Consider the following 115,343-nt stretch of genomic DNA (forward strand, 5'->3'; position numbering starts at 1 on the left):
TTTCCCTAATTGTAGTGTAGTTATGTCTATTGAACCTAAGGTATTTAAAGATATTTTTATAGATGCGCTCAAGTATTGTAAATAACTAATAGTTTATTAATGCATAAAAAGACACTCCTTTTATGCTATTTGATCTATAAGTTTTAAACTTTGATTAAATAGTAAAGGAGTGTTTTTTTATATACGTTTTACTTTAATATTTTTGACCGACAATATTATATGGACCGCCTTGTTTTAAGATATCATAATAAATATGTTTGATTTTCTTTTCGTTATTAGTCTTACTATTTTCATAATTAGTACCTAATACTACTATATATTTGTTGTTAAAATAAGCTGTAAATACTTGGCCAAAAAAACCACCATTAATTCTATTTTTATCTGGAAGCGAATAAAAACCATATCTATAAGGTTCAGGATACTGCGTGGTTAAACTCTCATGTAAAAGTGGTTGAGTTATTTTACCATCAAAAATTTCGTTATTTTGTAAGCTTAAAATTAATTGCCCCATATCGTATGGCGCCATATAGAGATTACCCGCACCATAATACTGATCTAATATATTTGGTGTTTGTTTCACTGGATTACTAGATGTTTTATCTTTTTTATAACCAATTGCCATATTCTTTTGATAATCTATATCATCGAAGAATGCTGTAAAATTCAAATTATATGGATTTGCAAGTCTATCTTCAAAGTTCTTTACATAGGATTTACTAGTTACCTCTTCAATCACACGTGATAATACTAAGTAATTCGCATCATTATATCTATTTTTATTATAATATTTAGATTCTATTCCTTTTTCCTGTATAGCATGTACAGCTTCATCTAAATTTTTATATTGAGGGGAAGCTTTATATTTATATAAACCGCTTTTATGCTGCATCAATTGATTTAATGTGATAGTTTGAGTTGTTTTAAACCAAGGTAAGTATTTTGTGACTGGCTCATTCATATTTATTTTCTTTTCATTTACCAGTTGCTTTAACATTAATCCGGTGGTGAATTTTTGAGAAGAACCAATTAAATATAATGTATCCGCCCTATTCTTTTTATCTTCTTTAAAATTTTTCATGCCATAGCCTTTATTTAGTTTCAATTGACCATTTTCAAATACAGCAGCTGTACCATTAAATTTGATTTGCTCTAAGTACCTATTAACTTCTACTATATCAGGGTTATTTTCATCAACAACGGTATTTAATTTACCTGTTTTTTTATGACCTTTTGATGCCTCTTCATAAGTTTTAGTAGCGTTAAATTCTTCGTTATAACGTTGATAATGTTTATATATAATCAAAAATGTTATTGCTACAAGAAGTATAGTTAAAATAAACGTTAATCGTTTTAGTTTTTTCGTAGTCATCTTTTTGCCTCTATTTTACTCAATGTATATGATTAATATAGTCTTGTTCAAATTGATCTGTTATCGCATCAATATTATCTACATTAAGCGAGAAATAAAGTTTGATTTTTGGTTCTGTTCCCGACGGTCTCAGAGCAATAAAGCCATAATCAAATATGAATCTAATTAAGTTTGTATTAGGTAATGATAATGGTTCAGTTACCCCTTTTTTCAAATTCCTAATTTCACCAATTTGATAATCTTCAATTTGTTTGATATCCATACCACAAATTGAAAAAATATCTTTATTTCTAAACTGACTCATTATTTTAGAAATTTTTTCATTACCTTTTGAGCCTTCAAAGCTCGGTGCGATTGTTCTATCTTTAAATTCACCAATATTTTGATATATATCGTGAATTGTATCTTTAAATGTTAAACCATTTTTATTTAATAAATTTTTATATTTAATTAATAGTGGTACCATTTGAATTGCATCTTTATCTCTGGATATTGGTTTGGCTAAGTATCCATGACTTTCTTCAAATGCTAACAGCAATTGCTTATTACTCGTATTGTGATTTTGTTCGATTAAGTCAGAAATAAATTTGAAACCAGTTAATACATTCGCCACTTCAACGTCTAATGATTTAGCTAACTTCTCTGCTAACTCACTCGTAACGATTGACTTTACAATATATTGTGGTTTATTAGATTCTACTAAATCTTGAAACCTTAATTTCATAAATAGTAAACCTATCTCATTACCATTAAAATATCTATAGTCGTTATCTCCATAACGTTCAATAAAGCCTAACCTATCTGCATCTGGGTCTGTAGCAATGATTAACTGTGCATTTGTTTCATCTGCCAATTTTTTTCCTAGTGAAAATGCCTCTTCGTCCTCTGGGTTAGCAATTGCAATTGTCGGGAAATGACCATCTGGTTTTGATTGATTTTCTTCTATTACATAATTATGATAATCCAACTCTGATAATATATCTGACATTAATGGTAAGCTCGTACCATGTAAACTCGTTAGTACAACTTTGGCATCCTTTTCTTCAATCGTACCTACTAATGATTTAACTTCAGCTTTGTATTTTTCTGTCACTTCATTAGCCATGAATTGAATTTTCTCTTCATTTAATAATGTCTCAAAATCGCCTTTTTCAATTAATAATGGCGATTCAATTGAATTTATATAAGAACTTAACGCTTCTGATGCTTCTGGTAGTAATTGACCACCATGATTATTATAAATTTTTATACCGTTATAGTTTTTAGGATTATGACTAGCAGTTATCATGACGCCAGCATTTACATTTAATTCTCTTACCGCAAAAGATAACTCTGGTGTAGATTTATAATTTTCTGACACAATCGTATTCACGCCATTTTCAGCTAAAACACTTGCTATTTCTTTAGAAAATTCTTTTGATAATAATCTAGTATCAAAATGGATAACCACTGATGGATCGCTACTAACACTATTTTTTAAATATTGTGCTAATCCTAATGCAACTTTTCGAACAGTAAAGGCATTTAATCTTCCAGGACCTAAGCCAAAAGTACTTCTTATACCTGCAGTACCAAAAGATAAAGTAGTTTCAAAGCCTTCATTTTTTTCTTCTTCTGTTTGTAATTGATAAAATTCTTTAACTAAACTTTCATCAATTTTCTCTAACCAAGCTTGTTTCACGTCGATGTATCCTCCTTATATCTTTCAGAACAAAGATATATTTAATTTTAATTTCATTTTAAAAGTTAATTCACGATAAATCATCCCATACATTTTGCTATTCAAATAAAACCTATTAATTATTCGTTAGAGTTGATATTGTCTACAAGTTTATATTTCCAATGTATATTATATCCTATGTTTTAAAATAAATCATTTTTAATCAAATGACATAAATGTAATATCTATATCTAAACCTTGACAGTTCAAGTACTTAGTATACCGAATATCTTTAAATTTTATTTCAGACTTGTAAATAGCATATTGATAGTTGATATTTTTTAATTATAGTAATAAAATTATAAGTTATAGTACATTTTCTTCTTTACAAATATTTAACAAAGTTAAAAAGTCTAACAACTTCAACAAAATGATAGTTACATGTACCAAATCTTATACATGGGGAGCTCCAAACATGAATAAATTTTTAAAATATTTTTTAATATTTCTATCTTTACTTCTTGTAGTTGTTCCAGTGATATTTGCTGTTATACTATTAAAATCTTCTCAAGGTGCTTTTGAACATTCATACAATGATCAAGATTCAGCGAGGCAATCTAACATACGTGAATCAAAAGTCGACCCTTCAAAAGATCCTATCTCTATCTTATTCTTAGGTATTGATGATAATAGTGGTCGTGAAAAAAACGGGCAAAGTACTGAACAATCAAGATCAGATGCAATGATTTTCTCTACACTCAACACCGAGAAAGAACAAATAAGAATGTTAAGTATCCCACGTGATACTATAAGTTTTATCCCTAAAGTGGGTTATTACGATAAAATTGCACATGCACATGCTTATGGAGGACCTAAGTCATCAATGGACTCTGTAGAAGCTACTTTAAACGTGCCGGTTGATTACTATGTAAGAATTAATATGGAAGCTTTTGTCGATGCTGTAAATGAACTAGGTGGCATCGAATACGATGTCCCTTATGACATTAATGAACCAAATACTGATGATTCTGGAAAAATCAAAGTTAAAAAAGGCCACCAAAATTTAAATGGCGATGAAGCATTAGCTGTTGCGAGAACAAGACATCAAGATTCTGATTTAAAACGTGGTCAACGTCAAATGGATTTAATAAAAAAACTATTTGCTAAAGCTCAAAAAGCAGATTCAATTAGTAAGTTAGATGATGTTGTTGAAATTGTTGGTAAAAATGCTAAACACAATTTAAGTTATAAAGAAATCAAAGTACTTGCAACTTCTTATTTAAAAGATGATATTGATATCAAAAGTACACAACTAGAAGGTAAAGACGATTACTTAAATGGTATATATTATTACAATCCTGATATAAAAAATATTCAAGATACATCAAATCTTTTGCGTGATGATCTAGAATTACCTAAAATAAAAGATAAGTTAGAATTTTTAAACCAACGTGTTATTGATTTTTATGGTACACTCATACCACAAACAGAGATAGATAGTTCACTACTAAGAAAATCTCAAAACGATAGTACGAGTAATGATGATAACAATGAAAATCAAACATCAGATAATAATTCTACGGATTCAGATAATCAAATAAATAACAACAATGAAAATAGCCAACAATCTGACGCTAATCAATATGAAAATCAACGAGACGACCCAAATCAACAAAACAGCAACCAAAATACGCAACAACAGATTGATCCAAATCAGCAACAGCCTGTTGAAAATCAACAACCAAATGCACAAGAAACGCCTACAAATCAATATTAACTTTAGGGAGGAGCTCACTGTATGTCACGTAAAACATATGACAAACTCAACCAAATTAATGGTATGTTTAATGTATTAGAACAACAATTGATTCACAGCAAAGATATGGCACTTTTCAGGAATGAATTTTTTTACGTCAATCATGAACATCGGGAGAATTATGAAGCACTACGAATTTATTATAAAGATAGTGACAATAATCCAATTGTTGATGGTGCGTGTTATATTGTTGCGCTTCCAGAAATTTTTGAAAAAGTTGATGTATTTGAATCAGAACTCCCCTTCACATGGGTTTATGACCAAAACGGCATAACAGAAACAATGAAACAAATTAGTGTGCCAATTCAGTATCTAATTGCAGCTGCATTAGAAGTGACTGATGTAAATTTATTTAAACCCTCTGGTTTTGCCATGGGAATGAATAATTGGAACATTGCACAAATGCGTATTTTTTGGCAATACACTGCAATTATTAGAAAAGAAGCGTTATAAATATACTGCCCTACTATATAATTTATGGTAGGGTATTTTTAATATTAAAAATTGAAATGAGGAATCTTTATGTTCAAAATTGTTACAACTCAAAATATGATAGAAGAAACTCACAGTATACGTAAAAAAGTCTTCGTTGAAGAACAAGGTGTACCTTTAGAGAATGAAATAGACCAATATGAAAATATCGCGACACATGTAATTGGCTATGATCTAAATGCTGTGCCATTTGCTACCGGTAGACTTCGACCTATAGATAATGGCGTAAAAGTAGAAAGAGTGGCTATTTTAGCATCGCATCGTAATAAGGGTTATGGAAAATTACTAATGGAGTTTTTAGAAAATGTAGCCAAAAATAAAGGTGATAAAAAGTTAATGCTTAACGCACAATGTCATGCTCAATCATTTTATGAAGCTCTTGGATATGAAGCTTTCGGAGAACCTTTTATGGAGGAAAACATCCAACACATTGCAATGTCAAAAACAATTTAATATTATTTGTTGTATTTTTACAGTAATATTTCATCTAACTTTTGTAATATTCTCCAGCGTGTATTTTTTCAATATATTGTGAATAAGGCGTTATAACGCTTTAAATCGTATGTTAAATCTTTTCCAAAACTTAATAAGATTAATTTTATATTACAAATCGGTGAAAAATAAGTCACTCTTTCCTTAGTCGTATTATAATGAATTTAAATTTATAAAGTTAAAGGGGCAGTTTAATGGCTAAGAATAAAAACTCTTATAAGGTACCTTCAATTATAGCACTTACATTAGCAGGTACAGCTTTGACAACTCATCACGCACAGGCGGCAGATAAAACACAAGATCAAACGCCTAATAAAAATATTTTAAATGATGATAAAGCACTTAACCAAAGTGAAAAAATTAAGTCTGAAATTAGTAAACCAACAGCAAACATTTCAGGTACACAAGTCTACCAAGACCCTACACAAATTAAACAGTCATCTACTGATCACGACTCAAACTATGATGCTCAAATTGATGAGTTGAACAATCAAATTTCTGATCAAACACCAACTCAAGATACATATAATCAAAATGGTCAAGGTCAAGAAGCGCAACAAAATGATAATCATAATATAGAGACGAATCAAGACGCTGTTCAAAGTAATGTTACTTCTAATGAAACAACTGACAATGATAACGCATCAGATAATACAACCGAACAAGATACTGACGCTGTTCAAAAAGATAGCGCTGGTACTGATAAAGAGGAAGTTACTTCTGAAGACAAGCAAGTTGTAACTAATGATAGTGTGAATGCTGATGATTCTTCTACTAAAGAGAATACTGACGCTATTCAAAATGATAACGCTAGTACTGATAAAGAGGAAGCTACTTCTGAAGATAAGCAAGTTGTAACTAATGATAGTGTGAATGCTGATGATTCTTCTACTAAAGAGAATACTGATGCTGTTCAAAATGATAGCGCTGGTACTGATAAAGATGAAGTTATTTCTGAAGACAATCAAGATGTAACTAATCATAGTGTGAATGCTGATGATTCTTCTACTAAAGAGGATACTGACGCTGTTCAAAATGATAGCGTTGGTACTGATAAAGAGGAAGTTACTTCTGAAGACAAGCAAGATATGACTAATGATAGTGTGAATTCTGATGATTCTTCTACTAAAGAGAATACTGACGCTATTCAAAATGATAACGCTAGTACTGATAAAGATGAAGTTATTTCTGAAGACAATCAAGATGTAACTAATCATAGTGTGAATTCTGATGATTCTTCTACTAAAGAGGATACTGACGCTGTTCAAAATGATAGCGCTGGTACTGATAAAGATGAAGTTACTTCTGAAGACAATCAAGATGTAACTAATGATAGTGTGAATGCTGATGATTCTTCTACTAAAGAAGATACTGACGCTATTCAAAACGACAGCACTGGTACTGATAAAGATGAAGTTACTTCTAAAGACAAGCAAGTTGTAACTAATCATAGTGTGAATTCTGATGATTCTTCTACTAAAGAGGATACTGACGCTGTTCAAAACGACAGCACAGACACTACTAAAGTAGCAAATGCTAATTTATATAACACACAAACGACACCTAAACTTAGAGTAGCTAGAAGTGCCAATTCAACAGTCGCAACACGTTCTACGCTAACAAAAGAAGCAACAACACGTTCAACATTACCAAAATATTCGCCAAAAGTAAGTTCTTCAATTAACAATTACATCCGCAAGAACAACTTTAAAGCACCAAACTATGAACAAGACATAGCTTCATATTTACCAAAATATAATTATCGCTACGGTAAACCTGAAGGTATTGTTATGCATGATACTGCAAATGATAATTCAACAATCACTGGTGAAATCAATTATATGAAGAATAATTATCAAAATGCTTTTGTACATGCTTACGTAGATGGAAATCGAATTATTGAAACAGCAAATACTGACTACTTAGCTTGGGGCGGCGGCGCTGTAGCCAATCAACGTTTCATACATGTTGAATTAGTTCATACTCATGACTATGATTCATTTGCTCGTTCAATAAATAACTATGCTGATTATGCAGCAACAAACTTACAGTATTATGGTTTAGCCCCTGATAGTGCTGAATATGATGGAGTTGGTACTGTTTGGACACATAAAGCAGTAAGTAATTACTTAGGTGGTACTGACCATACTGATCCTCATGGATACTTAGCTGCACATAATTATAGTTACGATGAATTATATGACCTTATTTATGAAAAATATTTAATTAAGACAGGTCAGGCAGCTGCTTGGGGTACATCCACTTCAGGTAGTACGAGTGGAAATAGCTCTAATAATACAGGTTCGAGTAATACTGGTGCAACTACCCCAGCTAAAACAGGTAGCTTGAAAGTAACAGCGAACAATGGCGTTGGACGAATTAATACTACTAATGATGGTTTATATACTACAGTATACGACCAAAATGGTAAGAAAACTGATCGCACGAACCAAACACTAAAAATTACAAAATCAGCTACTTTAGGTAATGAAAATTTCTATTTGGTTTCTGATTTTAATAAAGGTACATTAATTGGTTGGGTACACCAAGGCGATGTTAATTATAATACGGCTAAAGCAGCAACTAGCATTAATAAAACTTACCAAATCAAATCTGGCGAAACGATATATACAGTTCCTTGGGGCACAGGTTCTCAAAAAGCAGGTACAGTTTCAGGAAAATCTACACAAACGTTCAAAGCAACAAAACAACAACAGATTGGTAACACTAACTATATTTACGGAACCGTAAATAATCTATCTGGTTGGGTAAGCTTAAGCAAGTTATCTTCAACAAGTAATACAGCTACATCCCCTACTACAAATTCAGGGAAATTAACTGTAGATATACTTACAAACCAACAAGGTACTGTTGCTAAAAACAATCACGGTGTATATACAACTGTATATGATAAACAAGGTGTTCAAAAGCCATATGTTAATGGACAAACATATAAACTAAGTAAAAAAGCAACACTAGGTAATAATTCATTTTACTTAATTACTGATAACAAAACTAATACTAATATAGGTTGGATGCAAACTGGTGATATTACAGTTAAAGAAGTAACAAAAAAAGCAAACACTAACCAAACACAAAGTGTAAGTAAAATTGGTCAGTTAAACACCAAAAATTCTGGCATTAAAGCAACCGTTTATGATCAACAAGGTAAAGACGCAACAAAACTAGCTGGAAAAACTTATAATGTTACAAAACAACGTACTGAAGGAAATAACACTTATGTATTAATACAAAATGTTAATCAAAATACGCCAATTGGTTGGATTAATACAAAAGATATTAATACTCGTAATTTAAGCCAAACAAGTGCTAAAAATGGCCAATATACTGTTAAAGCAACTAATAATGGTCTTTACGCAGTGCCATGGGGTACGAAATCACAACAACTGGATACACTTAATAATCTTAAAAACAATCACTTTAATGCATCTAAATCTGTCTACGTCGATAAAGACGAATACGTTTATGGTATTGTAAACAACAAAACTGGTTGGATAGCTGCGAATGATTTAAATAAGGTACAACCATCTAATAATGCTAATGTTACTAATTCACAAAGTGTTACTAAATCAGCGGTAACTCCGTATAAATATGATTATGTGGTCTTCAATAAAAATGGTAACTATTATTTAGATCCAACATCTACAACTCCAGCAGGTTCACTTAAAGATTTCTATGAAACTATTTTCACAGTTTATGAAACTCAAGTGATTAATGGTACCACTTGGTACCATGGTAAATTATCTAATGGTAAAATCGTTTGGATTAAAGAGGCTGATTTACGTAAAGAATTAGTAAAATACTATGATTCAGGCATTACTTTAGATCAAGCTGTCGCTATCCAAAAAGGGTTAACTGCTAAACCACAAATTCAACACACACCGGGAAAATGGGAAGATGCTACAGCGAGTGAAATCAAAAACGCTATGGATTCAAGTAAGTTAATAAAAAATGAGACTCAAAAATATCAATTTTTACGTTTAGATAAAACACAAAATATTGGTGCAGCTGATTTAGATAAATTACTTGTTGGTAAAGGGATTTTAGAAGGTCAAGGCGCAGCATTTAGTGAAGCTGCTCAGACTTACGATATCAACGAAGTATATTTAATATCTCATGCACTACTTGAAACTGGTAATGGTACATCTAAACTTGCAAATGGCGGCGATGTTGTAGACAATAAAGTTGTTACCGATGGTCCAAATAAATATTATAATATGTTTGGTATCGGCGCAGTTGATAGTGACGCTGTAAAACAAGGATTTATAACAGCTAAAAATAATGGCTGGAATACAGTTAAAAAAGCTATAGTTGGCGGCGCTAAATTTATATCTGAATCATATATTGATAAAGGTCAAAATACACTTTATAAAATGCGTTGGAACCCTGAAAATCCAGGTGTTCACCAATACGCAACAGACGTAGCATGGGCCTCTCATAATGCTACTCGTATTAAAGGTTTCTATGATTCTATGGATAAACTAGGTAAATATTTCGACGTAGATACGTATAAATAATATTACTTTAAAACATTAAATCAATTAAAAGAAGCGTACTAATGACAATACTTATCGCAAGTTATTGTCATTATGTACGCTTCTTTTTTAATTAATTAACTAGTGCATATATACTTGGTGTACATTTAACTTATATAGTAATTTGTTTAAATTTTCTATGTCTTTAGATGTAAGATTTTGGCAACGTGCTTCAATCAAAGCTACTCTAACCTCATTAATTTGTCGTACCAATTCTTTCGCCTTTTCTGTAACCATCAAATCTTTACATCTCATGTCTTTATTGGATTGCTTGCTCGTTATATACCCCATCTGACATAACTTTTTTATCCAACGCGAAACAATCGATTGTTCTTTATTAATTTTCATAGTCAAATCATACTGAGATAACACTTCATAGTTATATAATATTCTTAACATTTCTAATTGCTCAGAAGTCAAATCAGTTCTCTGACCAAATCTTCTACTTACCAAATTCAAATCATTACCTGTAAGTGTAATTAACTGTTCTAGTTGTTTGTACATGTTGCTCATCTCCACTATCATTAATTTAGCTTAGTTAAAATCATAAGTTTTTACACTATTTTATTTCTTAACATTATAATAGCATCCTTCATAATATACAATAATAAAAGACAAATTGTACTATTTTGTTGCATTTCTCATGGGTTTTATAATAGATTAGAACTAGTGTATATAAAATTTATCGTACTACTTAAAGGAGAAACCGAATGTCACAATTGAAAGAAAGAGATTACTTTTTCGATAATGCAAGAGCTGCACTGATTTTTCTTGTAGTCTTTGGTCATCTATTACAGCCATATACAGAAGCCAGCTCTTATTTATCTTCATTGTATTTAACAATATACAGCTTTCATATGCCAGGATTTTTGTTTATTTCAGGTTATTTTGCAAAAAAAGCTGGTGAAGTTGGTTATTTAGAAAAAGTATCAAAAAAATTATTAGTTCCATATGTTATATTCTTTGGCTTTTTCTCTTTTTACTATTACTTAACTGGTAAAGAAGATAGTGTTCAGTTCGATCCTTTTGATCCAGTATTTGCATTATGGTTTTTACTTACATTATTCTTTTTCCACGTAATATTAGTAATAGTTAAGGATTATAAACCATATTATGTATTACCTATAGCAGTGATCATTTCACTATTCGCTGGGTATTCTGAGAATATAGATAATTACTTAAGCTTTTCTAGGACGATTATGTTCTTCCCAATATTCTATATAGGCTATTTATTTACAAATAAACATACACAGCTTTTAAGAAATAAAAAGTTTCTACCAATAGCTATCATCACTTTACTAGCCTTTTATGTTCTATACACCTATCACCCAATTAACTCCAATTGGTTGCTAGGCGATTCGCCCTATATGTCACTTGAAGGAAAGCTAGATTTCTATAGCCCAATCAAAAGATTGTTATTATATGTTATCGTTTTAATTACGATGTTTGCTTTCTTTAATCTAATACCTGAAAAAGAAAAATTTTATACATATATAGGTCGTAGAACAATGCATGTGTATTTACTACATGGTTTATTTATTGGTATCATCCGTGGCTTTGAAATATATCCATTTAAAGATCATATCAGTATCTTAACCTATCTTTATTTAGTTATTGTTACGTCTATAATTGTATATATACTCTCAACACGGTTTGTATCTAAATGGACAAACCCAATTATAAATTTACAATCTCCTTTTAAATTCAAAGGATAAATAAGTATTAAACCGAATTGTATTGATTTTAAATATGTTATGATAAATGTTGAAGTACTTCCAAACAATCTATACATATTTAAATACAATTCGGTATTTTTAATTTTGAGGTGAAAAATATAATGAAACTTTCATTAAATAACAATTCAAAACATTTATCAGCACCTAGCATCCGTCAATTTTCAAATCGTATTAAAGGGATTGAAGATTGTATTAACTTAACTATAGGCCAACCAGACTTTCCTATGCCTAAAGAGGTGAAAGCTGCGTACATAAATGCGATTAATGAAGATCAAACGAGTTATTCACATAACAAAGGATTAATTGAAACAAGAAATGCAGTGAGTCAATATTTTGAACAACGCTATGGCTTTACATATAGGTCGGAAGAAATCATTATCACTAATGGTGCTAGCGAAGCCTTAGATACTGCTTTAAGAAGTATAATCGATGAAGGAGATGAAATATTAGTTCCTGGACCAGTATATGCTGGCTACATTCCACTTATCAAAACACTTGGAGGTATTCCAGTTTACATTGATACGACGGTATCTGACTACAAAGTAACACCTGAAGCACTGGAAAAACATATAACCCAAAATACTAAAGCAGTACTACTAAACTACCCTACTAATCCAACCGGCGTGATATTGTCTTATAGTGAAGTACAAGCCCTTGCTAACAAATTGAAAGATAAAGAGATTTTTATCATTAGTGATGAAATCTATGCTGAAAATACTTTTACTGGTAAACATACTTCTTTTGCAGAATTTGAAGTAATTCGCGATCAATTATTACTTGTTGGCGGGTTAAGCAAATCACATTCTGCTACTGGCATACGTATTGGATTTTTGATTGGTCCAGAGTATCTAATTGAAAAATTAACTTTTATGCATGCTTATAATTGTATTTGTGCCAACGTTCCTGCTCAAATTGCATGTATTGCAGCTTTAAATGAGGGTTTAGAAGCGCCGCAATACATGAATGAAGCATATATCGAACGACGTGACTTTTTAATTAGTAAATTAGAATCAATGGGGTTTGAACTAGATGCTAAACCCGAGGGTGCATTTTATGTTTTTCCTAGCATTAAGAATTTTACAGAAGATGACTTTGACTTTTGTGTAGATATTTTAGAAAATGCACATGTTGCCATTGTTCCTGGTTCTGCATTTACCGATATTGGCAAAGGCCACGTACGTATTTCTTATGCATATGAACTTGATGCATTAAAAGAAGCTATGAGAAGATTAGAACAATATCTTGCTCAAAATTTTAATTCATAATAAAAGCCACCAACTAAATGTAAGGTTGAATTATGCCGCTTTGACTTTCCTATTGATAGTTATAAGCATATGGTGTAGATTAACTTCAACATTGATGTTGGTGTTTTAATTTTTAATCGATATGATTATTAGCTTACTTTGTTGTATTTATTAAATATAATTTTCATTTTAATCTTTTCTATTGTCATTTTTAGAATAAATATTTTTTTCAGCAAACGTTTTTAATATCTGATAATAAGCTAATGAATCTTCCTTTTCCATGTCAAATTGTTGAATCACTTCTTCTGAAATTTTAGAAAATTCTTCCTTTAATTTTATCCCCTTTGTAGTTAACATTACTTTCACTCTTCTTTCATCATCCTCTGTTCTAAGACGACGAATCAATTCTTTTTTCTCTAGCCTTTTAATGATTGGACTGATTGTTCCTGAATCTAAGTACAATTCATTACATAACGTTTTTATGTATATTGGAGTTTCATTTTCTATATACAATAAAACAATATAGTTAGGAAAACTTATATCATACCGTTTCAAATACTTATTAAACCTGTTTACAACTTCTTTACTTGTAATATAAAACAAATAACACATTTCTTTTCTCATTTGATCATATATATCTATTGTCATGTTTTCTCCTCACCCCTTCTCAATTATAATATTAATCTACGTTTTAATTTTAGTCAAATACAATAATTAAGTTCAAAAAAGTTTTTACACTAAAAGTTTCTCGCTATATATTAGAGGGAAATTAGATTTATATTACTTTATCTATAATTATTTTTATGTATTTCCATGTTATGTTGATAATCTTAAGCGTAAATTTTCGATAAAATATCATTTTACACTTTCATCATTGTTCATATAAAAAAACTAGATGAGACACAGCCCATCTAGTTAATCGATAAATGCTTATTTATTTTTAGTATTGATTTCCATTCAAATTCTATGGGAATTTAGGGAATTGATCAAAGTCTGGATCGCGTTTTTCTTTAAATGCATCTCTGCCTTCTTTTGCTTCATCTGTTGTATAGTAAAGTAAAGTAGCGTCACCAGCCATTTGTTGAAGTCCAGCTAAACCATCAGTGTCTGCATTCATAGCTGCTTTCAAGAATCTTAAAGCCGTTGGTGAATGTTGTTTCATTTCTTGACACCATTGAACTGTTTCATCTTCAACTTGGTCTAATGGAACAACTGTATTTACTAAGCCCATGTCTAAAGCTTGTTGAGCGTCATATTGACGGCATAAGTACCATATCTCGCGAGCTTTTTTGTGTCCTACGATACGAGCTAAATAACCTGAACCGTACCCAGCATCAAATGATCCAACTTTAGGGCCAGTTTGTCCAAAGATGGCATTGTCTGCTGCGATTGTTAAGTCACAAACGACGCTAAGGACGTGCCCACCACCGATTGAATAACCTCTCACCATTGCAACGACAGGTTTCGGAATAACACGGATAAGTCTTTGTAAATCTAATACATTTAAACGAGGAATTTGATCATCACCTACGTAACCACCGTGGCCACGTACTTTTTGATCTCCTCCTGAACAAAATGCTTTATCTCCTTCACCAGTTAAGATAATAACAGAAATACGTTGGTCATCACGTGCTCTTGTGAATGCGTCTATCATTTCCTGTACTGTATTTGGTGTAAATGCGTTACGAACCTCAGGACGATTAATCGTCACTTTTGCAATACCATCATATATTTCATATTTAATTTCTTTATACTCTTTAATTGTTTCCCACTGTCTAGTCATTTTGCTCCTCCTTATGAATAAAACCTAATACTATTCTATCAAATTCTGCAAATTCTTCCACATGTACTGTATGACCACTTCGTTCTACTTCATTTAACTCCGTATTGTGAATCATAGTTTCTATTTTTTTAGCAATCTTAGAAAATTTACCATCTAGAACGCCTACTATTATACAAGTTGGCACTTTAATTTGCTTTAACTTCGGCCATAAATTTGGCATTTGTCCAGTACCGTAATCACGCAATGCTTTTGCTAAACGCAATGAATTTTGACGTAATCGCATATCACGTATTTCTTTTTTAATGGATTTATCTAATTCATACTGTGTATAGAAAAGCGGTAACTTTTCCCAATCATTAACAAAAATTTCTAAACCTGCAATTTCTAGCACTTTCGCTCTAGCCTGATCAACCAATTGCCTTTCATTACGGTCTTCTAGATCTTCTATCCCTGGAGATGTACTTTCTAAAATCAATCCTGCTAAGGTAATTTCTCCTTCAATTCCATAGTATAATGCAATTCTACCACCCATTGAATAACCGTGTAAAAATAAATGATAACTTTGGAATAACTTTAATACTTCATCTAACTGGTTTGTAATAAATGGAAAATCCCAAGTATGATTTATATCTGAGTCATCCTGGCCATGACCAGGTAAATCTACAGTTAGAATATTCAATTTTTCTTGTAAGACACAAACATGTTCACTAAAAGCCTGTTGATCACTTATAAATCCATGTAACATAACCAATAATTCATCTGTATCGCATTTCGCTTGAAAAAATTTATAGTTTAACATTAACAATATCACTCAACTTTTTATAGAGTTTTAGATGCTGTTGCTTGTTTTCTTCACGTTGCGTGATTATTTCGTAAATATGAGCACCAAATTTAGATAAATCAGCATATTTAAACGCTTCAATTGATTCATATCTATCAAATGCAAAATCATAAAGCAAAGCTGTATGTTCAAAATTAAGCCCTGTTGGTGTACCAAACAAACGCTCAAAATAATCTTCTGCCGATTCTTTTTGAGGTAAATATGAAAAAATGCCCCCACCATCATTATTGAGTAGAATAATATTTAAATTAATATCATTTAATTTAGACATTAATAAACCATTCATATCATGATAAAACGCTAAATCGCCTATTAATAGTGTTACTTTCTTATGAACTGCCATACCTAATGCTGTAGAAATTACCCCATCGATGCCATTTGCACCGCGGTTTGCAAATACTTCTGCATCACAATCTATAAACAAATTATCAACATCACGAATTGGCATACTATTACTAACAAACAAGGCATCTGAAGTTGTTAATTTATCTAAGACGTTCGCGACGTATGCAGCTTCATCTGTTGCTGTTCTTACATAATCTTTAATCTCAACAATCGCGTGTTTTTCTAATGTCTGCCACTTCTCTAACCAACGCTTACGTTCAACAATTGGAGTTTCTGACAATTGTCTAAAGAAATCATTGGCTGACATTTCATAAGAAACATGTGGTGTAATTGGAAATGCATCCGGTCTATCATTATTTTGAATTAAAATTTGAAATGCTGAAGTTTCTTTTAACCATTGATTTAATTTTTTGGAAACAACTGGTTTACCAACCCTAATAATATAATCAATATCTAATTGTAAACCTGCTCTAAACAGTAAGTCATAGCTCGTCACAACATTAGGATGATGTTCACGTCTTAGTTGACTCAATGGATCAGCTAATATTGGCATATCATGTATCGTTGAAAAAGTTAGTACTTGATCAATATCTTGATGTTGCATATCTCCAACAATAATCAAACCTTTACTCTTTTTAATAATCGAACTGATTTCTTTTAAACTAGTTGTTTTTTGATAATGTGGCAATATTTTCATATCTGATGTTAACCATTCAACCTTTTCAATGTTTGGAGTTAATGGCTCTCTAAATGGTAAATTCAAATGAATTGGGCCACGATGTGGTCCATATAAAAATTGACTTGCTTTTTGTAGCTGGAATTTAACAGTATTAGTCATGAATTCTTCCGCTTCATTCGTATCAACTATTGGAAAATCAAATTGATATTGTACATAATTTTGAAACATATTCGTTTGGTTGATTGCTTGAGGCGCACCAATATTTCTAAGTTCATGTGGACGATCACTTGTAAGTACTACTAAAGGTAAATGACTCAAACTACTCTCAGAAACAGCAGGTGCATAGTTTGCAGCGGCGCTACCTGAAGTACACAAAATGGCAACTGGGCGCTCGCTTCCTTTCATTAACCCCATAGCAAAAAACGCAGCACTTCTTTCATCAGGGTGAATCCAAGATTTTAATTTAGGGTGTGCCTCAACTGCAATTGCTAACGGTGTTGAACGTGATCCTGGGCTTATTACTATTTCTCTTATGCCATAAGCATATAATTCTGAAACAAAAGTAAATACTTGTTTCGTTAGTGCATCTGTATGATTATTCATATTCCTCGACTCCTAAAGCTTTCATCATAGGGTTAAATTTAACTGCAGTTTCTTCTACTTCACTATCTGCATCAGAATCACTTACAATTCCACAGCCTGCAAATAATGTGGCTTGGTTTTTCTTAATCAACATCGAACGAATAGCCACGATAAATTCACAGTTATCATACATATCAATATAGCCTACAGGTGCACCATAAAGTCCGCGTGTGCCAAATTCATTTTGTTCAATGTATTCTAATGCTTCAAATTTTGGATAACCACCTAGTGCTGGCGTCGGGTGCAGGTTGTCTAATAAACCTATATAAGATTCATATTTCAATTGACCTTTAATTTTTGTATACAAATGATATAAATGGTCATTAGTTAATATCTGTGGTTCTTGATTATAAGTTACGTCTTCTACATAAGGTGATATATCATTCAATATACTTTCGACAACAAAGCGATGCTCATTTAAGTTCTTTTCATCATTTAAAAAAGCTTGAATATTTTCATTGTCTAATTCAGCTTGGTGTGTTCGTTTTATCGTACCTGCCACTGCTTTTGTAGATAGTATTTCATTGTTTATTTCCATTAATTGTTCTGGTGTTTGGGAAAAGAAAATACTATCTTGTGATTCTAAAATAAATAAATAACTATTATGTTCTCCTTGAGAAGCTTTATTCAAAATATAAGGTATTTTAATCTGTTTATCAAAGATTATTAAACGTTTTCTCGCTAAGACAATTTTTTTACTTTCATCTAATATGTCAATCGTATCTTTGACTAAATCACGCCACTCATCTTTATATATGTCTTCGATGCGCTTAATATTCCCAATTTCAAAGTCAGGATACACAGTTGTTTGCGTTAATTTATCTATAATTGATAAAAACGTACTAATTTCAAATTGATCTGATTTCACTGTATAAGTTATATAGGTATATCCTTGCTCCATTGTTACTAATACTTCAGGCAAGATAAAATGATTAATACCAAATTCACGCCATTCATCACCAGATTTATGTGTTGAGAACTGGAAACCTCCACATATTTTCAAATGATGTTTGTCAGAATTAGGATGAATTAATTCAATGTCATTTTTATATTTTTCCCATTCACGGAAAATAGATTGTTTATTTTCAAAATCATTTTTAAATCTTGTAATAGCATGATAGCCAAAGAATGAAGTTTCGTTGTCATTTTTCTTAAAATAAAAACGGTCTCCCGCACAATCTTCCGTTATATGAAATAATAATGTAGGATCTAATTCATAATTCAATTTTGCTTCTACAGAGACCCAAGTATGATTACTTTCGTATACCGCTTCGACAATTTCACTTTCCTTGACGTCAAAAGTCATCTATTTCACTTCTTTCATTTATCAGTTTGTACTCATTATGATATTGTACCACTTTTCACAATGTGTGTATGGTTTCTAGCTTATTTCATTTATACATTTTTACGTTATTTGACCTTTCTATGTTCTTCCATTAAAATATATTTGATAAAAAATATTATAAATCGAAAGAATACGAGGTAAATCATTATGGCATCTCAATATCAACAATATTCTACTGTCAAAAAATACTGGCAGTTAATGCGACCACATACTTTAACTGCTGCAGTGGTGCCTGTACTTGTCGGTACTGCTACTTCAAAAATCTTTATCCTTGGTAGTGAAAACAAACTAAACCTTAGTCTTTTTCTAGCAATGTTAATCGCATGTTTGTTAATTCAAGCAGCAACAAATATGTTTAATGAATATTATGATTTTAAGAAAGGACTCGACGATCACACTTCTGTAGGTATTGGTGGTGCAATCGTTAGAAATGGTATGAGCCCTAAGTTAGTCTTGAACTTAGCTATTGCATTTTATATCATAGCTGCAATTTTAGGTATATTTATTGCCATTCAAAGTTCATTTTGGTTATTACCTATTGGTCTTGTATGTATGGCTGTTGGATATTTATATACTGGCGGTCCATTCCCAATTTCATGGACTCCTTTTGGTGAATTATTTTCAGGCATATTCATGGGGATGATCATCATTTTAATTTCTTTTTTCATTCAAACAGGAAATTTACAAAGTTTAGTTGTTTGGATAAGCATCCCAATTGTTATTACTATCGGGTTAATTAATATGGCTAACAATATACGTGACCGCGTTAAAGATAAAGAAAGCGGCCGTAAAACGCTACCTATCTTACTTGGTAAAAATAATTCTATTCGTTTCTTAGCTTTAATGTATATTGTCGCTTATGTATTAGTTATATATATCACTTTCTTTCAACCTGGTGGTTCAATCTTTTTCTTACTAGCATTGTTATCATTCCCTATGCCTATTAAAGCAGTGCGTAGGTTCAAGAAAAATGACACACCACAAACGATGATGCCTGCCATGGCAGCAACTGGTAAAACTAATACGTTCTTTGGTTTATTATATGCGCTAGGTATTTATATCAGTGCAATATTAGGTGGGATTTAATCAAATACATTTAATGTTAAAATCACCTATCAATACAAAGTTTATTGTCGGCCTTCATTTAATGAAGGTCGATTTTTTATTTGTTACCATCGATAATTGGTAAAATCATGTGATAATGCATATGTCCATATAAGTCAAATTCACTAGCAATTTGGAAGCCTAGTTTTTTATAAACGTAAAGCGCCCCGTCATTATGAACATCACAATTTAAACTCCACTTTTCATCACTATATGACTCTATAATATGTTTTACTAACTGTGTTGCTACACCTCGACCACGATATTGAGGAAAGGTCGCAACAGTTTCAATATACCATTCATCATCATTCGCTTCTTTCATCGGCATAGGTGTGCCATATGACCGGATATCATCATCTAAATTCAGATCTAACCACGCCTGTTCAAGTGCAATTTCTTTATCCCCAGGGTATGCGATTAAGCAACCCGCTACCTCACCTTCTATTTCATAGACCCACGTATTACTATAATGTCCTCTATAAGGTACCTCAATCATACTTTGCTCCATAATTTTAAGAAGTCGTGACTTATCTATATCTTCAACCATTTGTATATCAAGTTCACTCCAAATGATATAACATAGTTCAGCAATTTTAGGTGTATCACTTGGTTTCGCTTTTCTAATCATCAGTAATGCTCCCCTCATCCATAATTTCTTTAATTCTATTATATATGAATCAACTAAAAAATTCGAAGTAATCACGATACTAAATACTAATTTTTATGAAATCAATAGTTTTTTATTGTTGTAAACTTCGATTTAAGAGATAATTATAATAATCACTTTAATTCGAAAGGATATGGGCACATGAAAGTAAACAAAGTAATCTATGTTATACTCGCATTCATATTAGGTTGGTGCGGAATTCATAAGTTTTACTCTAATCAACTTTTACAAGGTATTATCCATCTCATTTTCTTCTGGACGGGCATTCCATATATTATTGCAATAATAAGTGGAATTATTACTATTTTCTTTCATAAGGCAGATGAAGATGGCTTAATTACTTTTGAAAAATAATGCGCAATGTCGAAAATAATTTATAAATTTCCAAAAACATCTATATTTCATTAAGAAAAGGGTAAAGAAAGTATAATCCAAATTAAAAATTTGAATTGTAACTTAGGAGGTTTAAAATGAAAAACATAATCCAACGCGTATTTAGAGCATTAGCTGTAGGTTATATTGTCAGAGCAATTAGAAATCTAATTAGTAAAAAATAAAAATCATATCACTATAAAATGAGCCACTTAATAAAAAGTATGATATAGAAATTATCAAAAAAAGAATTATAGTGCATTATACTAAATAGAAAATGTGCACAAAAACTGCTAACAAAATCAGAGGCTTGGTAGATAGTCTGAAACCCCTCTAAAGATAGTTTACTTTTACATTTGAAGTAACTACCTTTAGAGGGGCTTAATAATTATATAACTGTTTTAAGACATAACCTAAAATATATTTTCATAGAAAAAACACCTCCGTATGACTCATTTTAAATGAATTCAACGAAAGTGTTTTTATCTTATTCCCATTATTTGAGGCCATCTCACCTGTTTATGGTTTGTTTCTTTTTCGGTAAAATTACAGTAATAATATCACCGCTTAACGGATATATGTAGATGTCTGAAGTCCACTTGCTATAGGTTATCACATTAATTATATTAACCAAATTAGGGAATTTCCTTATTTTCAAATAAAAAACACCCTACTAATAGCAAAATTTAATGTAACAACATCTACTCTTCAAAAAGTCATTTGCTACATTATAATTTTGAGCCAAATACTTCTACTAATAATATAAGCTTTCTATTCAATTACTATATGCTTTAAAACGGCTTTAGTTAAATAGATTTTTATTGTGTTATAAATAACATTGATAAGTTGCTATATAGGACTCCATAAATTTAAATGACCATTTCATACTATCATGCTAACTATAACACTTCATCTTAATAATAAAATAATTACTTTCAGTAGTTAAATCATATATCTACTCGATATCATTAATATGGTAACTCTCATATTAGTATATTCCCTTAACTTCTCAACAAATAATAAAATAACTTCATTAAAACAAAAAATTTAGGTTAATTTAACGGGAGTTCATTGTAAATATACAGATATGTAAAATTATGCCATAAAAAAAATAGGGCAAGCACATAAGTGCCTACCCTGAAATGACAAGTACATTAATTAGTAATTCTATTTTTTAAATTTATCAACCAAATCGTTGACTTTGTCTTTAGCACTTTCAGCAACTTCTTTCACTTTGCCAGAAGCTTTATCTTCTTTACCTTCTTGTTCAAGCTTATCATTGCCCAATGCATTACCTACTGTTTCTTTCAAATTTCCTTTAGTTTGTTCTAATTTGTTTTCATCTTTCATTTTAAAACCTCCATTTTAAAATAATATATGAAAGTCTATACGGTAATGTAAAATTAAAACCTTTTAGTATCATAATAATAACTACTTATGAGTCTATTATTATGTCTACAGTAATAATAGGATAGCCTCTTGGGCTACCCACAGATTAGGCTTATTATCCTATTCCTAAAATTTTAGTAAGCAAACCTACACCATGCTCAACTGTACCAACGATAGCAGCGCCCATGTCTTGCCAATTATGGTCAATCGCCGATGATACGATTCCTCTAATTGAGTCGAATAAATCTTTCATATTTGCCACCTCCTTGTATTTATACTTCTATTATATAAAAAAATATAAATTTGAAAAGTCTCTTTTTTAAAATAAAAATCATTTTAAAATTCTGATATTTCATTCAAGAATTCTTAACTGTTGCTACGCTTAATAATATGTACTATTTCAAAAGTTTTATTTACATTTAGGATCTTTTATCCATCATTTAGGAATTTAAATTTAAGGTTGCAAACTTTATTGTTAAAATTATATTACTAAGTAAATGGGGGTGAAGAATATGTTTATCTTCGAATTACTAAAAAAAGGTATTGAATTCTTCAAAGATGTATTCAATAAATAAGAAATCTAATGTATTTTTGATGACTAGTGAGAAAAATTCACTAGCTATTTTTTATATAAAAATCCGTAATAATCAAATAGCCTAATAAGTGATGATTGTATATTTAAAGAGAAGGAAGATATATTACCCAAAAACATTTTGAAGCTCCAGTAGTCAACGTAATCTCTAATACTTTTTCTTTTTAGTTGTAATTCATCCGTTCTATAGCCATATTAAACTAAAAACAGGGCAAGCACATAAGTTTTTCAATACAATATGTTAGTAAAAGATTAGGTCATGCAAATATTGAAATTATTCGGCAAGTATATAGACATTTGCTTGAAGAATTAAAATCTGAAGAAGATAAAAAGTTAGATGAGGTTATTAATTTCTAGTTGGACAACCAAACGGACAAAATAAATTTAAAAGTGGCCAATTTGTCCACTTGTTGACCAAAAATATAGGGTTAACTTCTATAGATTTTTGACAAAATAAAAAGGGAGTGGGACAGAAATCAAATTTTCTAACATAGATTTCGTAGTCCCACCCCGGCAATAGTGACTAGCATTGAAAAAAGATTGATATAAGCGTATTTTCAATTCAGTCACTTACTGCCAAATTGAAAAAGAGCCTGAGACATCTATTTATGTCTCAGGCTCTTCGTTTATCCAATGTATTAAATTGGATTGGTTTTTCTGTTTTTACGGAAACGGAGGGATTCGAACCCTCGCGCCGCTTTCACGACCTACACCCTTAGCAGGGGCGCCTCTTCAGCCAACTTGAGTACGTTTCCAATGGCTCCACAGGTAGGACTCGAACCTACGACCGATCGGTTAACAGCCGATAGCTCTACCACTGAGCTACTGTGGAATAATTAATGCCTTTAATCAAGCACAAATACTATTATATCAACTATCTTTAATTTTTCAAGAGGTATGTAAAAAAAATATGCGGAATATTTACACTAAATTAATATAATATTCCACATATGCCTTTTTTACATTTTTTATTCACTACTTTTCACTATTTCGATTCAAATAACGAATATTTTGCCAATGCTTCATATATATTTAATTGTGGTTTAGTATAATCAATAGGCGAATCAGGATCAAATGTAGCAACTCTAGCCGCCCTATCCATCATGTAATAATAATATATACCATTTAAATATTGGTGATGCATACTATGAGCAGAAATATTAGCTACAATACTTTGATTATCTACAAAAGTAACCTTACATTTCTTTTCTTTTAGCGGTCTAATATTATGTACGTAATGGATATTAATCCAGGTATTGTCTGCTTTACGATCAGAGTGTGTGGGAAAGAAATAAGTGGGAAATAATGGAGTGAATAGAATGGGTGGTTTGCTACTTATGCCGGTAATACGCATAGTATCTTCCTTTTTAAATACATAACTGCTACCATAAAATCTACAAGAACGGTCGATAATTTTAGACACACGCTCTTTAATAATTTGACTGTCAGCTTTATACCTTAGCAAGTAACTACCTTCATATTGTCCAGTAGCTAAATTACATGGTTGTAAAACCATATCACCTTTTTTAATAATATAGGGTTGAATCATTGTTGTTACCTCCTTTATAACTTACGGTGATACTCAAATAATATATCATCAACATCTTAAAATCAATAAATAATATAAATATTTTTATAAATTTTCTACAATTAAATTTCAGTGTATCGCCTTTTTCGATTTTTCATTTTCAGCAACCTTGCAATTAGCACTATTTTTTCGGAAAAGTCAGAATATTCATTGATTTAAAATTTAAAACCTTGTATACTATATGTAAATAAAGATAGAGAGGTTGTGACGTTTATGAAACACAATACACATGTAAAATACAATACATTAGAATCGTTTGTATCAACAATTAACGACTTAGGTATTGAATTAATCATCGATGAATCTTTACGTAATGTACGCAAGCAACAGTTAGAACAGCTTATCGATAATGCGCTTAAAAATAAAAACGAGAATGATTTCAAACGTTATACGGAAGAATATAGAAACTTGGAGGAATTCCTCGTTGGTTAATTTAAAAGCTTGTTATTTAAATTAAGGTCTATTCCCTACTTATCAATTAAGTTAGTGAATAGACCTTTTACATTTTAAAAATAACCTTTATTTAAAATTTTATGACATGAGTCTAATCAATTCATGCCTATCGATATCTCCAAAATAATGATAAATATCATAATTTGAAAGTGCCTCTTCAATACTATCAAACTCATGCATTGTACCTTCTAATGCATTTTCTAATTCTGTAATATCACCTTCACCAAAGAAATCACCGAAAATTTTCGCGTGTTCTATACGACCTTTCTTTACGTCTAATTTAATCTGCACAAAACCTTTTTCAAATTTTTCTTCTCTTTCAAAATTATATTTAGGATTTCTACCATAATTCCATTCCCAAGTACGGTATTTTTCATTGCTTAATTTTTCTATTTTTTCCCAATCTTCATCAGTAAGTTTATATTCTTCTACTTGAGTTTCTCCAAAAATGCTTCTTAAAATTATTTCTTTAAATTTATCTATATCTATCGGCTCATCTAAGAATTCAGAAATATTCGCAACTCTACTTCTTACAGATTTAATACCTTTAGATTTAATTTTTGCTGGGTTCACTCTTAAAGCATTCTGAACTTCATCAAGTTCACTATTCAACATTAAAGTACCATGACTAAACATGCGATCTTTTACTTTTACCATAGCATTTCCTGATATTTTGGCTTCACCAACTTGAATATCATTTCTTCCGCTTAAGTTTGCATCAACCCCAAGCGATTTCAATGCTTCAACAATTGGTTCAGTAAATTTTTGGAAATTATGGAAACTATTACCATCATCATCCGTAACAAAACTAAAGTTTAAATTCCCTTGATCATGGTAAACTGCGCCCCCTCCAGATATACGTCTTACAACATCGATACCTTGTTCATCAATATATGATTGGTTCACTTCTTCAATAGTATTTTGATTTTTCCCAATAATGATGGATGGTCTATTTATATAAAATAAAAAATAACTATCATCTTTTGGCATGTTTTTTAATACATATTCCTCCATTGCTAGATTAAGCGTTGGATCTGTAATATTATTGTTACTAATAAACTTCATTTACTACACTCCTTTTCCATATTATATACCCTTACCTTATTTATGCTATATTTTCACAAAAATTGCCAATCATTCACTTTGAGAATAAAGTAAAATTTATAAATTGTCTTATATCAAGCAATTTAATGGTTATTTGTTTATTTGTACGAGGATTTTTTGTATAATACTATCTAGTTAGCATTTCTAGGGAGGACTAAAAATGACTGTTGCAGAAGTTGGAAATATCGTAGAATTTTATGACGGCTTAAAAGGTCGAGTAGAAAAAATTAATGACAACTCAGTAATTGTTGATTTAACAATTATGGAGAACTTCGAAGAACTAGACTTGCCTGAAAAGACTGTCATTAATCATAAACGGTATACAATCGTTGAACAAGAAGGATAGTTAAAATGAATAGACTTTCTAAGGCATTAATATGGTTTATCGTCAGTTTTCTTGTATTTCACATTATCTTATATGTTATGTGGGGTGAAAAACAAGAATATTGGTATCTATATACCGGTATCATGCTAATCGCAGGTGTTAGTTATGTTTTTTACCAGAGAGATATAGAGTCTAAACGACTACTGACGTCTTTAGGTATTGGTATCATTACAGGTATCGTGTTAATCGTTATTCAGCTTATTATCGCAGCTATAGCTACCGATATTAAATATGCTGAATTAATCAAAGAGCTAACACGTACTGGCGTGTATTATAAATGGCAAATGTTAGTTACATTAGTTTTTGTAATACCTTGTCACGAATTATATATGCGTACTGTATTACAAAAAGAATTACTTAAATTAAATTTACCTAGTTGGTTAGGTATTATAATTACAGCATTTTGTTCGGCTTCTTTATTTTACTATCTAGATAATTTATGGATTGTGTTCTTTGTATTTGTTGTACAAATCGTACTTTCAGTAAGTTATTTTTATACACGTCGAATTGCCACAACGGTTATTGCACAAATTGTTGCTGTTGTAATCTTATTAATATTTAACGCATAAACCTTAAAAAAGCATTATTTGTTTTAAAAAAGCTGGGAGACTCATTATAAAATGAATCTCTCAGCTTTTTTATATTATGACCTCAAATGTTTGTTTTTGCTGAATTTGATAGTCTTGGGTTTTTAAATTACGCGAAATTAATTCTACCATTGTGATTTCACCAGTTTCATGAATCACAGCATCTTCTAAATACTGTCTATAATTTCTATAACAGTAATCCGTCATACTTACACGATACATATGATCTAGTCTAATATTTTGAAGTGTAACGCGGTTAAACGGCTCCGCTTTCATATCTATAATATAGTCTACGCCTTGCCAAAACGTACAAAGTGTTTCATCTACAATAGTTAAACTAAGCTCACCTTTGCTAAACTCAATATGACCATAACAATATTCTAAAATATCTTTAATTTGTTGACCTTTTATCGTTAAATCAATTGGTATATCAGGATGAGGATGTGCATTATATAGTTCCTCATTCGTTATTGTCCCTGACAAGCCCTCTTCGCCACTTATAGGTAAATGTATACATGAAATATCGTAATCAAATGCTAATCGTATACTATCATGTAAGAGCTGTGTAAATTTATGAGGTTTAGTGATAACATCCGCCAACCCCTCAACTTTAGCATCAATATCTTTGGTAGTTAAGACTTCCTTGCTCCAATGTTCAACCGTTTTCCTGTCATAAAAAGTCAAATCTAATAAATCCTTATCTTCATGATATTCATTCAAATCAATAATCTGAGATTGAATATCTTCTAACTCATATGATGTAGTACGTTTTTTAAAATCAATTTTAACATGAATTAATTGTTCAGCATTTTGTCCAGCTTGAACATAAACTGTTTTATCATTTTGGCCTATAAACGTTTGATGTTGATGCCCGGTAATCAATAAATCTATAACCCCTAATGTCTGCATTAATTTTTCCGCTTCATTTACATTTTGTTCATGCTCATTAGCTGACTTATTTAATTGATTTAGACCACCGTGATAAATCACTATAAGAAATTCTGGTTTCTCTGTTTCATGAATAAATCGAATCCAACGTTTAGAGGATAATAAAGTTTTTTCAATTTGAACATCTTTTTCCATCTCAAAATGTTCTCTTTCCATTAATCCATCGGAAGTTAAACCTACTATTGCAATCTTGACACCTTCAATTTCTTTAATGGTATATGGTGTAGAAAAATAAGGCTCACGTGTTCGCTTATATTCAATATTGGCTGATAACCATGGAAATCTAGATAGTGACACTGCTCTTGAAAAGAATGACAAACCAAATTTAAACTCATTGGGACTAATACCACTTGCATCATATTGCATTGCATTCATCAATTTTATCATTGGATGACGTTTATATGGTGCAACTATAGCATAATAGAATGCTGCTAAAGAGCCTGCTAAACTACCACCACTATCTAATAGAATGACATGGTCGCTTTCTTCTCTTACTGCTTTAACATAAGTACCAGCTCTATAAATATTTGAGCCGTAATCCCCGTTAAGAAAATAACTATGCATATCTGAAGTTGTGATAACGTCTATTGCAATCTTTTCACTTTTTTTCATATGCCTCTCTCCTCATTAATCACAGTTTAACATGTTTTGAAAATACCATGATACTAAAATACTATTTTTATAACTTCATATTGTTTATTTTCACCTGTGCTTTCGCCCATGTGTAAGAGTCACTATCTCAATTAATTGAGAGTGATGATTTTGTTCACCTGTGCTTTCGCCCATGTGTAAGAGCCTGGGACATAAATAGATGTCTCAGGCTCATTTTCAATTTGGCAGTAGGTGACTGAATTGAAAATACGCTTATATCAAGCTTTTTTCAATGCTAGTCACTATTGCCGGGGTGGGACTACGAAATCTATGTTAGAAAATTTGATTTCTGTCCCACTCCCTAAAAAAGCCCGAAGCATATATCTACGCCCCGGACTCTCATACTAATGGTTACTTTGTAACGCTACTTATATTATTATCATTAACCTATCTGTACACGCTCTTTTGGATAATGGTATTTATCTGGTTCACGACGCCCACCAATCATAATAATGAAACTGATTAATCCAACACGACCAATAAACATCAATACCATAAGTGCTGTTTTCGACATATCATTAACATCGCCTGTTACACCTAAAGATAAACCACACGTACCGAATGCTGACATTACTTCAAAAAATGCTTGTAAAAATGTTATTTTTCCATTCTCCACAACAAGTATAAAAATCATACTTGCAAAGGTTAATATTCCTGCCATCGTAAATACTGCAAATGAACGTTGAACATCTGTAGTATGAATTTCACGATTAAATGCTTTAATTGATAATTTTTCTGTATTATTACTAAAGTTAAATAGGAATAGTATTAAAATAGCAAATGTTGTTGTTCTGATTCCTCCACCTACCGAACTTGGAGATGAACCAATAAACATTAAAATACTCATAATAACATTTGTACCTTCACCAAAATTGCTTACATCAATGGTCTGCAATCCAGCACTTCTAGTAGTTGCAGATTGGAATAAAGCATAAAACAATGACTTATGCCAACTCATATTTTGAAATGCATGATTATATTCCAATAATAAAATCATAATCACACCGAACACAAATAAAACTAAATATGTAACGGTTGTAATTTTAGCAAATAATGAAAATCTAAAATTAGGAATCCTATTTTTAATATAAGCCTTCACTTCAATCAGAACTGGGAAACCAATTGAACCTAAAATAATCAAAAACATTACAATCGTTTGTACAAAATAATCATTTGCATATGGTATTAATGATTGACCAGTTATGTCTAAACCACCATTTGTCGTAGCAGATACCGCAACGAAGAATCCTTGCATAATGGCATATTGTAAATCTGGTGTATCTCTATAGAAATAAAAAGCCAAAAGTGCTGCACCAACTACTTCTATAATTAAAATTGTACGTACAATATCTAAAATAAGTTTAACTGTACCACTCATAGTGTCTTTGTTATTATCTAACATAATTAACTGGCGTTCGCGCATACCTATATGTTTCCCTAATACTACCCATAACATGGTTCCTATTGCCATTACGCCAATGCCACCAATATTAAGTATAATCATAATAATGATTTGACCAAATGTTGTATAAGTTTCAACTATATTAACTGGAGAAAGACCTGTAACACTTACGCCAGAAACAGCAACAAATAGTGAATCTATTGGATCTACCTTTATACCTGGTTTATGAACAAAAGGCAGATTCAGCAATAAAAACGCTACAATAATTGCTATAATATAATACATCACAATACCTTGTTGAGGGCTTGATTTTTTAAATAATTGATTGAAAATGGACAACGTTTATTCACCCCAACGCTACTTCAATTTAATGTTAATATCTTGTACTTTTCCATCTCTATATACTTTTGCAGTTAGTGTTTTTAAATCATCTTTATGACTAAAAATGATTTGTCTATATCTAAGATTATCTTCTACTTCTTTACCATCTAATTCTACTATTACATCATTTTTTTGCAACCCAGATTTTTCTCCAATAGAATCAGCTTTGATGTTCCCTATCAATACACCATTATTCACATCATCAGGTAAGTTGATAGATTGTCTTGTCGCATCATCAACATCTGCAATATTAGCCAACTCTACACCAGTATTAGGATATATTACTTCACCTTTAGCTTCAAGTTGTTTTGCAATTGATTCTGCATCATTGACTGGAATAGCAAAGGCAATACCTTCAACATTATCCATGTCAATTTTCAGTGATGCTATACCAATTAATTTACCGTTTTTATCAATTACACCGCCACCAGAATTACCTGGATTTACAGGTGCATCCATCTGGAACGCACTCATTAATACATCGAACTTATCATCTTTATCAATATCTACTGGCACGTGTCGATTTAACCCTGAAACAATACCTTCTGAAACACTGCCTTTAAAATCAACGCCTAAAGGGTTACCTACCACAATTATAGGTTCGCCTAATACTAAAGTACTTGAATCTCCCATTTTAATTGCTTTCACATCGCTACCTGATTTCACTTTTGCTTTAATGACTGCAATATCAGAAAATTTATCTGTACCAATTACTTTACCTATTGAATAGTCATTATTACCATATGTAATCTTTTGTTCTTTTTTATCACCAACAACGTGTGCGTTTGTCATAATAAAAATAGAGTCGCCTACTTTTTTGTAGACGACACCTGAACCTAATTCGTTTTCTTTACCTGCTTCCTGTGTCTCTTTCTCTGCAGACGATGAATCATCACTTGTATCATTTTCTACTGTTACAACTGAATGAATTGCACTATTTGCACTTTTCATTGTAGCAGTATAAGTTTTATCTTTATCACTATTGTTTAAAAATACATGATCTTTTGTATTTCCATTATTATCCACATTACTAAAGATTGCTTGAATCAATATCAACAATAATACAACTGCAATGACGATTAATATTTGCGCCCATTGTTCCATGAAAAAGTACTTAACTCTATCTGTAAATGACTGTGATTGATCATCTTTTTGTTGGGAAGCCATTTTTCTGTGATGTTGTGATTCATTACTTACACCAATATTATGTTGTGGTTTACTTTCATTTTCGTCTTCTATATAGTTATTTACACGAGATTGTTGCGCTTCTTCAGAATAAAAATGGTCGTCATGGGTATCTTTTGGTTTATCTTTTCTTTCTGAATGACTATGCTTTGCTTCTTTATTATGTTGTCCTTTATCGTTCTGATAATCTTTAGTTGATGCATGTGGTTCATTTAAATTTGCTGCAGGCGTTTTTTCTGATTCAACTTCAGTTTTTGTTTCTTTCTGCTGGCTATCTTTAGGCGTTTCATTAATGTGATTTTGGTCACTCGCCTTACCATTGTTACGTTCCTTCATAACTTGTTGTTGCTGTTGAATCTCTTCCTGAGTCAATTTCTCAATTCGTGCTTTCCTCAAATTCTCTTTTACACGTTCTTCATTATTTTTGGCCAGTTCTTCTGCTTTTTCAGCACGTTGTTTTCTTGCTTTACGCTCAAATTGTACACGTTGTTCCCGCTCTTCATTATGAAAATACTCGCGTCTTTTACGACCGTATTTTTCTTTTGGGATTACATGTTTTTTATTATCTTTCACCATAAGTCCCCCTAAAACTGCATGTTTCTTTAATTTCCATTATGACATATCACATAAAATATTTCTGCTTTATTTTTATTTTATTACTATATATAAGTGATTATAAGCACTTTAAGTATATATTTCTATCATTAACATTATTTTAGCTTTTCATCTTCATTTGTTTATTTAATACCTCATTATTATTGCATCATGAACATATTGCATTATAAAGCATTTTATAAATTCATTTTTCTAATTATTTAATTAACCCCTTTCATTTGGTATTGAGTTTTTACTAAATATTCTTGCTAAATGTGTATTGTACGCTAACAACTTTACATGTTTTTTCGTAAATTCATTTTCATGATTAATATCCATATACGAAAGTTCGTAATCAGCTTCGCCCACCCAATATGCACCGACATTAGGAGGTATAGTAAAATCAATATGAGATAATGAATATAATGTCGAAGTTGCAGTATGTTTTACGCCATCCTCATTACCTGTCACTCCCCCCAACTAAATTGATTGTCCTGGTCATACGTTATACTGCTACCATACAATCTTTCTATAGCAAGCATAACAATGCTACTTTTTTCTCCTAACCATAGAGACGTGCCTATAATTAAAATATCAACATTGATAATTTAATCTAATATTTGTGGCCATTCATCACCTTTGCCCATATCATCAGCAATTCCGTATGAATTATTACAATCTCTCAATCTAAGAATTTTAGCCTCTAATATTTAACTTCCTAAAATATTAATATCTATATTTTATTAACTCAAATTTGATTTAATTTCGAACAGTTCTTATAGTATTTATTAAAAACAGTTTGATCATGAAAATTATAGGGAAATTATTATATAGAATAATTTAATTGATTGGAGGTTTTGTTATGTCTTATGGAAAAAATAGATTGTTAATCCAAACACTACATGAATGTGTTGAAGCATGTAACTACTGTTTCCAAGCCTGTTTGAAAGAAGAAAATGTAAAAATGATGGCTGAATGTATCCGATTAGACCGTGAATGTGCCGATATGTGTACTTTTCTAGAACGTGAATTAACAATAGATTCCCCATTTGCATACGATTTGGCAGAAATATGTTCCAAAATTTGTGAGGCATGTGGAAATGAGTGCCAAAAGCATGAGCACGATCATTGCCAAGAATGTGCAAAATCTTGTTTCAAGTGCGCAAAAGCTTGTAAAGATATCGCTTAACACATAACTATTAGAAGAATAATATTTTGCCAAAGTAGACTATCTAAGTATAATATATTTCTGATTATTCTATTTTCCTATTAACCTATTTTTAAATAAATATCATCAAAATTTAGAAACGCTTTATTACTGGAGGGATTAAATGGATTTTATTATCGTAATATTAATAGGTTTAATCATTGGAGTGACATTTTCATTTTGGTTAACTAACAATAAAATTACTAGCCTTATTATTAGCACGCTTTCAGCATTAATTGGCGCATTTATTGGTGTAACAATGTTAAATTCTTCAGGTAAGACATTGTCAAATTCAGCAGGATTATTCTTTATAATTCCAACGTTTGTCGGTTCTGTGTGCCTCACTTTATTAATTTTATTTATTATTAAAACAAGTAAAGATATTGTGAAAAATTAAACCAATTTAAATAATATAGTATATTGTGAGTCAAAAGAATATACTAATTAGTATATCACTTAGGCAGTGCATTAATTTTATTTTATAGCCTTTTAAATTGTTATAATTTATTAGTGTAACAAAATAAAGACAGCTTGCGCCACTAGTTGTAACTTTACAATTATTCGAAGAACAAAAATTATTATATCCAATATAAGTGAAAATTAGTTATAAATGACTGAAGCAAAACCACCCGTAAAACGGGTGGTTTTCTCTGTGGCTATCTATAAGCCTTTGTTACTGACCAGCCTTGATAAATGCTTTGAGAAGATCAGTCATATGTACTACTTTCCCAGCAATCATTAAAAGGGTCGTTTTATTTTTTCTTACTATTTTCTTCTCCAGTAAAAGGGTCTATATATTCAACAAGCGTTAATTGTTCCGCAACGATATCCGCTTGTAATTGATTACGAATATAATTTTCTATGACTTTTTTATTCCTTTCAACTGTATCAATGTAAAACCCTTTACACCAAAATTTTCTATTACCATATCTATATTTTAAATGTGCAGGTCTATCAAAAATCAACAAACTACTCTTTCCTTTTAAATACCCTACAAATTAAGAAACGCTTAATTTTTTGGGGGATACTAACTAACAACGAATGTGACCTTTACATGCTTCAGCTTCAATAATTTCTACACCTTTTCTTACACATAGCTGTCACAATATTATTCCAATATATTTCTTTATTTTCCCCTATATAATTTGTCTTCTATATTTAGGAGCGAAGACAATGTGATACTTACAATTCCATTTTGTATGTGCTAAACTATTTGTGACTGATGACATAAGTTGCATCTTCTCGCGTTATTTATGTTGGTTGGCTGACCAAATATTATTTTAGCACGGAGAGATGCAATTTTTAATACAACGGTATAACCATACTGCACCATACGCATAACATATGTTTTTTTATCCAAAAAGTAAAAAGCACGGAATCCGCCAATTGAGGATTCCGTGCTTTTTGCTTATGGTATTAATTTTTATTCATAATAACCTGCAATTGATTTAACTTCTAAAAATTCTTCAATACCATAATCGCCCCATTCTCTTCCTATACCTGAATGTTTATAGCCGCCAAATGGTAAATTATATGCCTGTCTAACTTCGTTAATCTCTATAATACCAGCTTCAATAGAATGGGCAACTTTACGGAGTGTCTCTTTGTCTTTTCCATATATATATCCTGCTAATCCGTATTTTGTATCATTTCCAATTTCAATAGCTTTTTCTATATCTTGATAAGTTATAATACACATCACAGGACCAAATATTTCTTCTTGAGCGATAGTCATTTTATTATTAACATCACTAAAAATCGTAGGTTTAACAAAGTAGCCATTTTCAAGTTGTTCTGGCTTTCCTGTACCTCCATATATCAGAGTAGCGCCTTCTTCTATGCCTTTTTCTATATAATTTTGTACACCTTCATATTGCTTTTTATTAATGAGTGGGCCTAAATCTGTTTCTTCAGATTGTGGATCGCCAACCTTCAAGTTTGACATTTTCTCTTTTGCCGCTGCTAAGAATTGTTCTTTCATAAACTCTGGAATAATTGTACGACTTCCAGCTGTGCATTCTTGTCCTGTATTATTTATAATTTTTCTTACAGCTCCTTCTGCTGCTCTTTCTATATCAGCATCTTCTAAAATAATGTATGGTGATTTTCCACCAAGTTCAAGAGATACTTTTTTGAAATCTTCACTGGCTTTTTCCATAATTTTAGTACCAACGCCTCCAGAACCAGTAAATGACATCATACGCACTTTAGGATGCTCAGTTAAAGGATTACCAACGTTTTCTCCATCTCCATTTACTAAATTAAAAACACCTTTAGGGACGCCAACTTTTTCAAATATCTCTGCTAAAATTATCGCGGCGTATGGAGTTTCTTCAGAAGGTTTTAACACAACTGGACAACCAGCTGCAAATGCAGCAGCGAGTTTAAGTGACGTTTGATTAGTAGGGAAATTCCAAGGTGTAATTAATCCTGCAACCCCAATACCTTCTTTTATAACTAAGTTATTATCACGGCGTTCTTCGAATTCAAAATCATCTAGCGCATCTCTCGCTGCCGCAAAATGATTGAGTCCCATCTGATAATGTACTTTTTCCGACACTTTTAATGGAGCTCCTAATTCTTCTGTCATTGCTTGAATCAAGTCTTCTTTACGATTTTCATACTCTTTGACGATTTTCGTTAACAAATCTTGGCGTTCTTGGACTGATGTATGGCGAAAACTAAGATAAACATTATGTGCAGATTCTACTGCTTTATCTACATCTTGTTTGTTACCTTTAGCTATTTCACCGATTTTTTCTTCAGTTGCTGGGTTAATGACATTGATAGTTTCTCCACTTGTACTTTCAATCCATTCGCCATCTATATACTGTTTAACTTGCATTCTCATCTTTCAACACATCCTTTTTAAAATTTAATACGCAATTTCTTGGATGTTGACCTTAAATGCTCAGTATTTTTTCTAATGTTTACATTCTCGCATGCCTTATTACTGAGCATTCCTTTTTGTTAATAAGTTAAACATAAAATTGTGATTTTAAAGGCTATTTGTAGGATCTAATTTACACGTTATATTTCTATTTTGCATATCAACATCAATTTAAAAGTTTAATAAACTTTTTTAGAAGTGTCTTTAATATAAATAATAATAACGTAATGACATTATGGAATTTATAAGGATTTCTGGTAACTTTCTACTCCTACAACTCGTTAGAAAATTTAAAACGGAATAGATAAGAGCAAAATTAAAAGGCTTATTCCCTTAAAAGTATAGGAACAAGCCTCAATATTTATGAACTAAATTCGAAAATTAAAAATTTATATATTTTATTTTTCTTGTTTTTTATTTTTACGAACAGAACCTAACCAACCAATGACGACTAACAAAATCATAACAGACCAGAAGATTGACTGCCAAACAACGCTGTGTGGGAAATGTTCGTCTAAAACTCCAATATCTGGATGAGCAAGTACCATAACAACTAATTTGATACCAACCCAACCAACAATCGCAAAAGCTGCGCCTTCTAAACCTGGATATTTATTTAATAGGTTTACAAACCAAGTTGCAGCAAAACGCATAATAATAACACCAAGCATACCACCAAGGAACATAACAATAAATTGACCTAAATCCATGCCACCAAAATGGATACCTACTGTTGGTAAGGTTACCGCTATAGCAAGGGCCGCAAGCATTGAGTCAATTGCAAAAGCGATATCCGCAAATTCTACTTTTAATACTGTACCCCAAAATGATTTAGCACTTGCATGTATTTCTTCTCCAGAATCATCAAAATGATGATCATCACTGCCATCGTTCTTATCATGGTCTTTTTCCTTAAAGAAGGATATTAAATTTCGTATAGACATATATAGCAAGTATAAAGCGCCTAGTGCTTGTATCCACCAGAAATGTGCAATAACACTAATTAAGAATAAAGATAAGAAACGGAATACAAAAGCACCAAGCAAACCATAAAACAGCGCTTTCTTACGTTGTTCGGGTGGTAAATGTTTAACCATTACTGCCATTACAACTGCATTATCTGCAGCTAATAAACCTTCTAAAAATACGAGTACTACTAACACCCATAGGTAAGGTAAAATCAAACTCGGATCCATATAGGACATCTCCTTTAGTTTTTTACATAAAAATAGAGACCTAAGCTAAGTCAATGCATACGAAATCCATTCATCGTATTTTAATAAACATAAAGTAAATTAATTACAATTCACAGATAATATACACTGTTAGCAAAGGTCTCACTCGACAGTTTTATTCTGCCCATCTTACCGGAAGTATCATACTTCGTAATGACGATAAAAATGACTAAGTTAAAAAGAATATATCAATATACATTCAACTATATCTAAGCGATACTTGCACACTTCATATATCAATTTAACTTTAGTTAAGTTACTCCCCTCTGACTACATAGTCATAGGTATTCTATTAATATGGTTATTATACACAAAAACAAAATTTATAACAATCCATATAATTTAATTTCTGGAAATTTCTCTTCAAACCATCTTGTAGCAAACTCATTTTCAAATAAAAATACATAATTATCATATACATCTTTTACTAGAATAGAACGTGTAGAACTCATCTTATCTTTGATGTCTTCTTCGTTTTCTATCCAGCGCGCAATTTTTTGACCAACTGGCTCCATAACAACATCTACATTATATTCATTTTTTAAACGATGTTCGAATACTTCAAACTGTAACTGTCCTACAGCACCGATGATAATTTGATTCGTGTGTAATGCTTTGTAATATTGGATTGCGCCTTCTTGAACTAATTGTTCAATACCTTTATGGAAATGTTTTTGCTTCATCACATTTTTGGCTGATACTTTCATAAATAATTCAGGTGTAAATTGCGGTAAATCTTGGAAACTAAATTTTTGATTACCACCAACTAGCGTATCACCAATTTGATAATTCCCTGTATCATATAGCCCGATAATATCACCAGCCACCGCGTGATTTACAGTTTCCTTATCGTCTGCCATAAATGACGTTGAACGAGTGATTTTTTGTTTTTTGTTTGTTCGTTGCAAGTTAACATCCATGCCACGTTCAAATGCGCCACTAACAACACGCATAAAAGCTATCCTATCTCTATGTTTCGGATCCATATTAGCTTGGATTTTAAATATAAAACCTGAAAAATCTAAATCAAACGGGCTTACTTCTATGTCTTCTTTTGTCTGACGTGCATTTGGCATAGGTGCGTGGTCTACATATGCATTCAAGAAATTTTGTACACCGAAGTTTGCTAACGCCGATCCAAAGAATACAGGCGTTAACTCACCATTTAATAATGCTTCATTATCAAAGTTTTCACCCGCTTCTTCAACTAACATAAGCTCATCAATTGCTTGTGCAAACGCGCTATCATTTTTCATTTCGTGATCTTCTTTAAGTTCATAGTCATCATCCAAATGTAAGATATTTTCTTCATCTCTAAATGGTTCAATTGTATGCGATTCTCTATCAATAATTCCGAAAAAGTTTTGCCCCATTCCAATTGGCCAATTCATTGGATATGTTTCTATATCTAATGTAGATTCAATTTCATCTAATAATTCAAATGGTTCTTTCCCTACTCTATCCAATTTATTGATAAACGTAAAAATAGGAATACCTCTCATTTTACAAACCTTAAACAGTTTTAATGTTTGTGGTTCAATTCCTTTTGCACAGTCTATAACCATAACTGCGCTATCTACTGCCATTAAAGTTCTGTATGTGTCTTCAGAAAAATCTTCGTGACCCGGCGTATCTAAAATATTTATTTTGTAATGATCATAATCAAATTGCATTACTGAACTAGTCACAGAAATACCACGTTCCTGTTCAACTTTCATCCAGTCACTTGTAGCAAACTTCCCGCTTTTTTTACCTTTAACTGTACCTGCTTCTCTAATTGCACCACCAAATAATAATAATTTTTCTGTTAGTGTTGTTTTACCAGCATCTGGGTGAGAAATAATCGCAAAGGTTTTTCTTGATTCTACTTCTTCCTTTATATTCATTTATAATCTCCTTTAATTCTCAAATATCCATTTAACGATGTCATCAGCAAAATGTGATGCTGTTGACTCATCAAGTAATGTAAATAAGTGTATCACAAGTTCCTCTTTCATATCATCTTCATTTAAAGTTGATTCCACTTCTAATGACCAATTTATTTCAGGAATTGCTATAAGAAATAATTGCTTTATTACATTTTCATATATATACACATTAGCCTGAATGTCATTGAAGTTGATTTTTTTAACCTTCATGAGGACCTCCACCAAATTTTTTATAAGCCGCTTCTAATCCGATAAGGTCATCACGATGTGGCACTTTGATGTGGCCAGGCATAATTTGATATGGTTCTCGACCTTTTGAAGCTAATACCACAGTATCCCCTGGCTCAGCAATATCTATAGCATGTCTTATGCCATCAGCACGATCGTAAAATTCAATATAGTTATCATGCGTTGCACCTTTAGCTAATTCTTGTGTTAATTTCTTAGGATCATCATCTGCAGGATTATCAGGTGTAAAGATAACGTAATCTGCTCGGCATGCTACACGTCCCATTTCAGGTGTTTTAGTTAAATCACGTTCACCTGCCATACCACATAAGAAAATTAATTTTTGTTTGGCGAATGGCTTAACCGCATCAATTAATTTATCCATTCCATCTGCTGTATGTGCATAGTCTATAATTAGATCAATTGGTAATGAAGGATCTAATACTTCTAACCTGCCTTCTACAGGTTCTAAATTTTCAACAGCTTTTATAATTTCACCTAACTCAATGCCTTTACTCCACACAGCAATCATAGCAGCCATAATGTTAGAAACATTAAACAGACCAACATAAGGTGATTGGACCTGAAATTTTCCTTGAGGCGTATTAAAAATAAATTTAACACCTTGTAATGATTCTTCAATTTGTTCGGCTGTAAACTGGGCGTCATTTTTAACACCATAAGTGAATACCTCATATGGTGTTACTGAGCTAAGGTATTCTGAAAAAGCATCATCATTATTCAACACAACGTATTTATCTTGTGATAAATCTTCACCTAATTGGCTAAATAATAATGATTTAGCATGTCCATAGGATTCCATTGTTCCGTGAAAATCTAAATGATCTTGTGTTAAATTTGAAAAAATAGCTACATCAAAATCCACACCACGAAGGCGGCCTAAAGATAGACCATGACTAGATACTTCTAAAGTCATAGATTCAGCACCTGCTTCAACTGCTTCATTTATTTTCTTTGTTAATAATACCGTTTCAGGGGTTGTATTTGCCCCTTTTGATTTAACTTCATTTATTTGAAAGCCATTTGTTCCTAAGTAAGCACTACCTTTATTTAATTTTCTATAAATATGATGTATCATCGTAGCGATTGAAGTTTTACCATTTGTTCCTGTTACACCATATGTTATGAGTTGCTTACTAGGATAATCGAATAACATATTAACTAACAAACTTGCTACACGTAAAGTATCTGGGACAACGACTTGCGTTACATCTCCTACAACTTGTTGTTTGTGATTAACGATGATAACCTCACACCCCTGATTCACCACATCTTGGCAAAATCTATGACTGTCTACTGTATAACCTTTCGATGCTACAAATATACTACCTCGCTGTGCAGTACGAGAGTCTGTTGTTATATCTGTTATATTTCTATCTAACGTGCCGAAAACTTGTTTCACTCTAATTTTTTCAAACAACACATTTGCTTCCAACTTATATCGCTCCTTTATTTCCAATACTTCTATTATACACATTTCCCACTGTTTTTATAGAATCTAATGATTTGATATTTATAATTTCTTCCTATTGTATTAAGTTGATTAATCATTTAATTACGTTCAAGTACTATTTTACCTACATATTATAATCTTTATGGTTAAGAATATTAACAATACGTTGCGAAAATATTAATTCTTTCTATATATTTTGTTATTTGTAGAATATAAGCTTATTGTCTTGTCAAAAGTGGTATTATATAGATATATAACAACTTTATTTTAATAAATTTTAATTTCCTAATTTAGTATGAATCATTTCACAAGCGTTTGTAAAATGATATAATTAAAATTAATTGTGTATTTTTCTTTCACAACCTCAAGTAAATACGTTAAAATTATCTTGAGCTAAATATAAACTATTGGAGGGTGGCTTTTAATGGTTACTCAAAATAAAAAAATACTGATAATTACTGGATCTTTTGGTAACGGTCATTTACAAGTTACGCAAAGCGTAGTAAACCAATTTAACGAAATGAATCTAGACAATTTAACAGTTATTGAACATGATTTATTTTTAGAAGCTCACCCAATTCTGACTTCTATTTGTAAAAAATGGTACATTAATAGTTTTAAATATTTTAGAAATATGTATAAAGCTTTTTACTATAGTCAACCAGACCAATTAGATAAATGTTTCTATAAATACTATGGACTTAATAAATTAATGAATTTACTTTTAAAAGAAAAGCCAGATCTTATTTTACTAACTTTTCCAACACCGGTTATGTCTGTATTAACTGAACAATTTGATATGAACATACCTATTGCAACAGTAATGACAGACTATCGCATGCAAAAAAACTGGATTACGCCACATTCACATAAATATTATCTTGCTACAGAGGAATTAAAAGATGAATTTGCAAGTATTGGCATTCCTCGAAATAAGTTGAAAGTAACAGGAATCCCTATTTCAGATAAATTCGAAGCGGATATCAATCAAGAAGATTGGTTACGTCAAAATAATTTAGATCCTAACAAACCTACTATATTAATGTCTGCAGGTGCATTTGGGGTTTCAAAAGGGTTCGGCCAAATGATTCAAGAAATTTTAAACAGAAGCCCACATGCACAAGTAGTTATGATATGTGGTAAAAATAAAGACTTAAAACGTTCATTATCTAGTCAATTCAAAGCTAACAATAACGTAATAATTTTAGGTTACACTACACACATGAACGAATGGATGGCTTCAAGTCACTTGATGATTACAAAACCAGGTGGTATCACGATATCAGAAGCATTAACACGTCAAATACCAATGATTTTCTTAGATCCCGCACCTGGCCAAGAACTTGAGAATGCAGTTTATTTTGAAGAAAAAGGATTTGGTAGCATAGCACTTACACCTGAGGCAGCAATAGAGCAAGTTGCTTCATTAACAAATGAGCCAGCTAAATTAGCTGCAATGTCACAAGCAATGGATTCTTCCAGAATCCCATATTCAACATACAAATTATGCAAAGACTTATTAGACTTACTTAATCATTCATCTCGATATGAGGAAGTTTACGGAAAGGTTCCTTTATATGCAAAGCTCTTCGTTAAATAATTATGGTACAAATAAAAATTTTATAATCATGCTAATCATCTTATTCTTAATGGAATTCGCTCGAGGAATGTATATTTTAAGTTATTTATCATTACTTCCAACAGCAACCTCAATCGCGGTAGGTATAACATCTATCGCTATTTCTATACATTTTATTTCAGATGCAGCAACAAACTTTGTTATTGGTTTCTTACTTAAACGCTTAGGTGCAAAATTAGTACTAACGTTAGGGTTTTTACTTGCTTTTGTTAGTTTATTTTTGGTTATTTGGTTCCCTACTGCACCAATAGTATTAATCATCAGTGCGGTCTTGCTAGGTATTGCTGTAAGCCCTATATGGGTCATCATGTTAGCAAGTGTTGATGAAAAAAATCGTGGTAAACAAATGGGTTACGTGTACTTCTCATGGTTACTAGGATTGCTAGTAGGTATGGTAGGCATGAATATTATATTTAAATTTCATCCGACACAATTTGCGTTTTTAATGTCACTAGTTGTATTAATTGCTTGGATATTATATTATTTCGTAAAAATTAGACTCACAAATTATAATACTCGACCTGTTAAACAGCAATTAGGTCAAATAGTAAATGTCACAAAGCGACATTTAATTCTTTTTCCAGGCATTTTACTACAAGGTGCTTCAATTACTGCTCTTGTTCCAATACTACCTACATATGCGACAAAAGTTGTTGGTGTTTCAACAGTTGAATATACAATGGCAATCGTATTTGGCGGTATTGGCTGTGCGTTTTCAATGTTGTTCTTATCTAAGGTAATTGATAATCATGGCACATTATTTATGTACAGTGTAATATTTAGTGGTTTTGTACTATATACACTCATGATATTTGCTTTATCGCTAATTACAGAAATCACATTGGTTTGGATACTAGCAGTATTTATAGGTCTCATGTATGGTATCTTACTACCGGCTTGGAACACATTTATGGCGAGTCATATACATTCGGATGAACAAGAAGAAACTTGGGGCGTATTCAATAGTGTGCAAGGCTTTGGATCTATGGTCGGCCCCCTTGTTGGTGGTTTAATCACTGAGTTTTCAAATTCAGTAAATAACACATTTTACTTTTCAGCGTTTGTGTTCTTATTCCTTGCTGTCTTTTACGGCATCTATTTTATCAAACGTAAAAAGCACGTTTAAAGCGTTTATAAACTTTAATATTTATAGAAAAGTTATATCAGCCATACTTAAGTTATTATTTAAAAATAACATTAGTAAACCTCAAATATGCATGTAGACATAACTTATAATAACTCAAAAATTTACAAAATAAGACACACAATATATCTAGTTAAAAAAGCGTCAATTTCTATTGAAAATATAGATAAATTGACGTTTTTTTATTTTCCTAAAAATTTTACCATGCCATGCTTAAGATGGTAGACATTTCCCAAATCATACTATTTTAAATATAAAAGAGAGCTAATCTAAAATGATTAGCTCTCTCTTATTTCGGAGGTGCGCATTTATTCTCACAACTCTATATCTTCTTATGTCTAATCATGATGCATTCAGACAATAATCAAAATGGAACACGTTTATGATGGAACACGTTTATGCTAAATTAAAGTTTTCTAAAACTTTCCATTTATCTTCTTTTTCATCATAATAAACTAAAGAAAGTTGCTCAATAGTTTCTTTGTAGTCAATCCCCGCTAGCTTCAATTGTCCATAAATATCTTCAAATTCTTGACTCGTCAATCCTTGGGCAATAGTAAAATGTGGTACAAACGAATGATCTGCAACCCCATAAAAATCGCCTTTGTTAAATTGATTAAATAAGTTTTCTAAAGTTTCTGTTTTTTCAACTTTAAAATAAATAACATTTGTTATCGGCGCAAAATTAGATGCTTTTGTTGCATGAACATCAACCGTTGGAATGCCTTCGATTCTTGATTTAATTGTCTCTTTTACAGACTCTAAATCACCATCGTTTATTTTAAATTGCCCCTTTATCGTAATATGCGGCATAATAGATGCATAATGAGCATCATAACGCTTACGATATGCATTCACTTCATCTTGAAATGCTTTTGACGGAATTAATGCCAATCCTAAAATCATTTAAATTCCTCCTTTGTTTAACATAATTACATTATAGCAAATTTCTGAAAAATTCGTTACTCTAAAGTCAATTTATTTCAGAATATTAAAATGAAATATTATCAGATAAAAAATATTTTAACATTTCATCAAGTAAATATTGCCATGATTTCCACCTATGGCCTCCTTCAAATTCTAAATAGTGATACGTAAAATCATTTGCTTTAATAATTGAATTTAATTCACGATTCGGTGTTAAAAAATCTGCAGTTTTACCTGTGGTAGGTAACTTAAAATCCCCTTCTTCTAATCCTACCGCATGCCAAATAGATAGCTGCTCTTTAAATTGGCAACGTTCAATTAATGTCTGGATAGCCTCATCATGTTGCGGACTTAATAAGCCCACCTGACTAAATACACGCGGATATGATAATGCAGTAATTAAAGCAACACTACCAGCTAAACTATCCCCTAATAGCACACGTGCATTTCCTACTTTAAACGTTGGGAATGTCTTATCTATAAATGGTAATATTTCATTAGCCATAGCTTTCACAGTCAATGGTGTACGAGCGCCTTGTGGATGAAATTCTGCTCTTCTTTTATCAACATCTTCATAGTGAAAACCTACAAAAATTGCTCGCTCAATTTCATTGGTCTCTCTTAACTTTTCATAAGTACGATGGATTTTGCCAAAAGCAAAAAAGTCTGCCCCATCAAAGCAAAAAACAACTTTATATTTAAATAATTCTGTAAAATCCTTAGGTAAATAGATAGATAATGTCACATCTCTATCTAAAATCTCGCTAGGAAAATTAATCTTATTGATATTTCCTGGTTGAAAGTCATACATAAACAATGCGCCCCCTAGTAGTCTTATAGACATTGTACCAAGAGACGCATGATTTTAAAATATTTCAACTTAATTTTTACAAATTGAATGATACGTTAATCATCAATTTTTTCTTCTTTTAGTCGCTGTGGATAATCTTTCAGCCAGAAAATAGCATTAGGTACTTTACTAGGATCTGGTCTGTAAATTGCTCGTTTACCTGATCCAAGTTTTTTCTTTTGCTTTTCATAATCTTTCAGAGCATTGATTGCTGGCTTATGTAGTATCCAAATAGCAATAATATTTAACCATGCCATCATACCTACACCCAAATCGCCCATCATCCATGCCAAATCTGCAGTTTTAACTGCGCCATATACTGTCGCTAAAATTAAAACGATTCTTATAATATTAATATATACAAAAGTGGTTTTCTTCGAACTTCTTCTAGTTAAGTAAGTAATATTGGTTTCAGCAATATAATAGTATGCCAGTATTGTTGTAAAGGCAAAGAAGAATAATGCAATTGCAATAAAGTATGAGCCAAATCCTGAGAAAGTCGGATCAAAGTGATAACCGCTACCATGGAATGCTTTATCAATACCAGCTTGTGCATACATTGCTGTACCTGAATAATCTTTATCACCATTGGACATTTCTACAAATATACCATTATCTTTAATCATACTCGCTTTACCGTCTGACATGGAACCACCATCAGTAACATTATACGTACCCGAAAGTAAAATAATTAAAGCGGTTGCTGTACAAACAAATAATGTATCTATATAAACTGAAAATGATTGCACTAACCCTTGTTTAGCTGGATGAGATACTTCTGCTGCCGAGGCAGCATGTGGGCCTGTACCTTGTCCTGCTTCATTTGAATATAGTCCTCTTTTAACACCAATTTCAATCATAGCACCTACAATACCACCAAAAGCTGCTTCAAAACCAAATGCTGATTTAAATATTAAAGCAAATAGAGCAGGGACTTGTTCGATATTTAGAAATATAATTATAACTGCCATTAATATGTACGCAATTGCCATAAATGGAACTACTGCAGTTGCTGCATTTGCAATCCACTTTATACCTCCAAATATGATTAATCCAATTAAGACCGCCAAGAATATTGCTACTATCCATGGTTCTAAACTGAATGCATTTTTCATTGAGCTTGAAATCGCATTAGACTGCACACCTGGTAATAATAACCCCACTGATATAACAGTAACGATCGCAAATATTAAACCATATATCTTTCCTAATTTCCCCTTAATACCATATTCAATATAAAATGCTGGACCGCCTCGGTATTGCCCTTTCTCTTCACGCTTATAAATTTGTCCGAGTGTAGATTCAATAAATGCACTACCTGCGCCTAAAAATGCCGATGCCCACATCCAAAATATAGCACCGGGACCCCCAATAAATATAGCCGTCGAAACACCTACAATATTACCAGTACCTACTCTACCTGCTAAAGATAAAGCAATTGCTTGGAAACTAGATATACCTGTCGGTGATTTTTCCCCTTGAAACATTAGGCGTATCATTTCTTTAAAATGCCTAATTTGGAAAAAGCGCATCATAAATGAAAATAATATTCCTGTAAGCAATAAACCATAAACCAAAGGTTTGCTCCAAACGATATCATACAACCACGTAAGTAACCCCTCTAACATAACGTATCCCCCTTGTTGTACCATCATGTGAAATGATATATTTTTCATTATTATACACATATATAATATTCCGCGCAACGTATTCATTAAGTTATATTTTTCACAATTTATATATTATATTACAAAATTTATATTAAATATTTCAGATCACTTTATTCTTATAGATAAATAGTTTTACACTATTCATCACAAATTAGCCTATTTTATAGATATAACTTTCTATTTTTTTATAATTGCACCACAGAAATTATTGAATTCAATTTTCATCTTTTGTTCTTTGTTTATTTGAGATATACTAAATAGTACTTAAAAAAGAATTTAGGAGGAACTGTCCTATGCTAAATAAGGTTTGGTTTAGAACAGGCATTGCCTTATTAATCCTGTTTTTATTAATCAAATTAGTCATGGAAGTCCATAGTGTGTTTGTACCTTTTGTAATTATTATTCAATCTGTATTATTACCATTGTTATTAAGTGGCTTCTTGTTCTATATTTGCTTACCTTTTCAAAAAATACTAGAAAAAAATAAAGTCCCACGTTGGGCTAGTATTACAATTATCTTTATCGCTTTATTTATCATTATCGGTGTCATTATTAGGTTTATCGCACCACCTATTGCAGAACAAATTGAAAATTTAATCAATCAAATCCCAACATTACAACATGAAATTCAATATATTATCAATTTTGCTTTAGATCAAATGGAGAGATTACCTGCTGATGTAACAGATAGAATAAATAAAATGGTTCAATCTATGAGTGATAGTACTGCAGATATATTATCTAATTCATTTAGTTATTTAACTTCATTTATCTCAACACTATTTTTACTTATTATGGTGCCATTTTTCTTAATCTATATGTTAAAAGACCATGAACGTTTTATACCTTTTATTGCTAAACTATTTAAAGGTGATAGAAAAGTTTTTATTGTTGATTTATTAAAAGATTTAAATCATACAGTACAGTCTTATATTCAAGGTCAAGTAACAGTTAGTATTATTTTAGGTATTATCTTATATATCGGTTATTCAATTATTGGTTTGAATTACACATTATTATTAGTTATGTTTGCCTGTGTAGCTAATATGATTCCATTCCTTGGTCCATGGATGGCATTTGCTCCAGCAGCCATTATCGGAATTATTCAAAGTCCAACTACATTTATATGGGTATGTATTATCACATTAGTTGCTCAGCAATTAGAAGGTAACGTTATTACACCAAATGTTATGGGTAAATCTTTAAATATTCACCCACTAACAATAATTGTTGTCATCTTAGCTGCTGGTAATCTCGGTGGCTTTGGCCTAATACTTGTAGCTGTCCCACTTTACGCAGTAATAAAAACAATTGTACGTAATGTTTTCCAATATCGACAACAAATTATCGAAAAAGCTAATAGTGATGTTAAAAGATAGCTAAAAAAATAGCTTAGATACTATATCAGTGTTTAAATTTAGACACATTTATTAAAGCGCCTAGTCAATTTGTCTAGGTGCTTTAATTTTATATATTGAGGTCGTAATAAATGCATGTCCCGATTTCAATTTATCAATACAAAAAACCTCTAATACCAAGTATCAGAGGTTTCAGACCGCCGACAAAGTCCCCGACTTTGTTGGCAGTTTTTTTGCACGTTTTCTGCGAATACTGACTTAACCTATAGTGTTCGACTAGCGCTCTTTCCGCAGAAGTTCCCGCAAATCACTAGCCAATATTATAATATATAAATTAGACAATGTGATATTTATTTTGAGGTTTTACAATATTATTTAACGATATGATAACCGCTATCTACATGAATATTTTCTCCGGTAACACCGCTTGAAAAATCACTTAATAAATAAGCTGCAGTTTTACCAACTTCTTCTTGATCGACATTACGTTTTAACGGTGCACGTTCTGTGATTTCATTCAAAATTGAATTAAATCCGCCTACACCTTTTGCACTCAATGTACGGATAGGTCCAGCTGAAATCGCGTTAACACGGATATTTTCTTGTCCTAAATCTAATGCTAAATAACGAACATTTGCCTCTAAACTTGCTTTCGCAACACCCATCACATTATAATTTTGAACTGCGAATTCGCCACCTAAGTAAGTTGTAGCTACAATACTTCCACCTTCAGGCATAAGTTTTTTAGCTTCACGTGATACAAGTGTTAATGAATAAGAACTAATATCTTGTGCTAATAAGAAACCATCTCGTGATGTATCAATAAAGCGACCACGTAAATCTTCCATATTTGCAAATGCAATTGAATGGTAAACACCATCTATATTGCCAACTTCTTCTCCAATTTTAGCAAAACCATTTACTACATCTTCATCACTTTGAACATCAATTTGATACATATGATGCGTTTCTTGATTTAATTGTTCAACTAATTTTTCTAATTCTTTTTTACTACGGTCTTTACGGTATGTAAATACTAATTTTGCACCAAGTTGGTCCAATACTTTAGCTACGCCAAAACCAATACTACGTTTGTTTGCAATACCCATAATGACGAAAGTTTTATTTTCTAAATTTAACATGAAAATAGCTCCTTTATTTAAATTTTCATTTTTTAACTGGTTCGAATTCAGATGACACAGATATATACTTTTTTACTCGATACCAATATCAACATTCTTTATTTTAACATTGGTTATAATGAATAAACAATTTATTTTAATATCAATTGAACTTTTTATGCGTTTACATATCTAAAGTGAAATAATTATCCTATAAGGAGTATTATAAAAAGATTCGAACGTACGTTTATATTGAATTTTACAAGGAGTATCAAAAAATACTAATTTTTATCTTGTTTTAATATAGCGAAGGCTAAGGCATTACTTTATAATATGCCTCAGTCTTCGTTTTTAAATATATGATTAGTTAGATGATATGAGGTTTGAGTATCATTTACTGTCATAAGCAATTTAATAATAAAACTCTAATTCACGTTTCAATTCGTCGACGTATTCTTTAGAACCTGTAACAATAACGCGGTCTCTGTATCGGAGCTGAGTATCGCCATGTGGGACAATAGATTCATTATTTCTAATAATACGAACAAAGATAATATCCCCACCGAATGGGAAATTACGTAGTTGAATCTGGTCATATTGATGATTTAACATCGCAATTTCATACAATGACGTTTCGACATTACTTAACAAGTTAAGCATATTAGGTGTTTCTATTAAGCCTTTTAATAAAATCTTATTACTCATATAACTACTAAACACTTCAATACCTTCTCTTTGAAGAGTCTCGTCATTAGAACTAGATTCTAACCTACAAATAACTCGTTTTACACCATGAGCTTTTGCCATTAATGCTACTTTACGATTAATATCGTCATCGTTTGTCGAACATACAACAATATTACGCTCAAATAAACCAAGACGCTCAAGTAACCCTTCTTCATAATCTGCAATTTCAATCATTGAAATTGCATCAGATAATTTACGTTTGTCACTTAAATCATTTCGATAATAAAGAGAAACTTGATAAAGTTGTGAAGATAAATTTTGAGCAATTGGGATGGTTAGTTGGTTCTTTCCTATCAAACTTACTTCAATTTGTCTTGTCGCTTCATCTGGTATCGGGAACATTTTCTTAAAGATAATTGGTACAAATACACAAGTAATAACGGCACTTAATATCAAAATACCAGATATCTCTGATGAAATTGTACCAAGTTGTTCTGCAATTTTAGCAGAAGCAATTACTAATGATAATGTAGATGTTAGTAAAAATGCAGAAGAAATTGTAGTTTTCATATCAAACCATCTACGTATATAAAATACTGGTATCAGTTTAGATATTAGAAAAGCTAATATTAAAAACGGGATAATCAGCAATAATGCTGGTTCCTTAATCAACTCTGGGATATTTAAATCTACACCAACCATGATAAAGAAGATTGGAATAAAGAATCCATATCCAAACGAATCTAACTTTTCAACCATATCCTCATCTGGATTAAGAAGAGAAACTACAACTCCTGCTAAAAATGCGCCTAAAATATTTTCTGCACCAACACCTTCAGCTAAAGCCACTAACAATAAGATAAGTGCGAACACAGCACGTATGCCGATTTGAGTAGTACCATCCATTAATTTTTGTAAGAATTGTGCTTTCTTGAAGAAACCACCTAAAAAGTAAAAAACAATTGTAAATACCACTAAACTACCGATTAACCACAATGATGTATTGCCTGAAGCATGAAACGTACCATATGCTGTTAATAAGATCATTGTTACTAAGTCTGCTAGTACAGCGACTAACAAGATAAATTGTCCAATTGTCGTACGCATGATATTCATTTCTTTTAATGTTGGTACAACGACACCTAATGAAATCGTAGATATAATAATAACCATTAGTAAAACATCATCAATTAGGCCGAACCATTTGAACATGTATGCAAAGACAATAGATATAATCATAATAAACATAAATACAACTATGGCAAGCTGTAAATGACCTGGTTCTTGCTTTTTAACTTTTTCTTCTTTTTTAGTTGAACTTTTATCTCTTTTAAAAGCTTTAAAATCAATTTCTAAGCCACTTAAAAACATTAAGAATATAAAACCTAAAGTTGATAATATATTAAGTATTGAATCACGTTCGACTAAATTCAAAAAAGAATGGCCTATAATAATACCCATTAATATTTCAGCTACAACTATAGGTAAAAATGTAATCCTTAGTCTATTGACTATAATTGGTGTAAGAAATGCCGCTAAAACTACGACAACAAGTGATACAAATTCCATATAACCCCCTTATGTTAGGTAAGACATAAATGATGTTGCTAATCCAAAATAAATCAACATACTGACAATATCATTAATTGTAGTGATAAAAGGACCACTTGCAACTGCAGGGTCAATTTTTAATTTGTTCATCACTAACGGAATCATTGAACCTACTAATGTACCCACTGTCATCGCGATTGTTAAACTACTGCCTACAATGGTTGCTAAGATTGGTTGGCCATATAAGACCATAATAATGATAAATAACAAGATTGCACAGACCAACCCACTTAAAAATCCACTACCAGTTTCTCTTAATGCGACTTTAAATTTACTTTGTTCATCAATTTCACCTGTTGAAATATTACGAACAGAAACGGCAAGCGATTGTGTACCCGAGTTTCCAGACATCCCACTAATAATTGGAATAAATGCAGCTAATAATGCAACCTTTGATAATGTATCTTCAAATGATCCTAAAATTGTCGCGGTAATCATTCCTAAAAATGTAAGTATAATCAACCATGGCAATCTTTTTCTTGCAGTTTTAATTACAGAATCATTTGTAGCATCAACGTCTGATACACCGGCTAAACGAGAGTAGTCTTCACTTGCTTCTTCGTCCATAACGTCTAGAATATCATCAATCGTAATAATACCAAGTAAATGGTCTTGGTAGTCGACAACTGGCATTGCAATAAAATCATAGTCTCTCATTTTTTGAGCAACATCTTCTTGGTCATCGGCTGCATTTGCACTAATGACACGTTCACTCATGATATCTTCGATGTAAGCATCATTTTCAGCTACAATCAAATCTCTAAGTGAGAGCACGCCGGCTAGTTGTTTATCATCATTCACTGTAAAAATAACATAAATTGTTTCTGCATTAGGGGCTTGTTCTTTGACATGAATAAGCGCTTCTTTAACAGGCATTGTTGCTTTCAATGAGATATATTCAGTAGTCATGATACCACCGGCAGTATCTTCATCGTAATGTAATAATGCTTTAATTTCTTTAGCATCTTCACGCTTCATTAGTGTGAGGAGACTAACTGTTTTTTGTTTTGACAACTGATTCATAATATCTACGGCATTATCGTAAGACATGTCTTCTAAAATCTTACTAGCATAATTAGCATCCATCGTATCAAATAACGCTTCATATTCGTCTTCATCGATTTCTAATTGTTCAAAGAAATCGGCAACTTCTTCTGGCGATAGTACTTCAAAGATACGTTGTCGTATACCTTCATCACTATCTTCAAAGTATTCACTTTGTTCATATGTATGCATAGATAAGAATTCATCTCTAAATTCATCAATATGGTTATTAATCAACAAATCATCTAGCAATACTTTATCATATACTTGCTCATCCTCTAATGTAATTGATTCTTTTTCATTAGCCATTAGCCCCACCTCCATAGTTCTTTTAAATTATATCATATTAAATATAGTTTCAATCGTGTCATATCTATCGTTTATTATAATTTTTTGTTTTTTAATTGGGTGAATAAATGATATTTGGATACAACGTAATAATTGATGATGATAAGTTTCATCTTTACCGCCATATAAGTCATCACCTACTAAAGGATAACCAATATGTTGAAAATGCACACGTATTTGATGTGTTCTTCCTGTCAGCAAACTCACTTCACATAAAGTATGATTATTAGTATGTTCGAGTGCTTTATATTTAGTCTGTGAAGGCTTTCCTAAACTACTGACTTGACGCTGGATAATACTATCTGGATGTCTTGCGATAGGAGCATCAATTAAATCTTCACCGTCTAATCGCCCCTGACAAATACATAAATATTTTTTATCGATTTTAATTTGGCTCATTAAATGATGAATAAATCCATGCTTTGCCAACACAACAATGCCTGAAGTATTACGGTCTAAACGCGTAACAATGTGTGGGGTCAACGATAACTTTCTACCATTAAAATAACCCAACACTTGCTCTACTAAACTAAAATGTAAATGATCTCTAGAAGGTGCACAATTTTGTTGGGCAGATTTCGACACAATAATTAAATATGAATCTTCATATAAGATATTTAACCCGTCGTTATATGGTTTTAAGTTAGAGCTTGGGGTTTCATCACTTAAAAATACTTCCAAATTATCATTTATAGCTAATTGCTTTCTGACTGTAACTGGTTGTCCATTAACTAATAAAGCGCCATTATGCTTAATGGCGCTTATCGTCCGTTTTGAAAATTCTTGTTGTTGTAAAAATGTGCGAACCATTTCTGGCTGCTGTATTGTATAAGTAAATTTCATTACTCATCATCTCCACTTGAAATGAACGAGTCATGTACTCTTTTCCAAAACGGAAACGGTCTAAATCTAGCGAATCTAATCTTCTCATTAGCTACGCGATATTGTATCGCATTAACATTTTTGTGTTTTATACTAACGTGGTCAATCGTCGTTAAAATCGTATCATGATTAACTGGTGTTATTAAACACGTATGGTGTTTGGGCAATACTAAAGGAGAACCTACAGTTCTAAATACCCGGTTGTTTATTGATGCAATTTCAGCAATTTGCATTGCTTCTAATGACGGATGTATCAATGCGCCACCTAATGCCTTATTGTATGCTGTAGAACCTGATGGTGTAGAAATGCATAAACCATCACCTCTGAAGCGTTCAAATTGATTACCTCTAATATTCACATCAACAACTAAAGTAGAACCATTTTCAGTTTTCATAGTAGCTTCATTTAATGCTAAATGACGTGTCTCGTATCCGTTATCATTATAACGCACAATAATTTCTAACAAAGGATATTCAATGACTTGGAATTCAGAGTTATTAATCTCAATTATGAGTTTTTCAACTTCATGTGGCACCCAATCAGCATAAAAGCCTAAATGCCCTGTATGAACCCCTACAAACGCACAGCGAGATAGCATATGACTATACTGATGAAAAGCTTGTAACAGAGTTCCATCTCCCCCAACAGAAATAACGATTTCTGGATTATCTGGGTCTTCAACCATCTGGAAATCTTTCATATGGTTAATCATTTTATGCTTTAAAGCATTCGATTTTGAATCACCTTTAGATAAAATCGTATAACGCATCGTAACATCCCCTAGTCATTATTATGCTTTTTCGCACGCTTTTTAGAATAATATTTCTGAGCTTCTTGAATTTCTTCTTTAATTTCCGACATCTCTTCATCCAGCAAAAATGCCGCTTCTGCTGCTCTTTCCAATCGATGTTGAATCTCCGGTGGATAATCTCCATCATATTTATATCTCAAAGTATGTTCTATCGTTGCCCAAAAGTTCATTGCTAGCGTTCTAATTTGAATCTCTGCCAATATTTTCTTTTCCCCATTTAATGTTTCAATAGGATATTCAATAATGACATGGAATGAACGATAACCACTTTGTTTGGTATTACTAATGTAATCCCGTTCTTCTACAACTTTAAAATCTTGACGCTGTCTTAATAAATTAACCACAATATCAATATCATCAACAAATTGACACATTAAACGCAAACCGGCAATGTCATACATTTCTTCATGTAAACGATCAAAAGAAATTTGACGTTTATTAGCCTTATCAATAATGCTTGTCATAGGTTTGACTCGTCCTGTTACAAATTCTATAGGAGATGCATTATCTTCTACTTCATATTGTTTTCTAAGCCCTTTTAATTTAATTTTCAATTCGTCTACTGCTTGTTTATATGGAGATAAAAACTGATCCCATTGATTCATTGTGCCTCACTCCGCTTCAATCTAATTCGAAAATATCCTCTACAACGGAAACAAACTCCTTACCATAATTTGAATTACCTTGAATGTTATCCAATATGTAATTAAACTCATTTTCGAATTGTTTTAATTCTAAGTCGTCATTAACGATAATTTTTTTGCCTTTGTTTTCATGTAACATAGACCACGTTTCTTGTACAAATATCAAGTACGAATAGTTTTGTCCGTCGTCTAAAATGTATGCAAAGCTGTAATTATCACTATCAACAAGCATTTGTCCTGCTTCTTGTAAACCTTCTGTGGATTGTTCTGTATAGCAATTAATGCTATCTTCTGTAATTTTAATTTCATTCACATAAATACGCATGCTTGTTCCTCCTTATTCTTCATTATTTTAACATAATTTCATACTACATAACACGTTACAAGATAATGTTATACCAACATCAATCCATCAATTTCAACTATTTATGTAATCATAAATGCAGTTCAATTTAAATTAAATAAAAAGTGTTTTAAAATAAATGAATATACGCACCAGAAGGAGAGATTATAGTGGCAACAAATAACGAGATTGAATTCAAACAATTGTTAACAGAAAGTCAATACAATGTTATTCATAAAACCTATTTCAACGAAATTGAACCGTATAAACAAACAAATTTCTATATTGATACGCCAGACTTTGATTTAAAAGACCATAAATCAGCTTTGAGAATTCGTGTGAAAGATGAGTACTTAGAGATGACATTAAAAATACCAGCTGAAGTAGGTCTTACTGAATACAATTTTGAAACACATGTCGTTCCTGAATTAAACAAGCCTATTCCAGAACAATCGTTGCCTTCTGAAATTGCAGATCAACTTACAAAGATGGATATCGATTTAACTGAATTAATTATTCTTGGTTCACTTAAAACTGAACGCTTAGAGAAAGAAATAAATGGAAACTTACTTGTACTTGATAAAAGTACTTACCTAGATTTTGAAGATTTTGAATTAGAATACGAAGTAGAAGATTATGATGAAGGTTTAATTCAATTTAAATCAATCCTTGAAAAATTTGATATAAAACATGAAATTCCAGCTAATAAAGTACAAAGATTTTTTAATCGTAAATCAAATTTATATCATAATTAATCACATGCAATTGTAAGAAGTCGAATTACTTCCAAATGTAAAAATTCATGTTATATTAGTATTATATTAACAGGATACGGTGATATTATGACGCAAACACCATATGAAATCATTGGCCAAAAAGCCTTGTATGAGATGATTGATTACTTTTATTATTTAGTAGAACAAGATAGTAGAATTAATCACTTGTTTCCAGGAGATTTTGCAGAAACAAGCAGAAAACAAAAACAATTTTTAACACAATTCTTAGGTGGACCAAATCTTTACACACAAGAACATGGTCATCCAATGTTGAAAAGACGTCATTTAGATTTTATTATAACAAATCATGAACGTGATGCTTGGTTAGAAAATATGTATAAAGCTATACAGCATGCTGATTTTCCCGAAGGTGTCGGTGATTATTTATACGAGAGATTACGTTTAACAGCGAATCACATGGTTAATTCCGAAAATTAATTGTAGGTGGAATAGACATGACTGAAGAATTAAGATTAATACAACCCAATAGTCGTGAAGATGTAAATCTTTCACCTGTTAGTAAGATAGAAATTTATTCCTTTTTTGATCCATTCAGTAAGGAATGTTTTAAATTATCTGCAATCCTTTCTAAATTACGCATTGAGTATAAACAATATATAAGTATTAGACATATATTGAACCCTTCATTACGCGTTTTGACAAAATGCCAAGCGCAAAGTACATCTGATTTAGATAATATCGCACTCGCATATAAAGCCGCTGAACTTCAGGGACGTATACGTGCAGAGCGTTTTATACATCTTGTACAAAATGAAATTATACCCAAGCGAGATATTATTACAGAATCGATGGTTAATAATTGTATCAGTAACGCAGGGCTAGACTACGAAGTTTTTAAAGAAGATTTGCAAAGTAACTGTTTAAAAGATAGTTTACAAGTTGATTTGCATATCGCACGAGAAATGGAAATTGAAGAAGCTCCTTCCCTCGTATTCTTTAGCGAGGACGTACACGAAGAAGGATTAAAAGTAGAAGGATTATATCCTTACCATATTTATACTTATATTATTAACGAACTCATTGGTTCAACAATTGAAAAAGAATTACCACCAAGTCTTGAAGAATATATTCAACAACAACAATTAGTTACTAAAGAAGAGTTACTGACAATATATGAGTGGCCAGAAAAACTAATGAATAAAGAGCTAAAAAAATTAGCAATTCAACAAAAAATTGAAAAACTTAAGTCGCCAGACGGCAAATTTTGGAAAGCTAAAAATTAATACTCTATGATTTAACTTTATAACCAAATAGCTTTTATTAAATAGATAATAACATAAAATGTACTACTTAAATTAAAAACGATAATTTTTACTACAATGCAGTAAAAATTATCGTTTTTTTGTTTTCATTATCTTTTCCACTTAAAGTTGATTGAATAGTTATTCAATTATACTTATTTTTAGAAGAATCATTAAAAAAGAGTACAAAAAAACGCCGTGTCTGATTACACGGCGCTAAACAAAGGGGATGGGAGAAATTTTTCACTTCAAACAAAGGGGTATGTTTGTTATGTGATTAATTTCATGTTTATAATATAACACGGTAAAATACACCTTTCAACCTTTTAAATTAAATAAATTTAGTTTGTCACAAACTTGTCATATTGTAAACGAATACATTCATACTAAGCTTTCATTAACTTTTCAAACGCATCTAATTTTTGTTCGAATACTTGGCAAGCTTGCTCAATTGGTTCAGGTGTTGTCATGTCTACCCCAGCATTTTTCAAGATTTCTATTGGATAATTTGAACTACCTTTTTTCAAGAATTCATTAATGTATCTATCTACTGCTGGTTGCCCTTCAGTTAATATCTGATGACTTAAACTTTGTGCAGCGCTATAGCCTGTTGCATATTGATACACATAGTAGTTCATATAAAAGTGAGGAATTCTTGACCACTCTTTGCTGATATCTTCATCTGTTTCAACTGAGTCACCAAAATAAACGCGGTTTAATTCAGCATATTCTTCGTTCATACGATTTGCTGTTAATGGCTCACCTGCTTCTTCTATCTGATGAATTTTGTGTTCAAATTCAGCAAACATCGTTTGTCTAAATAATGTGGCACGGAAACGCTCAAGCTCTTGGTTTAATAACAACAATCTACGTTCATCATCTAAATGTTTATCCATATAATCACTTAGTAATGCTTCATTACAAGTAGATGCTACTTCCGCCACAAATATTGTATAATCGCTTGAATTAGATGGTTGATTTTTACGACTGAAATAACTATGAGCTGAGTGACCAAATTCATGTACTAACGTGTATAAATCTGACACAGTATTAGACCAATTTAATAAGATAAATGGATTTGTTAGATGTGCACCTGAAGAATAACCGCCTGAACGTTTACCTTTATTTTCATATACGTCTACCCAACGATTATTTAATCCTTCATTTACTACTTCCATATACTCTTCACCCATAGGTTGTAAAGCTTTAAGCATCCAATCTTTTGCTTCCTCATATGGCATTTCAAACTTCACATCTTTAACTAAAGGTGTATATAAGTCGTACATTTTCATATCTTCAAGACCTAACAATTCTTTACGTAATTCTGTATAACGGTGCAATAATGGTAAATATTTATGGACTGTTTTTACTAAATTGTCATAGACTGCTTCTGGGATATGATTATTACTTAAAGCTGCTGCTCTTGCAGATTCATAGTTATGTGTACGTGCATTAAACACATTCTTTTTAACTTCTCCTGCTAATGTAGCACTTAAAGTATTATTATAAGCACCATAAGCTTTATATAAATTTTCAAATGCAGATTTTCTTAATATACGGTCATCTGATTCTAAACACTTTATGAATGTGCCTTGTGTAAGTGAATGGCGGTTACCATCCTTATCGATGGCATCTTCAAACTCTAAATCAGCATTGCTGAACATACCATATACATTATCAGCTGTTGATAAAGCATCTTGTGCCTCTGTAAGTAACTTTTCTTTATCCGCACTCAACACGTGTGGACGTTTTTCATTAATTAATTTCAAATCAAATTCATATTGTTTTAAATTGTCATTTTCATCAATAAATGATTGAATCTTGTCTTCATCAATTTGTAATATTTCAGGTACTAAAAAACTCCATCCTGAACTAAACTTAATTATTAATTGATGAGCACGCGCTTCATAACCTGTGTATTTATCGTTAGCTGTATCTTGATCTTGCTTTAAATGTGCGTATACATAAACTTTTTCTAATTTAGAGCCTAATTCATCTTCTAAAGCTAATGCTTGATATAAAGTCTCAGCACTATCAGCTAAATGACCTTTAAATTTTTGTTCTTTTCCTAAATTTTGTTCTGCTTCTTTAAAAGCTTCTTCAAAAGCTTCATCCGATTCGAATATGGTAGTTAAATCCCATGTATATTCAGGATATTTACGTTCTTGTTCTTCTCTTGTTAATTGTTGTGTCATAATTTTAGTAAACCTCCTATTAAATTCAATACCATAATTTTCTCATGTAAGACTCAATTTTGCACGTTTTTATACCTAATATTTCGATATGATTTTTGAAACTTATAGATAATTGCTTGAACTATTACTCGGCTATTAACATCATAATTATAAAAATGATTATACTTAATAGTATTTAAGAATAAGCCTTCATTAATATTGTTTGTATCTAACATATTTAGCAATTGCAATTGCCAATAGATAGGATGTGATTGTATAAATATTTGTTCTGGATACACCATACCTAAATTTTCACAAACCCATGATTCTGCTAGTTGTAAATTGTAAATAATACTCAAACTAGGCTCACGAACAGTCCTTTGACGTCTGCAATACTTAATATATTGTTTAATTGAAGACTTCGTTAATTTAAAATGACATGGTAACATTGGAGAGTCATTTTTATTAAAATAATATGTAAATTGTTTATATGAAAGTTGTTCCCTAATAGCTATGTAACGATTTCCACCAATAAATTGAACTATTTTATATCTATATAATAAAAACGTGTCGCTATGCCACGAAAAAAGTTGTCTTCTTTTCAAATTAATATAAGTACGTTCCGACTTATTTAAAATTAAAATTTTTGTTCTTTTATTATATTTCAACTTACCGATAATCCAAATAACATCAAAACCAATACTAGCTAAAGCATTGCTTCGCTTTTTTATATTATCTATAGTTATATTTGAAAACTGTATTTCAATCGCAATTTTATTATTAATGATTAAATCAGGATATTGATAGCACTGATATATATAAGGTTCAATTACCACATAATAATCTAATTTATTTAATTGCTGTGCCAATTCATATTTAAACATATAATGTTCATAAGTCTCGCCTTTGTTACAAAAGTTTGAACTTTTGTAAATATGAGCAAAATGCGCTGTTTTCATTAGCCCTTTTTTTAAAATAACTTTATTTTGACAATGCGGGCACTTATAATCACAGTTATTATTAGCGTTATGCGCAGTTATTAGTACCCCGTTGCCATCTTTCGCGTAAAACATGTTTGAATCACCTCATTTAATATACACGGTAATCTCACATAAATTACTTTAGTAAATTATAATTTCAACTTACCTGATATAAAAAAGCCGACAAAGTATAAACTTTGTCGGCACAGGGTCTTTCTTAAAAACATAACTCTTACTATACATTACAAATCAATTCTAGTAATGGTTATATCATTCATTTATTCACATTAATTACTCTGCAGTGTTTGGAAAATAACGACGCACTTGTGACGCAACATTATGGCTCATGATTATTTTTGCATAGTCATTTAAATATACTTCAGATTTATCAGTAGGATATGCGAACTCAAGTAATTGACTATAACTATCATTAATTGTTTCTTGATCTACATTTTCGTCAAAATGCACAGCATAATAATAAATATTGTTAAGACTATATAATAAATCTTCAAATGCATCTGTCACTTGATCGTTGTGATGTGCATAATCGATTACTTCTTCTAAATCACTAAATTTAACAATAACAGTACGTGTATTTTGCTGTTTATGGTCATTTCGTTCTTGGCTATGGTTATTTTCTTTCTGTTGTTGACGTTGCTCAAATAAATCTTCTAAACTATCATCTTGATCAAACGTCTGTGATAATAAATCGTTCACTTGATAATCAAGCTGTTCATTATCTTCATCTGACATATTTATCAAATCTTCATTTTTAGATTTAGATATCGTTACCTCAACACCTTTTTCAAAAGCGTGTACTTGAATCCATAATGGGCCTTCAACAACAAAATCTTCTTCTTCATTGATTTCTTCCATCATATTCCAAAAGAATTCTTCTCCACGTTTGCGATTAGTCCACAAATCTTCACGTTTAAAACCTCTTGCTTCAATATCACTATATGTTATAAATAATTTAACGGTAGTATCGTCAACGCGCTCTATTCTCATATCATCTCACTCCTTACAGTCGATGAATAGTAATCATATTGTATTAGAACATAGCAATAATTACAATTGATTTGTTTGATTAAATTTCACTAAATTCCAATTAGTATCTTATATTAACATATACCCTAATATTAGCCAAAAAAACAGCACTAACTATTCAAGCGTGCTGCACCAAAATTAACTTAACTCTATATTAAATCGATTTTTCCGCTTAGACAACCTTTGCATTTGACCTAAGCCTATTAGTATTTGTTATGTTAAATATAACAAAACCATAAAGCAATTTTTTAATTCATTACTTTATGGTTTACGATTTATTTATTTCACTTATAATTTGTCTTAGTCAACCATACGTTGCGCTTCTTGCAATTGGAACGTACGAACTTTTCTAGGTAAGAAACGTCTGATTTCATCTTCATTATAACCAACTTGTAGACGTTTTTCGTCTAAAATAATTGGACGACGTAATAAACCAGGGTTATCTTGAATAATTGAATATAAATCTTGAAGTGGTAGCGCATCAATATCTACATTTAATTTTTGGTAAGTTTTAGAACGTGTAGATATAATTTCATCAGTACCGTCTTCAGTCATTTTTAAAATTTGTTTGATTTCGTCAATTGTTAAGTGTTCTGAAAAAATGTTACGCTCCGTATACGGAATGTCATGTTCTTGTAACCATGCTTTCGCTTTACGGCAAGATGTGCAACTTGGTGAAGTAAATAATGTTACCATACATCTCACTCTCCTATTTTTCATGAATGTAAATTCATTTGATTTCAATATTTATATGATTAGGAAACTTTATAGTTTTCTTCGCCTTCCTTAACCTTACAATGAAAGTATACCCTTTCAACATTAAAATTAAATGAGAATTCTCTAATTTTTTTCAAAAAATTTAAAATAAAAGTATTTCTCAATAAATTCAACTAGAAATATTGATGTACATGTAGTTTAACATAACTTACAAATGATTGAAATACTGTTATAATAAACGTATTGTGTATTAAATTAAATTTCAGAAAGTAGGCATCATAAAATGGAAACATTATTTTCAGGTATCCAGCCTAGTGGGATTCCAACAATTGGTAACTACATTGGCGCATTGAAACAATTTGGTGAAGTACAAGATGATTACGATTGTTTCTTTTGTATCGTGGACCAACACGCAATCACGGTACCCCAAGATCGATTAAAACTACGTAAACAAATTAGACAACTTGCTGCAATCTATTTAGCTTCTGGTATAGATCCAGAAAAATCAACACTGTTTATTCAATCTGAGGTTCCTGCGCATGTTCAAGCAAGTTGGATGCTCACTACAATTTCTTCAATTGGCGAATTAGAACGTATGACGCAATTTAAAGATAAAGCAGTAAAACAAACTGAAGGTGTACCAGCAGGGTTATTAACTTATCCACCATTGATGGCTGCTGATATCGTTATTTATAATACTAATATCGTACCAGTTGGTGATGACCAAAAACAACATATGGAGTTAACACGTAATCTAGTAGATAGATTTAACTCCCGTTATAATGATGTATTGATTAAACCAGAAATCCGTATGCCAAAAGTTGGAGGCCGCGTGATGAGTCTTCAAGACCCAACTAAAAAAATGAGTAAAAGTGATGATAATCAGAAAAACTTTATCTCATTACTTGATCAGCCAAATGCTGCCGCTAAAAAAATCAAAAGTGCTGTAACAGATTCTGACGGTATCATTAAATTTGATCGTGAAAATAAACCAGGAATTTCTAATTTATTATCTATTTATTCAAGTTTAACTAATGAATCTATTGATTCACTTCAAGAAAAATATAAAGACTCAAACTATGGTGTGTTTAAAGCAGATTTAGCAGAAATAGTAAAATCATTCTTAACTAATTTCCAAGAAAAATATGACTATTATTTCAATTCTGATGAGCTTGATACAATATTAGATAATGGTAGAGATAAAGCACAAAAAGTGTCATTTAAAACATTAAAAAAAATGGAAAAAGCTATGGGCTTAGGTCGTAAAAGATAACTTACTGACCTTACAATTTCCAGAACATAAAAAAGGAGAATCCAGTAATTCGGATTCTCCTTTTTTATGCTTATTTTTCTTTCTTTTTACCAGTTTTAGGGTCGATACTCTTATCAATTTTCACATGTTTTAGTGTCGTATCTCCACCAATTTGATGATACACCAAACCTTTAACTTGAGGATTAGTTAAATGCGCTTCCCCTTTTTGGTAAATCGGTGCAACTGGCGCTTCTGCTAATAATAATTCCTCTGCTTCCTTCATTGCTGCATTTCGTTCTTCAGGTTTCTTCAATAATTTGCCATTGGCATCCTTAACTAATTTATCGAATTCTTTATTGCCCCATCCTGTATTATTAGATGGATTCCCTGTAGTCATAATATTCAAGAAAGTTAATGGATCTGGGTAATCTGGTCCCCAACCAGATAATGATGCTTCAAATGTCTCAGAATGTTCTTGATTCACCCTTTGTTTAAACGGTAATTGTTTAATATTCATTGTAACTCCTGGTAAATTTCTTTCAATTTGAGATTTAATAAACTCTGCTGAAATTTTCGAACCTGGAGTATCTTCCGTATTCATTGTAAATGTTAACTCTTTGATACCTAACTCTTTTTTGGCTTTCTCTAAATGTTGTTTTGCTGCTTTAGGATTATATGTTAACGGTGAATTGATTGATTCAGTAAAATCCTTACCATCTGGTGATTTAGCTGTTAGTTTAGATGTAAAGCCATCTGTAGCTTCTGAACCGTTGTTCAAAACTGAATTTACATAACCTTCTTTATTAATAGCTTGAGAAATTGCTAACCTTAAGTCTTTGTTTTTAAATTCTGGTACATTGTCTCGATTTAACTTAATATAAAATGTACTTGCTAATAAACGTTTCTTTAATCCTGGATCATCTGCATATTTATCAACTTGGTCGGCAGTTATCGTTGTATCGTCTACAGAACCTGTATCATATAGTGACGCACCTGCTTGCTGATCTTTCAACACTTTATAATTTACACGATCTAAATTCACTGCTTTTTTATCCCAATAATCATCATTTTTCACAAGTTGTATTTTATCTTCAACTTTCCAATCTTTTACTTTAAACGGTCCATTGAACACTGTTTTATCAGCTGTAGTACCATATTGTTGTCCAGCTTTCTTCACAGCTTTTTCATTTTGTGGCATAAACGTTGCAAAGGCTAGCATCTCATTCATATATGGTATTGGTTTTGTTAATTCCACTTTTAATGTGTGGTCATCAACTGCTTTAACTCCTAGCTCATCTACGTCTTTTTTGCCCATATTTATTTCTTCAGCATTCTTTAAATCATACATAATATAAGCATATTCAGATGCCGTGTCTGGGTTAACGACACGTTTCCATGCAAATTCAAAATCATGTGCTGTAACGGGGTCGCCATTAGACCATTTTGCATCTTTACGCAAATCAATCGTCAAAGTTTTACCACCATTACTTTCTTTTGGCATAGCTTTTGCAACACCTGGTTTCGCTTTATCATTTTTATCTAAGGTATATAAACCTTCATATACCTGATTATATATATCAAATGAAACTGTATCAGTAGCTAAGGCCGTATCTAATGAAGAAATATCTTGTGGTATCACTTTTCTAAATACATCCCCTTTATCAGAATAAATTCCTTCAGCATTGCCACAACCTGCTAATACAACCGATAGTACTACTAAAATAATTAAAAACTTAGATTTTTTCATTATATTCCCCCCTTCCCCTATTAAACAGAAGCCTCTTGTGTTTGAGATTTTAATTCTTTAGCTTCTTCTTCTGTAGTAAATACATAATGATTTACTCTAATTTCTTGTAATGATCGTTGATTATTTTTAGTGTCATCCTCTTTAAAATGAGTTCTTTTTCTAACTCTTTCACTTTCAGGGTCAGGTTGTGGTACAGCAGAAAGTAATGACTTCGTATAGGGATGCATTGGGTGATTGTAAATTTCATCTGCACTACCTATTTCAACAATTTTACCAAAATGCATAACCGCAATTCTGTCTGAAATGTATTTAACCATTGATAAGTCATGGGCAATAAATAAAAATGTTATGCCACGTTCTCTCTGCAATTTTAATAATAGATTTACTACTTGTGCTTGTATAGAGACATCTAACGCCGAAATAGGTTCATCAGCAATAATAAACTCAGGCTCAACTGCTAATGCTCTTGCAATCCCAATACGTTGACGTTGACCACCTGAAAATTCATGAGGATAACGATTGGCATGTTCTTTACTTAAACCAACAGTTTCTAGCAAATCATAGACACGTCTTTTTCGGTCTTTTACCCCTGTTGAAAGTTTGTGTATATCAATACCTTCAGCTACAATATCCATTACCTTAAGTCTTGGGTTTAATGAAGCATAAGGATCTTGGAAAATCATCTGAATTTTTTTATTGAATTTCAAAGAATCTTTACGATTTTTAATTTTTTGAATATCCACGCCTTCATATAAAATCTCGCCATCCGTTATTTCATTTAATTTAATAATCGCTTTGCCTGTGGTTGATTTTCCACATCCTGATTCACCAACAAGGCCAAAAGTTTCGCCTTTATAAACATCAAAAGAAATGTTTTCAATAGCTCTAACTTCATTACGTTTACCTTCGTTAAAATATTGTTTTAAATTTTTTACTTGTAATAATAACTCATTACTATTCTCCATTGAAAGACACCCTTTCTACCTGTTGTGGTTTATCAAAGTTATTTGGCATTTTACGCAAACGTTTTTTGACCATTTCTGGTGGTTCTACGCGAGGCGCACGATCGTCCAGTAACCATGATTTCACAAAATGTGTTGTCGATACCTGATACCATGGTGGTGGTGTCTTGAAATCAATATCTAAAGCAAATTGACTACGTTCCGCAAATGCATCCCCTTTTGGTGGGTGTAACAAATCAGGTGGTGTACCAGGAATCGCTAGCAACTCTGTATCAGCCCCAGTTGTTAAGTCTGGCATAGAAGAAAGTAATCCCCATGTATAAGGATGTTTAGGATCGTAGAATATTTCATCTACATCACCAGTTTCTACCATTTGCCCTCCATACATTACAGCAACTCTATCCGCTATGTTTGCTACAACACCTAGATCATGTGTAATAAATATAATAGAGGTACTGATTTTATGTTGAAGCTCCTTCATAAGTTCTAATATTTGTGCTTGCATTGTTACATCGAGTGCAGTTGTAGGCTCATCTGCGATAAGTACTTTTGGTTCACATGCGAGAGCCGTCGCTATAACGATTCTTTGTCTTTGTCCACCAGAAAATTGATGGGGATAAGCGTTAAATCGTTTTTCAGCATTTGGTAAACCAACTAGATTCAGAATTTCAAGTGCTCTTTTTTTAGCATTTGCTTTATTATAATTTTTATGTTTAATTAATGGTTCCATAACCTGTTTTCCAATTTTCATAGTTGGGTTTAATGATGTCATCGGGTCTTGGAAAATCATAGAAATGTCTTTACCGCGCAATTTAATTAATTCTTGCTCTGATTTTCTCGCTAAATCTTCACCTAAGAAATTAATTTGTCCTTTTTTAATTCTTCCGGCGTCACCTTGAAATAATTTCGTAATAGCTTTTGTTGTTACTGATTTACCGGAACCAGATTCACCAACAATTGCTAATGTCTCTCCTTTATCGATAACAAAGTCAACGCCTCTTACCGCTTGCACTTCCCCTGCATCGATATCAAAGGAAACATGCAAATCACTAACTTCTAATATTCTTTCTGACATATCTGTTGCCTCCTTTTATTATCTACGCATTTTCGGATCAAATGCATCACGTAATCCATCACTAAATAGATAGAAGAATAAGATTAGTAAACTTAATACTAACGCTGGTATAAATAATTCATGTGGGTGGATGAGCAACATAGCTCTACCTTCATTTACCAAAGAACCCAAAGATGTTCTTGGCGCAGGTACCCCAATACCAATAAAGCTTAAGAATGCTTCAAAGAATATTGCGTTAGGCACTGTAAACATTGAAGTCACTACAATAACACCTAACGTGTTAGGTAAAATATGTTTGAAAATCAGTTTGAATTTTGATGCACCCAATGTTTTTGAAGCCAAAACAAATTCTTGGTTTTTCAACTTTAAAAATTCTCCACGAACGACACGACTCATACCAATCCAACCTGTGATAGCCATCGCTAAAATAATCGTCCATATAGATGGTTCAAAGATTAGTACAAATAAAATCACAACAATAAGTGTTGGAATAGAAGCAACAATTTCTATTATACGTTGCATAACATTATCTAATCGACCGCCAAAAAATCCTGATATTGCTCCGTATATGACTCCTATAAATATATCTAGTAAGGCAGCGACAACACCAATAAATAATGATACTTGTGCACCTTGCCATGTTCTTGACCATAAATCTCTACCTAATTGGTCTGTACCGAACCAGAAGTTTTCTTTAACCCCAGCTTCTTTATAAGCATCAACGCCTTGCGCTCCCTCACCATCAAATGGTAAGAATGAAATTTGGTCTAATACTGGTATCTTCGCCGGTAGATTACGACGCTCAACATCTTGTTCAGCATAGTCATGTGAACTTAATAACGGCCCTATCAGCGCTAATAGCACAATAATAATTAAACCAACCATCCCTACTACTGCAAGTTTATTTCGTTTCAATTGTGTCCATGCATCCTGCCAAAAGTTTTTACTCTCTCTTTGCATTTCAGGTTCTTTTTCAATATCATTGTTACTTCTAATAAAATCAGATGCTGGAATAGCTTCAGAGGTAGTAGTCATCACTGCATTTGAATGATCATCATTTAATTTTTCATCTCTTTTATCAGCCATTATTTTTTACCTCCTTGTACACGAATACGTGGATCAATAACACCATATAATATGTCTACAAGGAAAATGGAAACAATAAATAGTGTACTGAATAAAATTGTCGTTGCCATGATAACTGGGAAGTCATTTGTTGTTATAGATCTAACGAATTGATCCCCTAAACCAGGCACACCAAAGATATTTTCGATTGTTAGTGTACCTGTTAGGATACTTGCTAACATCGGCACAATAATTGTTATAACTGGAATTAAAGCATTCCTTAATGCATGGCCAAATAATACTCTCATTGTTGAGTTACCTTTGGCACGTGCTAACAAGATATAATCTGAACTTAATACTTCAATCATTTCCGCTCTTATGTATCTAGCCACGGTTGCTAGTACTGCTGCAGATAAAGCTAGTGAAGGTAGCACTGCTGTTGATAACCCTTCCCAACCCGCAACAGGAAACCACTGTAATCTTACTGAAAAGACATACTGCAATAATACTGCTAATACAAATGACGGTACTGAAACCGCAATAACTGAAATTACCGTTGCAGAATAATCCACCCAGGTGTTTTGCCGTACTGCTGCTATGACCCCCAAAATCAAACCTAGTATTACACCGATAACCATTGCTGTCATCCCCATCTCAAATGACGGTAACAATCTCGGTTTTATTAAGTCCCAAACAGGTTGATTGTCATATTGGAATGAGTTACCAAAGTCCCCCGTAACTACATTCTTTAGATAACTGGCATACTGTACAGGTACCGGATCATTCAGACCATATTTTTCATTTAAAATTTGTTTCTGCTCTTCATTTAATTTTTCATCATTAAATGGCGAACCAGGCATTAACTTCATTAAGAAAAAAGTGATCGTTATGATTATGAATAATGATAAAATCATATACCCTAATCGCTTCATAATATACTTAAGCATATTTTATCCCCCTTTAATTTCAGAATAAACATTCCCTTCAAAATATTCAGAAATATTTAATAACATTATACTTTTAGTTCATATTTTAATCAACATTGTTTTACTTTACATTATTAAAGTAATCATTTTTTAAATAAATTTATAAATCTTATAAGTATTGTTGTAAAAGAAATTCCATTAATTATTATTCATTTTTAAGTAATTTTAAGTTACAATAAATTTATTAATTAAAGGAGACAAAATAATGCGAAATTTAACTTCTATATTTGGTTGGGCGTTTTTAACACCCCTACTTTCTTTGCTGTTTTGGTTTTTCTTTTCACATACCTTAATATATTTTATTAATATTTTCTTCTATATTTCGATTTCATTAACCATATTCTTTTTTATTATCATTATCGTTCAAGAAGGTATTTTTGATCCTACAAGTTATGGTTTTAGAAGACTAAAATATCAGCTTTCAAGTAAAAAACACAAAGATACCATAGAAAATGATGAATTTTTTAAACCTAAACAAGTTAAAAAAGATGACTATTTTGTCTCTCCATGGGTAAAAATTGCATTTAGTTTTAATTTATTTTATTTAATACTCGCAATCGTTATATCATTTTTAATTTAAAGTCCAAGCTAATTGGTTAATTTAATTAAAATAATGATTCGTTATATATATTTTGTAATGCCATCAAACATTCAAACGAAAAATTAGTCCGAGACTTATATAGTTGTCTCGGACTAATTTGTTATATGGGCAGAAAATGATTATACCTTTGCTGCCAGTTATATTTTCTAAAAAAGATTAATTCTACTAAATCATTTTAGCAAAAAAATGATTTGTTGCTCTCTTTTTATTATTTCGTTTCAACATTCGGGTTACAAAACAAAGCATAATATAATAATACAAATCCTATTAAAACAACGGTTGCAACATATACCGACATCATCCATGGTAAAACAAAAGCCCCTATAATTAACCCAGAACGTGCTAATAAATTACCACCATAAAACGATACCATACCAAATGTATTATATGTACTTCGTTTATCATCTGGTATCATTAAAAATCTTTGTGCGTTTTGTATAGGCGAATATATCAACTCCCCTAATGTAGCAATAATGGAGAATAAACATAAAATCCAAAATGAGCTCGCAGACGTCAACACACTATAACCAACGGTATATAATATAATCCCTAAAATAAACGCAATTCTTTTCGATGTTGATTCCACAACTCTATTTACTGTAAAAGTTAAGGTAGCTACAACAAGTGTATTGATTATCATAATAACAGTAAACATTCTCACTCCATCTATGTAAAACCCAAAAAAGCTTAATGGTTCAAAATCAGACTTCAACCTAACCACAATATAAGAATTTAAACTTAACTCTGCCATAATTACTAACATAAACCCTAAATTTAACATCATAAAGTATTTATCTTTAATAACAGTATGGTAACTATTAATAAAATGTTTAAATTTTGATGTTAATTCTTCTTTTTTGTTATAAGCTTGCTCTACATCGTAGTATTTCTCAAAAAGGTACCAACTTATAAGCATTGCTAAGAAAAATATCATAAATAATAATCGCTTATGACCTAAATAGAGTAAAGCACCTAGCACCATTCCAATTGCTGTGCTAATATTAAACATCCAATAATTTAGTTGATACACGTATTCGCGAACTTCTTCATAAATTGCATCCATAATCGCTGCCTCAAAAATAGGTTCACTCGCAGCAAACATAATTTCAAAAATAAAAACTGTCACACAAAAAACAACTAATCCTATACCATCCATAGTAACGGTTATACTTAAAATAATAAGACAAATTGCATAAAGAAAATGAATGTAATTTACCACTTTCTTCCTATTATAATTGTCCCCTATATACCCTCCTATGAAGGACACAATGAAACTTACAATAAGATTTGTAATTAAGAAAACACCTGCAAATACTGCATTCACTTTACTAGTTAAATATAATGCCAAGAAAGGTAAAATCGCTTGGCTCGCAATAATTAATATAAAATCTGCTATAAGTCGTGTTTTTAATGTTGTGGATAGAGTTAAAAACCTTTTCATCTTATGCCCTCCCCAATGTTTACTTTATCAATGAGCCTGGGACATAATTAGATGTCTCAGGCTCATTTTCAATTTGGCAGTAGGTGACTGAATTGAAAATACGCTTATATCAAGCTTTTTTCAATGCTAGTCACTATTGCCGAGGTGGGACTACGAAATCTATGTTAGAAAATTTGATTTCTGTCCCACTCCCAGATGATTAAATAAATTATACTTTTAAATGCTTATTTAGCCAATAAGGATATGTTTTAACTATTTAAATACTTCATATGATTTTATTTGCTTAAATAAAACTAATTTATACTATCAAGAGCATTTATAAATATTAGTCTGCCTATTTTAAATAAAGCCTCAAATAGAGATTAAAATATTTTGATAAATTTTTAAAGTATATCTTTCAAAATTTACCTGAACGCAAAATAAACCAAACACTAAAAATATAGCGTTTGGTTTATTTTAATATTTATAATATAACAGTATGAAAATACTATACAATTTTAGTCACTAAATTTCTTCAACACAATCACTGCATTATGTCCACCGAAGCCTAAACTGTTACTCATTGCATAAGTAATATCTAAATCTTCTGCTTGGTTAGGAACGATATCTAAATCACATTCTGGATCTGGTGTGTTTGCATTAATTGTAGGTGCAATACGGCTATCTCTAATTGAAAGCGCAGAAAATATTGCCTCAATACCACCTGTTGCACCAAGTAAATGACCTGTCATTGATTTAGTTGAACTTACTTTTAATGTAGAAGCAGCTTCACCAAATGTATTTTTTATAGCTTGGATTTCAGTTAAGTCGCCCACTGGCGTACTTGTACCATGTGCATTAAGATATTGAATATCTTTAGCTTCAATACCAGCATCATCCATCGCTGCTTGCATAGCACGAGAGCCACCTTCACCTTGTGGTGCTGGAGCTGTAATATGATATGCGTCTCCAGTCGAACCATACCCTACAACTTCTGCATAAATTTGAGCACCGCGTGCTTGTGCTGATTCTAAAGACTCTAATACTACAATACCAGCACCTTCGCCCATGATGAATCCATCACGACCTTCTTGGAAAGGACGACATGCAGTTTCTTTATCATCATTTGTAGATAATGCGCGACTAGCACTAAACCCTGCAATTGCCATATGTGTGATTGGCGCTTCAGCTCCGCCTGTAACCATTGCATCTGCGTCACCACGTTGAATAATCTTGAACGCTTCCCCAATTGAGTTTGTACCAGTTGCACAAGCTGTTACTGTAGAACCATTTGGACCTTTGGCACCAATATCAATAGACACTTGGCCTGTTGCCATATCAGGTATAAGCATTGGTACAAAAAATGGGCTCACTTTTCTTGGACCACGGTTAATTAATTGATTATGAGAAATTTCAAATGTTTCCATACCGCCAATTCCTGAACCAATCCATACTCCAATTCTATTGGCAGTTTTTTCGTTAATTTCAAGTTTAGCATCTTGAACCGCTTCTCTAGCAGCTACTAACGCATATTGAGTAAAACGATCCATTCTACGTGCTTCTTTTTTCGGGATATGGTCTTCTATATTAAAATCTTTTAGTTCTCCAGCTAAATGAACACTGTAATCTGTTGTATCTAATCTTGTAATATTATCAATACCACTTACACCTTTCAACGCGTTATCCCACGATGATTTAGCATCGTTGCCTAAAGGTGATAATGCGCCAATTCCTGTTATTACAACACGCTGTTCTTTGCTCATAATTTATCCTCCTATTTTCCCCATCTTAGTGTGACAGCGCCCCATGTTAAGCCGCCACCAAAACCAACTAATACAAGGACATCGTCATCTTTAATTTTGCCTTTTTCTAATTCTTGGCCGATACTTAATGGAATAGATGCTGCTGACGTGTTTCCAAATCTGTCTACAGAAACACTCATTTTTTCTTTTGGTATACCTAAACGTTCTCTAGCAGATTCCATAATTCTAATGTTTGCTTGGTGTGGTACAAACATATCTACGTCATCAGGGGTTAAATTTGCTTTAGCCACTGCGTTTGTTGACGCTTCGCCCATTATTCTTACAGCAAATTTAAATACTTCACGACCGTTCATAAATATTTTGCCATTTTCTGGGTTTAAAAATAAATGCTTTGCTCCTGAACCATCTGAACCTAGTTCATAGCTTAAAATACCGCGTCCTTCTGATACCTCACTAATAACTACTGCACCAGCACCGTCTCCAAATAAAATAGCTGTTGAACGATCTGTAAAGTCAGTAATTTTAGACAATTTATCTACACCGACAACTAATATGTTTTTATAATCACCAGATTGCACAAATTGTTTTGCATTAATCATTGCATACATAAAACCACTACATGCTGCAAGTTGATCCATGGAAGCAACTTTTCCCACACCTAATTTTTCTTGTAAAATATTAGCGACTGTTGGGAAAGGAAAATCACCTGTCGATGTCGCTACAATAATCATGTCGATTTCTGAAGCTTCAATCTCTGCGTCTTCGATTGCTTTTAAGCTCGCTTGATAAGCCATGTCAGAAGCTTCTTCATTTTCATCTGCCCATCTACGCTCTTTAATACCAGTCATTTGTGAAATCCACTCATCTGAAGTTTCTAAAAATGATTCAAAATAGGTATTTTCAACAACTTTTTCAGGTGCGTACGCACCAAAACCTTTAATACCCACATCCATGGTTGTACACCTTCTTAATCTTAATTTTAATTTTTATTTGAATTAAACTTTTAATACCAGGTATTAATTTAACATAATACACATTTCAAATACAAGAACAACACATCGAAATTTTAAATATTACTTTTCTCTATACAAACTACACTTAATTATTTATAATGAAGTTATATATATTATATTGGAGGCATTACATAATGAAATACCTCGCAGTTTTATTTTGGTCTATTATCTTATTACAAATGATTAATTTCGTACTTAATAGTTTGAATGGTGGCGGTGCACTTAACTATATAACACCGGTCTTTGGAGCAATTGCTTTTACAATTATTATCGTTTTATTTGATATGGTGATTAAACCTAGTAAACATGACGCCAAAGAGTACCACTAAATACGGTGTAGGACAATAATCTTGTGATTCAATTGTCTTATCTACGTCAAAGATGACTATAACACTAAACAAGTCCAAGGCATATAAATGTCTTGGACTTGTTTTTTATAATAAAAGGGAACGCCTCAGAAAACAAATGCTTACTTTGCTTTCTATTACGCGTCCCCAACTAAATTATTTTAATTAGCGAAATTGCTTTATAATTAATAGTATTTATTAAACTGTTTCGGGTTTATTTTCAGAAAATGTTAAACCATCATCAGTCAATGCAATATCGATAGTTGTACCTTCAGGTAAGTTTTCTCTAATCATTTTACGTGCTAATGGTGTTTCAATTTGTCTTTGGATGAAACGTTTCAATGGTCTTGCACCGAACTGTGGTTCATAAGCTTCTTCGCCTAACCAAGCTTTTGCTTCATCTGATACATTGATTGAAATACGTTGCCCCATTAATCTAATATTTAACTCTGTTAATAATTTATCAACAATTAAACTCATATCATTAATAGATAAAGGTTTAAATAAAACAATGTCATCCATACGGTTAATAATTTCAGGTTTAAAATATTGGTTTAAACTGTTCATCACAGCTTTTTCTGTTGTTTCAGTTATCACACCTGAATCTTTAACATTTTCTAATAAAATTTGCGAACCTATGTTACTAGTCATAATGATAATTGTATTTTTAAAATCTACTTCGCGTCCTTTAGAGTCCGTCAAGCGACCTTCTTCAAGTATTTGTAACAATACGTTAAATACATCACTGTGAGCTTTTTCAATTTCATCTAATAGAATTACAGAATATGGATTACGGCGAACTGATTCAGTTAATTGCCCACCTTCATCATGGCCTACATAACCTGGAGGTGCACCAATTAAACGTGAGACAGAATGTTTCTCCATGTACTCGCTCATATCAATGCGAATCATATGTTTCTCTGAATCAAATAACGTTGATGCTAATGATTTAGCTAATTCTGTTTTACCTACACCTGTAGGTCCTAAGAATAAGAAACTACCAATAGGTCTGTTAGGATCTTTGATACCTGCACGTGCTCTTACAACAGCATCAGAAACTAAATCTACTGCTTTATCTTGTCCAACAACACGTTCATGTAGTATATCTGAAAGGTTCAACAGTTTCTCTCTTTCAGTTTCTACAAGTTTCGAAACCGGAATACCTGTCCATGAACTAACAATATCTCCAATTTCTTCATCAGAAACAATTTCACGAATAATACGTTCATTATCTCCATTTTGTTCATTTTGGAATGCATCTTCTAACTCGCGTAATTCTTTTTCTAATTCTGGAATTGTACCATGTTGTAGCTCAGCTGCTCTTTCTAAGTTGTAATTATTTTCAGCATCTTCTAATGCTTTTCTATTTTCATCTAATTCTGTACGTTTTTCTTGTAACTTAGCAATTTTTTCTTTTTCTTCTTCAACACGAGATTGAATTGCATTTTGTTTTTCTTTTTCATTGGACAATTCTTGTTGTAACTCTTGCAAACGTTGTTTGCTTGCATTATCTGATTCATTTTTCAATGCACTTTCTTCGATTTCTAACTGCATTACACGACGATTAACTTGGTCTAATTCTGTTGGATTAGAACCCATTTCTGTTCTAATTGTCGCACACGCTTGGTCAACTAAGTCGATTGCTTTATCTGGAAGAAAGCGATCAGTGATATAACGGTCTGAAAGTTCTGCAGCGGCTACTAATGCTTTATCTTGAATACGTACACCATGATAAACTTCATAACGTTCCTTCAAACCACGTAAAATTGAAATTGTGTCTTCTACATCTGGTTCCGATACATTTACTTTTTGGAAACGACGTTCTAAAGCTGAATCTTTTTCAATATATTCTCTATATTCATTTAGTGTTGTAGCCCCAATACAGTGCAATTCACCTCTAGCAAGCATTGGTTTCAACATATTTCCTGCATCCATTGCACCTTCTGTTTTACCAGCTCCAACAAGCATATGAATTTCATCTATAAACAGTATAATTCTACCGTCTGAATCTTTCACTTCTTTCAATACTGCTTTTAGCCGCTCTTCAAATTCACCACGATATTTTGCACCTGCAACAAGTGCACTTAAGTCTAATTCAAATATTGTCTTATCTAATAACGACTCAGGTACGTCTTTTCTAACAATCCTCTGCGCTAAACCTTCAACAATAGCTGTTTTACCGACACCTGGTTCACCGATAAGTACAGGGTTGTTTTTTGTTTTTCTACTTAAAATTCTAACGGTATTTCTTATTTCTTCGTCACGACCAATCACTGGATCCATATTACCTTGACGTACTTCTTCAACTAAGTCTCTACCATATTTTTCTAAAGCTTCATAATTTGCCTCTGGATTTTGTGTTGTCACATGGTTTCCCCCTCTTATTTTTTTAATAATTTCTACAATAATTTCTTTTTTATTATCTACATATTGTTTTGTCGTCTCATCAATGTCCATTGCAGCTAATATGATATGTTCCATTGAAATGTATTCATCTTCATATGATTTCATATATGATTCTGCACTATTGAATAATTCATTTGTTTTTGGACTAATATATTGTCCGTATTGAATATTATCGCCCTGTACGGTTGGATAATTTTTCAATTTATTAGTATATGCATTGTTTAAATGTTCAGTATCAATATTAGCTCTTTCTAGCACACTTTTAAATAAACTTTCGTTTTCCTCAAGTGCTGCTATTAACACAGCTTCGATTTCTATATTTTGGTTTTCATTTACTTTTGCTAATTCAACTGCTTTTTGTAAAGCCCCTTGAATTGCATAGGTCATTTGATTAATATCCAAAATGATTCACCTCACCATTTAGTATTTGATCAAGCGTCTTTAAGTTTGACTTTGACTTTCTTTGACCTTAAATATATTATAATACTTCTTATTAAATTAATCAATAATAAAGGTTGCTTTTTTATATTCTTTTCATGAGATTTGAAAGCTTACTACACCCTATATTTTGCCTGTTTAACATAAAATAAAACATGCATTTTCCATTTGATTAACTAGTAAATACAAATAAAGTTCTTAGGATTATGTTACGATTATTGTAAATGGTCATTATAAGGAAGTGTGTTTACATGGAACAAGAAATTAAAAAGCCAATACCGCCTTTCAATAAGCAGACAGCGTTGGAAAAAGTTAAGATAGCTCAAGATGCATGGAATACAAGAAATCCAGAAAAAGTTTGTCTCGCTTATACGGAAGACTCAAAATGGAGAAATCGTACTGAATTTTTTGAAGGACGCGAAGCAATCAAATCTTTTTTATATAGAAAATGGAACAAAGAACTTGATTATAAATTAATGAAAGAATTGTGGTGTTACACAGATAATTTGATTTCTGTTCGTTTTGAATACGAATGGCGAGACGCAGAATCAAATCAATGGATGCGCACCCATGGCAATGAACATTGGGAATTTAATAAAAATGGCCTCATGACTAGAAGAGATATGAGCGCAAATGATTACCCAATTAGCAAAGAAGATAGAAAATATTTGGATTAAATATAGATTAATGAATCTTACTATGAGTAATTCTATTTTTATATTTATAGAGAAAATAAAGACCCTTTATACTGTTAACCAAAGGAGATTATAACATGGATCAAAATTCAATATATAAAACTGCATTAGTGACAGGTGCGACGAGTGGTATAGGTAAAGCCATCACACAGAACTTACTACAAATGAATATGAACGTTGTAGCTGTAGCTAGAAATCAAGATAAATTAAATAGTTTAGCTGCCGAATTAAATAACGACTCTACATTACTCACAATACAAGCAGATGTTTCTAATAAAAAAGAAGTAGAATTTGTAGTTAAACAAGCCGAAACGCGTTTTGAAACAGTTGATGTGCTTGTTAACAATGCCGGGAAAATGGGTTCTAGTAGGGTCTTAGATGGTTCGGTATCAGATTGGGAAGATATGATTGATATAAATATTAAAGGTTTGCTTTACGGTGTAAATTCGGTAGTTGGAAATATGGTCAATAATCAAAAAGGTCATATTGTCAATATTTGTTCCGAGTCAGGATTTGAAGTTATTGAACGTTTATCTGTTTATTGTGCTACAAAATTCTCTGTACGAGCTATTTCTATTGGTTTAGAAAAAGAACTAGCTAATACAGGTGTACGTGTAACAAATATATCACCAGGTATGGTGGAAACGGAACTTAGTTCGAAAAGCCCCTTTGAAGAAAACAGAAAAAAATTAAAACCTATAGATATTGCTAACGCTGTATCCTATGCTATTTCTCAACCAAAGCATGTTAATGTTAACGAAGTCACTGTGCGCCCCTCTTAAAAATATTAAATTATAAAAAAACGTATGCTAAGAAAATAAGTGCTTTCTTAGCATACATTTTTAGATTCTAAACTTTGATTTATAATATCATTAACGCCTACATGCGATCTATTTCCCTCAATTTTAGATTATAATAGAAACAAAAACTTCAAACATTATTATGTTTTTTATCTATTTAGATTTTTGGTAATATGTTTTAATATTTCATCTGCTAGTGCTTTTACACCTTTTGCTTCTAAATGAATACCATCTGGTGCAAAATATTCTGAATGACCTTCAGAACGTTTATGCCAATCGATTAAAGTAACATTATCATATTTTTTGGCAGCATCCGCCATCAACTCATTAACATGACTTTCATAACTTCTAGGTACTCGAGTATTTACTAAATACACTTGAGCTTCACCGAATTTTTTAATTAATTCATTTAATTGCTCTTCAGAAAAATCTCCATTTGTTCCCAATTCTAAGATAACTTGATTTGATTTGTGATTATAATTTTGATATTTTTGATCTACTAAAGGTATGGCTTCATATAAATTCCTACCAACTTGGCCATCAATATTAGCATGAGGAACTTGTATCTTAAAGGTTTCTCCAATATCCACCATTACAGAATCTCCAATTAATAATGGTTTCAAATCTGCATATACTTCATTATCTTTATCTTTTTTAAACTCAGAGTCCCCTGAAAAATTAACATCATCAACCGGAATTGGTCTAACTAAATATTTATCTATTTCATCTGTATTATATGAAGTCGCTTTATGGTTTATATCATTTTTACCTAGTTTGTCAAAACTTCCTGTAAAGACAAACATAGTAGGAATTAAAAATAAAATTAAGACGATTGTTCTAATCACTGTCTGTTTATTTACACGTGAGATACTAAATACTTTTATCCCTTGTTTTCTAAACGGTGTCTCTATATAACGATAAGATATTTCTGCCAATACAATAGTTAAAATAATATCAACAATATAAACATAAATGGGTAATTGGCCATCTACATAATATGAATGTACAAAGCTAATTACAGGAAAATGCCATAAATATAAACTATAAGATCGTTTCCCTATGTATACAAATAATGGATTACCTAGTATTTTGGCAAAATAACCAGAAGGATGTACTGCACTAATAATTACAAGTAATGTCAATCCTGAAATTAAATAAAAACCACCATTATATATCCAATTACTATTATCATTCACTTTTAAGAAAAGGATTAATAAAAGTACAATTCCAATCACACCTATACTATCGATGATAGTTCTCAATGAATGATTTGGATTTTTCTTTAATTTAAACGGTGGCCAAATAAATGCAAATATTACTCCTAATAACATTGTCTGTAACCGTGTATCAGTACCAAAATAGACACGTGAATGCCCTGTTTGTGATTGGGCAATAATAACCATTGTCAATAAAGAAATTAGCGAAACTATCCAAAATATCAAAGTCACATTTCGGTATTTCTTTATTGTAAGCAGTAAAAAAATAAAGACAGTGGGAAAAATAATGTAGAATTGCTCTTCAATTGCAAGTGACCATAAATGTTTTAAGGGCATAAAAGCAAACTGTTCGAAATAATTAACATCTGTGGCAATGTACCACCAATTAGATACATAAAAAATAGCTGCAAAGCCATCTTGTTTAATATTTACAATTTCACCAGGTTTAAATATTAAAGTTGCTACCGTTACAACCATCACAACTACCAACATAGCTGGAATTAATCTTTTAATTCGCCTTAACCAAAATTGTTTTAAATTAATAATACCTGTGGATTCATATTCAAAAAGTAATAAGCTAGTTATCAAATAACCGGAAATCACAAAGAATGTATCTACGCCTAAAAAGCCACCAGTCAACCATTGTTTATTTAAGTGATAGATTATAATGCTTATAACCGCGATTGCTCGTAATCCATCTAAACCTGGCATATAGCGAGTACTATACTTTAACTGCTTATGCTTATTTAAATTATTGTTCATTTCCATTCATTCTTTCATCCCCAAAATAAAATATTTCACCATTATTTCTTATCAATCACTCAACCATTGTAATACTTCTGTAACATAACTGCAATCATTTTAATGAATTGCACTACAGAGAAAATATGTTTTTAAATATATTGATTTCTAAGAATTTTAGCTAAAAAATAGCCCAATGTACAATTAAGTACATTAGACTATTTTATAGTTGCTATTTTAATTTGTTTAACCAATACCCAAAGCAATTTTAGCATAACGAGACATCATTTCTTTGCCCCATGGGGGACTCCAAACAATATTTACTTCTGTATCTGAAATCTCTGGAATTTCTGCTAACACCATTTTAACTTGGTTTACAATTTGAGGTCCCATTGGGCACCCCATAGATGTTAATGTCATTTCTACAGTACATAAACCTTCGTCATCCACATCTACATTATATATTAAACCTAAGTTTACGATATCGATACCTAACTCAGGGTCAATAACCATTTCTAAAGCATTCAATATGCTATCTTTTAATCCTTCATCCATACATTTCACCTCTTCGTAATTAATCATACTAACAATATATCAAATATCTTACAAAACGCCAATAAAATGCTATGATATTCATACGTCAATTATTAAACATTAAGGAGAAATCAATGGAACCTTATTTAATTTGTCTAGATTTAGACGGAACACTTTTAAATGATGAAAAAGAAATTACACCTTATACAAAAGAAGTATTAACTAAATTACAAAAACAAGGGCACAAATTAATGATTGCCACTGGTAGACCATATAGAGCTAGCCAAATTTATTATCATGAATTGAATATGGATACACCAGTTGTAAACTTTAATGGTGCATTCGTACATCATCCTAAAGATGATCAATTCGAAATCAAACATGATGTATTAGATTTAGATTTATCAAAAAATATTATAAAGAGTTTAAATGATTATGGTGTATCTAATATTATTGCCGAAGTCAAAGACTACGTGTTTATTAATAACTATGATCAAAGGTTATTTGATGGGTTTTCAATGGGTAATCCAAAAGTAGAGACTGGAGATTTACTCACTTCATTAACTGAATCCCCTACATCAATTTTAGTTGAGGCGGAAGAGTTCATGATCCCTAGAGTCAAACAAATGTTAACACGCTTTTATGCAGAAAACATTGAACACCGTAGATGGGGTTCACCATTTCCAGTCATTGAAATTGTTAAACAAGGGATTAGCAAGGCACGCGGGATAGATTACGTAAAATCTCATTTAGAAATCGATAGAAATCATATTATTGCATTCGGCGATGAAGATAATGATTTAGAAATGATTAAATATGCTAAATACGGTATTGCCATGGACAACGGCTTGGATGAACTTAAACATGTTGCAAACCAAGTTACATATTCTAATAATGAAGATGGCATTGGACGATATTTAAATGATTACTTCCAATTAAATATGCCTTATGAAGAAACTATAAAATCTCAAATTTAATTTTGCGATTTTAATTTGAGGAGGTCATTCAATATGAATAAAATTGTAGTCGTTGGTGCAGTTGCTGGAGGCGCAACTGTAGCTAGTCAAATAAGAAGATTGGATCAGGAAAGCGAGATTGTTGTTTTCGAAAAAGATCGTGATATGAGTTTCGCCAACTGTGCCTTACCTTACTATTTAGGCAATGTCGTTGATTCACGCGACAAAATACTTGAAGCAACGCCAGAAGCTTTTTATGATTCTAAAAATATAATTGTAAAAACGTACCATGAAGTGACGACTATAAATGATGATTCACAAACAATTACAGTCTATGATCACATGAATGATACTTCATTTGAAGAACACTATGATACTTTAATATTAAGTCCTGGATGTAGTGCAAATTCGTTGAACTTAAATAGTCCTATAGCATTTACTTTAAGAAATATGGAGGATACAGATGCAATTGAGACTTTTATTGAACAACAAAATGTAAAAAAAGCACTTGTTGTAGGTACGGGTTATATAGGCTTAGAAATTTTAGACAACCTTTATGAACGTGGTATCACGCCTACTCTAATCCATCGCTCAACTCACATTAATAAATTGATGGATCAAGATATGAACCAAGCTATTATTGATGAAATGGATAAACGTCATATCGCTTATCGTTTTAATGAAGAAATAACAAAAGTAGATGGTAACGACGTATATTTCTCCTCTGGTAAAGTAGAAACTTTTGATTTAATTGTCGAAGGTGTAGGTGTAAAACCAAATTCAGAATTTATCCAATCATCGAATATCACTTTAGATAATAAAGGTTATATCCCTGTTAATGACCAATTTCAGACTAATATACCAAATATATATGCGCTTGGTGATATCATAACATCACATTATAGACATGTTGATTTAAATGCACACGTGCCACTTGCATGGGGGGCACATCGTGGTGCAAGTATCATTGCCGAACAATTAGCAGGTAACCCTAAAGTGAAATTCAAAGGCTTTTTAGGTTCAAATATCGTAAAATTCTTCGATTATACCTTTGCTAGTGTAGGCTTATCGCCACAAGAATTAAAACATTTTGATTATGGCATAGTCGAAGTTAACCAAGGTGAACATGCGGGATATTACCCTGGAAATAAAAAATTACACTTACGCGTTTATTTTGATAAAGTTAACAGGCGTATTATTCGTGCTGCAGCAGTTGGAGAAAAAGGTGTAGACAAACGTATCGATGTCTTATCGATGGCAATGATGCAAAAATTAACAATTGATGAACTGACAGAATTTGAAGTTGCTTATGCACCACCATATAGCAGACCTAAAGATATTATTAATATGATAGGCTATAAAGCTCGAAATAAATAAAAAATCAACTTTATTTTACTAACAAAGAAAACAAAAACCGATAATTTCTAATCACATACTGAGTAGAAATTATCGGTTTTTTTATTAGTAATTTATCGTTTAGATTTGCTATAAAACAGAATAATTCTAGAAAGTTGCTTTCTTTTTCTAGAAATTTTCATATTTTACTTAACTACACTTTTAACAATTATACTTATGAATAATCTTCTTATTTATATCGAAAAAAATTGATGATAATATAGTTAAACTTTATTATCTTGCTTCTATAATCATTTCATCTAAATAATTTGTTGTTAACGCTGTTTGTTTATTTAACAATTTTATATCTTTATATAAAGCATTGATTTCTGAATTGGAACCTTGAATTTGATTCATTATTTTGATATTAATAATTAATTTTAATAGTGGATAAGCAAGACATTTAAAATTCTTAAAAAGCGTTGACTGTAATTTTGGGACAATATTATAGTTACTATGCTCAATTAATAAATGTAATTCATTATATGACTTAATAATATTACTAAGAAGTTGTTTTTGATTTTCTTTATATTTATTTTTCAATGATATCCCTGCATTTAGAGGTATTATCATTGCGGCATGTGACATTAACCAATCTTCGAATCTTGTTTCATAAGTTAATTTTATAGATGAATTTTTAAAAATTGCATCAAGTTTATTATGAAATGGTATTATCCCGTTAAGATGGCTTACTTTTAATTCCCCTGCATTAAATCGAATAACAGTTGTTGCACTTCCCCCCCTATTTCCTCCAGTCATTAGAAAACCAAAAGATATATTTTTATGTGTAATTGATTGGCGAAGTACTGTTTGACGAAGCTTATGAGGGTCGGTGTTATTACCTATAAAAATAATATTGGTGCTTATATTTTGAGCTATTGAAGGTACAATTGAGTAAAAATCTGAATACTTCATTGTTACAAAGATAATATCATAGTTATCATTCTTACCTAACTTACTTACATAGTTAAAGTAATCTGTAGTTCTTTTATTTTGTAAATAATGGTTCAACACAACTCCTCTGTTATTTAAGTATTTATAATTTTGACCTCTAGCTAATAATGTTATGTTATTTTCTGGTTGATTTAATACATGTGCTAAATATTGTCCTTGTACCCCAGCGCCATAAATAAGAATATTCATATGTGTCCTCCTTTTTAATGAACATTTGTTCATTAGCTTGAACTTATCATTATAAAAAGTTAAACTCAATAAACAAAATAAGTATATTGATGCTTATTGTACAGATTTCAAAAATCGTTGATAAATGAGGAATATCTATGGATAAAAGAAAAGAAAAATCACGTCAACTTATTATCGAAAATTTTATAAAGCTAATGCAAAAAAAGGACATTGCTAAAATATCTATGAAAGATATTGCCGAAGCTTCTAATATCAATAGAGGTACGATTTATTTAAACTTTTTAGATAAATACGACATACTTAATCAATCATTAGATTTTATATTAGCTGAAACAATTGAAAAATGCGAGAGTACGATGAACCTTCAACAAGATGGTAAAGCAAATATGCGTGAAATACTCATAACTATAGATAAACAATATTTTGTCTTGAAACAATTAATACAAAAATCTGATTTAAATATATTAAGACAAACACTTTCTGAAAAATTTATGCAAAGCATAAAACGAAAAGATAATGAAATAGCATTACAATTTTTAGGTTCGGCAATAGTAGGTGTTATTATATGGTGGATAGAGCACTCTAGACCCTGCGCTATTGATGAATTAAGTAATGAACTATGGCATCTGTTAGAGCCACATATTGATACATTTCTATAGATTAAATGGAAAATTTTCAGTGTAATTTTAATGCTCTTTGTTAACGTTTGTTATCTCACACTATAATACATTTTAGTTTAAATAAATCGATCTACTGAAAAAACATAAAAGAGGCTACGACTTCTTTGTCGTAGCCTCCTTTTATATAACTTACAAACCAAACATTTGTGTAATTGGTCCCATCGGTAAAATAATACCAATAATGATAGTCAAGATAATAACTACAATAGTAGTCCATAATAAACTATGACTTGGTTGACCTTTTTTACGTTTAGTAATTGTCACTTCCATCAATGCAACGACTGCTACACCGCAAATCATTTTCAATGTCAGTAACATATGTCCACCTGCGTTACCAGATGAGAATGATTGAATCCAAACCCAAAAGCCTGAAATTAACACAAGTAACATGAATAATCTTAAAACCATATGAATTGGTTTAAAATAAGGTGAAGCTCCTTGTTTTTCAGAAAAGTTAAAGTAAGCTGCAAAGAATAAAATAATTAATAATACCCAACTTGCTATATGCATATGTAACATATAATATAACCCCCACACATTTTTCACTTCAAAAGTATATAAAACAGAAGTATATTGTAGTCTTTTAATTATAAAATCAAAAGATTACTTACCTAATCATACTTAAAATCGCTTCATTTTTCAAAGAGAATTCTATGTTACTCTACTAAAGGTTAAGTAAAAAAAGCGGGATACAAATCAAAATTTTAAATTTGATATTTATACCCGCGCTCTATATTATCTTAATAATTTTTATTTATCAGCAATAAAATTAGTTAATGTACCAATATTATCGATGGTAACTTTAATCTCATCACCTGGTTGTAAAAATTTAGGTGGATTCATACCTGCACCAACGCCTGCCGGTGTACCAGTTGCAATAATATCACCTGGATGTAGTGCCACAAATTTAGAAATTTCTTCTATCAATTCATCTATTTTAAGAATCATTTGACCTGTGTTACCATCTTGACGGATTTCATTATTTACTTTCGTAACAATGTTCACATCTTCTGGTGTAGGTAATTCATCTTTTGTCACAATATAAGGACCTATTGGACAACCACCAGTTAAACTTTTAGATAAGAATGCTTGGTCTTGTTCATTTTGGGCTTTACGGTCTGTAATATCATTAATAATAGTATAACCATATACGTAATCTAGTGCTAAACCTTTAGGGATTTTTTCACCTGATTTACCGATTACAATACCAAGTTCACCTTCGTAATCTAACTGTTCAGTAATATCTTTATGGTTAGGTATTATGCTATTATCACCAGTTAATGACGAAGCAGCTTTCGTAAACACATATAATCGCTGCACTTCGTGATTTAACTCACTAGCATGATCCTGATAATTACGTCCAAAGGCAATCACATTATTTGTTGGCGTGACTGGCGGTAAAAACTCTATTTCGCTAAATTGTACTTTATAGTCGTCACCATTGCCACTATCTTCTGCTGCAACAACAGCTTTACGAACTTGTTCTTGAAAATCAACAATTTGGTTTTGTTGAAGTCCGTTTAATAATGTTTTCGGGTGGAATTCGCCTTCAGCAAAATCTGCAAAAACTTTTTTTAAGTCCCATGCAGCCTCTTCACGTTTAACTTTCACACCATAAGATGTCTGTCCTTCATGTCTGAATGATAGGAATTTCATTCAATATCAGCTCCTCATCTATATCTTATTACATATTATAACTATATTTACCCAGAAATAACAAATAAATAACTAGCGCTTACAAAAATTCTCCTTAACTCAATGACAATGAATTTTTTATGTTGTATGTCTAATTTGATTACAACTTCAACTTATTATTTACCCTTATAAACATTAAAAACAGTTTTAAAATTAATAAATGAGAGTAGAACAGCAGTCTACTCTTTTAATAATTTTTACAATCCATTCACATTATCTAAATTCATTTAAGGTATGTGATCTTTCGCCATAGCCATTCAAAAGGCCCCATTTTAAAATGTTTTAAATAATAGTAACAGCCTACTAATTGTAAGCAATAAATAAGTAATGCAATGATGTAAGATTGGTATAGTGGCAATTGGTTATATAATCCTCCACCTATACCTAAAAATATTAATGATAAAACAATACTCTGAGTTAAATATACAGATAAACTTAATTTACCCGGATATGTAAATACTTTGAGCAAGTGTGCTATACGTGTACTTTGATACATAGCAATAAATATTAATATATAGCCGGTAGCAACAATTGGACCACCAACGATATTGATATTCTGGTACGCACTATTTGAGAAATCAAGTGCAAAAGGCATTTTCACTATATAACCTATTATAAGGCATAATATCCCCCATTTAATTGCACTTTGTTTTCGTAGTTGTATTTTCTTAACTAGCTTTAATTTTTGTGCAGCTATACCTAAAAGAATATATGGTAAAAATTCAAAATAGGCAGACTCTGTCACAACATCTAACACATTATATAAATTTTCTAGTGCATTTATTTTCAGAAAATCTGTATAAAGTCCTTGTTGTTTAATTTCTATCAATTTAGATAAAGATACACCACTAAAATTATGCTGGGTATATGGATTATTTATTAAAGAAAATACTGCAAAAGGTATAACTAGCAATAAAATTTTTAGGATAAATAAGATGATTGCTGCTTTTATTAAACGCTTTGCTTTGGACTTAATAAACAACACCGCTATTAAACCCGTAAATGCATAGCCAAATAAGATATCTCCTGAAAATACAAAAAATCCATGTAACACGCCCATAAGCATAAGAAAAATTAATCTTCTAAATATTATTGGGTAGTAGTTAATGCCTTTCATATGACAATTGTCATACATGATGCTCAAGCCAAAACCAAATAAAAATGTAAAAATAGGATAAAATGAACCAATAATTAACAAGGTAATTCCGTGTAATAAAATAGCGTCGGTTCCATGAACAACATCAGACAATAAACTTTCCTCATACGGAAAACTAAAAACTAATATATTCATTAAAATAATACCTAGCAAACTTAATCCACGTAATGCATCTATTTCATATAACCTTTGCTGAGATGACACAACAAGCACCCCTTATACTCTAATTTTATTCATCAATAGAAAGTTGACCAAATTTAAAGAAATATAAATAGCCTTTAACATTTGTTTTCAATATAGTTTCTAAAGTGTTTCGATAGTATTCCATTTGTACCTTATAACGTTCTCTTAATTGGGCACCTATTGCTTCATCTGACATATTGCGACGTCTATTAAAGGCATCTGTCTTATAATCGACAAAGTAATATTGGCCATCCTTCTCAAATATAAGATCAATCATCCCTTGTATAATAGAAGCATCTTCTTCCATATTTTCAATACGGTCTACTTTAGCTTGATTGACAACAAATGGTAACTCTCGATATATCCGGTCACTCATAGCAATCGTTGAATATAATTCACTTTCAATAAACTGATAAATATCTTCAAATCGGATATCCTTTTTAGCGTCTGCATCAATAATATGCTTGTCTATTAACTGATTGATAAGTACATCCACCTCATTGTGAGATAGCCCTTCCTTTTTAAACGGTAAATGTTGCATTACCGTATGCATAAGAGTACCAATTTCATTTGCTTTTCGTTTCGTAGTATGGCTTAAAAATCCTGGTCTTTCATATGAAGCTGAGCCAATTCGATATTGTCTAACTCTATCGTAGTTGGTGTCAGCTTGTTCTGTCTCAAGTTGTCGTTTCAGTTCTGATACAGATTGTTTTGATGGCTTTTCAATAGCTACTTCATGTGGGTATTTGAAACTTAATTGTTCATGAATCTGCGACTTAAGTTCATCGTTACCAGTCTGAGCCGACTGTATATCTACTAGCGTACGTTGTTCACCTTCAGCTATAACGATTTCTGACGCAATATCTTCATAAAAGTCTGTTTTTAACTGTACAAAAGGCATCATCGAGTCATCAATGTCATTGATTGTTGCTTCAAAACGTAATTCTTTTGGCAGTGATGTAGATTGATATTTAGCTAATATTGGATAAATCATGTCAATTGGTCTTTGTGCGGTTAAACGATAGCTCACGGGTAAGTGCGTCTTCGACACTGAAACCTGTTCAAATTGAGTTAGTTCTTTTTCGTCTTTTACACGACCTACTAAAAACAATTGTTCTTTAGCGCGTGTCAATGCAACGTAAATTAACCTCATTTCTTCTGAAACCATTTCTTTTTCGGCTATTGCCTTATACGTAACTGATGATAGTGATGGATAAGACAAGCGACTATCAATATCATAATATGTCATACCCAAACCATAGCTTTGATTTAAGATTACTGGTTTGTGCAAATCATCTCTTCTAAATCGTCTTGATAACCCTGAATAAATCACGAATGGGAATTCTAACCCTTTACTACTATGAATTGTCATCATTCGCACAACATCATCATTTGGTCCTACAATATTTTCTTCACCAAAGTCCTTACCTCGCTCTATCAATTCATCTATAAAACGAATAAATTGATATAATCCACGGAAACTAGAATTTTCAAATTCTACTGCTTTATTAAAGAGTCCATATAAATTTGCACGTCTACCTTTACCACCAATGATGCCACTAAAATATTGAATAACATAATGGTCATTATAAAACTTATCAATTAGTTGATAGACAGGGTGGCTTTGGCTGTAATGTTGATACATTTCAATATCTTTCAAGAAAGATTCGAGTTTAGTAACTAATTTTTTATTAGCAACATCATTTGCTATATAATGCTGTATCGATTGATAAAAATAATCATCATTTGGACTAAATACCCTGATATTAGATAACTCATCCTCAGTAAACTGATAAATTACAGAACGCATGAGTCCAACTAAATAAATATCTTGTAACGGATTATCTACCGTTCGTAAGAAAGATAATATGAGTTGAACTTCAGTCTGTTCAAAATATCCTTCTTTACTATTGACATGAAATGGAATGTTATGATCTTTAAAAGCTTGTTGTATCTTACGTGCCTGTCCATAAGAACGTTCTAAAATGACAATATCTTTATAACTTGGTTTACGATACTGCTCATTTTTCATATCATAAATCTCATGTTCTGACATAATTTTTTCCACTTGTTGGACGATGTATTCCGCTTCTTGTTCCGAACCATTTAAGTCCGAAGAAGCATCTTCCACTAACATGTTCAACTGGACATTATGAGACTCATTATCGAAAGGAGCACCATAATAAAGTTGGGCAGCATCATCATAGACTATTTCTCCAACAGCTTCATCCATCATATGCTTAAATAAATAGTTCGTTGTAGTCAAAACTTCTTTTCTAGAACGGAAATTTTGTGATAAATCAATACGCATACCATTCTCTGAACCATCTAACGTAAAACGATTATACTTCCCTATAAATAAACTGGGATCCGCTTGTCTAAATTTATATATAGATTGTTTGACGTCACCTACCATAAATAAATTTCCGTCTGCCTCACTCCCCCGTTTAATACATGCAATAATTTGCTCTTGTACACGATTAGTATCTTGGTATTCATCGACAAGTATTTCTTCAAACTGTTTACAATACATATCAGCAATATCTGATGGTGTGCCATCTTCGTTCATCAATACGCGTAATGCAAAATGTTCATAATCTGAAAAATCAAGTAAGTTTCTACTGCGTTTCTTCTGATTAAATAAATCAATTACATCCGCTGTTATTTGTGCTAAATACGCTACTCTAGGCGCTAAGCGCTGCATATCCATTTTTAAATCTTCAGCATTACGTGAAAAATAATCTTCTTGCACCTTAGTTACCAACGCTTTATATTGATCGTAATGTTTTTTACCATCATCGTATGCATCTAACATCATTTCATTGGCTTCTTTTATTTTTTTATTTTTAGCTGGAAAACGTGTTTCAAACTGGTGTTCTGCAATAACTTGTGTATTTAATATACCGCCTTCCATTGCTTGAGCAATAAAACGTCGTTCTTTTTCTAAGACTTCGAGTTGTTTATCTACTTCTTCAAGCATCATGAACAAATCATAACTTTTATTCAATGCTTCCAATGCAGAATTCATAAAAATCATAGCTAAATCATTTAATAGTTTTAATAACTCTGCTTGTTTTGTAATATCATCGTATGGTGCTGATAGTTGATTCAACCAAGCCGATGGATTTGGATTTGCCACACTAAAATAAAACATTTCTTTAACGGTGTTTCTTAGCTGGTTGTCGTTCCTATCTGAAGATAGTTGTTCCGTTAAATCAATGAAATTAGGATCAAGTTGGTCGTAATGTTTTTCTAACACTTCATCTATTGTCTGTTCAAGTAGCAATATATTTTCAGCTTCACTACTTGTTCTAAAGTTAGGATCAATATCTAATACATCATAGTGGTGTTGAATTAATTTCAAACAAAAACTATGTAACGTAGATATCTGTGCTTGATGTATCTTCACACGCTGATTCTTTAAATGTGTGTTATTTGGATCTTCATTTGAAGCTTCTTGAATCCTTTGGTCTACACGGTGTTTCATTTCTCTCGCACTTGCATTCGTAAATGTAACAACAAGCAGTTTATCCACATCAATTTCATCTTTAATAATACGTTGTATAATGCGCTCTACAAGTACGGCAGTTTTTCCAGAACCTGCGGCAGCCGCAACAAGTATATCCTGTCCTTTTGCATAAATACTCTTCCATTGGTTATCTGTCCATCTCGTATTCCCAGGTTTCACTGGTATTTGACTCATTCTCCATCGTCCTCACTTTCTAAAACTACATTTTGTACCGCTTCTAATGGATCAATAGATTCGTCAACTGTACGATAACGTTTACTATCTATCATACCGTCTACATGACAGACTGATTTATAGCTACAAAAATCACACGGTAATGTCTGATTGTATTTCATTGGTGCTACTTCTGTATGTCCATCCATGATATTTGATGCCGTTTCAATAAAGTTTTGCTTATTATGATGAATTAATTTGTAAATGGTCTCCTCGTCGGCAACTTTACTATTACTTTTAATACCGCCATCTTTTTTTAATCCTAAAGGTACAATATCAGAATTATAACTTGGCTCTAGTCTAGTATCAAAAGCGTCTAATACAGATTCGTCACTATTTAGTAAGCCACTTAACTTGAAGGATTGAATGAATTCAGAATCTCTTTTTTCTTCCGACAGTTGATTCCATGCAAGTTTAATGCGCGGTTCATGTACATGGAAGTATAATAGTCCACCAGGCTTAGTTAACTCTGTTAACCCTAGACGTGACTTATTTTGAAGTACGATATCCATATATGTCATCATTTGCATTTGCATACCGTAATAAACTTTTGTTAAATCCAACGTACCACTATATTTAGATGACTTATAATCAATAATATTTACAAAACTCTCTTCCCCGTTTTTATACGTATCTATCCTATCGATTTGTCCACGTATATTTATAGGTATACCTTGTTTTGTATGTAACGATTCAGCTAATAACTCACTATTATCTCTTGGTTTTCTTCTAAAACCAGCTTCAAACCGTTGTGGTGTAAATTTAGTATAGCTACCTTGATATTTTAATGCTGTTAAAGTCGTTTCTACAATTGCACCAATACGCTGTGATAAATATCGGTAATAGGCTGTTGAATTTAATAAATTAAATTGTACTTCAGGTAATATTTCACTTAGAGCTTCAACTGTTAGCTTATGAATTTTTTGGGAGTTTAGATTTTTAAAATCACCATTTACTTTTTCTGAGATAAATTTCAATACTTGATGGAAGATATCTCCTAGATCAAAATTTTCCAACTTATATTTTGTACGTTCATTTAAACGTAAACCATGTGATGCAAAGTGTTTAAATGGACAAGCTTGATAGCCTTCAAATCTAGAAACACTTGCATTGATTGTCGAACCGTACAATTCTTTAGATAATGATTCACTTAATTGAACCGTTTCATTATCATAAGTTAAGGCGGTTAATAAGTAATCTAAACCATCATTTAAACTTTCATCGTCTCGCATCACTTGATATGTGTCTAACCAAGTTTCTGCAACAATTTCATCATCTAACCAAGCTTTTAACGATTCAAATAAAGCAATTTTAGTTTGGTGTGGATGTTCCATTAAAGTAAGTGGTTGCGCTTGATGTTGATGGTGTATATTTTGAACTTCTAAATTAGTAAATAATTGTTGTATTTGGCTTAAAAATGGACTTGGTTCTTTTTGATCACCACTAGAACCCATAAGTGAATATGAAAATGTAACTTGTTTACAACTACGCGTCATTGCAATATAACATACAAATGCTTCATCCATTTGCAGTATATCTGCCGTAGGACTTAATTCTATGGAGGATTGTTCTTGGAAATATTTCTTCTCGTCATCCGTAATTAAACTTGAAGATGACACAGTTTGCGGTATAACGCCATCATTTGCCCCTACTATATATACATGTTGTTTATTATCTACTTTTGCTAAATCCATAGTACCAATACTCACCTGATCAAGCGTTTGAGGAATCATTACAAATTCTAACTGTTCTAAGCCAATATCAAACAATTCTAGAAAACGCGATTTAGACATTGTTTGCTCACCAAATACTGTAACTAAGTCATCCAACGTTTGAATAAAGCCATGCCATATCTGGTCAATTTCCTCAGCCTCTCTATGTTGGCCGTTAAAATCTAACGTATCACGTTCAGTCATTAACTGGCTTGGTAAGTCGAATGCTTCCATCGATTCGTAGAAAGCAGTGGCAAATTCAATAGCTGTAGTTGCATGATTCATACTTTCTTCAAATAACATCACTTTATTGATAACATCTGTTTTCATTTGAATAACACGCTCAAAGGTCTCACGTTCTTCATTTGTTAATTGTTGACGTTTTAGCCCCATTTTTCTAAATTGCTCAATATCAAAATATTTTTCATCCAACCAGCGTTTGCCATAAATACCACGTTCTAGAACAAAATTCTCTAATATGTCTATCAAGTAATTACTATCTTTAAATTTCTTAGATAGAATATCTGTTTTAAAAAGTCGCATAAGCGGATCAAAATTCCAATTGGTTTGTATTACTTCAATAAGTGATCTTATCATTTCCATTATTGGATGATGTGTCATTGACGGCTTCACATCGATGTTATATGGTATGTCAAATTGTGGCAAAATTGATTCCATGAGATAGGCATAAGCTTCATCTCTATATAAAATGGCTATATCTTGATATCTATAACCTTTCTCACGTATTTCTCTTAAAATACGACGAGCAACTTCATTTATTTCTTCTCTCATCCCACTAGCTTCTAAAATTGCTATATCACCATTTGCAACTGTCGGCTCAAATTGTAACGCATTAAAATTGCGTTCTAAATTGGCTAGGTCAGCATTATCAAAGCGATATACTTTATCAAAACGCTTCGTACGTAATTGTACATTGAGGTCACTTGCAATTTCTTCTATGTGTGTCAGTGATTCCGAAGGCTTTCTAAATAAACTAAACACATCTTTATCGCCATCAGTTGTTAATACAATCGTAACTTTTTTAGCGTATTTAACTAAACTACGGATAATTTGATACTCTAATGTCGAAAAGTTATGAAAGCCATCAATATAAATTTCCGCTCTCTTTATCCATTCAGATTGATCCATCATCGTAATGAATCTTTGTAAACTATCTTCAGTAGATACATAAGTCCCGTCAATTCTATCTTCTAAATGTTTATAAACCAGCGCAATATCTTGTAATTTATGCTTTGTTCTTGTTTGTAAGTCATTTTCTGAAATATAATCATTTAATTGTTGTGGAGTTACTGCATATTTTTTAAAATCTTGTATTTGTTCATAAAGTTTTTCACTAAATCCATAGTATTTAACTTGAGAACGATATAGTTTCAATTCTGATTGATGTTGTTGTATGATGTCATAAATCATCATTTCAGTGCCTGCTTTAGATAATTGTTGTTCTATCAAACCACCGACTTCTTGAAACACACGATAACTTAATCGTTCAAAGTGTAGAACTTCGGTTCTCATACTACCATTTAATAATTCATCACTAACGAATGATTGTTCAAGCTGAAAAGTGTTTTGTGTAGGCGCAATTAAGACAATAGGATCCCCTAATGGATCTTCTCGCATTTTTGTTTTTATTTCTTCAATTATTGCTTTCGATTTCCCTGTGCCTGCTCTACCAATATAAGCATTTAATTCCATGATTTACGCCAACTCCTTTGACTCATATTTTAACATATATATGATTGTGTATAACTTTTCTTACACCTTTAATGTCTAATAAATTAGAACATGTCTTTACTATAAATTTGATTATTTGTTAGTAGTTTATAACAAAAAGAGGATCGAGACACAAATAGTTATCTCGATCCTTTTTCTACACTCTTTACAATAGCAACTGCATTGTGCATATTATTGTTAGTCAATAAACACTGTTCTAATTTTAGAACTTTTACTTGATTAACAAGTTAGGGCAATGAAATTTTATTTGATTAATAAATTTTCATTGCCCTATTCTCAATATTTTATTATTCATATTTTGTATCTGGATTAAATCCAAATTTCATTTCACTTAACGGCCAAAAACTAAATGACACTTTACCAACAACTTGGTCTTCATCAATTAAACCAAACGAACGACTATCTTTACTTACTTCACGGTTGTCTCCAAGTACAAGCAATTTACCTTCTGGGATTTTATTTTTATCTTTTACTTTATCTGCACCTTCAGATTGTTCGTTCATCTCTTTCGTTGTAAAACTTCCAGTTATATAATTATAATCTTTATGTTTTTCATTATAATCTAAGTATGGTTCGTCTACTTTTTTACCATTAACAAATAACTGATCTTCTTTATATTCAATGTTATCACCTGCTGTACCGATAACACGTTTGACATAATCATTATCCTTAGTTGCATGGAAGACAATCACATTGCCTTTTTCAACATTTCCAAATCTTTGACCAATCAAATTGACAATAACACGTTCTCCATCTTTTAATGTAGGATCCATAGAGTCGCCTTTAACTGTATATGATTTCCCCACGAAGTTAACAATTAGCAATACTAAGGCCACTGCAACAACGATGGACACAATCCATTCTACGATTTCTTTTCTCAATTCCTTCACCTCGTTTATTTAATTAAAAGTCACTGTAAATTTTTCAAACGGATAATATCTTAAACTTGTGTTGCCAATGATATCTTTCTGATGCACGAAACCTAATGTTCTAGAATCGTTTTTATTATCACGATTATCATTAAGTACAAAGTAAGCATTAGGCGGAATAATATCACTTTCAGAATCTTTGATGTTTCTAAGTGACAAGTTATTGATGCTATTGTTTGTATAAGATTCATTTACTTCTCTATCATCTCTGTACAATGAGCCGTTTTTGAATGAAATAGATTGTCCAGGTTTTCCGATGATTCTACTAAACTGGATTTCTTTTCCATTACGATACATAATAATATCATTATTATCTAAAAAATTAAATGTCGTTTTTATTTTATTAACAATAACACGATCACCTTGTTTTAGATTTGGAGCCATTTTATCATCTTTTATGACTGACCCTGTAAGCACAAATGCCTGAATCAATAGTACAATAATAAGCGCAAATATTATGGAAATCAAATGTTTTAGTAATTTTCGCAAGTTGTCACTCCTCTGACGAATGCATAAAATGTTTCTCTAGTTTTCTACCAACAAGCCATACTACAGCAATTACTACCATTATTGTTATCAACCTTATCGGATTAGTAAAAAGTGTTGTAATATCATTACCTAACCAACCTACAAGACCAATCATTATAAACTTAGATGCTATTAATACAATTAGATAGGCATGCGCTTTAATATGGGATAAGCTTGCCACGATATTAACTAGAGCACTTGGCGTAAATGGAAAGCACATTAAGATAAAAATAGGTAAGACGCCCTTTCTATCAATAAAATGTATTAAACGTTGAACTGATGTCCGTCGCTGAATTTTTTGCATATATTTTGTATGAGTTAATCTTCTAAAAAATAAAAATACAATATAACTTCCAGCTACAGTGCCTAACCAAGCCAATAAAGTACCAATAAACCAACCAAAAGCATTAACGTTTACAATTACAAACACAATGATTGGTAAAATAGGAATAAAAGCCTCAATAAATGGTAATAGAAATCCTGCGATGTACCCTAAATTCCCAAATATATCAAACCAATACTGTACTTGTTCCTCTGTCATCAAACCCATCCTCGTCATCACTATTCTTTATAATTATAAGTGTAAAGTTGCTTTTTTAAAACTATAAAGCGTTCCATCTAATATAAATCAGTCTTAAGAACGACATGCTTTCGAAACCGAAATTGAATGACTATCTACGCTTTCAATTAACACTAATTTTAAAGAAATTGAGCAAAATCATAACTACTGTATTGTTGCCTTCGATTTAATAAGCTTGCGAAATACTTATATGTATATGTTTTAGAAAAAAGAGTATGAAACGTATCTAAATTCTTTAAAAGCTTGCGCCTTCCCACTCCTGACAATGATGATTAAAATCGAAATAGATAAAGAGTTTACCTGAGTTGAAGCTCATATATAAGTTCTCCTTTCTCAACATAATGATTAAGGCTGAGACAATTATTTGTCCCAGCCTCCTAAAAATATAAATTTAACATCAATTATATGCTATATAACATTAAGTTGAAGAATTATAAGCGTTTTTCTAATTCTTCTTTTTTATCTTCAAAACCTGGTTTACCTAATAAAGCAAACATATTTTGTTTGTATGCTTCAACTCCAGGTTGATTAAATGGATTAACACCTAATTGATAACCACTCATAGCACATGCTAATTCAAAGAAGTAAACGATATAGCCAAATGTCTCTTCATCTAAACGAGGAATATTGACGACAATATTAGGTACGCCACCGTCAGTGTGAGCTAACAATGTGCCCTCAAATGCTTTCGTGTTTACTTCGTCTATAGATTTACCAGCTAAATAATTTAAACCATCTAAATTCTCACTATCTTCTTCGATAGTAATATCATGTTTAGGATTATTAACTTTCACAACTGTTTCAAATAAGAAACGACGACCTTCTTGAACATATTGTCCAAGTGAATGTAAATCTGTTGTATAATTAGCGCTAGAAGGATAAATACCTTTATAGTCCTTCCCTTCTGATTCGCCAAATAATTGTTTCCACCATTCATTAAAATATTGCATTGATGGTTCATAGTTAATCAACATTTCAGTGTCATAACCTTTTGCATATAAAACGTTACGAATTGTTGCATATTGATACGCAATATTTTCTTCTAAATCTTCTGAAGACAATTCTTCACGTGCTTTAGCTGCACCTTCCATCATTGTTTTTATATCAATACCTGCAACAGCGATTGGTAATAAACCAACTGCAGTTAATACTGAATAACGTCCGCCTATATCATCTGGTACGACAAATGTTTCGTAACCTTCGTTAGTTGCAAGTTGCTTTAACGCACCTTTTTCTTTATCTGTAGTAGCAAAAATACGATTTTTCGCTTCTTCTTTACCATATTTATTTTCTAATAATTGTTTAAACAATCTAAATGAAACTGCTGGTTCAGTAGTAGTACCTGATTTAGAAATAACATTCACTGAGAAATCCTTACCATCTAAATAATCGATTAACTCTTGTGTATATGAAGAAGATAAATGATTACCTACAAAGACGATTTCTGGGAATTCATTACTATTTCTAAATGATGATGTTAGCATTTCGATAGCAGCGCGTGCACCTAAGTACGAGCCACCAATACCAATTACTACAAACACCTCTGAATGTTCTTTGACACGTTTTGAAGCTTCTAAAATACGCGAGAATTCTTCTTTGTCATAGTCTACAGGAAGATCAATCCACCCAAGGAAGTCACTACCAGCACCAGTTCCTTCATGAATTGTTTTGTGAATTGACTTAACTATATCTTTTTGTTGCTGTAATTCATGTTCGCCGAAAAATTCTAAAGTTTTACCATAATCTAATTGAATATGAGTCATTTTGAATTGCCTCCAGTGTTTTTAATTTCAACATTATTTTACTAAGTTTATTTTGAGTATTCAAACAACTAGCCTATATTATATTGATAATTTAACTATTAAAACGTTAAATCACTCAATACCCTGAATTAATTATTCATTATTTTATACAAAAACAAACATCCTTTGAGTGTTAAAAATGCTTTTAAAACAGCTATTTAAAGTATATACCAAATTAACCATTTCTTATTTTTGTATATTTATGTATAAAAGTGGTTTTATTTTCATTTATTTTCTGCTATACTAATCAATATCAAATTCTTATTAATAAATTATAAAAATTCAATTGAGGTGGAACTTATGAAAGAGAAAATAGTATTAGCATATTCTGGTGGTTTAGATACAAGTGTGGCAGTAAAATGGTTATTAGATAAAGGTTATGACATTGTGGCTTGTTGTTTAGATGTCGGCGAAGGTAAAGATTTAGACTTAGTACATCAAAAAGCGTTAGATATGGGCGCAATCGAATGTCATATCATTGATGCTACAGAAGAATTTAGTGAAGATTTCGTATCATATGCAATTAAAGGTAACTTAATGTATGAAGGTACATATCCTTTAGTTTCTGCATTATCAAGACCATTAATTTCAAAAAAATTAGTTGAAATTGCTAGCAAAACAAATGCAGTTGGTATTGCACACGGTTGTACCGGTAAGGGTAATGACCAAGTACGTTTCGAAGTAGCAATTAAAGCTTTAGACCCAGAATTAAAAGTTTTTGCGCCAGTAAGAGAATGGGCATGGAGCCGTGAAGAAGAGATTGACTATGCAATCAAACATAATATCCCAGTTCCAATCCAACATGATTCTCCTTACTCTATCGACCAAAATTTATGGGGAAGAAGTAATGAATGTGGCATACTTGAAGACCCTTATGCTGCACCTCCAAAGGATGCATTTGACTTAACAAACGAACTAGAAGATGCACCAGATGAAGCTGATGAAATTGTACTTTCATTTGAAAAAGGTATACCAACTGCTTTAGATGGCACATCTTATAAACTTAGCGAACTCATCTTAGAGCTCAATAAACTTGCCGGTAAGCATGGTATTGGCAGAATCGACCATGTTGAAAACAGACTTGTTGGCATTAAGTCTAGAGAAGTTTATGAAACACCAGCAGCAGAAGTAATTGTCAATGCTCATAAAGCGCTTGAAACAATTACGCTTACTAAAGATGTTGCACACTTTAAACCAGTGATTGAAAAGCAATTTTCAGAACAAATTTATAACGGTTTATGGTTCTCACCTTTAACAGATAGTCTCAAAGTATTTGTCGATAGTACTCAAGACTATGTAACTGGCGATGTACGTCTTAAATTATATAAAGGAAACGCTATTGTAAATGGAAGAAAGTCACCACATACACTTTATAATGAAAAATTAGCTACTTATACAAAAGAAGATGCATTTAATCAAGAATCAGCAGTTGGATTTATTGATATCTTTGGATTACCAACTAAAGTAAACTCAATGTTACATGGTGGATATAAAGATGAGCAGTAAAGCTTGGGGTGGTAGATTTAGTGAGCAACCAGAAGCATGGGTTGATGAATTTAATGCTTCTATACACTTTGACAAAACATTAATTAAATATGATGTTCAAGGTAGTATTGCTCATGCAACCATGTTGGCCAAACAAGATATTATTTCTGATTCAGACTGCGAGCAAATTATTGAAGGTTTAAATGCAATTTTAGCTGATTATGAACAAGGCAACTTAGCACTTGATGTCTCATTGGAAGATATCCATTTAAATATCGAACATGAATTAATAAAACGTATTGGTGATGCTGGTGGTAGATTGCATACAGGGCGTAGCAGAAACGACCAAGTTGCAACTGATATGCATTTATATACAAAAACAGAAGTATCTCAATTAATCGATTTAATTATTTCGTTTCAACAAACAATTGTAAAAATTGCTGAGTCTCATGTAGATACGATCATGCCTGGTTATACCCATCTCCAAAGAGCTCAACCTATTTCATTTGCGCATCATATCTTGACGTACTATTGGATGCTAGAAAGAGACAAATCACGCTTTCAAGATAGTATGAAACGTATTGATATCTCTCCACTTGGTGCTGCTGCGTTAAGTGGTACTACTTATCCAATAGATCGTCACGAAACGCAGTCATTATTAGACTTTTCTGCTGTTTATGAGAATAGTATGGATGCCGTTAGTGATAGAGATTATATTGTTGAAACGCTGCATAATATTTCATTAACAATGGTTCACCTATCACGTTTTGCAGAAGAAATTATTTTTTGGTCCTCTGCGGAAGCAAACTTTATTACATTATCAGATGCATTTTCAACTGGCTCTTCAATTATGCCACAGAAAAAAAATCCTGATATGGCTGAATTAATCAGAGGTAAAGTTGGACGTACAACAGGTAATTTAATGAGTATGTTAATGACGCTTAAAGGGTTGCCTTTAGCATATAATAAAGACATGCAAGAAGATAAAGAAGGTCTATTTGATGCAGTTCATACACTAAAAGGTTCTTTACGTATCTTTGAAGGAATGATAGATACGATGACTGTAAATGTGAATCATTTACAAGAAACTGTATACAATGACTTTTCCAATGCAACAGAACTTGCTGACTACTTAGTCAACAAAGGGATTCCTTTTAGAAATGCTCATGAAATTGTTGGTAAAATCGTACTTTGGGCTATTCAGCATAACGTATACTTATTAGATGTACCTTTAGAACAGTATCAAAGCGCACACGAAAGTATTGAACCTGATATCTACAATTATTTAAAACCTGAAAATTGTATTAGCCGTAGAATAAGTCACGGTTCTACTGGACAAGAAGCTGTAAAAAAACAATTAGAAATTATAAAACAAAACTTAAATTAAAATTTTTGCACGGATACCCTATTTAATAGGTGTGTCTGTGTTTTTTTGTATGACAACTCAAGCACAATATTTCTATTTGGTTAAAGCATTGTAATAGAATTCATTGATTGTATGTAATGTTAAAATTAATTTTTTATAGTTTAAATTAGAATATTGTAAATACTATTTTCAATTTAAGTTTTTTTATGTAATGTAAAAAGAAAGTTCATATTAAGGAGTGACAGCTTGTGAAACATTCAAATAAATTTTTGATTTCAAGTATAGCAATATTAGCTTTATCTGGTGTAGGAAGTTCAACAATTACTGAAGCATCTAGTAACGCCCTCGGTGTAAACAATCAAAACGAAGATACTTCAGTTCAAACAGTTAATGAGAATAATAAATCAGATCGACAAAATTGGATACATAATTTAACTGGCGAGAAATTCACAACGATTGCACATAGAGGTGCTAGTGGCTATGCTCCAGAACATACATTTTACTCATACGACAAAAGCCATAACGCTATAGGCGCGTCATATATTGAAATTGATCTACAAATGACTAAAGACGGTCACCTAATAGCCATGCATGATGAAACAGTTGATAGAACTACCAACGGCACCGGCCGGGTTGATCAGTATACACTTAAAGAATTAAAACAACTTGATGCTGGAAGTAAATTTAATGAACAAAATCCACAATATGCTAATTCAAATTATAAAGGTGCAAAAGTACCAACATTAGACGAAATATTAGAGCGCTATGGTACTGATGCCAATTATTATATAGAAACAAAATCCCCTGATGTATATCCTGGTATGGAAGAAAAATTATTAGATACACTTAATAAACATCAATTATTAAATGAACAGTCTCTCAAAAAAGGTCATGTTATGGTTCAATCATTTTCACAAGAAAGCTTACTTAAAATGAAAGATTTAAATTCAAGTGTGCCACTCATAAGATTATTAGACAAAGGCGAACTACCAAATATGTCACAACAAGATCTGAATTATATTAAACAATATGCCATCGGTATCGGTCCTGAATATACAGATTTAACTAAACAAAATGTCGCCAATCTTAAAAATACTGGATTTCTAGTTCATCCTTTCACTGTAAACGAAGTAGCCGACATGGAAAGACTTAATGACTATGGAATCGATGGGTTATTTACGAATTACCCTGATTTATATAAACAAGTCATAAACGAACAATAACTGATAACTTACATTTAACAATTTATTTATAATATCCAAAAAAGCCCGAGACATCAATAAATGTCTCGGGCTTTAAACTTACTATTACTATTCAAATATTTATTTATGCCCATCCACGATAACGTGCTGCTTCTGCAGTACGCTTGATACCAACAATATAAGCTGCTAAACGCATATCAATCTTTCTGTTTTGAGCTAGTTCGTAGATTGTATCAAATGCTGTTGTAAGTTTTTCACGTAATTTCGTGTTTACTTCTTCTTCAGTCCAATAATAACCTTGGTTATTTTGTACCCATTCGAAATATGACACAGTTACACCACCAGCACTAGCTAATACATCTGGAACTAGCAACTTACCACGTTCAGTTAAGATACGAGTACCTGCTGGTGTCGTTGGTCCATTTGCCGCTTCAACGACAATGTCAGCTTTAATGTCATGTGCATTTTCTTCAGTAATTTGATTTGCAATTGCTGCTGGCACAAGAATGTCACAGTCAATTTCAAACAATTCTTTATTAGAAATTGTTTCATCAAACAGATTAGTCACAGTTCCAAAGCTATCTCTTCTATCTAAAAGATAATCAATATCTAATCCTTCTGGATCATGTAAAGCGCCGTAAGCATCAGAGATACCAACAATCGTTGCTCCCATATCATACAAGAATTTCGCTAAGAAACTACCCGCGTTACCAAATCCTTGTATAACAATACGAGAACCTTTAAGTTCTAAACCTTTTCTTTGCGCTGCTTGTTCAATAGCAATAACAACACCTAACGCAGTCGCGCGATCACGTCCTTGTGAACCACCTAACACGATTGGTTTACCAGTGATAAATCCTGGTGAATTGAATTTGTCTAATGAACTATATTCATCCATCATCCATGCCATAATTTGAGAGTTTGTAAATACGTCTGGTGCTGGAATATCTTTCGTTGGTCCAACGAATTGAGAAATTGAACGCACATATCCACGAGATAAACGTTCGACTTCGTGAATACTCATTTGACGTGGATCACAAATAATACCACCTTTACCACCACCATATGGTAAATCAACAATGCCACATTTCAATGTCATCCACATTGATAATGCTTTAACTTCTTCTTCGTCCACATCTGGATGGAAACGTACGCCACCTTTTGTAGGTCCAACAGCATCATTGTGCTGCGCACGATAACCAGTAAAAGTTTGTACAGTACCATCGTCCATGCGCACAGGAATTCTAACTTGAAGGAATCTTAAAGGTTCCTTTACTAAATCATACATCCCATCATCAAATCCCAGTTTGTGCAATGCTTCTTTAATAATTTGTTGCGTCGAAGTAACTAAATTATTATTCTCAGTCATGATTCATTTCGCCTCTTTTTCGTTACTAATGATTTCGCTTTCATGATAATTGTAACATAAGATTTTCCTTTTTAAAGGGTTTTCAAAACATATGTTACAGAACTGTGAATTTACTCAAAAACACTTCTAATTTTGTCTAATGCAAAGTCTAATTCTTCTTTAGAAATAATGAGTGGCGGTGCAAATCTAATGACCGTATCATGCGTTTCTTTACATAATAAACCTTTTTCTTTTAATGATTCACAATAAGGTCTCGCTTCCTCATTTAATTCAACCCCAATAAACAAGCCACGTCCGCGTACTTCTTTAATTGATGGATGATTTATTTTTTCTAATTCTTCTTTGAAATAGTTACCTAATTCTAATGAGCGCCCTGGTAAATCTTCGTCAATTATTACATCTAAAGCTGCATTTGAAACCGCACAAGCTAGTGGATTACCACCAAAAGTAGAACCGTGAGACCCTGGTGAGAACACACCAAGTACTTCTTCGTCAGCTAATACTACAGATATTGGTAATACGCCCCCACCTAATGCTTTACCTAAAATGTATACATCTGGTTTAACGTCATCCCAGTCCGTAGCAAATAATTTACCTGAACGTCCTAAACCAGCTTGAATTTCATCAGCAATAAACAACACGTTATGTTCATCACATAGAGCTCTTATTTCTTTTAAATAACCCTCAGGTGGAACATTAATACCTGCTTCACCTTGTATTGGTTCAATTAAAATTGCTGCTGTATTTTCAGTAATAGCATTTTTAACAGCTTCAATATCACCAAAATCTACTTTGCGGAAACCATCTAATAATGGACCATAACCACGTTGATATTCTGGTTCTGATGATAAAGATACTGGTGCCATTGTACGACCGTGGAAGTTACCATTGAAAGCAATAATCTCTGCTTTATCTGGGTCTATTTTTTTAACATCGTAAGCCCAACGGCGAGCTGCTTTTAAAGCTGTTTCAACTGCTTCAGCACCCGTATTCATTGGTAAAGCTTTAGCTTTGCCTGAAAGCTTACAAATTTTTTCATACCATTCACCTAGATTTTCACTATGAAATGCACGTGAAACTAAAGTAACTTTATCCGCTTGATCTTTCAATGATTGAATAATCTTTGGATGTCTATGACCTTGGTTTACAGCTGAATATGCTGACAACATATCCATGTATTTGTTACCTTCTGGGTCTTTAACCCAAACGCCTTCAGCTTCCGATATAACAATTGGAAGTGGCACGTAGTTTTGTGCTCCATAATGATTTGTTACTTCAATGATTTCTTCTGATCTCGACATGATATCTCCCCTTTGTAAAAATTTAAGAGTAAAAGACTCTTAAGTAATACTCACTCATAGCATAACGTATTTATCGATTAACTGAAACTATTTTCTAAAACTGCTTGGACTTTATGTAACAAACACACTTATATCAGTTAAATTAGCGTAAATAATATAATTATAAAACGCTAAAATACAATTGTAAGCCCTTACATATATAATGACACATTTACTAATGCTAATACAAGCCCATTTTATTAATTTTAAAATTTAATTATTTTTTATTATTATTTCACAAAATTGCATATTTAATCATACGTTCATCGTTTTCCTTAAAATTTTTCTTTTATAATTACAATCGGAATTTACGAATATTTCATAAATTTATATATTATTCGAGGCCGAAACATCAACTATATGTTTCGGCCTCGAATACTTTGATAAATATTTTACTTATTATCTGTTCTAGGTAATGGATAAAAACCTTTATTGAATTGTTCCCAAAGTTTAGGTGGTAAATGATGTCTGTCTTTTCTATTTGGATCGAAGTGTGAGATAATTTCATCTTCTTTACCATCTTTAATTTTACTTATAAAGTTATGGTCTAATAATATTTCTCTGCCTAATGCAACAAGTTCAACATTAGTAGACTCAATCGCTTCAAGAGCTTGTTCCGCAGTAAAAATAGAACCAATACCTACTAAAGGCATGCGACCAGCTATCCACTCTAATAATAATTTAATTCGTTCTTGTCCTTTGTAATTACCTTCGCGCGTTTCTGAATGTATATCCATTAATGAAACATGTAAATAGTCTAAAGGCTTATCAATTAAGTGTTTTACTAAAGATTCAGTAATTTCCATACTTATGCCAGGCGATTCTGCTTCTTCAGGTGAAAATCTATAACCTACAATAAAGTCTTCATTACCATATTGTTGAACTGTTTCAGTTACTTCATCAACAACGTTTAATGCAAATTTCAAACGGTCCTTGCCCCACTCATCTTCACGGCGGTTATAATAAGGTGATACAAATTGATGAATTAAGTAATGATTGGCACCGTGGATTTCAACACCATCGAATCCAGCTTCTATAACTCTGCGAGTCGCTTCGCCAAAAGCTTTAATAGTTTGCTTAATTTCATCTTCTGTAATTTCACGTGCGTGATGTTCTTCTTGTTCACCAAAGCTTTTTAGTGAAATCGGCGTTGGCGCAGCTACATCTCCATTTGGAGTTAAATTCGGTAATGATTGTGCGCCACCATGATGAATTTGAACGACAGCTTTTGCCCCGTTTTTCTTCATAGCTTGAGCTAGACGTTTTAGTCCATCAATATTTGAATCGTGTGCTACAGATGGTTGTCCAGGAAATGCTTTCCCTAAATCTGTAACATTACTAGCAGCTGAAATAGCTAAGCCTACATCTTTCGAACGTTGTTCCATATAAACAACTTCCTCATTTGAAATAGATCCGTCATCATTTGATGAAACATGAGTAAGTGGTGCTAAAACAAATCTATTATCTAAAACAACTTTATTAGGTAATGTTAATTTTTCAAAAAGTGGTTGAAACTTTTTATTCATTTTACTTTTCCTCCTATGCGTTAAAACATTCGAACATCTTTAAAACACTTAAAGTTTTTAGTGCTTTTATAATTCTAACTATAATAATCTGATATATAAATAAATATGCTCACGCATATATTTCTGCAATTTCCAAAATTATATTCTAAATAGCTGTTTTTTAAATACCTTTAGTATATTAATACTATAAAAAATTCTTCCTCTGAAAAGCGCTACTCACTATTTTTATTTACATATTATGAAAGTATTATTTCTGCCACTTATTATTTTTCATAAAGTTTTTTATTGAAAAAGATAAAGAAGACAATCCTATAGATACTAAAATAATAATTAATACATTTAGCAAAATACTTATAAAATTATAAATCGGTAAATATATGTATAAGAAAAAAAGAGGAATTAGGAAAATCAAATCTAACCAACCTAAACCCTTCATTGCGTCTTTTAAATTATTCATTCTCTCACCTTCTTTTATCTACAAATAAAATATGTCTTATCTTTAACTCAATGTTTTTCTACAACTGTTTTAAGTATATCTACAATTTTAATTCCAAGTATAACTAGCGACCGTGCTTTCATTGTCAACAATTCCTATGCACGTCTCAATACTAAAACAATATAAGACTATTTAAAAACAACATTGTTAATACCTCATGAACTAAAAAGTTACGATTTTATATTGACCAATCGAACTATTTAACCCACCCCTTGTTTAATCATAGTCTTTAATGATGTGTGCTTTAACTTTCCAAATTAACACAAACTATCCATTTGTCATTTAAACTCTTTACTAATTATTCTTAATTCCTCACTTATGAAAAAACTATTCAACTTCTTAATCTAACAATACTTAGCCTTATAGAAGTTGTCCAACAAAGTGTAAACGATCAAAACATAAACATTAAAAATCCCCCTATAAAAAAACTTAAGGCTAAGACATAAATTTATGTCTTAGCCTTAAGAAAAGATGATTTTATTCATCTTTGATCGCATTTTTGGACTGTTTAATCCAAACCGGTAAGCGTTCTTTAATTGTTTGAAACCCATATCTTTCGGTTTCTTTAATTTCATCTAATACTGATTGCTTTTCTTTCTTACGCTCATAATTTTTAAAATAGTCATTATCCTTTAATGAAAGGTTTAATTTCCCCTCATCATCAATTGAAATTACTTTCGCTCTTACAATTTGTCCTTCTGATAAAAACTTTTTTAAATTATGGACGTAATCATCCATAATCTCAGAAATATGGATTAATCCTTCAGCATTGTCAGGGGTTTCTACAAAAGCGCCATACGGTTGAATACCAGTCACACGAACTTTAATATGTTGACCTACTTTATAGTGATTATTCAACGTGATAACCCCTTAATTCGTTTTACTTAACACTATTATAATAGCATACATTATAGGAAGGCACTAACATAAACATAGAAAAAGTTCACATTTTACAATTTTATATTGATAAAACTATTCCTAAATATGATGTTTAAACATTGAGATATTGTCTTTGAAAGCCATATTTCACAATAATTTCGCACAAATGATTAATCCCTATTTAGCTAAAACTGACTTTATCTACCTTAATTCAAGTTGTAAGCTGAATATTTTAGTTCTTAGAAAAATCCTATTACTTTCCTATTTAAAAATATATTGCTGTTGAAATATCCACTATTCATTGTTGGCAATTCTATACCATATCCTTTTTAAATACCCATAAAAAAAGAAGAGTAGAAATCAACACCACATTGATTTCTAAGCTCTTCTCCTAAAGTTTAGACTAAATAATCAATCAGCTTATACATACTGAAAAAAGATAGTTATCTACAACTTCATATGTTTCATTTATTATTCAATAATATCGATTGAATCAATTGTAATATCATATAATGGTTTGTCTTGTGGACCTACTTTTGTATTAGCAATGTCTTCTAATGTAGTTTTACCTTCAATTAATTGACCAAATACAGTATGTTTTTGATCTAACCAAGGTGTGCCACCAGTTTCACCATAAGCTTTTACAATTGGCTCTGGCCAACCTCCGTCTGCTAATTGACTAAGCATTGATTCTGGTACTTCATTCATTTGAACAATGAAGAATTGAGAACCGTTTGTATTTGGACCTGCATTTGCCATTGAAAGTGCACCGTAGATATTAAACGCTTCTCTTGAAAATTCATCTTCAAAAGGTCCACCGAAAATACTTTCGCCACCCATACCTGTAGCAGTTGGATCTCCACCTTGTACCATAAAGTCATTAATTACACGGTGGAAAGTAACGCCATTATAATAACCATTTTTAGCATGCGTAACAAAGTTTTCTACTGTTTTCGGTGCAACATCTGGTAATAATTTAAAGGTCATATCTCCCTTATTTGTATGCATTACCATTTTAATTTCATTGTCATTTATTTCTGTGTTCAATTGAGGATAGTTCGTCATTTTTATTCTCCATTTCATGTTAAGATGATATATGTATTCTAACACAAATGAAGGGATGTATTGAATTATGTTATACCGTTTTTCACATAAAACTGGCAGTTATGGCGTAACAATTAAGGAAGAAAAAGAAAATAGAGTTCTTGTTCAAGTTGAACAAGTAATTAATCACCCTAAACAAGGAGATTTACACAATCCTACTGAAACTGAAAATGTTTTTTTTCATGAACGTAAAGCACTTAGTCATTATGAAAAACGCTATACGACAAAATCACATCTTAGAGAATTCAATGCAGAAACTATGTCTTACATAGAATCATTACAACAAGCTATATCTAAATTAGAAGGTCAATTAAAAAGGCAAGATACATTGCATGCAACTAAGTCTCTCGACAATTTACAGCGCTTAAAGCATGATTATTCCATTCAATATAAACAAAATTTTGAATAAAAATACCGTGTTTCTTCTTATTTAATAAAACATCTAACACAAGCGCTTCAAGGCTTCCTGACGTTTTTCAGAATAGTCGACTTCATGTATAATGGTTTTATAATACATTTTTAAAGGAGGATAAAATAATGAGTTTGTTACATATATCGGTACTTTTACCGTTAATATTCGCACTCATTATTCCAATTGTATATCGTTTTTATAAACGCATACATTTAGGATGGTTTGTGTTACCTATCCCCGTCGTCTTATTTATATATTTCCTATCATATATTTCGCTAACCATGTCAGGAAATAACATAATGCAAAAAGCCAATTGGATGCCGCACTTCGGTATGAATTTCAATTTATATGTTGACGGTTTAGGCTTATTATTCAGTTTGTTAATAACAGGCATAGGTAGTTTAATTGTACTTTATTCCATAAGTTATTTAAGTCGACAAGAGCAACTGGGGAATTTTTATTGTTACCTATTGCTCTTTATGGGTGCTATGTTAGGTGTCGTATTATCAGATAATTTAATTATCTTATATTTATTTTGGGAATTAACTTCATTTTCTAGTTTCCTGCTCATCTCTTTTTGGCGTGATAAGCAAGCATCTATATATGGTGCTCAAAAATCTATGCTCGTTACGGTATTCGGAGGATTGTCACTTTTAGGTGGTATTATACTACTTTCAATCGCCGGCGGGACAACAAGTATTCAAGAATTGATTCACAATGTTTCTGAAATTCAAACTAGCCCATTTTTTATTCTTTCATTGATTTTAGTTTTAATTGGGGCTATTACCAAATCGGCACAATTTCCATTTTACATATGGTTACCAGATGCCATGGAAGCACCAACACCAGTAAGTGCTTACCTACACTCAGCAACAATGGTTAAAGCTGGCCTTTATTTAGTTGCACGAGTGACTCCAATTTTTGCTGTTTCCCAAGGTTGGATTTGGTCAGTAACTTTGATTGGCCTAATCACATTATTATGGGCATCTTTTAATGCTACAAAACAACAAGATTTAAAAGGTATTTTAGCGTTTTCTACAGTTTCACAATTAGGTATGATCATGTCTATGTTAGGTATCGGAGCAGTTAGCTATCATTTTGAAGGCTCTGAAAGTCAACTTTATGTTGCTGCATTTACTGCTGCTGTTTTCCATTTAATTAACCATGCCACTTTTAAAGGCGCTTTATTTATGGTAACTGGTGCAATTGATCACTCAACAGGCACACGTGATGTAAATAAATTAGGTGGACTATTAACTATCATGCCGATTTCATTTACGATTACAATCATCACTTCATTAAGTATGGCTGGTATACCGCCATTTAATGGTTTTTTATCTAAAGAGTCATTTTTAGAAAGTATGATTGAAATTACAAATGCTAATATATTTAGTTTAAATACGCTTGGCATATTAATTCCTATTATCGCAATTATTGGTAGTATTTTTACATTTGTTTATTCTGTCAGATTTATTGGTCAAATCTTTTTAGGTAGTCATAAAGTTGACGAATTACCTAAAAAAGCTCATGAAGTATCTATACTCATGCTAATTTCACCAGCGATTTTAGCTGTATTAGTTGTTGTGTTTGGTTTCTTCCCATCAATATTAACTGGCACAATAATTGATCCTGCCGTAAATGCAATTAGCCAATCAACCGGTAAACCTACAGAATTTCATATGTTCCATGGCTTTACACCAGCATTCTTCTCAACATTAGTTATTTATGTTATAGGTATTTTGCTCATATTTACTTTTGGTTATTGGATTCGTTTATTGCATTTACAACCAACCAAGCTCACATTAAATTATTGGTATGACAAATTTGGCCAAGTTACGCCGGATTATTCAGGTAAATTTACCGACTCTTATGTCACTGGATTTACTCGTAATAACTTAATTATTATCTTTGCTTCATTAATAGTAATTACGTTAGTAACACTTTTAGTTACACCATTTAATATTGACTTTAAAGATGTAAGTGCAGTACGTCCATTCGAATTAATCATTGTAGTATTAATTATTACTGCTGCTTCTATGATTATATTTGCTAAATCTAGATTGTTTAGCATTATCATGGCAAGCGCTGTAGGCTATTCTGTTGCCATATTCTTCATTTTCTTTGGTGCACCAGATTTAGCTCTTACACAATTTGTAGTTGAATCTATCTCAACTGCACTGTTCTTATTATGTTTCTATCACTTACCTAATTTAAATAGACATAAAGAAACACGTACTTTTAAATTAGTAAATATTGTTATTGCGGTCTGCGCAGGTATCGTTGTAACGGTACTTGGTTTAATTGCTTATGGTAATAGACATTTCGGCTCTATCGCTGAATTTTACAAATCAAATGTTTATGACTTAGCCCATGGTACAAACATGGTTAACGTTATCCTTGTTGACTTCCGTGGTACCGATACTTTATTTGAATCTGCAGTACTTGGTATTGCTGGTTTAGGTGTGTATACAATGATTAAATTACGTACAAATAATAATAAAAATGATGAAGGAGGTAAAAACGTTGAACAGACAGAAAAATAATTTAATCTTTCAATATTCAGCAGTTGTTATCTTCTTTCTCATCGTGATGTTTGGCTTATATTTATTTTTAGCTGGACATTATACACCAGGTGGTGGTTTCGTAGGAGGGTTATTACTTTCTAGTGCACTCGTGATTATTACAGTAGCTTTTGATATAAAAACGATGCGTAAAATTTTTCCTTGGGACTTTAAAAAATTAATCGGTATTGGCTTTTTCTTTTGTCTAGCCACGCCAATGGCCAGTTGGTTTTATCATAAAAACTTTTTCACGCATACACCATTTGAAATCCCACTAGTAATTTTAAAACCAATGGAGATGCATACTGCTACATTTTTTGATTTAGGCGTATTATGCGCTGTTGTAGGTACAATAATGACTATAATATTAGCGATTGGAGAGAATGAGTAATGGAAATAGTTATGATTTTTGTTTGTGGTATTCTCACTGCAATGAGCGTCTATCTCATTCTTTCTAAAAGTTTGATACGTATCATTATTGGGACTACTTTACAAACTCACACAGCCAATTTATTTTTAATTACTATGGGTGGCCTTAAAAAAGGTGAAGTGCCAATTTATGAAAAAGGAATCACTTCATATGTAGATCCAATTCCACAGGCATTAATACTTACAGCTATAGTAATTTCGTTTTCTGTAACAGCATTTTTCTTAGTGTTAGCTTTTAGAAGTTATAAAGAATTAGGCACAGACAACGTAGAAAGTATGAAAGGAGTGCTAGACAATGATAGAGAGTAATCTCATTATTTCATTACTCGTCATACCAATGATTACTATTATCGCACTCATATTCATTGGGAAGCGCCCTAGGATAAAGCGCTACGTTGCCTTATCAGGTACAGCTATTACATTAATTTTTGCAATTATTAATTTCCAGAATGTACTTAG

At 31.8% G+C, this 115,343-nt stretch carries 99 protein-coding genes, 2 tRNA genes and 1 pseudogene (2 of these 102 cut by a window edge); 36 read left to right on the forward strand and 66 right to left on the reverse strand.

Going from position 1 to position 115,343, the window contains the following annotated elements; translation table 11 throughout:
* Positions 1 to 85, forward strand: the 3' end of a protein-coding gene (gene rihC, locus ACW5YJ_RS10915) for a ribonucleoside hydrolase RihC (RefSeq protein WP_107551749.1). The gene continues 824 nt to the left of window position 1, outside the view; the window shows 85 of its 909 coding nt (coding positions 825–909); its start codon lies off the left edge, out of view; its stop codon occupies positions 83 to 85.
* 108 nt (positions 86 to 193) lie between these two features.
* On the opposite strand, the gene ACW5YJ_RS10920 is transcribed toward rihC, so the two are convergent.
* Entirely contained in the window at positions 194 to 1,369 is a 1,176-nt protein-coding gene (locus tag ACW5YJ_RS10920) for a serine hydrolase domain-containing protein (RefSeq protein ID WP_457338168.1), read from the reverse strand.
* Positions 1,370 to 1,388: 19 nt separating this feature from the next.
* On the reverse strand, positions 1,389 to 3,050 hold the full coding sequence (locus ACW5YJ_RS10925; protein WP_017724106.1) for a phospho-sugar mutase: 1,662 nt from the start codon (positions 3,048 to 3,050) through the stop codon (positions 1,389 to 1,391).
* Positions 3,051 to 3,504: 454 nt separating this feature from the next.
* Between ACW5YJ_RS10925 and ACW5YJ_RS10930 the strand changes: the two genes are divergently transcribed.
* The 4 genes from ACW5YJ_RS10930 to ACW5YJ_RS10945 all read left to right on the forward strand — a co-directional run bounded on the left by ACW5YJ_RS10930 (position 3,505) and on the right by ACW5YJ_RS10945 (position 10,367).
* Positions 3,505 to 4,806, forward strand: a complete 1,302-nt coding sequence (locus ACW5YJ_RS10930) for an LCP family protein (protein ID WP_457338169.1) — start codon at positions 3,505 to 3,507, stop codon at positions 4,804 to 4,806.
* 21 nt (positions 4,807 to 4,827) lie between these two features.
* Positions 4,828 to 5,298, forward strand: coding sequence for a DUF2538 family protein (locus tag ACW5YJ_RS10935; RefSeq protein ID WP_017724104.1), 471 nt, complete (start codon positions 4,828 to 4,830; stop codon positions 5,296 to 5,298).
* 69 nt (positions 5,299 to 5,367) lie between these two features.
* A complete protein-coding gene (locus ACW5YJ_RS10940; RefSeq protein WP_135092316.1) occupies positions 5,368 to 5,790 on the forward strand; it encodes a GNAT family N-acetyltransferase in 423 nt (140 codons plus the stop codon).
* Positions 5,791 to 6,023: 233 nt separating this feature from the next.
* Positions 6,024 to 10,367 carry a glucosaminidase domain-containing protein gene (locus ACW5YJ_RS10945; protein WP_457338170.1) on the forward strand — a complete coding sequence of 1,448 codons (4,344 nt, stop codon included), beginning with the start codon at positions 6,024 to 6,026 and terminating at the stop codon, positions 10,365 to 10,367.
* A gap of 99 nt (positions 10,368 to 10,466) precedes the next feature.
* Here ACW5YJ_RS10945 and ACW5YJ_RS10950 read toward each other — a convergent pair whose 3' ends face one another.
* On the reverse strand, positions 10,467 to 10,889 hold the full coding sequence (locus ACW5YJ_RS10950) for a MarR family transcriptional regulator (RefSeq protein ID WP_107551851.1): 423 nt from the start codon (positions 10,887 to 10,889) through the stop codon (positions 10,467 to 10,469).
* A 206-nt stretch (positions 10,890 to 11,095) separates the two neighbouring features.
* Here ACW5YJ_RS10950 and ACW5YJ_RS10955 point away from each other — a divergent pair, with 206 nt between their 5' ends.
* Complete coding sequence (locus ACW5YJ_RS10955; RefSeq protein WP_107551850.1) at positions 11,096 to 12,100, forward strand: acyltransferase family protein; 1,005 nt, start codon at positions 11,096 to 11,098, stop codon at positions 12,098 to 12,100.
* A gap of 122 nt (positions 12,101 to 12,222) precedes the next feature.
* The gene (locus ACW5YJ_RS10960; RefSeq protein ID WP_153672640.1) at positions 12,223 to 13,386 is read left to right on the forward strand and encodes an aminotransferase class I/II-fold pyridoxal phosphate-dependent enzyme; all 1,164 of its coding nucleotides are present in this window, start codon (positions 12,223 to 12,225) and stop codon (positions 13,384 to 13,386) included.
* A gap of 168 nt (positions 13,387 to 13,554) precedes the next feature.
* On the opposite strand, the gene ACW5YJ_RS10965 is transcribed toward ACW5YJ_RS10960, so the two are convergent.
* From ACW5YJ_RS10965 to ACW5YJ_RS10985, 5 genes are all read right to left on the reverse strand, one after another.
* Entirely contained in the window at positions 13,555 to 14,013 is a 459-nt protein-coding gene (locus tag ACW5YJ_RS10965) for a MarR family winged helix-turn-helix transcriptional regulator (RefSeq protein ID WP_107551849.1), read from the reverse strand.
* A 316-nt stretch (positions 14,014 to 14,329) separates the two neighbouring features.
* Positions 14,330 to 15,148, reverse strand: a complete 819-nt coding sequence (gene menB / locus ACW5YJ_RS10970) for a 1,4-dihydroxy-2-naphthoyl-CoA synthase (RefSeq protein WP_017724097.1) — start codon at positions 15,146 to 15,148, stop codon at positions 14,330 to 14,332.
* Positions 15,141 to 15,947, reverse strand: coding sequence for a 2-succinyl-6-hydroxy-2,4-cyclohexadiene-1-carboxylate synthase (gene menH / locus ACW5YJ_RS10975; protein WP_457338171.1), 807 nt, complete (start codon positions 15,945 to 15,947; stop codon positions 15,141 to 15,143). Before menH ends, menB begins: the two co-directional genes overlap by 8 nt.
* Positions 15,934 to 17,616, reverse strand: a complete 1,683-nt coding sequence (gene menD / locus ACW5YJ_RS10980; protein WP_017724095.1) for a 2-succinyl-5-enolpyruvyl-6-hydroxy-3-cyclohexene-1-carboxylic-acid synthase — start codon at positions 17,614 to 17,616, stop codon at positions 15,934 to 15,936. Before menD ends, menH begins: the two co-directional genes overlap by 14 nt.
* Complete coding sequence (locus ACW5YJ_RS10985) at positions 17,609 to 18,961, reverse strand: isochorismate synthase (protein ID WP_017724094.1); 1,353 nt, start codon at positions 18,959 to 18,961, stop codon at positions 17,609 to 17,611. Before ACW5YJ_RS10985 ends, menD begins: the two co-directional genes overlap by 8 nt.
* Positions 18,962 to 19,147: 186 nt before the next feature.
* Between ACW5YJ_RS10985 and ACW5YJ_RS10990 the strand changes: the two genes are divergently transcribed.
* On the forward strand, positions 19,148 to 20,086 hold the full coding sequence (locus tag ACW5YJ_RS10990; protein WP_017724093.1) for a 1,4-dihydroxy-2-naphthoate polyprenyltransferase: 939 nt from the start codon (positions 19,148 to 19,150) through the stop codon (positions 20,084 to 20,086).
* A gap of 76 nt (positions 20,087 to 20,162) precedes the next feature.
* Here ACW5YJ_RS10990 and ACW5YJ_RS10995 read toward each other — a convergent pair whose 3' ends face one another.
* Complete coding sequence (locus ACW5YJ_RS10995) at positions 20,163 to 20,732, reverse strand: GNAT family N-acetyltransferase (RefSeq protein ID WP_457338172.1); 570 nt, start codon at positions 20,730 to 20,732, stop codon at positions 20,163 to 20,165.
* Between the two features lie 180 nt (positions 20,733 to 20,912).
* Between ACW5YJ_RS10995 and ACW5YJ_RS11000 the strand changes: the two genes are divergently transcribed.
* Positions 20,913 to 21,125 carry a TM2 domain-containing protein gene (locus ACW5YJ_RS11000; RefSeq protein ID WP_017724091.1) on the forward strand — a complete coding sequence of 71 codons (213 nt, stop codon included), beginning with the start codon at positions 20,913 to 20,915 and terminating at the stop codon, positions 21,123 to 21,125.
* Positions 21,126 to 22,310: 1,185 nt separating this feature from the next.
* Here ACW5YJ_RS11000 and ACW5YJ_RS11005 read toward each other — a convergent pair.
* The 5 genes from ACW5YJ_RS11005 to ACW5YJ_RS11025 form a co-directional block, all read right to left on the reverse strand.
* Positions 22,311 to 22,493, reverse strand: coding sequence for a CsbD family protein (locus ACW5YJ_RS11005; protein WP_017724089.1), 183 nt, complete (start codon positions 22,491 to 22,493; stop codon positions 22,311 to 22,313).
* Between the two features lie 154 nt (positions 22,494 to 22,647).
* Positions 22,648 to 22,785: a beta-class phenol-soluble modulin gene (locus tag ACW5YJ_RS11010; RefSeq protein WP_017724088.1), complete on the reverse strand. Its 138-nt coding sequence runs from the start codon at positions 22,783 to 22,785 to the stop codon at positions 22,648 to 22,650.
* A gap of 1,005 nt (positions 22,786 to 23,790) precedes the next feature.
* Positions 23,791 to 23,879 (reverse strand) — tRNA-Ser (locus ACW5YJ_RS11015).
* Positions 23,880 to 23,881: 2 nt separating this feature from the next.
* Positions 23,882 to 23,956: transfer RNA gene (locus ACW5YJ_RS11020), tRNA-Asn, on the reverse strand.
* Positions 23,957 to 24,109: 153 nt separating this feature from the next.
* Positions 24,110 to 24,673, reverse strand: a complete 564-nt coding sequence (locus ACW5YJ_RS11025; protein ID WP_017722273.1) for a competence protein ComK — start codon at positions 24,671 to 24,673, stop codon at positions 24,110 to 24,112.
* A gap of 252 nt (positions 24,674 to 24,925) precedes the next feature.
* Here ACW5YJ_RS11025 and ACW5YJ_RS11030 point away from each other — a divergent pair, with 252 nt between their 5' ends.
* Complete coding sequence (locus tag ACW5YJ_RS11030) at positions 24,926 to 25,144, forward strand: IDEAL domain-containing protein (RefSeq protein WP_017722274.1); 219 nt, start codon at positions 24,926 to 24,928, stop codon at positions 25,142 to 25,144.
* Positions 25,145 to 25,243: 99 nt separating this feature from the next.
* Here the strand turns inward: ACW5YJ_RS11030 and ACW5YJ_RS11035 are convergent, their stop codons facing one another.
* Positions 25,244 to 26,230 (reverse strand): lipoate--protein ligase, encoded by a 987-nt coding sequence (locus ACW5YJ_RS11035; RefSeq protein ID WP_017722275.1) that lies wholly within the window; start codon positions 26,228 to 26,230, stop codon positions 25,244 to 25,246.
* 199 nt (positions 26,231 to 26,429) lie between these two features.
* On the opposite strand from ACW5YJ_RS11035, the gene ACW5YJ_RS11040 reads away from it, so the two are divergent.
* Both ACW5YJ_RS11040 and ACW5YJ_RS11045 read left to right on the forward strand, forming a co-directional pair.
* Complete coding sequence (locus ACW5YJ_RS11040) at positions 26,430 to 26,615, forward strand: YkvS family protein (RefSeq protein ID WP_002483735.1); 186 nt, start codon at positions 26,430 to 26,432, stop codon at positions 26,613 to 26,615.
* Between the two features lie 5 nt (positions 26,616 to 26,620).
* Positions 26,621 to 27,223 (forward strand): CPBP family glutamic-type intramembrane protease, encoded by a 603-nt coding sequence (locus ACW5YJ_RS11045; RefSeq protein WP_017722276.1) that lies wholly within the window; start codon positions 26,621 to 26,623, stop codon positions 27,221 to 27,223.
* Between the two features lie 69 nt (positions 27,224 to 27,292).
* Here the strand turns inward: ACW5YJ_RS11045 and ACW5YJ_RS11050 are convergent, their stop codons facing one another.
* The 4 genes from ACW5YJ_RS11050 to ACW5YJ_RS11065 form a co-directional block, all read right to left on the reverse strand.
* Complete coding sequence (locus ACW5YJ_RS11050) at positions 27,293 to 28,801, reverse strand: bifunctional metallophosphatase/5'-nucleotidase (RefSeq protein WP_017722277.1); 1,509 nt, start codon at positions 28,799 to 28,801, stop codon at positions 27,293 to 27,295.
* Positions 28,802 to 29,222: 421 nt separating this feature from the next.
* Positions 29,223 to 30,581 carry a TrkH family potassium uptake protein gene (locus tag ACW5YJ_RS11055; RefSeq protein ID WP_017722278.1) on the reverse strand — a complete coding sequence of 453 codons (1,359 nt, stop codon included), beginning with the start codon at positions 30,579 to 30,581 and terminating at the stop codon, positions 29,223 to 29,225.
* Positions 30,582 to 30,599: 18 nt separating this feature from the next.
* A complete protein-coding gene (locus ACW5YJ_RS11060) occupies positions 30,600 to 32,381 on the reverse strand; it encodes a S1C family serine protease (RefSeq protein ID WP_026113479.1) in 1,782 nt (593 codons plus the stop codon).
* Positions 32,382 to 32,627: 246 nt separating this feature from the next.
* On the reverse strand, positions 32,628 to 32,873 hold the full coding sequence (locus ACW5YJ_RS11065) for a hypothetical protein (protein WP_457338173.1): 246 nt from the start codon (positions 32,871 to 32,873) through the stop codon (positions 32,628 to 32,630).
* 391 nt (positions 32,874 to 33,264) lie between these two features.
* Between ACW5YJ_RS11065 and ACW5YJ_RS11070 the strand changes: the two genes are divergently transcribed.
* Together ACW5YJ_RS11070 and ACW5YJ_RS11075 are read left to right on the forward strand one after the other, a co-directional pair.
* Complete coding sequence (locus ACW5YJ_RS11070) at positions 33,265 to 33,591, forward strand: four-helix bundle copper-binding protein (RefSeq protein WP_017722281.1); 327 nt, start codon at positions 33,265 to 33,267, stop codon at positions 33,589 to 33,591.
* A 142-nt stretch (positions 33,592 to 33,733) separates the two neighbouring features.
* Positions 33,734 to 34,006 carry a hypothetical protein gene (locus ACW5YJ_RS11075; RefSeq protein ID WP_017722282.1) on the forward strand — a complete coding sequence of 91 codons (273 nt, stop codon included), beginning with the start codon at positions 33,734 to 33,736 and terminating at the stop codon, positions 34,004 to 34,006.
* A gap of 355 nt (positions 34,007 to 34,361) precedes the next feature.
* On the opposite strand, the pseudogene tnpA reads toward ACW5YJ_RS11075, so the two are convergent.
* The 6 genes and pseudogenes from tnpA to ACW5YJ_RS11105 form a co-directional block, all read right to left on the reverse strand.
* Positions 34,362 to 34,838: pseudogene (gene tnpA / locus ACW5YJ_RS11080) on the reverse strand (IS200/IS605 family transposase).
* Positions 34,839 to 35,032: 194 nt separating this feature from the next.
* On the reverse strand, positions 35,033 to 36,460 hold the full coding sequence (locus ACW5YJ_RS11085; RefSeq protein WP_457338174.1) for an aldehyde dehydrogenase family protein: 1,428 nt from the start codon (positions 36,458 to 36,460) through the stop codon (positions 35,033 to 35,035).
* 437 nt (positions 36,461 to 36,897) lie between these two features.
* A complete protein-coding gene (locus ACW5YJ_RS11090; protein WP_017722284.1) occupies positions 36,898 to 37,695 on the reverse strand; it encodes a TerC family protein in 798 nt (265 codons plus the stop codon).
* Positions 37,696 to 38,057: 362 nt separating this feature from the next.
* On the reverse strand, positions 38,058 to 39,620 hold the full coding sequence (locus ACW5YJ_RS11095) for a peptide chain release factor 3 (protein WP_017722285.1): 1,563 nt from the start codon (positions 39,618 to 39,620) through the stop codon (positions 38,058 to 38,060).
* Positions 39,621 to 39,632: 12 nt separating this feature from the next.
* Complete coding sequence (locus ACW5YJ_RS11100) at positions 39,633 to 39,872, reverse strand: YueH family protein (RefSeq protein WP_135092070.1); 240 nt, start codon at positions 39,870 to 39,872, stop codon at positions 39,633 to 39,635.
* The gene (locus tag ACW5YJ_RS11105) at positions 39,862 to 41,346 is read right to left on the reverse strand and encodes a UDP-N-acetylmuramoyl-L-alanyl-D-glutamate--L-lysine ligase (protein WP_017722287.1); all 1,485 of its coding nucleotides are present in this window, start codon (positions 41,344 to 41,346) and stop codon (positions 39,862 to 39,864) included. Before ACW5YJ_RS11105 ends, ACW5YJ_RS11100 begins: the two co-directional genes overlap by 11 nt.
* Before the next feature lie 442 nt (positions 41,347 to 41,788).
* Between ACW5YJ_RS11105 and ACW5YJ_RS11110 the strand changes: the two genes are divergently transcribed.
* Positions 41,789 to 42,964: a diglucosyl diacylglycerol synthase gene (locus ACW5YJ_RS11110; RefSeq protein WP_017722288.1), complete on the forward strand. Its 1,176-nt coding sequence runs from the start codon at positions 41,789 to 41,791 to the stop codon at positions 42,962 to 42,964.
* Positions 42,942 to 44,129 carry a lipoteichoic acid biosynthesis MFS flippase LtaA gene (gene ltaA / locus ACW5YJ_RS11115; RefSeq protein WP_017722289.1) on the forward strand — a complete coding sequence of 396 codons (1,188 nt, stop codon included), beginning with the start codon at positions 42,942 to 42,944 and terminating at the stop codon, positions 44,127 to 44,129. Before ACW5YJ_RS11110 ends, ltaA begins: the two co-directional genes overlap by 23 nt.
* 414 nt (positions 44,130 to 44,543) lie before the next feature.
* Here ltaA and ACW5YJ_RS11120 read toward each other — a convergent pair whose 3' ends face one another.
* The 3 genes from ACW5YJ_RS11120 to ACW5YJ_RS11130 form a co-directional block, all read right to left on the reverse strand.
* The gene (locus ACW5YJ_RS11120) at positions 44,544 to 45,053 is read right to left on the reverse strand and encodes a YjcG family protein (RefSeq protein ID WP_017722290.1); all 510 of its coding nucleotides are present in this window, start codon (positions 45,051 to 45,053) and stop codon (positions 44,544 to 44,546) included.
* A gap of 85 nt (positions 45,054 to 45,138) precedes the next feature.
* Complete coding sequence (locus ACW5YJ_RS11125) at positions 45,139 to 45,885, reverse strand: esterase family protein (RefSeq protein ID WP_135092074.1); 747 nt, start codon at positions 45,883 to 45,885, stop codon at positions 45,139 to 45,141.
* Positions 45,886 to 45,980: 95 nt separating this feature from the next.
* Entirely contained in the window at positions 45,981 to 47,552 is a 1,572-nt protein-coding gene (locus ACW5YJ_RS11130; RefSeq protein WP_107551732.1) for an alanine/glycine:cation symporter family protein, read from the reverse strand.
* Between the two features lie 335 nt (positions 47,553 to 47,887).
* On the opposite strand from ACW5YJ_RS11130, the gene cozEa reads away from it, so the two are divergent.
* On the forward strand, positions 47,888 to 48,973 hold the full coding sequence (gene cozEa / locus ACW5YJ_RS11135; protein ID WP_107551796.1) for a lipoteichoic acid biosynthesis protein CozEa: 1,086 nt from the start codon (positions 47,888 to 47,890) through the stop codon (positions 48,971 to 48,973).
* A gap of 350 nt (positions 48,974 to 49,323) precedes the next feature.
* Here cozEa and fabI read toward each other — a convergent pair whose 3' ends face one another.
* From fabI to ACW5YJ_RS11170, 7 genes are all read right to left on the reverse strand, one after another.
* Entirely contained in the window at positions 49,324 to 50,094 is a 771-nt protein-coding gene (fabI, locus tag ACW5YJ_RS11140) for an enoyl-ACP reductase FabI (protein ID WP_017722294.1), read from the reverse strand.
* Between the two features lie 390 nt (positions 50,095 to 50,484).
* On the reverse strand, positions 50,485 to 52,329 hold the full coding sequence (locus ACW5YJ_RS11145; RefSeq protein ID WP_017722295.1) for a monovalent cation:proton antiporter family protein: 1,845 nt from the start codon (positions 52,327 to 52,329) through the stop codon (positions 50,485 to 50,487).
* 9 nt (positions 52,330 to 52,338) lie between these two features.
* Positions 52,339 to 53,724 (reverse strand): magnesium transporter, encoded by a 1,386-nt coding sequence (gene mgtE / locus ACW5YJ_RS11150; RefSeq protein ID WP_017722296.1) that lies wholly within the window; start codon positions 53,722 to 53,724, stop codon positions 52,339 to 52,341.
* 27 nt (positions 53,725 to 53,751) lie between these two features.
* A complete protein-coding gene (locus ACW5YJ_RS11155; RefSeq protein WP_457338175.1) occupies positions 53,752 to 54,606 on the reverse strand; it encodes an RluA family pseudouridine synthase in 855 nt (284 codons plus the stop codon).
* Entirely contained in the window at positions 54,606 to 55,415 is an 810-nt protein-coding gene (locus ACW5YJ_RS11160) for an NAD kinase (protein ID WP_017722298.1), read from the reverse strand. Before ACW5YJ_RS11160 ends, ACW5YJ_RS11155 begins: the two co-directional genes overlap by 1 nt.
* An 11-nt stretch (positions 55,416 to 55,426) precedes the next feature.
* Complete coding sequence (locus tag ACW5YJ_RS11165; protein WP_017722299.1) at positions 55,427 to 56,062, reverse strand: GTP diphosphokinase; 636 nt, start codon at positions 56,060 to 56,062, stop codon at positions 55,427 to 55,429.
* A gap of 16 nt (positions 56,063 to 56,078) precedes the next feature.
* On the reverse strand, positions 56,079 to 56,426 hold the full coding sequence (locus ACW5YJ_RS11170) for a UPF0738 family protein (protein ID WP_017722300.1): 348 nt from the start codon (positions 56,424 to 56,426) through the stop codon (positions 56,079 to 56,081).
* 188 nt (positions 56,427 to 56,614) lie between these two features.
* Between ACW5YJ_RS11170 and ACW5YJ_RS11175 the strand changes: the two genes are divergently transcribed.
* The 3 genes from ACW5YJ_RS11175 to yjbH all read left to right on the forward strand — a co-directional run bounded on the left by ACW5YJ_RS11175 (position 56,615) and on the right by yjbH (position 58,464).
* Positions 56,615 to 57,199 (forward strand): CYTH domain-containing protein, encoded by a 585-nt coding sequence (locus ACW5YJ_RS11175; protein WP_119614024.1) that lies wholly within the window; start codon positions 56,615 to 56,617, stop codon positions 57,197 to 57,199.
* Positions 57,200 to 57,286: 87 nt separating this feature from the next.
* Positions 57,287 to 57,658, forward strand: a complete 372-nt coding sequence (locus ACW5YJ_RS11180) for a truncated hemoglobin YjbI (protein WP_017722302.1) — start codon at positions 57,287 to 57,289, stop codon at positions 57,656 to 57,658.
* A 17-nt stretch (positions 57,659 to 57,675) separates the two neighbouring features.
* The gene (gene yjbH, locus ACW5YJ_RS11185; RefSeq protein ID WP_017722303.1) at positions 57,676 to 58,464 is read left to right on the forward strand and encodes a protease adaptor protein YjbH; all 789 of its coding nucleotides are present in this window, start codon (positions 57,676 to 57,678) and stop codon (positions 58,462 to 58,464) included.
* Positions 58,465 to 58,868: 404 nt separating this feature from the next.
* Here yjbH and pepF read toward each other — a convergent pair whose 3' ends face one another.
* From pepF to spxA, 4 genes are all read right to left on the reverse strand, one after another.
* The gene (gene pepF / locus ACW5YJ_RS11190) at positions 58,869 to 60,677 is read right to left on the reverse strand and encodes an oligoendopeptidase F (RefSeq protein WP_017722304.1); all 1,809 of its coding nucleotides are present in this window, start codon (positions 60,675 to 60,677) and stop codon (positions 58,869 to 58,871) included.
* 53 nt (positions 60,678 to 60,730) lie between these two features.
* Positions 60,731 to 61,729 (reverse strand): competence protein CoiA, encoded by a 999-nt coding sequence (locus ACW5YJ_RS11195; RefSeq protein WP_153672668.1) that lies wholly within the window; start codon positions 61,727 to 61,729, stop codon positions 60,731 to 60,733.
* A 198-nt stretch (positions 61,730 to 61,927) separates the two neighbouring features.
* Positions 61,928 to 62,644 carry an adaptor protein MecA gene (gene mecA / locus ACW5YJ_RS11200; RefSeq protein ID WP_017722306.1) on the reverse strand — a complete coding sequence of 239 codons (717 nt, stop codon included), beginning with the start codon at positions 62,642 to 62,644 and terminating at the stop codon, positions 61,928 to 61,930.
* 339 nt (positions 62,645 to 62,983) lie between these two features.
* Positions 62,984 to 63,379, reverse strand: a complete 396-nt coding sequence (gene spxA, locus ACW5YJ_RS11205) for a transcriptional regulator SpxA (protein WP_002483765.1) — start codon at positions 63,377 to 63,379, stop codon at positions 62,984 to 62,986.
* 304 nt (positions 63,380 to 63,683) lie between these two features.
* Between spxA and trpS the strand changes: the two genes are divergently transcribed.
* Positions 63,684 to 64,673, forward strand: coding sequence for a tryptophan--tRNA ligase (gene trpS / locus ACW5YJ_RS11210; protein ID WP_017722307.1), 990 nt, complete (start codon positions 63,684 to 63,686; stop codon positions 64,671 to 64,673).
* Positions 64,674 to 64,743: 70 nt separating this feature from the next.
* On the opposite strand, the gene ACW5YJ_RS11215 is transcribed toward trpS, so the two are convergent.
* From ACW5YJ_RS11215 to opp3b, 5 genes are read right to left on the reverse strand one after another with little or no spacing between them, the layout of a single operon-like run.
* Entirely contained in the window at positions 64,744 to 66,399 is a 1,656-nt protein-coding gene (locus ACW5YJ_RS11215; RefSeq protein ID WP_107551799.1) for a peptide ABC transporter substrate-binding protein, read from the reverse strand.
* Between the two features lie 20 nt (positions 66,400 to 66,419).
* Entirely contained in the window at positions 66,420 to 67,364 is a 945-nt protein-coding gene (locus ACW5YJ_RS11220; protein WP_457338176.1) for an ABC transporter ATP-binding protein, read from the reverse strand.
* Complete coding sequence (locus ACW5YJ_RS11225) at positions 67,354 to 68,436, reverse strand: ABC transporter ATP-binding protein (RefSeq protein WP_017722310.1); 1,083 nt, start codon at positions 68,434 to 68,436, stop codon at positions 67,354 to 67,356. Before ACW5YJ_RS11225 ends, ACW5YJ_RS11220 begins: the two co-directional genes overlap by 11 nt.
* 18 nt (positions 68,437 to 68,454) lie before the next feature.
* Positions 68,455 to 69,522, reverse strand: coding sequence for an oligopeptide ABC transporter permease (gene opp3C, locus ACW5YJ_RS11230; RefSeq protein WP_017722311.1), 1,068 nt, complete (start codon positions 69,520 to 69,522; stop codon positions 68,455 to 68,457).
* On the reverse strand, positions 69,522 to 70,448 hold the full coding sequence (gene opp3b / locus ACW5YJ_RS11235) for an oligopeptide ABC transporter permease (RefSeq protein WP_017722312.1): 927 nt from the start codon (positions 70,446 to 70,448) through the stop codon (positions 69,522 to 69,524). Before opp3b ends, opp3C begins: the two co-directional genes overlap by 1 nt.
* 244 nt (positions 70,449 to 70,692) lie before the next feature.
* Here opp3b and ACW5YJ_RS11240 point away from each other — a divergent pair, with 244 nt between their 5' ends.
* Positions 70,693 to 71,067, forward strand: coding sequence for a DUF3899 domain-containing protein (locus ACW5YJ_RS11240; protein ID WP_017722313.1), 375 nt, complete (start codon positions 70,693 to 70,695; stop codon positions 71,065 to 71,067).
* A gap of 229 nt (positions 71,068 to 71,296) precedes the next feature.
* On the opposite strand, the gene ACW5YJ_RS11245 is transcribed toward ACW5YJ_RS11240, so the two are convergent.
* The 3 genes from ACW5YJ_RS11245 to ACW5YJ_RS11255 form a co-directional block, all read right to left on the reverse strand.
* Entirely contained in the window at positions 71,297 to 72,529 is a 1,233-nt protein-coding gene (locus tag ACW5YJ_RS11245; protein ID WP_017722314.1) for an MFS transporter, read from the reverse strand.
* A gap of 497 nt (positions 72,530 to 73,026) precedes the next feature.
* Complete coding sequence (gene fabF / locus ACW5YJ_RS11250) at positions 73,027 to 74,271, reverse strand: beta-ketoacyl-ACP synthase II (protein ID WP_017722315.1); 1,245 nt, start codon at positions 74,269 to 74,271, stop codon at positions 73,027 to 73,029.
* A gap of 11 nt (positions 74,272 to 74,282) precedes the next feature.
* Positions 74,283 to 75,224 (reverse strand): beta-ketoacyl-ACP synthase III, encoded by a 942-nt coding sequence (locus ACW5YJ_RS11255; protein WP_017722316.1) that lies wholly within the window; start codon positions 75,222 to 75,224, stop codon positions 74,283 to 74,285.
* Between the two features lie 194 nt (positions 75,225 to 75,418).
* Here ACW5YJ_RS11255 and ACW5YJ_RS11260 point away from each other — a divergent pair, with 194 nt between their 5' ends.
* Complete coding sequence (locus tag ACW5YJ_RS11260; RefSeq protein WP_017722317.1) at positions 75,419 to 75,613, forward strand: DUF2929 family protein; 195 nt, start codon at positions 75,419 to 75,421, stop codon at positions 75,611 to 75,613.
* A 216-nt stretch (positions 75,614 to 75,829) separates the two neighbouring features.
* Here ACW5YJ_RS11260 and clpB read toward each other — a convergent pair whose 3' ends face one another.
* A complete protein-coding gene (gene clpB, locus ACW5YJ_RS11265) occupies positions 75,830 to 78,439 on the reverse strand; it encodes an ATP-dependent chaperone ClpB (RefSeq protein ID WP_017722318.1) in 2,610 nt (869 codons plus the stop codon).
* Positions 78,440 to 78,726: 287 nt separating this feature from the next.
* Here clpB and ACW5YJ_RS11270 point away from each other — a divergent pair, with 287 nt between their 5' ends.
* Entirely contained in the window at positions 78,727 to 79,152 is a 426-nt protein-coding gene (locus ACW5YJ_RS11270) for a nuclear transport factor 2 family protein (RefSeq protein WP_017722319.1), read from the forward strand.
* A 95-nt stretch (positions 79,153 to 79,247) separates the two neighbouring features.
* The gene (locus tag ACW5YJ_RS11275; RefSeq protein WP_017722320.1) at positions 79,248 to 79,952 is read left to right on the forward strand and encodes an SDR family oxidoreductase; all 705 of its coding nucleotides are present in this window, start codon (positions 79,248 to 79,250) and stop codon (positions 79,950 to 79,952) included.
* A 167-nt stretch (positions 79,953 to 80,119) separates the two neighbouring features.
* Here ACW5YJ_RS11275 and ACW5YJ_RS11280 read toward each other — a convergent pair whose 3' ends face one another.
* On the reverse strand, positions 80,120 to 81,949 hold the full coding sequence (locus tag ACW5YJ_RS11280) for an acyltransferase family protein (RefSeq protein ID WP_457338620.1): 1,830 nt from the start codon (positions 81,947 to 81,949) through the stop codon (positions 80,120 to 80,122).
* 225 nt (positions 81,950 to 82,174) lie between these two features.
* Positions 82,175 to 82,483, reverse strand: coding sequence for a metal-sulfur cluster assembly factor (locus tag ACW5YJ_RS11285; protein WP_017722322.1), 309 nt, complete (start codon positions 82,481 to 82,483; stop codon positions 82,175 to 82,177).
* Positions 82,484 to 82,596: 113 nt separating this feature from the next.
* Here ACW5YJ_RS11285 and ACW5YJ_RS11290 point away from each other — a divergent pair, with 113 nt between their 5' ends.
* Positions 82,597 to 83,439 (forward strand): Cof-type HAD-IIB family hydrolase, encoded by an 843-nt coding sequence (locus ACW5YJ_RS11290; protein WP_017722323.1) that lies wholly within the window; start codon positions 82,597 to 82,599, stop codon positions 83,437 to 83,439.
* A 33-nt stretch (positions 83,440 to 83,472) separates the two neighbouring features.
* Positions 83,473 to 84,795: a CoA-disulfide reductase gene (locus ACW5YJ_RS11295; protein WP_457338177.1), complete on the forward strand. Its 1,323-nt coding sequence runs from the start codon at positions 83,473 to 83,475 to the stop codon at positions 84,793 to 84,795.
* Positions 84,796 to 85,047: 252 nt separating this feature from the next.
* Here the strand turns inward: ACW5YJ_RS11295 and ACW5YJ_RS11300 are convergent, their stop codons facing one another.
* A complete protein-coding gene (locus ACW5YJ_RS11300; protein ID WP_457338178.1) occupies positions 85,048 to 85,956 on the reverse strand; it encodes a ketopantoate reductase family protein in 909 nt (302 codons plus the stop codon).
* A gap of 137 nt (positions 85,957 to 86,093) precedes the next feature.
* Here ACW5YJ_RS11300 and ACW5YJ_RS11305 point away from each other — a divergent pair, with 137 nt between their 5' ends.
* Positions 86,094 to 86,615, forward strand: a complete 522-nt coding sequence (locus ACW5YJ_RS11305; protein ID WP_135092080.1) for a TetR/AcrR family transcriptional regulator — start codon at positions 86,094 to 86,096, stop codon at positions 86,613 to 86,615.
* Positions 86,616 to 86,765: 150 nt separating this feature from the next.
* Here the strand turns inward: ACW5YJ_RS11305 and ACW5YJ_RS11310 are convergent, their stop codons facing one another.
* The 9 genes from ACW5YJ_RS11310 to ACW5YJ_RS11350 all read right to left on the reverse strand — a co-directional run bounded on the left by ACW5YJ_RS11310 (position 86,766) and on the right by ACW5YJ_RS11350 (position 100,676).
* Positions 86,766 to 87,155 (reverse strand): YisL family protein, encoded by a 390-nt coding sequence (locus ACW5YJ_RS11310; protein WP_017722327.1) that lies wholly within the window; start codon positions 87,153 to 87,155, stop codon positions 86,766 to 86,768.
* 231 nt (positions 87,156 to 87,386) lie between these two features.
* The gene (locus ACW5YJ_RS11315) at positions 87,387 to 88,292 is read right to left on the reverse strand and encodes a fumarylacetoacetate hydrolase family protein (RefSeq protein ID WP_017722328.1); all 906 of its coding nucleotides are present in this window, start codon (positions 88,290 to 88,292) and stop codon (positions 87,387 to 87,389) included.
* Between the two features lie 262 nt (positions 88,293 to 88,554).
* Positions 88,555 to 89,691 (reverse strand): DUF418 domain-containing protein, encoded by a 1,137-nt coding sequence (locus ACW5YJ_RS11320; protein WP_457338179.1) that lies wholly within the window; start codon positions 89,689 to 89,691, stop codon positions 88,555 to 88,557.
* A gap of 25 nt (positions 89,692 to 89,716) precedes the next feature.
* Entirely contained in the window at positions 89,717 to 93,373 is a 3,657-nt protein-coding gene (addA, locus tag ACW5YJ_RS11325) for a helicase-exonuclease AddAB subunit AddA (RefSeq protein WP_457338180.1), read from the reverse strand.
* A complete protein-coding gene (addB, locus tag ACW5YJ_RS11330) occupies positions 93,370 to 96,837 on the reverse strand; it encodes a helicase-exonuclease AddAB subunit AddB (RefSeq protein ID WP_457338181.1) in 3,468 nt (1,155 codons plus the stop codon). The genes addA and addB overlap by 4 nt, the downstream gene beginning before the upstream one ends.
* A gap of 326 nt (positions 96,838 to 97,163) precedes the next feature.
* On the reverse strand, positions 97,164 to 97,757 hold the full coding sequence (gene lepB, locus ACW5YJ_RS11335; RefSeq protein ID WP_017722332.1) for a signal peptidase I: 594 nt from the start codon (positions 97,755 to 97,757) through the stop codon (positions 97,164 to 97,166).
* Positions 97,758 to 97,775: 18 nt separating this feature from the next.
* Entirely contained in the window at positions 97,776 to 98,294 is a 519-nt protein-coding gene (gene lepB, locus ACW5YJ_RS11340; protein ID WP_017722333.1) for a signal peptidase I, read from the reverse strand.
* A 4-nt stretch (positions 98,295 to 98,298) separates the two neighbouring features.
* Positions 98,299 to 98,874 carry a TVP38/TMEM64 family protein gene (locus ACW5YJ_RS11345; RefSeq protein WP_457338182.1) on the reverse strand — a complete coding sequence of 192 codons (576 nt, stop codon included), beginning with the start codon at positions 98,872 to 98,874 and terminating at the stop codon, positions 98,299 to 98,301.
* Positions 98,875 to 99,344: 470 nt separating this feature from the next.
* Positions 99,345 to 100,676, reverse strand: a complete 1,332-nt coding sequence (locus ACW5YJ_RS11350; RefSeq protein WP_017722335.1) for a glucose-6-phosphate isomerase — start codon at positions 100,674 to 100,676, stop codon at positions 99,345 to 99,347.
* Positions 100,677 to 101,015: 339 nt separating this feature from the next.
* Between ACW5YJ_RS11350 and ACW5YJ_RS11355 the strand changes: the two genes are divergently transcribed.
* The 3 genes from ACW5YJ_RS11355 to ACW5YJ_RS11365 all read left to right on the forward strand — a co-directional run bounded on the left by ACW5YJ_RS11355 (position 101,016) and on the right by ACW5YJ_RS11365 (position 104,789).
* Entirely contained in the window at positions 101,016 to 102,221 is a 1,206-nt protein-coding gene (locus ACW5YJ_RS11355; protein ID WP_017722336.1) for an argininosuccinate synthase, read from the forward strand.
* On the forward strand, positions 102,211 to 103,587 hold the full coding sequence (argH, locus tag ACW5YJ_RS11360; RefSeq protein ID WP_457338183.1) for an argininosuccinate lyase: 1,377 nt from the start codon (positions 102,211 to 102,213) through the stop codon (positions 103,585 to 103,587). The genes ACW5YJ_RS11355 and argH overlap by 11 nt, the downstream gene beginning before the upstream one ends.
* A gap of 227 nt (positions 103,588 to 103,814) precedes the next feature.
* Positions 103,815 to 104,789 (forward strand): glycerophosphodiester phosphodiesterase, encoded by a 975-nt coding sequence (locus ACW5YJ_RS11365; RefSeq protein WP_457338184.1) that lies wholly within the window; start codon positions 103,815 to 103,817, stop codon positions 104,787 to 104,789.
* A 103-nt stretch (positions 104,790 to 104,892) separates the two neighbouring features.
* Here ACW5YJ_RS11365 and ACW5YJ_RS11370 read toward each other — a convergent pair whose 3' ends face one another.
* The 6 genes from ACW5YJ_RS11370 to ACW5YJ_RS11395 form a co-directional block, all read right to left on the reverse strand.
* Positions 104,893 to 106,137 carry a Glu/Leu/Phe/Val family dehydrogenase gene (locus ACW5YJ_RS11370; RefSeq protein ID WP_107530119.1) on the reverse strand — a complete coding sequence of 415 codons (1,245 nt, stop codon included), beginning with the start codon at positions 106,135 to 106,137 and terminating at the stop codon, positions 104,893 to 104,895.
* A 110-nt stretch (positions 106,138 to 106,247) separates the two neighbouring features.
* The gene (locus tag ACW5YJ_RS11375; RefSeq protein ID WP_017722340.1) at positions 106,248 to 107,438 is read right to left on the reverse strand and encodes an ornithine--oxo-acid transaminase; all 1,191 of its coding nucleotides are present in this window, start codon (positions 107,436 to 107,438) and stop codon (positions 106,248 to 106,250) included.
* Between the two features lie 431 nt (positions 107,439 to 107,869).
* The gene (locus tag ACW5YJ_RS11380; RefSeq protein ID WP_017722341.1) at positions 107,870 to 109,003 is read right to left on the reverse strand and encodes an NADH-dependent flavin oxidoreductase; all 1,134 of its coding nucleotides are present in this window, start codon (positions 109,001 to 109,003) and stop codon (positions 107,870 to 107,872) included.
* Positions 109,004 to 109,250: 247 nt separating this feature from the next.
* Positions 109,251 to 109,460, reverse strand: coding sequence for a DUF6007 family protein (locus ACW5YJ_RS11385; RefSeq protein WP_153672192.1), 210 nt, complete (start codon positions 109,458 to 109,460; stop codon positions 109,251 to 109,253).
* 516 nt (positions 109,461 to 109,976) lie between these two features.
* A complete protein-coding gene (gene ygs / locus ACW5YJ_RS11390) occupies positions 109,977 to 110,357 on the reverse strand; it encodes a S1 domain-containing post-transcriptional regulator Ygs (RefSeq protein ID WP_017722342.1) in 381 nt (126 codons plus the stop codon).
* A 492-nt stretch (positions 110,358 to 110,849) separates the two neighbouring features.
* Positions 110,850 to 111,443, reverse strand: coding sequence for a peptidylprolyl isomerase (locus ACW5YJ_RS11395; RefSeq protein WP_017722343.1), 594 nt, complete (start codon positions 111,441 to 111,443; stop codon positions 110,850 to 110,852).
* A gap of 67 nt (positions 111,444 to 111,510) precedes the next feature.
* On the opposite strand from ACW5YJ_RS11395, the gene kapB reads away from it, so the two are divergent.
* The 5 genes from kapB to mnhD1 form a co-directional block, all read left to right on the forward strand.
* Entirely contained in the window at positions 111,511 to 111,891 is a 381-nt protein-coding gene (gene kapB, locus ACW5YJ_RS11400; RefSeq protein WP_017722344.1) for a sporulation phosphorelay system protein KapB, read from the forward strand.
* A 128-nt stretch (positions 111,892 to 112,019) separates the two neighbouring features.
* Entirely contained in the window at positions 112,020 to 114,437 is a 2,418-nt protein-coding gene (locus tag ACW5YJ_RS11405; RefSeq protein ID WP_017722345.1) for a Na+/H+ antiporter subunit A, read from the forward strand.
* On the forward strand, positions 114,418 to 114,846 hold the full coding sequence (locus ACW5YJ_RS11410; protein WP_017722346.1) for a Na(+)/H(+) antiporter subunit B: 429 nt from the start codon (positions 114,418 to 114,420) through the stop codon (positions 114,844 to 114,846). The genes ACW5YJ_RS11405 and ACW5YJ_RS11410 overlap by 20 nt, the downstream gene beginning before the upstream one ends.
* Complete coding sequence (gene mnhC1 / locus ACW5YJ_RS11415) at positions 114,846 to 115,193, forward strand: Na+/H+ antiporter Mnh1 subunit C (protein ID WP_017722347.1); 348 nt, start codon at positions 114,846 to 114,848, stop codon at positions 115,191 to 115,193. The genes ACW5YJ_RS11410 and mnhC1 overlap by 1 nt, the downstream gene beginning before the upstream one ends.
* A protein-coding gene (gene mnhD1 / locus ACW5YJ_RS11420) for a Na+/H+ antiporter Mnh1 subunit D (RefSeq protein WP_457338185.1) crosses the window boundary here: on the forward strand, positions 115,180 to 115,343 show its 5' portion. 1,333 nt of this gene lie beyond the right edge of the window; the window shows 164 of its 1,497 coding nt (coding positions 1–164); the start codon lies at positions 115,180 to 115,182; the stop codon falls past the right edge of the window. Before mnhC1 ends, mnhD1 begins: the two co-directional genes overlap by 14 nt.

The sequence above is a fragment of the Staphylococcus sp. mip270_02 genome, assembly GCF_054031535.1.

Excerpts from the sequence above, each read along its gene's own strand:
- ACW5YJ_RS10920 (WP_457338168.1), bottom strand. The coding sequence starts at position 1,369 with ATGACTACGAAAAAACTAAAACGATTAACGTTTATTTTAACTATACTT.
- ACW5YJ_RS10930 (WP_457338169.1), top strand. The coding sequence starts at position 3,505 with ATGAATAAATTTTTAAAATATTTTTTAATATTTCTATCTTTACTTCTT.
- ACW5YJ_RS10935 (WP_017724104.1), top strand. The coding sequence starts at position 4,828 with ATGTCACGTAAAACATATGACAAACTCAACCAAATTAATGGTATGTTT.
- ACW5YJ_RS10940 (WP_135092316.1), top strand. The coding sequence starts at position 5,368 with ATGTTCAAAATTGTTACAACTCAAAATATGATAGAAGAAACTCACAGT.
- ACW5YJ_RS10945 (WP_457338170.1), top strand. The coding sequence starts at position 6,024 with ATGGCTAAGAATAAAAACTCTTATAAGGTACCTTCAATTATAGCACTT.
- ACW5YJ_RS10950 (WP_107551851.1), bottom strand. The coding sequence starts at position 10,889 with ATGTACAAACAACTAGAACAGTTAATTACACTTACAGGTAATGATTTG.
- ACW5YJ_RS10955 (WP_107551850.1), top strand. The coding sequence starts at position 11,096 with ATGTCACAATTGAAAGAAAGAGATTACTTTTTCGATAATGCAAGAGCT.
- ACW5YJ_RS10960 (WP_153672640.1), top strand. The coding sequence starts at position 12,223 with ATGAAACTTTCATTAAATAACAATTCAAAACATTTATCAGCACCTAGC.
- ACW5YJ_RS10965 (WP_107551849.1), bottom strand. The coding sequence starts at position 14,013 with ATGACAATAGATATATATGATCAAATGAGAAAAGAAATGTGTTATTTG.
- menB (WP_017724097.1), bottom strand. The coding sequence starts at position 15,148 with ATGACTAGACAGTGGGAAACAATTAAAGAGTATAAAGAAATTAAATAT.
- menH (WP_457338171.1), bottom strand. The coding sequence starts at position 15,947 with ATGTTAAACTATAAATTTTTTCAAGCGAAATGCGATACAGATGAATTA.
- menD (WP_017724095.1), bottom strand. The coding sequence starts at position 17,616 with ATGAATAATCATACAGATGCACTAACGAAACAAGTATTTACTTTTGTT.
- ACW5YJ_RS10985 (WP_017724094.1), bottom strand. The coding sequence starts at position 18,961 with ATGACTTTTGACGTCAAGGAAAGTGAAATTGTCGAAGCGGTATACGAA.
- ACW5YJ_RS10990 (WP_017724093.1), top strand. The coding sequence starts at position 19,148 with ATGGCATCTCAATATCAACAATATTCTACTGTCAAAAAATACTGGCAG.
- ACW5YJ_RS10995 (WP_457338172.1), bottom strand. The coding sequence starts at position 20,732 with ATGATTAGAAAAGCGAAACCAAGTGATACACCTAAAATTGCTGAACTA.
- ACW5YJ_RS11000 (WP_017724091.1), top strand. The coding sequence starts at position 20,913 with ATGAAAGTAAACAAAGTAATCTATGTTATACTCGCATTCATATTAGGT.
- ACW5YJ_RS11005 (WP_017724089.1), bottom strand. The coding sequence starts at position 22,493 with ATGAAAGATGAAAACAAATTAGAACAAACTAAAGGAAATTTGAAAGAA.
- ACW5YJ_RS11010 (WP_017724088.1), bottom strand. The coding sequence starts at position 22,785 with ATGAAAGATTTATTCGACTCAATTAGAGGAATCGTATCATCGGCGATT.
- ACW5YJ_RS11025 (WP_017722273.1), bottom strand. The coding sequence starts at position 24,673 with ATGATTCAACCCTATATTATTAAAAAAGGTGATATGGTTTTACAACCA.
- ACW5YJ_RS11030 (WP_017722274.1), top strand. The coding sequence starts at position 24,926 with ATGAAACACAATACACATGTAAAATACAATACATTAGAATCGTTTGTA.
- ACW5YJ_RS11035 (WP_017722275.1), bottom strand. The coding sequence starts at position 26,230 with ATGAAGTTTATTAGTAACAATAATATTACAGATCCAACGCTTAATCTA.
- ACW5YJ_RS11040 (WP_002483735.1), top strand. The coding sequence starts at position 26,430 with ATGACTGTTGCAGAAGTTGGAAATATCGTAGAATTTTATGACGGCTTA.
- ACW5YJ_RS11045 (WP_017722276.1), top strand. The coding sequence starts at position 26,621 with ATGAATAGACTTTCTAAGGCATTAATATGGTTTATCGTCAGTTTTCTT.
- ACW5YJ_RS11050 (WP_017722277.1), bottom strand. The coding sequence starts at position 28,801 with ATGAAAAAAAGTGAAAAGATTGCAATAGACGTTATCACAACTTCAGAT.
- ACW5YJ_RS11070 (WP_017722281.1), top strand. The coding sequence starts at position 33,265 with ATGTCTTATGGAAAAAATAGATTGTTAATCCAAACACTACATGAATGT.
- ACW5YJ_RS11075 (WP_017722282.1), top strand. The coding sequence starts at position 33,734 with ATGGATTTTATTATCGTAATATTAATAGGTTTAATCATTGGAGTGACA.
- ACW5YJ_RS11085 (WP_457338174.1), bottom strand. The coding sequence starts at position 36,460 with ATGAGAATGCAAGTTAAACAGTATATAGATGGCGAATGGATTGAAAGT.
- ACW5YJ_RS11090 (WP_017722284.1), bottom strand. The coding sequence starts at position 37,695 with ATGGATCCGAGTTTGATTTTACCTTACCTATGGGTGTTAGTAGTACTC.
- ACW5YJ_RS11095 (WP_017722285.1), bottom strand. The coding sequence starts at position 39,620 with ATGAATATAAAGGAAGAAGTAGAATCAAGAAAAACCTTTGCGATTATT.
- ACW5YJ_RS11100 (WP_135092070.1), bottom strand. The coding sequence starts at position 39,872 with ATGAAGGTTAAAAAAATCAACTTCAATGACATTCAGGCTAATGTGTAT.
- ACW5YJ_RS11110 (WP_017722288.1), top strand. The coding sequence starts at position 41,789 with ATGGTTACTCAAAATAAAAAAATACTGATAATTACTGGATCTTTTGGT.
- ltaA (WP_017722289.1), top strand. The coding sequence starts at position 42,942 with ATGCAAAGCTCTTCGTTAAATAATTATGGTACAAATAAAAATTTTATA.
- ACW5YJ_RS11120 (WP_017722290.1), bottom strand. The coding sequence starts at position 45,053 with ATGATTTTAGGATTGGCATTAATTCCGTCAAAAGCATTTCAAGATGAA.
- ACW5YJ_RS11125 (WP_135092074.1), bottom strand. The coding sequence starts at position 45,885 with ATGTATGACTTTCAACCAGGAAATATCAATAAGATTAATTTTCCTAGC.
- ACW5YJ_RS11130 (WP_107551732.1), bottom strand. The coding sequence starts at position 47,552 with ATGTTAGAGGGGTTACTTACGTGGTTGTATGATATCGTTTGGAGCAAA.
- cozEa (WP_107551796.1), top strand. The coding sequence starts at position 47,888 with ATGCTAAATAAGGTTTGGTTTAGAACAGGCATTGCCTTATTAATCCTG.
- fabI (WP_017722294.1), bottom strand. The coding sequence starts at position 50,094 with ATGTTAAATTTAGAAAATAAAACTTTCGTCATTATGGGTATTGCAAAC.
- ACW5YJ_RS11145 (WP_017722295.1), bottom strand. The coding sequence starts at position 52,329 with ATGGAATTTGTATCACTTGTTGTCGTAGTTTTAGCGGCATTTCTTACA.
- mgtE (WP_017722296.1), bottom strand. The coding sequence starts at position 53,724 with ATGGCTAATGAAAAAGAATCAATTACATTAGAGGATGAGCAAGTATAT.
- ACW5YJ_RS11155 (WP_457338175.1), bottom strand. The coding sequence starts at position 54,606 with ATGAAATTTACTTATACAATACAGCAGCCAGAAATGGTTCGCACATTT.
- ACW5YJ_RS11160 (WP_017722298.1), bottom strand. The coding sequence starts at position 55,415 with ATGCGTTATACGATTTTATCTAAAGGTGATTCAAAATCGAATGCTTTA.
- ACW5YJ_RS11165 (WP_017722299.1), bottom strand. The coding sequence starts at position 56,062 with ATGAATCAATGGGATCAGTTTTTATCTCCATATAAACAAGCAGTAGAC.
- ACW5YJ_RS11170 (WP_017722300.1), bottom strand. The coding sequence starts at position 56,426 with ATGCGTATTTATGTGAATGAAATTAAAATTACAGAAGATAGCATTAAT.
- ACW5YJ_RS11180 (WP_017722302.1), top strand. The coding sequence starts at position 57,287 with ATGACGCAAACACCATATGAAATCATTGGCCAAAAAGCCTTGTATGAG.
- yjbH (WP_017722303.1), top strand. The coding sequence starts at position 57,676 with ATGACTGAAGAATTAAGATTAATACAACCCAATAGTCGTGAAGATGTA.
- pepF (WP_017722304.1), bottom strand. The coding sequence starts at position 60,677 with ATGACACAACAATTAACAAGAGAAGAACAAGAACGTAAATATCCTGAA.
- ACW5YJ_RS11195 (WP_153672668.1), bottom strand. The coding sequence starts at position 61,729 with ATGTTTTACGCGAAAGATGGCAACGGGGTACTAATAACTGCGCATAAC.
- mecA (WP_017722306.1), bottom strand. The coding sequence starts at position 62,644 with ATGAGAATAGAGCGCGTTGACGATACTACCGTTAAATTATTTATAACA.
- spxA (WP_002483765.1), bottom strand. The coding sequence starts at position 63,379 with ATGGTAACATTATTTACTTCACCAAGTTGCACATCTTGCCGTAAAGCG.
- trpS (WP_017722307.1), top strand. The coding sequence starts at position 63,684 with ATGGAAACATTATTTTCAGGTATCCAGCCTAGTGGGATTCCAACAATT.
- ACW5YJ_RS11215 (WP_107551799.1), bottom strand. The coding sequence starts at position 66,399 with ATGAAAAAATCTAAGTTTTTAATTATTTTAGTAGTACTATCGGTTGTA.
- ACW5YJ_RS11220 (WP_457338176.1), bottom strand. The coding sequence starts at position 67,364 with ATGGAGAATAGTAATGAGTTATTATTACAAGTAAAAAATTTAAAACAA.
- ACW5YJ_RS11225 (WP_017722310.1), bottom strand. The coding sequence starts at position 68,436 with ATGTCAGAAAGAATATTAGAAGTTAGTGATTTGCATGTTTCCTTTGAT.
- opp3C (WP_017722311.1), bottom strand. The coding sequence starts at position 69,522 with ATGGCTGATAAAAGAGATGAAAAATTAAATGATGATCATTCAAATGCA.
- opp3b (WP_017722312.1), bottom strand. The coding sequence starts at position 70,448 with ATGCTTAAGTATATTATGAAGCGATTAGGGTATATGATTTTATCATTA.
- ACW5YJ_RS11240 (WP_017722313.1), top strand. The coding sequence starts at position 70,693 with ATGCGAAATTTAACTTCTATATTTGGTTGGGCGTTTTTAACACCCCTA.
- ACW5YJ_RS11245 (WP_017722314.1), bottom strand. The coding sequence starts at position 72,529 with ATGAAAAGGTTTTTAACTCTATCCACAACATTAAAAACACGACTTATA.
- fabF (WP_017722315.1), bottom strand. The coding sequence starts at position 74,271 with ATGAGCAAAGAACAGCGTGTTGTAATAACAGGAATTGGCGCATTATCA.
- ACW5YJ_RS11255 (WP_017722316.1), bottom strand. The coding sequence starts at position 75,224 with ATGGATGTGGGTATTAAAGGTTTTGGTGCGTACGCACCTGAAAAAGTT.
- ACW5YJ_RS11260 (WP_017722317.1), top strand. The coding sequence starts at position 75,419 with ATGAAATACCTCGCAGTTTTATTTTGGTCTATTATCTTATTACAAATG.
- ACW5YJ_RS11270 (WP_017722319.1), top strand. The coding sequence starts at position 78,727 with ATGGAACAAGAAATTAAAAAGCCAATACCGCCTTTCAATAAGCAGACA.
- ACW5YJ_RS11275 (WP_017722320.1), top strand. The coding sequence starts at position 79,248 with ATGGATCAAAATTCAATATATAAAACTGCATTAGTGACAGGTGCGACG.
- ACW5YJ_RS11280 (WP_457338620.1), bottom strand. The coding sequence starts at position 81,949 with ATGAACAATAATTTAAATAAGCATAAGCAGTTAAAGTATAGTACTCGC.
- ACW5YJ_RS11285 (WP_017722322.1), bottom strand. The coding sequence starts at position 82,483 with ATGGATGAAGGATTAAAAGATAGCATATTGAATGCTTTAGAAATGGTT.
- ACW5YJ_RS11290 (WP_017722323.1), top strand. The coding sequence starts at position 82,597 with ATGGAACCTTATTTAATTTGTCTAGATTTAGACGGAACACTTTTAAAT.
- ACW5YJ_RS11295 (WP_457338177.1), top strand. The coding sequence starts at position 83,473 with ATGAATAAAATTGTAGTCGTTGGTGCAGTTGCTGGAGGCGCAACTGTA.
- ACW5YJ_RS11300 (WP_457338178.1), bottom strand. The coding sequence starts at position 85,956 with ATGAATATTCTTATTTATGGCGCTGGGGTACAAGGACAATATTTAGCA.
- ACW5YJ_RS11305 (WP_135092080.1), top strand. The coding sequence starts at position 86,094 with ATGGATAAAAGAAAAGAAAAATCACGTCAACTTATTATCGAAAATTTT.
- ACW5YJ_RS11310 (WP_017722327.1), bottom strand. The coding sequence starts at position 87,155 with ATGTTACATATGCATATAGCAAGTTGGGTATTATTAATTATTTTATTC.
- ACW5YJ_RS11315 (WP_017722328.1), bottom strand. The coding sequence starts at position 88,292 with ATGAAATTCCTATCATTCAGACATGAAGGACAGACATCTTATGGTGTG.
- addA (WP_457338180.1), bottom strand. The coding sequence starts at position 93,373 with ATGAGTCAAATACCAGTGAAACCTGGGAATACGAGATGGACAGATAAC.
- addB (WP_457338181.1), bottom strand. The coding sequence starts at position 96,837 with ATGGAATTAAATGCTTATATTGGTAGAGCAGGCACAGGGAAATCGAAA.
- ACW5YJ_RS11345 (WP_457338182.1), bottom strand. The coding sequence starts at position 98,874 with ATGACAGAGGAACAAGTACAGTATTGGTTTGATATATTTGGGAATTTA.
- ACW5YJ_RS11350 (WP_017722335.1), bottom strand. The coding sequence starts at position 100,676 with ATGACTCATATTCAATTAGATTATGGTAAAACTTTAGAATTTTTCGGC.
- ACW5YJ_RS11355 (WP_017722336.1), top strand. The coding sequence starts at position 101,016 with ATGAAAGAGAAAATAGTATTAGCATATTCTGGTGGTTTAGATACAAGT.
- argH (WP_457338183.1), top strand. The coding sequence starts at position 102,211 with ATGAGCAGTAAAGCTTGGGGTGGTAGATTTAGTGAGCAACCAGAAGCA.
- ACW5YJ_RS11370 (WP_107530119.1), bottom strand. The coding sequence starts at position 106,137 with ATGACTGAGAATAATAATTTAGTTACTTCGACGCAACAAATTATTAAA.
- ACW5YJ_RS11375 (WP_017722340.1), bottom strand. The coding sequence starts at position 107,438 with ATGTCGAGATCAGAAGAAATCATTGAAGTAACAAATCATTATGGAGCA.
- ACW5YJ_RS11380 (WP_017722341.1), bottom strand. The coding sequence starts at position 109,003 with ATGAATAAAAAGTTTCAACCACTTTTTGAAAAATTAACATTACCTAAT.
- ACW5YJ_RS11385 (WP_153672192.1), bottom strand. The coding sequence starts at position 109,460 with ATGAATAATTTAAAAGACGCAATGAAGGGTTTAGGTTGGTTAGATTTG.
- ACW5YJ_RS11395 (WP_017722343.1), bottom strand. The coding sequence starts at position 111,443 with ATGACGAACTATCCTCAATTGAACACAGAAATAAATGACAATGAAATT.
- kapB (WP_017722344.1), top strand. The coding sequence starts at position 111,511 with ATGTTATACCGTTTTTCACATAAAACTGGCAGTTATGGCGTAACAATT.
- ACW5YJ_RS11405 (WP_017722345.1), top strand. The coding sequence starts at position 112,020 with ATGAGTTTGTTACATATATCGGTACTTTTACCGTTAATATTCGCACTC.
- mnhC1 (WP_017722347.1), top strand. The coding sequence starts at position 114,846 with ATGGAAATAGTTATGATTTTTGTTTGTGGTATTCTCACTGCAATGAGC.